This is a genomic window from Bradyrhizobium iriomotense (assembly GCF_030160715.1).
Taxonomy (GTDB): domain Bacteria; phylum Pseudomonadota; class Alphaproteobacteria; order Rhizobiales; family Xanthobacteraceae; genus Bradyrhizobium; species Bradyrhizobium iriomotense.
Genome location: NZ_BSOW01000011.1, coordinates 1 through 114,162 on the forward strand (window position 1 = coordinate 1; position 114,162 = coordinate 114,162).

Here is a 114,162-nt window from a genome sequence, read left to right on the forward strand (position 1 = left end):
GAACGGCGACCCAGCTCGGGCCGTCACCCGGGCTGGGCCATTCCTCACGGAACGGCACCATCATAAGCGATCGCGCTAATACAAGGGTGGGTTAGCGAAGCGTAACCCACCGCTTTCGTGGCCGCGTCTACAGACGAGGTGGGTTACGCCTTCGCTAACCCACCCTACGATTCTCGCGAGGACGGGAACAGCTATCCCCCCAGCGCGCCCTGTGTGTTCACATACAGCGCGTAGATCGACTGGCTCGCCGCCATGAACAGGCGGTTGCGCTTCAGCCCGCCGAAGCAGAGGTTGGCGCAGCGTTCGGGCAGGGCGATGCGGCCGATCATGACGCCGTCGGGCGCAAACACCACGACGCCGTCGAGCTCGGGATCGCCCATGCCCCAGCCGCACCAGAGATTGCCGTCGATGTCGCAGCGCATGCCGTCCGGCGTGCCTGGCCCCGCATCGATGAAGACGCGCTTGTTGGAAATCGTGGTGCCGTCGGGCGACACGTCATAGGCGAGGATCTTGCGGTTCGGTTGCCCGCGCGATTCCACGACGTAGAGAATCTTCTCGTCCGGCGAGAAGCACAGCCCGTTCGGGCCGAGCACGCCCTCGGCGACGATGGTCGCCTTGCCGGTCGTCGGATCGAGCCGGTAGACGTTCGGGTCGATCTCCGACTCCGCCTTGTAGCCCTCGTAATTGCCGAGCAGCCCGAACACGGGATCGGTGAACCAGATCGCGCCGTCTGACTTCACGACGATGTCGTTCGGCGAGTTCAACCGCTTGCCGTTGAAGGAGTCCATCAGCACCGTGATCGCGCCGTCATATTCGGTGCGCACCACCCGGCGGCCGCCATGCTCGCAGGTGAGCAGCCGGCCCTGGCGATCCCTCGTGTTGCCGTTGGCGAAATTGGAGGGCTTTCGGAAAACGGAAACCGCGCCGGTCTCCTCCTCCCATTTGATGATCCGCTGGTTGGGGATGTCGCTGCACAGGAGATACCGGCCGTCGCCGAACCACACCGGCCCTTCGGCCCAGCGCAGGCCGGTCGTGAGCCGTTCCACAGCCGAGAGCTTCAGCCAGTATTTCTCAAACCTTGGGTCTAGTGCACTTATCGCCGGATCGGGGTAATAGGTCGCCGGCCGCCAGCCTTGCGAGTATCCTTGGGCAGAGGATCCTTGGGAATGTGACGATGCATCGGACATGTGCAGTTCTCGTTGTTGCGTCCCCTCTGGCCAAGTCTGCTATCATCAGTGCCCTACGACCGCAAACCGGTCGCTACCAACGAGGGAAGAAATGCCGCGTATTTTGATGACGGGAGCTTCGGGCGGAATCGGCAGCGCGATGCGCAAATTGCTGCCGCCGATCTATCCGGATCTCCTGCTCTCCGACATCAAGCCGCCCGCCGATCTCGGCGCCAACGAGACGTTCAAGGCGGCGGATCTGTCCGATCTCGCGCAATGCGAGGCGATCTGCGAGGGCGTCGACGGCATCCTGCATTTCGGCGGCTATTCCGTCGAAGGCCCTTGGAACGATATTCTCCAGGCCAATATCATCGGCGGCTACAATCTGTTCGAGGCGGCGCGCAAGAAGGGCGTCAAGCGCGTGGTGTTCGCCTCGTCCAACCACGCGGTCGGCTTCTATCCGCGCCACCACAAGATCGGCACCGACGTAACCCCGCGCCCCGACGGCCGCTACGGCGTCAGCAAGGTGTTTGGCGAGGCGGTCGGCGCACTCTATGCCGACAAGCACGGGCTGAAGGTGACATGCCTGCGCATAGGCAATTTCGGCGACATGCCGCTCGACCAGCGCCGGCTCTCGATCTGGCTGAAGCCCGACGACCTCGTGCAGCTCTGCCGCATCGGGCTCGAACATCCCGACATCCATTTCGAGGTCTTCTACGGCGCCTCCCTGAACGAGCGCGCCTGGTGGGACAACAGTCGCGCCTACGCGTTCGGCTATCGCCCCACCGGCCGCGCCGAAGATTTCCGCGAGCACGCCATGGCCGAGCAGGCCAAGCTGATGCCGGATCCGGTCGGCGACCATTTCCAGGGCGGCGCGTTCTGCAGCAACGAATTCGATGGCGACGCGAGCCGCATCATCGACTGGAACAAGCGGTAGGGCGTAAGTCCGGGCTACGTTGTGGATATTCCATCAGACGTGCGATCACTCTTTATCGCGGCCGGCTGGCATGCCGGCCGCCGCACCGGCGTAGATGCAAGGGTGCCGCTACGCCACCCGGCGCGCGTTATATTGGAAGAGTTGGGCGGCCTTCATGTTGGTCAGTGCGGGGCTGGCATTGAGTGTGCCGCTTCCGATCTTGAGTTTCGCTCTTGCGAGGTAGACGACGACGTTATTTCGGTTTGGAGCCAATTGCTCAGAAGCAAGCTTGTCGCTGTCGCAGAAGTGCACCATCGTCACGGCTGGTTGCTTGTTGATGAGACCGGTCGATGCTTCGGTGCAAGCCAGATAAACGACTCCTTCTACTACGAAGGCGGCAATTCCGGAGAGGCCATTGAGCGGCTACTGCTCGGGCGAAGGGCGCGACCCATGCTTCGGCCCGATGAGGATGAGGTCGTTCTTTACGGTGAAACGTTCTCCCGTGGACATCCGTCGGTCTTTGCTTACGATTCCTGACGTCCGGTTGGTGCGTTGGCAAACGCCTTTCGAACGGCAGGGAGTCTGTCCGCCAATCCTATGTTTTCGGCGGCCCGCTCCAGATCGCGCCAAAACCCGCTGCGAGCGGAAAGAAGATGACCGAGTTCCTCCAAAACGTCGAAGGCTAACCCAAGTTCGTTGTGCTTCAGGAATTCCTGGTATTGGGCTAACAGCGCTGACCGCTGTTCGTGCGGCACTTCGGGCAAGGCATGTCGCGCGCGTTCGAGCAGCGTTTCGGTTACCTTCCAGCGCTTGATAAGCTCGGGGTCTGGCATCACACCATTTCATCAGTTTTGCGGGCTCGTTGCCACATCGCGATCGTTTTTGCTGACCAACTAGCCTACCGCTCAGCGTCCCCCGCAATCCGCGCCAGATAATCCGACTTGCTGAACTGCATATGGTCCACACACAGCTGCGCCAGCGCCCAGCTGTCGCGGCCCTTCAAGAGCTCGATCATCAGCTCATGCTGCCGCCGCGACTGCGCCAGCCCGTCGCGGTCGGCGAGGTTCTTCGCGCGCATCGGCAGTGTCAGGTTCATATAGTCCTGGAGCGAGCGCACCAGATAGGGATTGCCGCAGGCGGAGAACAGCGCGAGGTGGAAGGCGTCGTTGGTCTCATGAATGCCGCGCAGGTCCCGCACCTCGGCCTTCGCGCAATAGTCCCGTTGCAGCGCGGTCAGCTCGTCAATCAGGGCCTGCGGCGCGGGCAGGGGGATCATCAGCGCGGCCTGCCGGGTCAGCATCTCCCTGACCTCGTAGATCTGCCGGACCTCCTCGGCCGAATAGAACCGCACGGTGGCGCCGACATTCTTCTCGCGGCGAACGATGCCGCGCCGCTCGGCATCCACCAGCGCCTGTCGCACGAAGTGCCGCGAGGTGCCATAGCGCGACATCAGCGCGTCCTCGGTCAGGCGCGCCGCTGGCGGGAAGCGGCCGAAGATGATGTCCTCCTCGAGCCGCGCGACCACGTCGTCCGGGTCCTCACGCCGAACTGCCGCCGGGCTCGCGCTCAAAGTCTCCGTCATCCCCTTGGCCTCCCGGGCCGGGCCCGTGGTTCGGTCGCTCCTGTGGAGCAGGGAGGGGCTGGATTGTCAATAATATGCCGCATGCGGCAGTGCTGGGATCGGAAAAAGCTTTAATGGTGGCCTCCGTTATTGACAATCAGGGGGTAGCCTGTACGACAATGGCGAGGCGGATGGAGTGGCATCATGACGAGCGGCTTGCGCAAAGGGCTGACGAGCTATGGCGATGCCGGCTTCTCGCTGTTCCTGCGCAAGGCCTTCATCAAGGCCATGGGCTATTCCGACGACGCGCTCGAGCGCCCGATCGTCGGCATCACCAACACTTACAGTGATTACAATCCCTGTCATGGCAACGTGCCGCAGATCATCGAGGCGGCCAAGCGTGGCGTGATGCTGTCGGGCGCGATGCCGTTCGTGTTCCCGACCATCTCGATCGCCGAGAGCTTTGCCCATCCGACCTCGATGTATCTGCGCAACCTGATGGCGATGGACACCGAGGAGATGATCCGGGCGCAGCCGATGGATTCGGTGATCGTGATCGGCGGCTGCGACAAGACTCTTCCCGCGCAGGTGATGGCGGCGATCAGCGCCGATCTGCCGACCGTGGTCATTCCTGTCGGTCCCATGGTGGTCGGCCATCACAAGGGCGAGGTGCTGGGCGCCTGCACCGACTGCCGCCGGCTGTGGGCAAAGTATCGCGCCGGCGACATCGACGACGCCGAGATCGAGGCGGTCAACGGCCGGCTCGCGCCGTCGGTCGGCACCTGCATGGTGATGGGCACGGCCTCGACCATGGCCTGCATGATCGAGGCGATGGGGCTTTCGCTGCCGATGAGCGCAACGATCCCGGCGCCGCACGCCGAGCGCTTCCGACTGGCGGAGGCGAGCGGCAAGGTCGCCGCCGAGATGGCGAAGACGAAGGGGCCGAAGCCGAGCGAATTGCTGACGCAGGCCTCCTTCAAAAATGCGCAGGTCGTGCTTCAGGCGATCGGCGGCTCGACCAACGGCCTGATCCATCTGACCGCGATGGCGCATCGCTCGCCGCACCGGCTCGATCTCGATGCCTTCGACAAGCTCGGCCGCGAAGTGCCGGTGCTGGTCGACCTCAAACCGTCCGGCGAGCACTATATGGAGCATTTCCATCACGCCGGCGGCGTGCCGAAGCTGCTGGCGCAGCTCGGCGATCTCATCGATCTCGACGCCAAGACGATTTCTGGACAGACGCTCCGCGACGTCGTCGCCAGTGCGGAAGCGGTGCCCGGCCAGGACGCCATTCGTCCGCGCGATAATCCGATCAAGCCGGAAGGCGGGCTTGCCGTCCTGCACGGCAATCTCGCGCCACGCGGTGCGGTCATCAAGCAATCGGCCGCAAGCCCCAAACTGTTGCAGCACACCGGGCGCGCCGTGGTGTTCGAATCCGTCGAGGACATGACCTTGCGGGTCGACGATCCCGATCTCGACGTCACTGCGGATGACGTGTTGGTGCTGCGCAATGCGGGTCCGAAGGGCGCGCCCGGAATGCCCGAGGCGGGTTACTTGCCGATCCCGAAGAAGCTCGCGCGTGGCGGCACCAAGGACATGGTGCGCATCTCGGACGCGCGCATGAGCGGCACGGCGTTCGGTACCATCGTCCTCCATATCACGCCGGAATCCGCGGTCGGTGGTCCCTTGGCGCTGGTGAAGAACGGCGACATGATCCGGCTGGACGTTGCCAAGCGCAGCATCGAGCTTCTGGTTGATGATGCGGAGTTGGCGCGGCGGCGCACGGCCTTGAAGCTTCCGGCGACGTCGGACGAAGCCAGGCGTGGCTATGCCTGGCTGTTCAACGAGACCATCTTGCAGGCCGACGAGGGCTGCGACTTCGATTTCATGCAGAGGACCGGACCAAAGACCGAGCAAAGCACTGAAAAAGGGTGAGCGACCACCCGCAAAACTGTTCAGCCGCAAAAGCGGCGAACCATAAAACAGGGGGAGACGATGATTGCACGATCCATGCTTGGGCTGGCGGCAACGGCCGCGATCCTGTTCGTCACGGGCGCGTCGGCACAGGAGGTGAAGCACTATCGCTTCGCCTATGACCAGCCGCGCAACACCGGCTATTCGATCGCTGGGGACCTCTTTGCCGACAAGCTCAAGGAATTGAGCAAGGGTACCATGATCATCGATCAGTATCCCGGTGCGCAGCTCGGCCAGGAGCCGCAGGTGCTCCAGCTCGTGAAGGCGGGCGACATCGAATTCGCTATCATCTCCTCCGCCAACACCGCGACCATCTCGCCGCAGGCCGGCGTGATGTCGTTGCACTTCCTGTTCCGCGACGAAAATCACGTGATCAAGGGATTGGCCGATCCAAAAGTGTTCGATGCACTCAAGACCATGATCGACGAGACCACGCAGGGTCTGCATTTGATTGCGACGGGATCGCAGGGCGTGCGCCACATGTATTCCAAGAGGGAGATCCACAACGTCGGCGACATCAAGGGGCTGAAGGTCCGCGTGCAGGCGACTGCGACAGAGGACACCATGTTCCCGGCCTATGGCGCCCAGACGGTGCACATGCCGTTCGGCAGCGTCTACACCTCGCTCCAGACCGGCGTTGTCGACGTCGCCGAGAACAGCATCAACGTCTATCTCGTCAACAAGCACTACGAGGTGGCGCCGGTCCTCAACATCACCGAGCACGAGGCCAACAACGCGCTGGTGTTCGTCTCCGACAAGCTCTGGCAGAGCCTGTCGGCCGAGCAGAAGCAGTGGGTGCTGACGGCGGCGAACGAGATCAGCTCGAAGGAGCCGCAGAAGGCGTTCGAGCTGGAGCGCAGCGCAGCCGCGAAGCTGAAGAAGATGGGCGTCAAGATCGTCGACAACGTCGACAAGAAGAGCTTTACGACGATCGCCGATCCCTATCTCGACAAGCTCGCCAAGGATCTTGGCCCGCATGCCGAGAAGATCAAGAACCTGATCCGGTCGATCAATTAAGGCGGCGCAGACTGCCATCTCTCCGCGTCGTCCCGGCGAAGGCCGGGACCCATAGTCACAGGATTGAGTTTGGCGAAGACTCGGAGTCGCCAGCTCGCGCAACAACTCCCTTTCGGGGTTATGGGTCCCGGCCTTCGCCGGGACGACGGAGAGGTCAATGGCCATCGCCGACAAGCTCGTCCTGACGCGGCAGCGTCACCTGAAATGGGGCGCGCTCGACTGGCTCGAGCTTGCGCTGATGATGCTTTGCGGCGTGCTCTGCTTCGGCTTCTCGCTGTCGGTGACCGCCGACATCGTCACCCGCACCATCGGTCATCCCTGGCTGTGGCTCCAGGAGGTCACCTCGACGCTGTTCATCTACGCGATCTTCATCGGCACGGCGGTCGCGACCCGGCGCAACGATCATCTCTATCTGACCGCGATCTCGGAGGCGATGCAGGGCACGCCGCGACTGATCGTCGAGATCGTCATCCGCATCGTCGTGCTCGGCGTCGCCGCCTGCCTGATCTGGTATGGCTATCTCAACTATCTCCGCGGCTTCGGCAGCTTTCGCCTGCCGTCGGGCACGCCGATCGCCTCGCTTTATGCCATCATTCCGGTATCGGGCGTCCTGATCGGCCTGTTCACCATCGAGCAGCTTGTCAACGGCATGCGCAACGGTTTTGATCATCCCGAACCGCTGGACGAGAGCGCCGCGCCGATTCCCGATGCCAATACGCAGACGAGGGTGCAGCCGTGAGCGCACCGGTCGTCCTGGCGTTGATGTCGTTCTGCTTCCTGTTCTTCGGCTATCTCGGCGTGCCCGTGCCGTTCTCGCTGATGGCCGGCGTCTTCATCGGCGCGATCCTGTCCGACGTCTCGCTCGCTGCCATCATCCAGAAGATCTTCGACGGCATGGATTCCGAGGCATTGCTGGCGATCCCGTTCTTTCTGCTGGTCGGCGAGCTCATGAGCTCGGCGAACGTGGTCGTAAGAATCGCGAACCTCTCGGTATCGCTGGTCGGCCATATCAGGGGCGGGCTGTCGCAGGTCGTGGTCGTCTTCAGCATGTTCTTCTCGGAAATGTCGGGCTCGACCACGGCCGACGTCGCCGTGATGAGCCGCGCGCTCGGTGGGCCGATGAAGCGCGAGGGCTACGAGCCCGCGTTCATCGCCGCGATCATTGCGTCGGCCTCGACGATTGCGGCGCTGGTGCCGCCGAGCATCACTGCCGTGGTCTATGGCGCCGTCGGCAACGTCTCGATTGCCGGCCTGTTCATGGCGGGCGTGGTGCCGGGCCTGATGATCGGCTTCGGCCTGATGATCTACTGCTACTTCTTCGGCCCCTCGGGCCTGCGCAAGCCACGCGCGCCGCTGCGGCAGGTGGTGTTCGCCGCAGGCGACGCGGCCTTGCCGCTGATGATCCCGGTGATCCTGCTCGGCGGCATCTTGACCGGATGGTTCACGCCGACGGAAGCCGGCGTCGTCGCCGTGGCCTGGATCATCCTGGTCGTGATCCCCGCACTGAACCGCGGCCACTTCAGGAAGATTCCGTACGACTTCTGCCTCGCCGGGCTGATCTTCTCACTGCCGCTGATCACGATCGGCGCCGCCAATGCCTTCGGCTGGATGCTCGCCTATTTGCGCGGCGCGAACTACATCGCGGAATGGATCACCTCCATCGCCGGCAATGATCCGCACCTGATCATGCTCTTGATGGTGCTGCTCTTCACCGTGGTCGGTGACTTCATCGAACCGGTGCCTACCATCATCATCTTCATGCCACTGGTCAACGCGCTGACGGAAGCAGGCGACATCAACGGTGTGCATATGGGCGTGGTGCTGATCGCAACGCTCGCCTTCGGCCTGATCACGCCGCCCTATGGCCTCGTGCTGCTGATGGCCTCGAAATTCGTCGGCATCAGCTTTGCCAAGGCGCTGCGCGCGGCATTGCCGATCTACGTCGTGTTCTTCGCCACGATCGCCTTTGCGATCTATTTCCCGAGCGTGGTGCTGTGGCTGCCGCGGCACGTGCTTCCCGAGTCGGTCGGCTGCTTCAAGTCGCCGGCGGGCACGGGCTACATCTGCCCTCAGTAGCGAACCTCCTCGACGTGCCATCCCTCCCGTAAGGGCACGTAGCAAAAGGGCGTGCCGTGGCGGTTCTGGAAGAAGCTGCCGCACAGCGACCGCGCAAGCGCCTGCATCACGGCATCATGGCAGACGAACAGGATGTGCTCGTCGGGGTGCCGCTCCAGCCACCCCGACACGCAAGCCAGCGACCGTTCGGTGACGACGTCCCAGGCTTCGCCATCGGCCGGCAGAATGGAGGTGAGGCCTTCTGCCGATCTGACGCCGTGCTTCTCCATGGTGGCGCGGACCGAAAGTCCCTCGAAGCTGCCGAAATCGCATTCGATGATGCCGTTGTCGATCGTCAGCGGTGCCGAGATCGCGGCAGCGATGATCTCGGCCGTTTTCGCCGCGCGCACCAGCGGGCTGGTCACGATGCGACTGATGCCGACGCTGCGCAGCATCTCTGCCGCCGCATGGGCCTGCGTGATGCCATCCGCATTCAGCGGATTGTCGGTCCGTCCCTGGAAACGCCCCTCGCGATTCCAGTCGGTCGCGCCATGACGGAGGCCGTAGAACGCGCGTGATGGGGACAGCACGTTCATTTCGACTTGCTGGTAAATTTCTTCACGGCGACGCGAAAATCCTCCGTGTGCATGGCCATGATGATCTTGTGCTCCTCGGCATCGAGCTGCTGCCTCACCGGCGTCGTCGCGGCCTGATAGATCAGCGACTTCGTTCCTGCGATTGCGGCGGGCGGATTTTGCGCGAGGCGCTCTGCGAGCTGCCGTGTGGCGGCCTTCAATTCGGTCGCCGGAACGATCTTGGCGACGAGGCCCCACTCATGGGCCTGCTGCGCGGTAAAGCTGTCTTCCGCGAGGAAGATCTGCAGCGCGCGCCGTGTACCGACGGTTCCGACGATCCCGACCGTGCTGCCGCCGTCCGGCGACACGCCGATCTTGGCGTAGGCCGGCGTGAAGCGGGCGTCTTCCGCGGCGATGCAGAGGTCGGTGACGAAGGCGAGCCCCATGCCGGCGCCGGCGGCCGAGCCGTGCACGCTCGAGAGCGAGAGTTTTGGCATGCGCCTGAGCGTCTCAATGAAGGCATGATAATGCTTCAAAAGCTCGCCCACGACCGGCGTCACCGTGTTGGCTTCGGCCGCGGCACCGATGGTCTGCAAATCGCCGCCGGCGCAAAAGGCGCGGCCTTCGCCTTCGATGACGACGACCCGGATGGCGTCGGAGGCCTCGATCTCAGCGGCGAGCTGCTCGAGCCTCTGCGCGATCGCGAGATTGATCGAGTTGAACGCGGCGGGGCGGTTGAGCGTGATGGTGGCGACGGGGCCGTCGATGCGCAGCAGGGCGGCGTCGTCGGAATGGGAGGCGGTGGATTCGGACATGGCAAAATCCCCGGCAAGAGGTCTTTGGCGCAACTAAATCGCAGAAGGCGAGGGGAGACAATCCCTTCCGCCGGATGCTGCCAGTCGCTCTTGCGTTACCGGGAACGATAGGGTCAAATGGCGGTGCCATCGTTTAGGGACGGACACGAGCGCCGGCTCCTCGACCGACAAGGCCAGCAAGCCAAAATCAGTGAGAGAGAGGAGACGACATGGGTAACGCTCGTGTCCAGAAAGTTGGGCTGTTCCGATGACGGACGGTTCGGTGATCATCGTCGGTGCGGGCCATGGTGGCTACCAGGTCGCTGCCTCCCTGCGTCAATCCGGCTTTGCCGGTCGGGTCTGCCTGATCAATGACGAGGCGCATCTGCCCTATCAGCGGCCGCCTTTGTCCAAGGCCTATATCAAGGGCTCGGCTGGCCCCGAAAGCCTGATGTTCCGGCCGGAGAAATTCTATGCCGACCAGAAGATCGAGCTGATCGCGGGCCGTGCGACCTCGATCGACCGCGCCGCGCGCAAGCTTCATCTCGCGTCCGGCGATACGCTCGATTACGGCCATCTCGTGCTGGCGACCGGTGCGCGCAACCGACTGCTGGATCTGCCCAACGCCAATCTGCCCGACGTGAAATACCTGCGCATCCTCGATGAGAGCGAGGCTCTGCGAAAGATCATCCCGTCGAAGACACGGGTCGTGGTGATCGGCGCGGGCTTTATCGGCCTCGAATTCGCGTCCACCGCGCGGATCAAGGGCCTGGAGGTCGACGTGCTCGAGCTCGCGCCGCGCGTGATGGCGCGGGCGGTGACGGCGGAGGTCTCGGAGTATTTTCAGGCGCGCCATCGCGAGGCCGGCATCCGCATTCATCTCGGCGTGCAGGCGACAAGCATCGAGGCCGAGGGCGGCAAGGTCACCGGCGTCAGCCTGAGCGACGGCCGTCATCTGCCGGCGGATCTCGTCGTGGTCGGCGTCGGCGTCCTGCCGAATATCGAGCTTGCGGCAGAGGCGGGCCTCGCAGTCGCCTCCGGTATCATCGTCGACGAGTATCTTTTGACAGCCGATCCGAACATCACGGCGGTCGGCGATTGCGCGCTGTTCGCAAGCCCGCGCTTCGGCGGCTCGCTGCGGCTGGAGTCCGTGCAGAACGCCACCGACCACGCCCGCTGCGTGGCGGCGCGGCTGACCGGCGACAAGAAGGTCTATGACGGTCAGCCCTGGTTCTGGAGCGATCAGGGCGACGACAAGCTCCAGATTGCGGGGCTCACGACGGGCTACGACCACGTCGTGCTGCGTGGCGATCCCGCGAAGAAGGCGTTCTCCGCCTTCTGCTACAAGGGCGACAAGCTGCTCGGCATCGAGTCCATCAACCGCGCCGGTGATCACATGTTCGGCCGCCGCCTGCTCGGCATGGGTCGCTCGCTCGCGCCCGACAAGGCCGCGGATGAAGGCTTCGACCTGAAGAGCGCGCTGGCTTGATCAGCCTCAGTTGAGGACGGCGGAAACTTCTTCCGCCGTCGGCATCGAAGGGCCGGCGCCCATGCGCTGCACTGAGATCGAGGCGGCGGCGTTGGCAAAGTCGAGCGCCTCGCGCAAGGCTGCGCTGTCCGCGAGTTGCGCGGCAAGCGCGCCGACGAAGCAATCGCCAGCGCCTGTTGTGTCGACCGCCTTCACCACGCGGCCCGGCACCACAATTTCCTCGCGACCGGCGAGCGCGACAACGCCGCGCTTGCCGAGCGTGACGCAGATGGTCTGGTCCGGGCTCGCCTGAAGCCTGCGCGCCACGTCGATGATCCGCGTGACCTCGTCGCCATCGGACAGCTCTGTTCCCGCGAGCAGGCCGAGCTCGGTCTCGTTCAGCACGAGGATGTCGACCAGTTCGAGCAGGTCGCGGCCGAATTTCTGCGCCGGTGCCGGGTTGAGCAGCGTCCTCGCCTGCGCCGCGCGGGCGCGCCGGAAGAAGGCGGCGATGGTGGCTAGGGGAATCTCGAACTGGCTGACGGCGACGTCGCCCTTTACCAGCGGCACGATTCCCACATCCTCGGCACTGACCAGCCCATTGCTGCCGGGAATCACGACGATGGTGTTGTCGGCTTCCGCGACCGTGATGATTGCGGTGCCGGTGTGCGCCTCCGCTGTCTCCTTGATATAGCCGAGATCGATGCCTTGGCCTTCGAGGAATGCCTTCAGCTCCGTGCCGAAGGAGTCCTTGCCGAGGCGGCCGATCAGCGTGGTCCGCGCGCCGAGCCTCGAGGCCGCGACTGCCTGGTTGGCACCTTTGCCGCCGGGGAAATACAGCACCTGCTTGCCGGCGACGGTTTCGCCGACCCTGGGATGGCGATCGGCGGTCGCCACCACATCCATGTTGATGCTGCCGGCGACGAAGACGCGCCCCATGTGAACCCCCCTAGAGCATGATCCGGAAAAGTGTGCAGCGGTTTTCCGAAGAGATCATGCTCGAATAAAAGTCCTAAACCCTGACCTCGAATTCCTGCCTGACTTTGGCGATGTCGACAAGGGTCGGCAGACCGGCCTCGTTGCCGAGGCGCTGGATCTTGTAGGTCGAGGCGGCGCGGGCGAAGTCGAAATGCTCGCGCCAGGTTTTGCCGGGGTGGGCGAGGTAGGAATAGATGTAGGCGCCGTGGAACACGTCGCCGGCGCCGTTGGTGTCGAGCACGCGCTCGCGCGGAATCGGCATTGCCGGCATGATGTCGACCGCCCCGGTTTCGTTGTACCAGAGCAGGCCCTTCTCGCCCATGGTGACGCCGCCGATCTTGCAACCGCGGCCCTTGAGATAATCGAGCATCTTGTCCGGCGTCAGATCCATCTGCTCGCACAGTCGCTCCGCGACGATCGCAACATCGATGAACTCCAGGAGCTCATGCGTGTTGGTGCGCAGGCCGCCGCCGTCGAGCGAGGTCAAGATGCCGGCCTCGCGGCAGACCTTTGCGTAGTGGATCGCGGCGTCCGGCTGGTGGCCGTCGATATGCAGCGCGCGGCAGCTGCCGAGATTGAGGATCGGGAAGGGATGGATGTGGGAGTCGTCGCGGCAGCGGACGATCGCGCGCTTGCCGTCCTTGGGCATGATGAAGGACAGCGAGGACTGGTTGACCTTCCTTCCGTGCAGCGAGATCGCATATTTGGCGCACATGTCCTGGAACATGCGGCCGAGCCAGTCGTTCGCGACGGTCGCGATCAGGTCGGGCACGACTCCCAGCTTGGCGCAGCAGAAAGCTGCGGTCACCGCATTGCCGCCGAAAGAGACCGCGTAGGCGTCCGCCACGTGCTTTTCGTCGCCGGTCGGCATGTGGTCGGTAATGAAGGTGACGTCGATATAGGTCTGTCCGATAAAGAGAGCCTGCATTGGTTGTCCGTGATGCGCTGGGTGGTCCCGGCCGGCGCCATTACATTAGCACCGCTTCCGCGGATGGAACGCGGAAATTATTCGCAAAGACGCCGCCCTGAGCGCTTGAGGTGAGCATAGGGCCGGAATACGACCATCACCGGGCAATGCCAAGCCCGGACAAACGCCGTATTTCAACCCGTGGTTCCGGGTCGGTCAAATAGGGGGGAGTATATGATCACCGGCCTCGATCACGTGGTCGCCCTGGTCAGCGATATCGCCGCCGCCCGGGCCGCCTATCAGACCCTGCTGGCACGGGCGCCGGCCTGGCAGAACTCGGGCGAGGGCGCCGATCGCGTGCTGTTCACCCTCGACAACATGACGCTGGAATTGATGGCGCCGAGCGGCCTCAGCGTCACCGCTGACCGGATGCGTGCGTTGCTGGATGACCATGAGGGCGTACTCGCAAGCCTGTGCTTCCGCGTCGCGGATATCGGCAAAATGCACCGGCGGCTCGACCGGGTGGCGCTGAGGCCGGAGCCGGTCGCGGAGGTCGAGAGCCGCGACGCCGAGAGCGGCGCGGTGCTGCACTGGAAGCGCACCCGCACGGCCACCGAGCTCACGCGCGGCGTGCGCATGTTCTTCCTCGAGCTCGCCGAGCAGCGCCCGATCTCGGCGGCGACCGACGCCGGCCCGATCGAAGGGCTCGACCACGTCGTGGTCGCGACCGAGGATTCCGAGCGGGCCGCGGCGCTCTATGGCGCTCGGCTAGGGCTCGACTTGGCGCTTGACCGCTCGCATCACGACTGGGGCCAGCTGATGTTCTTCCGCTGCGGCGATCTCATCGTCGAAGTGGTGCGCCGGCCGGTCGCGGGCGGTGATCTCAGCCATGACCGGCTCTGGGGCCTGAGCTGGCGTGTCGCCGACATCGAGGCGACCCGCGCCCGCCTGATCGCCGCGGGCGTCGACGTCAGCGATATCCGCAACGGCCGAAAACCGGGCACGCGGGTGATGACGGTGCGCAGCGGCACCTGCGGCATCCAGACGATCCTGCTCGAGCGCGCACCGAAGGCGGGACCGGGTGGCTCCTCGCAATGACGGCGCGCGCGTGATACATGCAATCGGGACAAGCATTGACGGGCAACCGGTTTGGCGAAGGCAAAACGAACTCTCAAGTGGCAGCGCGACCCGGAAGGGATGCGGCTTCGCATCCTCGAGGCGGCGAAGCAGGAGTTTGCGGCCCATGGTCTTGCCGGTGCCCGCGTCGACCGCATCGCGGCCAAGGCCGACGCCAACAAGCGCATGCTCTACTACCACGTCGGCAACAAGGACGATCTCTATCTCGCGGTGCTCGAGGGCGCTTACGACAAGATCCGCAGCGAGGAGCGGGGGCTCGACCTCGAACATCTCGATCCGCCCGAAGCGATCAGGCGGCTCATCGAGTTCACCTGGAACTATTTTCTGCGCAACCCTGAATTCCTGTCGCTGCTCCAGACCGAGAATCTTGCGCGCGCAAGACATCTCAAGCGCTCGACCAAGGTCAAGTCGATGCACTCGCCCTTCGTCGAGATGATCGGTGCCGTGGTCCGCCGCGGTGTCGAGAGCGGCGACTTCCAGGTCGCGGTCGATCCGGTGCAGCTCTACATCTCGATCGCGGGCTTGAGCTTCTTCTACCTCTCCAATAGCGCCACGCTGAGCGTGATCTTCGGCCGCGACCTGCTCGCCAAGGACGCCAAGGACGAGCGCCTCGCGCATATGGTCGGTCTCGTGCTGGCGGCACTGACCGGGCGCTCGGCCGCGCTGTTCGAGATTGCCAAGGCGCCGAAGTCGCGCGCGGCAGTGGCGCAGACGGTTTAGCGCCTGCGGCTTCGCTGCTGCGTTTGATGCGATATCTCCCCCCATGGTCGTCCCGGAAGGCCGGGACCCATACCGCGTGATCTGTCTATTTCCTTCGCCAAATGTCTCCCTGTGGTTATGGGCCTTCGCCGGGACGACATCGAGGTTGTGGCGCGGTCATCGCTCTCTCAACGACGCCAAATTTTCCCGAACCGCCACAAAACGTCACAGGGAAAGCGCTGGACAGTATTTATCCAACGAGTTAATTTCTCCCGAGAACGAAAAAGAATACCGGGAGTGAGCCGTGGCTGAACCGAAGCCGCAGACTGCGCTGTCGAAGCTGCTGAACGCGGCCTGGGTGCGGCCGTTCCTGTTCCTGGTGTTCGTCGTCATTGCCTGGGACCTCGCGATCCGGCTGTTCAGGATCCCGGCCTATCAGATCCCGGCGCCGGCTGACGTCGTCGCGGTGCTGCGCACCGACTGGCCGGAACTGTTGCGGCAGTGCTGGCCGACGACTTATGCGACGGTCTGCGGCTTCCTGCTGTCCGCGCTGTTCGGCATTCCCGTGGCGATGCTGATCGCGGGCTCGAAGACGGTGGAGAGCTACGTCTATCCACTCCTGGTGTTCTCGCAGTCCGTGCCGAAGATTGCGATCGCGCCGCTGTTCGTGGTCTGGTTCGGCTTCGGCATCATTCCAAAAGTGATTTCCGCATTCCTGCTCGGGTTCTTTCCCGTGGTGGTCTCCGCCGTGCAGGGCTTCAAGTCGGTCGATCCTGACATGGTCGATCTCGCCCGCGCCATGCAGGGCAGCCGCTTCCAGGTGTTCCGCGCGGTGAACCTGCCGCATGCCTTGCCGGCGATCTTCTCCGGCCTGAAAGTCTCCGTGACGCTCGCCGTCGTCGGTGCCGTGGTCGGCGAGTTCGTCGGTTCCAATTCCGGCATCGGCTACGTCATGCAGCGCTCGATCGGAACGTTCGACCTGCCGACGATGTTCGCGGCGCTGGTGATCCTGGCACTGCTCGGCGTGGTGCTGTTCTGGATCGTCGACCGGATCGAGCGCCTCGTCATTCCCTGGCATGTCAGCCAGCGCGAGGACGTCATTTTCGCCTCGTGAACCAAGCAAACGAACGGCCAACAACGGCCGAAGCAACAACGACAAGGGAGTAGCGAATGAAGCGGTGGATAGGAGCTGTCTCGGCGGCGCTGATGGCGTTCGCGATCGTGCCGGCGCGGGCCGCCGACAAGGTCGTGCTGATGCTCAACTGGTACGTCTATGGCGAGCACGCGCCGTTCCATTACGGCAAGGCCAAGGGCATCTACGCGGCCGAAGGTATCGATCTCGAGATCCAGGAAGGCCGCGGCTCGGCGGCAACGACGCAGGCCGTTGCGGCCAAGACCGCCGACTTCGGCTATGTCGACGTGCCCACCATGATGCGCGCCGCGATCAAGGGTGCGCCCGTGATCGCGACCGGCGTGCTGCTCCAGACCAGCCCGATGTCGGCGATGGGTTTCATCGACAAGAACATCAGGAAGCCCGAGGATATCAAGGGCAAGACGGTGGCGATAACGCCCGCGGACTCGATGACGCAGATCTGGCCGCTGTTCCTGAAGAAGACAGGCCTGAAGGAAAGCGACTTCCAGACCGTTGCCGGCGACGGCCAGACCAAGCTCAACGCCGTCATCAACGGCCAGGCCGACCTCCTCCTCGGCTATGTCATGGACCAGTCGATGAAGATCAAGGATGCCACCGGCAAGGACGTCTTTCCGATCAAGTTTGCCGACTACGGCATCAACATGGTCTCCTCGGGCATCATCGCCAACCCGGACTACGTGAAAGCCAATGCCGATCTCGTCCGCCGCTTCATGTCGGCAACGACCAAGGCGGTGGAAGCCGCCGAGAAGGAGCCGAAGGCGGCCGCGCAGTCGATCCTCGACGCCAATCCGAAGGGTGGCAAGATCGACACGCTGACTCAGGGCTTTGAGCTGACCATTCCGCTCTACCGCACTGCCGAGACCAAGAACAAGCGCCCGTTCCAGGTTACCGACCAGAACATGACCGATACGGTCAACCTGCTGGTCGAATATGGCGGTCTCGACGCCAAGGCCAAGGAGAACCCGAAGGCGTTCTACACCAACGACTACCTGCCGAAGGGCGACTCGTGAAATCGGCGGCCAGACCAAGCGACGCCGTGCAGCCGGCCGCTCATCTGCGACTGGTGAGTGACCGGGCCGGCACGGGCACATCGGGCATCACACTGTCCGGCGTGTCCAAGACCTACAGATCGCGCGACGGTGATGTGCCGTCGCTGAAGCCGCTCGACTTCCATATCAGCGAGGGCGAATTCTTCGTCGTGGTCGGCCCGTCCGGTTGCGGCAAGTCCACGCTGCTCAAGTTGATCTCCGGGCTCCTGCCGCCGTCGAGCGGCGATATCCTGGTCGACGGCGAGACGGTGACGAGGCCGCACGGTAACGTCGGTATCGTCTTCCAGAACGCGCTGCTGCTGCCCTGGCGCAACATCCTCGCCAACGTGATGCTGCCGATCGACATGCAGCGGCTGCCGCGGGACAAATATCTCGTCCGCGCCAAGCAGCTGTTGAAGCTGGTCGGCCTCGAAGGGTTCGAGAAGAAGTTGCCCTGGCAGCTCTCCGGCGGCATGCAGCAGCGCGCCTCGATCTGTCGCGCGCTGGTGCACGATCCAAAGATCATGCTGATGGACGAGCCGTTCGGCGCGCTCGATGCCTTGACGCGCGAGCGCATGAATGTGGAGCTGATGCGGATCCAGCGCGAGACCGGCAAGACGGTGCTGCTGATCACGCATTCGATTCCCGAAGCCGTGTTCCTCGCCGACCGCGTGCTGGTCATGACCGAGCGGCCCGGCGCGATCGCGGCGATCTACGACGTGCCGCTGCCGCGCCCGCGCTCGCTCGACGTGATGGCCGATCCCGTCTTCACCGAGCTCGTGCAACGCATCCGCAAGCATTTCTTCACGCAAGGGACGTTGGACTGAAACCATGGGAGGCCCTGTGACCAGCCGCACGAACGGTGCGCTCCCTCCCCCGCCTGCGGGGGAGGGTTGGGGAGAGGGTGTCTCCGCTGGCAAGACTCCCCAAGAGGAAAGAACCCTCACCCGGCGCTGCGCGCCGACCTCTCCCGCAAGCGGGAGAGGCGCGTCTCCCGCGGCCGCACCGCTCGCCTCAAGTTCACTTTGCTTCGCTGGAACACCATGCCCCCGCGCCTGAAGCTGCGAGAGATCGCCTTGTTCGAACGTCCCGTGCATTTCGCGCGGCCGTTCCGCTTTGGCGCGGTGACCGTCAACGCGACGCCGCAGCTGTTCGTGCGGGTCGAGATCGAAGTCGAAGGGAAAGGCACTGCGGTTGGTGCCAGCGCCGAGATGATGGTGCCGAAATGGTTCGACAAGCGGCCAGAGCTGTCGCCGGCGCAGACGGTCGACGGCTTGCGGCGGTCGCTTCAGATCGCGCGCGGACTGTATCTGGCACAGACAGGATTTCTGACGGCGTTCGATCGGCACGCCGGATGCGTTGGCGCGCAGGTCGCGGCCTGTGCCAAAGAGAGTATCCCGGCGCTAGCAGCCGCCTTTGGTCCTGCGGAAATCGACAAGGCGATCCTCGATGCGCTGCTGCGTGGCGTGGAGACAAATTTCTTCGATGGCATGGCCAGCAACATCGCCGGCATCGATGCACGGTTGTCACCCGACCTTGATGAGGGCGATATCGAGCGATTTCTTGTTCTCGCCCACCAGCACAGATCGGAACGCGTTGCGATCCGCCACACCGTCGGCCTCGACGACAAGGTCGAGGGAGATGGCGGCGTGGCCGATCCCAAGCAAAATGCCGGCGCGCGCTATTTCAAGCTCAAGCTCGGTGGTGATCCGGAGGCGGACGCCGCGCGACTAATCCGGATTGGCAGCCAGCTTGCGATGTTGCCGCACCATTACAGCGTCACGCTCGACGGAAATGAGCAATACGCCGACTTGAGCGCCCTTGACGCGCTGGTCGATCGACTGGAGCGCGATAGCGCGCTCGAACCCATCATAGGCAGCTTACAATATATCGAGCAGCCGCTGCCGCGCGATATCACTCAGCGAACACCGCTTGGCGCTCTCCGTCGTCGCGACTTCATCATCGACGAGGCCGACGATTCTTATGACGCTTGGCCGACAGCTTACAAGCTGGGCTATAGCGGCGTCTCCTCGAAGTCCTGTAAGGGCCTCTACAAGTCGATCGTGAATGCCGCCCGGATGATCGCGCGCGATATGGACAGAGCCGAGTGTTTCATGACCGGCGAAGACCTGACCTGCCAGCCGGGGCTCGCTCTGCAACAGGATCTGGCGCTTGGCGCGCTGCTCTGCCTCGAACACGCCGAGCGCAACGGCCATCACTATGTCGACGGCTTCGGCGAGGCGCCGGCCGCCGAAGCGCAGGCCTTCGCCGCCGCGCATCCCGATCTCTACGCCGATGCCGGGCAGGGCATTCGCCTTTCCATTCGCGACGGCGATCTCCTGACGGGATCACTCGCCACACCGGGCTTTGCGACGTCGGTCCATCCGAACTGGTCGGCGCTTCGCCCGCTCGAACAGCCAACATCACCCTGGGAGCAATTGGCATGACCATGCAACGCCTCGGCCTCATCATGAACGGCGTCACCGGGCGCATGGGGCTCAACCAGCATCTGATCCGCTCGATCGTCGCGATCCGCGACCAGGGCGGCGTCAAGCTGAAGAACGGCGATCGCGTGATGCCCGATCCGATCCTGGTCGGCCGCAGCGTCGACAAGGTCGAGCGGCTGGCCAAACAGTTCAACGTCAAGCGCTGGACCACCGATCTCGATGCGGCGCTCGCCGACGAGAACAACAGCGTGTTCTTCGACGCCGCGACCACGCAGGCCCGGCCGAACCTGCTGACCCGCGCCATCAATGCCGGCAAGCACGTCTATTGCGAGAAGCCGATCGCGACCAATTTCGAGGAAGCCGTCGAGGTGGTGCGGCTCGCCAACGCGAAGGGCGTCAAGCACGGCACGGTGCAGGACAAGCTGTTCCTGCCGGGATTGAAGAAGCTCGCTTTCCTGCGCGATTCCGGATTCTTCGGCCGCATACTCTCGGTGCGCGGCGAGTTCGGCTATTGGGTGTTCGAAGGCGGCTGGCAGGAGGCGCAGCGGCCATCCTGGAACTATCGCAATGAGGATGGCGGCGGCATCATTCTCGACATGGTCTGCCACTGGCGCTACGTGCTCGACAATCTCTTTGGCGACGTCGAGAGCGTGGTCTGCATCGGCAACACCGACATCCCCGAGCGCTATGACGAGCAGGGACAGCAGTACAAGGCGACCGCCGACGACTCCGCCTACGCCACTTTCCAGCTCAAGGGCGGCATCATCGCCCATATCAATATGTCCTGGGTGACGCGCGTCTATCGCGATGATCTCGTCACCTTCCAGGTCGACGGCACGCTTGGTTCTGCCGTGGCGGGCCTCTCCGACTGCATGATCCAGGCGCGGCAGGCGACGCCCCGGCCGGTGTGGAATCCCGACGAGAAGCGGCTGCACGATTTCTACGGCGACTGGCAGAAGCTGCCGGACAATGTCTCCTACGACAACGGCTTCAAGGAGCAGTGGGAGATGTACATCCGGCACGTCTGCGAGGATGCGCCGTACAAGTTCACGTTGCTCGAAGGCGCCAAGGGCGTACAACTCGCCGAGTGTGCGCTGAAGAGCTGGAAGGAGCGGCGCTGGATCGACGTCGCGCCGATCAAACTCTGAGGAGGGAGCCATGAACAAGCCCATCCCGCCAATGTCGTCATTGTCGCTCAAGCTGCCCAAGGCGGATCGCTCGATCGAGACCTATCGGCTCACCGCCTCGCGCAGCTTTCCCGCAAAGCTCGAGGGCACGCTGAACCGGATTGCGTTCTCGGCCGCGCACATGGTGGCCGATCCGCTCGCCGACAACGATCCCTGGCTCTCGGCTGCCATCGATTGGGACAAGACCATTGCCTTCCGAGAGCACGTCTGGGATCTCGGCCTTGGTGTTGCCGAAGCCATGGACACCGCCCAGCGCGGCATGGGGCTGGATTGGCCGACCTCGCTGGAATTGATCACGCGCTCGGTCACGGCCGCAAAGCGACGCAACGCGCTGGTGTTCTCGGGGGCGGGCACCGATCACCTCGCGGTCGAGGATGCCAAGGGCCTCGACGATGTGATCCGCGCCTATGAGGAACAGATTGCGGCGGTCGAGAAGGTCGGCGGCCGCATCATCCTGATGGCGTCGCGGGCGCTGGCAAAACTCGGCCGCAATGCCGACGACTACGCCAAGGTCTATGACCGCGTGCTGTCGCAGGTCCGCGAGCCCGTGATCATCCACTGGCTTGGCGACATGTTCGATCCGGCCCTGACGGGCTATTGGGGCACCAGGGATCTGGACAATGCGATGGACACCGCCGTCGCGATCATCAACGGCAATGCGGCCAAGGTCGATGGCGTCAAAGTCTCGCTGCTCGACAAGCAGCGCGAAATCGACATGCGCCGACGCCTGGACAAGCGCATCAAGATGTATACCGGCGATGACTTCAACTATGCGGAGCTGATCGTCGGCGACGCGCAAGGTTTTTCGCACGCACTGCTCGGCATCTTCGATGCCATCGCGCCGGCGGCCTCCTATGCGCTGACGCGGCTGGCAGCGGGCGATGAGGCCGGCTTCCACGATGTGCTGGGACCGACCGTCCCACTGTCCCGCCACATCTTCAAGGCGCCGACGCGGTTCTACAAGACGGGTGTGGTGTTCATGGCGTACCTGAATGGTCACCAGGATCATTTCACCATGGTCGGCGGCCAGGAAAGCGCGCGCTCGACGCTGCATCTGGCCGAGTTGTTCCGCCTCGCCGATCAGGCCGGCTTGCTCGCCAACCCCGAGCTTGCGACCCAGCGGATGAAGACCGTGATGGCCTCGCACGGAATCGAAGCCTGATGCGCGATTTCTCGTCCGACCATCGCTGGCTGTCGCTGAATACGGCAACCGTCCGCAAGCAGGGTGATCTCCTTCAGATCATCGACGCCTGTGCCAGGCACGGCATCCGCGCCATCGATCCCTGGCGCGACCAGGTGGCGGCCGTCGGGCTCGATCGCGCGGTTCGCGCGGTGCGCGACGCCGGGCTCGAGCTCTCAGGCTATTGCCGCGGCGGCATGTTCACGTCTGACGCCACGCGCCGCACCGAGGTGCGGGACGACAATCGCCGCTGTGTCGATGAGGCCAAGGCGCTCGGCGCCTCCTGCATCGTGCTGGTCGTCGGCGGCCTGCCGCAATATTCGCGGCCGGGCAGCGGGGCCTCGAAAGATATCGTCGCAGCGCGTGCGCAGGTCGAGGATGCTCTCGCTGAAATGCTCGATTATGCCAGGCAGGCAAAACTGCCGCTTGCGATCGAGCCCCTGCATCCGGCCTATGCCGCGGACCGCGCCTGCGTGAACACGACGAAGCAGGCGCTCGACATCTGCGATCGGCTCGATCCTGATAGCAGCGGCATGCTCGGCGTCGCGCTCGATGTCTATCACATCTGGTGGGATCCGGAGTTGATGACCCAAATCGCGCGCGCGGGCAAAGATCGCCTGCTGGCGTTCCACGTTTGCGACTGGCTGGTGCCGACCAAGGACATCCTCAACGACCGCGGCATGATGGGCGACGGCGTCATCGACATCAAATCGACGCGCGCCGCGGTCGAGGCGCAAGGCTATGCCGGCTATTCCGAGATCGAGATATTCTCCAACGACTGGTGGGAGAAGCCGATCGACGAGGTGCTGCGCACCTGCATCGCTCGGCATCGGAGCGTGGTTTAGGATCGGTACTCAGGCAACGCGGTGGTCGTCACTGGCTTGCTGTCCGGGGCAGCGTGTTGAAGCGTGCCTTCTGCTCGCTGCTGAGCGTCGCATAGAATTCGTCCAAGGCGGGCAGTACCCCATTGGCCGCTTCCAGCATGGCTTGGAGTCGTATCTGCATGGCTTCGAGGCGCCCGACCGGTGTCAGCGGCACTTGATCCGGGCAGGCTGCCTGGAGTGCTTGAACCGCCTGTTTGGTCGCATCGCTCAGGCGGTCGAGTGCTTCCTTTTGCTTGCCAGCCGGCTGTACCGCTGCATCGATCCGTTCGATCGGCAACTGCGTCAGGCTGGATTTCGGATCGCCGCAGCTATCGGGCTGAGCATTTGCCTCCTGCTGCTGGGGCTGCTGTTGCGAGCGCTCGCCGATATTGGGACCGAGCGCATTGAAGCGCGCCTGCTGTTCGTCGCTGAGCGAGCCATAGAACTTCTCGAGCGCCGGCCTCACGATCTTCACCGCCTCGAGCGTGGCGCTGAGGCGGTTCGTCATCGCGCGCAGGCGGCCGGGTGGCGTCAGCGCATAGGAATCATTGCAGGATTGCTTGAATGCATCGGCAGCCCGTCTGGCCGCGGCCTTCAAGTCGTCGAGCAGGCTGCGCTGCTCAGGCGTCGGCCGGACCGCCTGCGTGATCGAGGCGAACGGCCAGGCGGTCACGCCCTTGTCCGGCGCGTCACACAATTGCCGTAGCGCCCGCGGGCTTACGCTCGAGCTCCGCCGCGCGCGGTAGCTGCCACCGGTTTGCGGGTAGTCATACGGGTTGGTGCTGGCATAGGCCGAATAGGCGCCATCGCCGCCCCAGAACACGGTGTCGACGAAGTCGTCGTAGGCATAGGCCCAATAGCCGGGCTCGTACGCGTAGGACCAGAACGTGTAGTCAAAAATGTCGGAATAGGCGTACGGCCAGAACACCGGCCCCAGCCACGCCACGAATACCGCAGGATGGCGGTGCCGCCATGCCTGTCGGGGAGCCCAGCCGCTCTCGCGGGTGATGAGCGCCGCCCGGCTTTGCGCAGTAGCCTGCTCGCGGAAGCGCTCCGCAAATCGCCCGCGCCCGGCGGCCAGCACAGCGGCGGCAGTGGCGGCTCGCCCAACTGCGGCGGGCTCAGGTCCCAATCGCTGCAGGCGCGCCTGATCGCGCTGCTGCATGCCCTGCTCGCGCTGGAGCAGGCGGTTCTGTGTCCGCAGCATCCGCTCCTGTGCATGTTGCGCCCGCAGGCCTTCCGGCTTCTGCGACTGCAATTGCTGCACGCGCTGTTGCAGCCGATCGATGCGGGTCTGCCGTTCCGTGCCCTGACGTGTAAGCATCTCGCGCTGCCGCTGCTGCACCATTTGCTGGCGCTGCTGGATCTGCTGTTGATGCTGTTGCGCGCGCTGTTCTCTCTGCTCCTGTCGCGACGGCCGCGCGCTCACGGTCGGTGGCGTGCTTGGGCGTGAGGGGGCGGCGATATTCGGTGTCGGCCGTGGTGCCATGGCCGGACGTTGTGGTGCCGCCACGTGCGGGGCCGCTCGCGGCGGCGGCGCAGCGATGTGTGGGGTTGGACGCGGCGGGGGTGAGGCGAAGCGAGGCGCAGGGTGCGGCGCCATCGCGGGTCGCTGCGGCATGGCCGGTGGATGGAACGCCGGTGCGGCGGGACGCGCCATGGCTGGCGGCGCCGCCGGGCGGGCCATCGCAGGTGGCGCGGCCGGACGCGCAGCCGGTGCCGGTGGTCCACCCCTTCCGCGGTGGTCCTGAGCGGACGCGCTGAGGCTCGCCGCGATCATCGAGACACCAACCAAAAACGCCGAAAGGCAAGTGCCACGCGGAAGCATGATCGCAACTCCACGCTCGTCCCGGTCGCCCACAACCGTTCAACGCGCAGGTGGCGAAATCGTTCGTTGTCGACAGCCGCCGGCCTTGCGGTCTTCCGACGCAGGCAGCTTCAGGAGAAATCCTGCGTGAGGGTGGTGGCGAACCGCTCCAGCGCCCAGTCGACCTGATCACTGGTGATCACCAGCGGTGGGGCGATGCGGATCGTATACTCATGGGTATCCTTGGCGAGGATGCCCTTTGCCTGCAACGCCTCGCAGTAGCGGCGTGCGCGGCCGGCCTCAGGATGCAACTCGACCGCCAGCATCAGCCCGCGCCCGCGCGCCTCGCGGATCGTGTTGGCGCGGATGTCCTTCAAGCCCTCCAGAAACCGCGCACCCTGCTTGGCCGCGTTCTCGATCATTCCTTCCTCGACCAGCACGCGCATCGCCGCGCGCGCGACCGCACAGGCGAGCGGGTTGCCGCCGAAGGTCGAGCCGTGCTGCCCGGGCCTGAACGTGCCGAGCACCTCCTTGTTCGAAAGCACCGCCGACACCGGATAGAAGCCGCCGGACAACGCCTTGCCGAGCAGCGTCACGTCCGCCTCGATCCCCTCGTGCTGTTCGGCGAGCAACTTGCCGGTGCGGCCGAGCCCAGTCTGGATCTCGTCGAGCACCAGCATCACATTACTGGCGGTGCAGAGCTCGCGCACCTCTGTGAAATAGCCGGCAGGAGGAATGATGACGCCGGCTTCGCCCTGGATCGGCTCGACCAGGAAGGCGACGGTGTTTGGCGTGATCGCTGCCTCCAGTGCCGCGGCGTCGCCGAACGGGATGACCTTGAAGCCCGGTGCGAACGGCCCAAAGTGCTTGCGGGTCTCAATGTCCGTTGAAAAGCCGACGACGCCCAGCGTGCGTCCGTGGAAATTGTTGCTGCAGACGATGATCTCGGCCTGGCCATCCGGCACGCCCTTCACCTCGTAGCCCCATTTGCGCACCGACTTGATCGCGCTTTCGACCGCCTCGGCGCCGCTGTTCATCGGCAACACCTTGTGGGAGCCGGTCAGCGCGGCGATCTCTTCGTAGAACGGGGCGAGTTGGTCGTTGTGGAAGGCGCGTGAGGTCAGCGTCAGCCTGTGCGCCTGTTCCACCATCGCCGCCAGGATCTTGGGGTGACAGTGGCCCTGGCTCACCGCCGAATAGGCGGAGAGGCAATCGAGATAACGGTTGCCTTCGGTATCCCAGACCCAAACACCTTCGCCGCGCGACAGCACGACCCCGATCGGCTCATAGTTGTAGGTGCCAAGGCGCGCTTCCGTTGCCAGGAAATCAGTGACCGACAGGTTCATGCTTGTCACTCCAGCTCGTCTGCCTGAAGCAGTCTAACCGATATTGCGCGAGTCGTTCAAAAATCCGCGAACGGCGCGGCCGCCTTACTCCTTGTCGCGGTGTTCGAGTTCCAGCGTCACCAGCCTCGCCAGCAGGGTCGCGGGATAGAGCTGTCCGAATATGGCTTCGAGATTGCAAAGGCTGCGAACGATTGGATGCACGGGCGAGACGTCGCCGTAGCCGGTCGTCGTCATCGTCGCGAAGCTGAAATAGATCACCTGGCTCGCTAGCGCCGGACTATCTGCCACTTTCATGCCGGAAAATGCTTCCGGCACCAGCGATCCGACGAAGGTGAAAAGGGCTGCGAAGATCACGGCGACCGTGAGGTAGAGCAGTACGGCACCGACGACGCGATGATAGTTGATGCGTCCGGGCCCGAAGGTCGCCCGCGCCACCGCCCAGGCCATGGTGACACCGACGATGAACCATGAGCCGGCGAAGAGGTTGAGGTCCAGCAGCGAGGGCGAGTGGAATCGCAGGACGGCGCCGGTGATGATCATGGCGAGCGCGAGCAGCATGGCCCCAACCGCGATCGGACTCCCCGAGATGATGAAGATGCCGCAAACGAGCAGAAGGGCGAGCACGAGCTCGGACACCTGGAAGGCGAAGATCCCGAGTGCCTGGAGCGGTGCAACGACGAACATCATGACGACGAGGAGTCCCGTCAGCGCCGTCAAGAGGGGATCGGCCCAGCGCTTACGCACGCTCTCGATGCTCATGTGAGTCCTCGCATCAGCCGATCGAGCACGGCACGCGCAGAAATCCGCGGAAGCGGACGCGTCCGCCGCGAAGCGGTTGGCCGCTCAAGGCATAGTTCGGGAAGCGCGCCAGGAAGCGCGAGATCGCGATCGCGCCTTCCAGCCGCGCCAGTGCCATGCCGGCGCACTGATGCGCGCCAGTGGCGAAGGCGAGATGCCGGTTCGGCGTGCGCGCGATGTCGAAGGCTTCAGGATCAGGAAATTGTGCGGGGTCGCGGTTCGCAGCGCCAATGCACAGCGTGATCGAGGTGCCGGCTGACAGCATCACGCCGCCGAGCTCGACCGGCTCGGTGGTCATGCGGTTGCCAAGCTGGTTCGAGCTCTCATAGCGCAGCATCTCCTCGACCGCCGTCTTGATCAGGTCGCCGTTCTGGATCAGCCGCTGCTTCTGGTCCGGATGGCGGTCGAGTGCCACGAGGCCATTGCCGATCAGATTGGTGGTCGTCTCATGGCCGGCATTGAGCAGGAAGATGCAATTGTGCAGCAGCTCGGTCTCGGTCAGCCGTTCGCCATTATCCTCGCCGCCACCTTCTCCTTGGATCAGGCGCGTCAGCACGTCGCGCTCGGGATTGCCGGGCTTCCGGCGGCGCCGTGCGACGAGCGTCGTGAGATAGCCGAGGAAATCCTTCACCGCCTGATTGCCGCGCGCAAAGGCGTCGGGCGAGACCACGGGCTCGAGCGCGCCCAAAATCGCCAGCGACCAGTCGCGCAGCGGCTCGCGCTCATCATGAGGCACGTCGAGCAAATTGCCGATCACCTCCACGGGAATGGCTGAGGCGAAGTCGCCGATCAGCTCGCAGTCGCCCTTCGCCGCGATCGCATCGAGCAGCTTGTCGACGAGTGCAATCAGATCGCCCTCCATGCTGGCGATCGCGCGCGGCGACAGCGCGCCCATGATCAGGCGCCGCACGCGGGTGTGCGCGGGCGGATCGTTGAAGACGAGGCTCGTGGTGTGGTGCTCGTAGAGCAGGGAGGCGCCGTACTTCGGTGCAAACTCCTTCTTCTTGTCCGAGCTGAACGATCTGGTGTTCTTGTAGGTAGTGACGAGATCGTCATAGCGCGTCAGGAACACCGTGCCGTTCGGCAGGCGCTTGACCGGCTCGTTCTCCCGCAGTGCACGATAGGTCGGATAGGGGTTGTCGTAGAATTCAGGCGTCAGCCTCTCCAGGTCGAAGCTCGCCGCCAGCTCTCTCGCCTGTGCGTTCATCCCGCTATACTCACCGGTTAAAGCCGATATGCCGTTATTGTTCTTCGAACGACGCATGCGTCCGTCTAGACTTCTTCCGACTTGCTAGCCGACTGGACACCAAAATGCACGCGCGCACTGATGCTGATGCCCCGCCGTCATGGCCTGACGAGATCTTTGCGGTCCTGGAGCGCTTCGAAGTCCGGCAGGTGCCTTATGTGCCCGATGCCGGACACTCCCAGCTCATCAAGCGCGTGCTCGCATCCTCCGCCATGCGCGGCATTCCGCTGACGACCGAGGAGGAGGGCGTGGCACTGCTCGCCGGCGCCTGGGCCGGCGGACAGCGCGGCGTGCTGCTGATGCAGTCGAGCGGGGTCGGCAATTGCATCAACATGCTGTCGCTGATCCCGATCCTGCGCTTCCCGTTCCTCACCCTAGTGACGATGCGCGGCGAATGGGGCGAGTTCAATCCCTGGCAGGTGCCGATGGGATCGACCACGCAGGGCGTGTTCGAGCTCTCCGGCGTCCATGTGCTGCGTGCATCGCATGCCGCCGAAGTGCCGGCCGTGTTGGAGGCCGCCGCAGCGCAGGCCTACAACGCGTTGACGCCGACCGCCGTTCTCCTGTCGCAGCGCCTGATCGGCGCCAAGGTTTTCACCAAATGAGCAAGACCAATCTCCTCGATCGCCGTCGGGTCGTCGCCGCGCTGCTTGCGAACCGCAAGGATGTGGTCGCGATCGGTGGCTTAGGGGCCTCGACGAACGACATCACGGCCGCGGGTGATCATGCGCGCAACTTCTATCTCTGGGGCGGCATGGGCGGCGCTGCGATGATCGGCCTGGGGCTGGCGCTGGCCCTGCCGAAACTGCCGGTGCTGGTGATCACCGGCGACGGCGAGATGCTGATGGGGATGGGCAGCCTTGCCACCATCGGCCTGCAAAAGCCCGCCAACCTCTCGATCGTGGTGCTGGACAACGAGCGCTATGGCGAGACCGGCGGCCAGACCAGCCACACCTCGGCCGTCGCCGATCTCGTCGGGGTTGCCAAGGCCTGCGGCATCCCCGACAGCCGGGCAATCTCCACCATGGCCGAGGTCGAGGCCTTCGCCGCGTCCGTCCATGACGTGTCGGCCGGACCCCGCTTTGCCAATGTGAAGATCGACAGCGCCGAGCTGACCCGGATTTTGCCCACGCGCGACGGCACCTACATCGTCAACCGGCTGCGCGGCGACCTCGGGTTCCCGCCGATCTAGCCCCATTTTTGGTTGCACCGCAGCATCCCCCTTGACTTTTGCGTGGGTGAGTGCTTACTCACTCTCATGAGCTCATTGCGTATGACGAGCGACCTGAGGAGGCAACTCATCCTCGGTGCCGCTAAACGTTGTTTTGCCCGTCACGGGTATACCGGCACCACGACCAAGAGCGTGGCGGCCGCCGCTGCCATTTCCGAGGCGCTGCTGTTCAAGCATTTCCCCTCCAAGGCGGCGCTTTATGCCGAGATCCTGAGCGAGGAGTGCGAAGCTGATCCGGCGCTGACGGAGCTTCTGGAGCGGGAGCCGTCGACGGCCACTTTGGTTGAGCTGATCCGTGGCATGGTCGAGCACTTCATCCAGATCGCCAACGGCCCCGACCAGGAGGAGGCGCAGCGCCTGCGGCTGATGGTTACGAGCCATCTGGATGATGGCGAGTTCGCCCGCCTGCTCTATGCCAAGATCGAGCATCTGATCGGAGCGGTCTTCGTTGCGTCGCTGGAGCGCGCGGTCGCAGCCGGCGATGCGAGGCCCTGCGCAACGGATCCGCTCAACCTGTTCTGGTTCGCGCATCACGTCGTGATGACGGCTGCGCTGACCAGGCTGCCGGCCGCGCCATGCCTCGCTTACGGCAATGCGGACGATCTGGAGCGGCAGCTCTGTGAATTTCTCCTGAGAGGTATCGGACTTAACGACGCCGCAATTGCTTCGCATCTGGGCCGCGCTTCGGCGCCGGGTGCAGGCGCAACGACGATTGCAGAAAGTGCATGACATGAACATCGTGGCTGAACACAAGATATCGGGCGAACCGATCGACAAGGCGCCCAAGCGCCCGGTCAAGCCGGTGCGCTGGTTCATCATCGTCGGCTTGCTGCTCGGCGCACTCGTCGGCGGCCTCGTCTGGTTCAACTCGTTCCGCGGCCAGATGATCAAGCAGTTCTTCGCCAACAACAAGCCGCCGCCGGTGAGCGTGACCGCGGCCGAGGCGAAGTCCGAGCTGGTGCCGAACCTGTTGACCGCGGTCGGCGAGCTCGCCGCCGTGCATCAGGTCAACGTCACCGCCGACGTCAACGGCCGTGTCACCGAGATCAAGTTCGAGCCGGGCGCGCATGTCGAGCAAGGCACGCAGCTGCTGCAACTGTTCGACGCGCCAGAGCAGGGCGACCTCGCCAACTTCAAGGCGCAGGCGACGGTCGCGCAGCTCTCGCTCGACCGCGCCAAGCAGCTCGCCTTGCGCCAGTTCGGTCCGCAGGCGACCGTCGACCAGGCGCAGGCGACCTACGACCAGGCGCAGGCAGGCATCGCCAAGACCGAGGCGCTGATCTCGCAGAAGCTGGTGCGGGCGCCGTTCTCCGGCGATCTCGGCGTGCGCAAGGTCGAGGTCGGCCAGTATCTCACCGCGGGCACCGCGATCGTCTCGCTGACCGATCTCTCCGAGCTGTGGGCCAACTTCACGGTGACGGAGAAGGACTCCGGCAACCTCAAGGTCGGCCAGGTCGTGCGGCTGAAGGTCGATGCCTATCCGGGCCGCGTCTTCGAGGGCAAGATCACGACCATCGAACCACAGATCGCTTCCGACACCCGCAACATCCGCGTTCAGGCGACGATTGCCAACCCGGAGAAGATCCTCAAGCCGGGCATGTTCGTGACCACCACCGTCGTACTGCCTGATAAGCCGCCGGTGATGACCGTTCCGGAGACGGCGGTCGATTACACGCTCTATGGCGATTCCGTGTTCGTGATCACGGAGAAGCAGGGGGAGGACGGCAAGACCAGCCTGAGCGCGGTGCGCACCTTCGTGCAGACCGGCAACCGGGTCAATGGACGCGCTGAGATTCTCAAGGGTCTGAAGCCGGGCGACAAGGTCGTCGCTGTCGGCCAGCTCAAGCTGCAATCGGGTGCGGCGGTGTCGATCTCGACAGATCCGGCACCGGCCATTCCCGCGCAACCGCCGCGCTACTGAGTAGCGCGCTCGCGTGATCCGGCCTGACGCCGGATCACGCCACTCAAGCAAAACGAATTCGAGATCGCCGCGATGGCCCTTACCGATATCTTCATCAAGCGACCGGTCCTGTCGGTCGTCGTCAGCCTGCTGATCCTCCTGATCGGCCTGCGCGCGGCGATGGTGCTGCCGATCCGGCAATATCCAAAGCTGTCGAACACGGTCGTCAACGTCACAACCGTCTATCCCGGCGCGTCCGCCGACCTGATCCAGGGTTTCATCACGACGCCAATCGAGCAGGCCGTCGCCTCGGCGGAGGGCGTCGACTACATCACGTCGTCGTCCGTGCAGGGTACCTCGACGATCCAGGTCTACATCAAGCTGAACTTCGACCCGAACCAGGCGCTCACCGAGGTGCTCGCCAAGGTGAACTCGGTCAAATATCTGATCCCGAAGGAATCCAACGACCCGATCGTCACCAAGACGACGGGCCAGACCACGGCCGTGATGTATATCGGCTTCTCCTCTGAGGAGTTGTCGGGCTCGGCAATCTCCGACTATCTGACGCGCGTCGTGCAGCCGGTGCTGTCGACCGTCGACGGCGTGGCGTCCGCCGACATCCTCGGCGGCCAGACCTTTGCGATGCGGTTGTGGCTCGATCCCGTGAAGATGGCCGGCCGCAACGTGTCGCCGGGCGACGTCGCGGCTGCGATCACCGCCAACAACTTCCAGTCCGCGGCGGGCCAGACCAAGGGCTACCTCATCGTCTCGAACATCTCGACGAACACGGGCCTGACCGACGTCAACCAGTTCAAGAAGTTGATCGTCAAGGCCAAGGACGGCGGCTTCGTGCGGATGGAGGACATCGCAACCGTCGAGCTTGCCGCCCAGAGCACGGATGCTAGCGTCGCCTTCAACGGCGAGCACGCGATCTTCATCGGCGTGAACGCAACGCCGCAGGGCAACCCGCTGACCCTTGTGAAGGGCGTGCGCGCGCTGTTCCCCGAGCTCGAGCGCAATCTGCCGCCGTCGATGAAGATGAAGGTCGCCTACGACTCGACCAAGTTCATCCAGTCCTCGATCGACGAGGTCGAGAAGACGCTGGGCGAAGCCGTGATCATCGTCATCGTGGTGATCTTCCTGTTCCTGGCTTCATTCCGCTCGGTCATCATCCCGGTCGTCACCATTCCGCTCTCGATGATCGGCGTGTGTACGCTGATGTTGGCGCTCGGCTTCAGCTTCAACCTCCTGACGTTGCTCGCGATGGTGCTCGCGATCGGTCTCGTGGTCGACGATGCCATCGTGGTGGTGGAGAACATCCACCGCCATCTGGAGGAGGGCAAGACGCCGGTTCAGTCGGCGCTGCAAGGCGCGCGCGAGATCGTCGGTCCCGTCATCTCCATGACCATCACGCTCGCCGCAGTGTACGCCCCGATCGGCTTCCTCGGCGGCCTGACCGGCTCGCTGTTCCGCGAGTTCGCCTTCACGCTGGCAGGCTCGGTGATCGTGTCCGGCGTAATCGCGCTGACGCTGTCGCCGATGATGTGCTCGGTGCTGCTGAAGAACACCGAAGAGGGCCGCTTCGCCAAGCTCGTGAACAAGGTGTTCGGCGCCGTGACGCGCTGGTACGGCCGCAGGCTCGACCGCTCGCTCGACTACAAGGCGGTGACCGGTCTCTTTGCGGTGACGATCCTCGGCCTGGTCGGTTTCCTCTACATGCACACCTCGAAGGAGCTCGCGCCGGAGGAAGACCAGGGTATCGTGTTCGCGGTGATCAAGGCGCCGAAATACGCCAACATCGACTATCTCGATTTCTACGGCGAGAAGCTCGACAAGAAGTTTCAAAGCTTCTCCGAGACCGATCTGCGCTTCGCGCTGAACGGCATCAACGGTCCGCAGAACGGCATCGCCGGCATGCTGCTGAAGCCCTGGGATGAGCGCACGCGCTCGTCGATCAAGCTGAAGCCGCTGGTGCAGGCCGAGCTCTCCAAGATCGAGGGCGTGCAGGCTTTCGCCTTCAACCTGCCGCCGCTGCCGGGCGGGCCGGGCGGCCTGCCTGTGCAGATGGTCATCAACTCGACGGCCGGATTCCAGGCCGTCTATGAGCAGATGGAGAAGCTGAAGGACGCCGCGCGCAAGAGCGGCATGTTCATCGTCTCCGACAGCGACCTCGCCTACAACCAGCCGACCGTGAAGGTCAGAGTCGATCGCACCAAGGCCCAGGACCTCGGCGTCAACATGCAGAACGTCGGCGGCGCGCTCGCGGTGCTGCTCGGCGGCAACTACATCAACCGCTTCAACCTGGAGGGACGTTCCTATCAGGTGATCCCGCAGGTCCCGCGCGAGAAGCGACTCTCGCCGGAGTCGCTCGACGGCTACTACGTCACGACCAACAACGGCCAGCAGCTGCCGCTGTCGACGGTGGTGTCGATCGAGACCTCGACCGAACCGAATGCGCTGACGCACTATAATCAGCTGAACTCGGCGACCTTCTCGGCCGTGCCGATGCCCGGCGTGACCGTTGGCGCTGCGGTCGACTTCCTCGAAGGCGAGGCCAAGAAGCTGCCGCAAGGCTTCAGCCACGACTACCTCGCCGACAGCAGGCAGTATGTGCAGGAAGGCAATCAGCTCGCGATCACCTTCGGCTTCGCGCTGATCATCATCTTCCTGGTGCTGGCGGCGCAGTTCGAGAGTTTGCGCGATCCGCTCGTCATCATGATTTCGGTGCCGATGGCGATCGTCGGCGCGCTGATCCCGCTGTTCTTCGGCGCGGCGACGATGAACATCTACACCCAGGTCGGCCTGCTGACGCTTGTTGGCCTGATCACCAAGCACGGCATCCTGATGGTGGAGTTCGCCAACGAGCTGCAGATCAACGAACGGCTCGATCGCCGCTCGGCGATCGAAATGTCGGCCCGCATCCGTCTGCGTCCGATCCTGATGACCACGGCCGCGATGGTCACCGGCCTGATCCCGCTGCTGACCGCGACCGGCGCCGGCGCCGCCAGCCGCTTCTCGATCGGCCTCGTGGTCGTGGCCGGCATGTCGATCGGCACGCTGTTCACGCTGTTCGTGCTGCCGGCAGTCTATGTCGTGCTCGCGACCGATCACCGCGCCAAGACCGAATCCGATCGGACCAAGCAGATCGAGGCGCTGGATGTGGGACCCGGCGCGCTGCGGCCGACCTGAGGCTCGTTCCATCGAAGCTGCAAAGCGGCAATGGCCATCGCCATTGCCGCTTTTTTCTTGTCCCGTGGTAGACTTGCGCGGCGCGCTGTTGCGCCAGAGCAGGGAAGGCATGATGAGGCGGCGCGTATTCCTCGGAGGGCTCGGCTGCGTTTCGCTGTTGTGGCCGGGCTCGGTGGCGGCTCAGGACGGCAGGACCTACCATCTCGGCACGCTGACGCCGATCACGCCGATTACGGAGACGAGTCCGGGCGGCAAGATCCTGATCAGGACACTTGGCGAGCGTGGGTTCAGCCTCGGTCGGAATCTGACGCTTGAGGCGCGAGGTGCGGCTGGCGATGTCGCGAAGCTCCCCGCGCTGGTGGCCGAGCTCAGGTCCAGGAGTGTCGATGCCATTGTGATCATCGGTTATCCGACTGCGATGGCCGCCAAGGCGGCGGGAGTTCCTACGGTCGCGGCCAGCGGCGTCGGCGATCCCGTCGAGACCCGGCTCATCGAGAGCCTCGCCCATCCCGGCGGCAACATCACCGGCATTTCGGACGTCGCTGCAACACTCAGTGCCAAGCGATTGACGTTGCTGAAGGAGATGTCGCCGAAACTGAGCAAGGTCGCCATGCTCTGGAACAAGGACGACCTCGGCATGACCATGCGCTATCAGGCATCGGCGAAGGCCGCCCAGGCGCTTGGGCTGACCGTGCAGGCGCTCGGCGTCCGCGAACCCGACGATTTCGACGAAGCTTTCGCGGTGATGAACGGCGATTTGCCGGACGGCATCCTGATGGTGGCGGACGCGCTCACCATTCTCAACCGCAAGCGGGTGTTCGAGTTCGCTGCCGTACGGAAGCTGCCGGCGATCTACGAAAATGCTGACCTTGCCCGCGACGGCGGGCTGATGTCCTACGGACCGGACGTGTCGGAATCCTTCGAGCGGGCAGCATCGCTGGTCGCCCGCATTTTCAACGGTGCGAACCCCGGCGATCTGCCGTTCGAGCAGCCAACTCGCTATCCCCTTGTGCTCAATCTCAAAACGGCGAAGGCGGCCGGACTCGAGATTCCACCGACCTTGCTGGCGCTCGCCGACGAGGTCATCGAGTAACCTTGTGCACTGCGGCAAGAGACAAGCTCCGGCCTTCTTGCTAGGCTTGGCGGGATGAGCATTTCCCTCCATCCCGACACGCCGCAGGGCCGGTCGCTGCCTGGCAGCGCAGCGGCGGGCGATGCCGCTTCCGGGGAGGGCCCGCGGCCCGGGATCCGGAGCCGGCTGTTCACCAAATATGTCGGGCTGTTCGTGGCCGTGGTGGGCGTTGCGCTGCTCGCCAACGGCCTCTTCGAGGTGTTCTTCTATTACCGTGAGCACAAGACCGCGCTGATCCGGGTCCAGCGCGAGCAGGCCGAGGCGGCCGCCGCCAAGATCGGCCAGTTCGTCAAGGAGATCGAGAGCCAGCTTGGCTGGACCACGCAACTGCCGTGGTCGGCCGGCTCGATCGAGCAGCGCCGCTTCGATGCGCTGCGGCTTCTGCGCCAGGTTCCGGCCATCACCGAACTCGCCCAGGTCGATTCGACCGGCAAGGAGCGCTTGCGCGTCTCGCGCCTGGCGATGGACGTCGTCGATAGCGGGATCGATGTCTCCACGGATGCGAAATTCACCGAGGCCGTCGCCCACAAGGTTTATTATGGGCCGGTCTATTTCCGGCGGGAGTCCGAGCCCTACATGACGCTGGCGCTGGCCGGTACGCGCAAGGACGCCGGCGTCAGCATCGCGGAAGTTAATCTCAAGCTGATCTGGGACGTGGTCTCGCAGATCAAGGTCGGCGAGCACGGCCACGCCTATGTGGTGGGTTCGCAGGGCCGGCTGATCGCGCATCCCGACATCAGCCTCGTGCTGCGCAATACCGACATGTCCAGGCTCGAGCAGGTGCGCGCCGCGCAGGCCGGCGGCGGGACCATGCCCGACTCGTTGCAGGAGGCGACGAATATCCAGGGACAGAAGGTGCTGACCGCGTCCGCGCCGATCGCGCCGCTGGGCTGGACCATGTTCGTGGAGCTTCCGGTCGAGGAGGCCTATGCCTCGCTCTATGCTTCCCTGCAACGTCTCGCCATCGTGCTGCTCGCAGCATCCATCTTCGCGGTGCTCGCAGGGATTTTCCTGGCGCGGCGCATGGTCGGTCCGATCCAGGCCCTGCGCACCGGCGCCGAGCGTATCGGCGGCGGCGACTTCTCGCAGCGCATCTCGATCAAGACTGGCGACGAGTTGGAGGGGCTCGCCAACCAGTTCAACGACATGGGCGCGCGGCTCCAGGAGTCTTACGCGGATTTGGAAAAGAAGGTCGAGCAGCGCACGGCAGAACTGAGCGAATCTCTTCAGCAGCAGACGGCAACGTCGGAGGTTCTGGAGACGATCAGTTCGTCCGCCGGCGAACTGCAGCCGGTCTTCAACAAGATGTTGGAGAATGCAACGCGGGTCTGCGGTGCAAGCTTTGGCGTCATGGACCTCTGGGACGGAGAGCGATACAATCTGGTATCGGATTACAATCTGCCCCCGGAATTTGCGGCCAGGCGGCAGCCCACGATTGCTCCGCATCCCGAGAGCGGCCTTGCCGAGGTCGCGAGGACGCATCAGGTTGCCCAGGTCCTCGACGTTCGCGAAGGCGCTGCCTATCGTGCCGGATCCGAGATGGCTGTCTTGCTTGCCGATGTCGGGGGTGCGCGCACGACGCTCATGGTACCGCTGTTGCGGGAGAACGATCTGGTCGGCGTGATAACGATCTTTCGTCGGGAGGTTCGCGCGTTCACCGACAAGCAGATCGCGTTGGTGGAGAATTTTGCCAATCAGGCGGTCATTGCGATCGAGAACGCGCGATTGCTCAAGCAGCTTCGTGAGCGCACCAAGGAGCTCTCGCAGTCCCTCGACGAGTTGCGCACCGCGCAGGACCGCCTGATCCAGACCGAGAAGCTTGCTTCGCTGGGCCAGCTCACCGCCGGCATCGCCCACGAGATCAAGAACCCGCTCAACTTCGTCAACAATTTCTCCTCGGTGTCGACGGAGTTGATCGACGAGCTCAACGAGGTGCTGCAAGGAGCCGGCCTCGACGACAAGACCAAGGAGGAGGTCGCCGAGCTCACCCACATGCTCAAGGGTAATCTCGAGAAAGTGGTACAGCACGGCAAGCGCGCCGATTCCATCGTCAAGAACATGCTGCTGCATTCGCGCGAGGGCTCGGGCGAGCGGCGGCCGGCGGACATCAACGCGCTCGTCGAGGAGAGCCTCAATCTTGCCTATCACGGCGCGCGTGCCGAAAAGCCGGGCTTCAACATCACGCTCAAGCGCGACCTCGATCCGGCCGCCGGCATGCTCGACATCTATCCGCAGGAGATCACCCGCGTCTTCCTCAACCTGATCTCGAACGGCTTCTATGCCGCGACCAAGCGCAAGGAGAGCGAGGGCGGCGCGTTCGAGCCGACGCTGAGCGCGTCAACCAGGAATCTCGGCGACAACGTCGAGATCAGGATCCGCGACAACGGCACCGGCATCCCGCCCGAGGTGAAGGAGAAAATGTTCAATCCCTTCTTCACCACCAAGCCGGCCGGTGAGGGAACCGGGCTTGGCCTGTCCATGAGTCACGACATCGTGGTGAAACAGCATGGCGGCACGGTCGACGTAAATACTGAGCCGGGTGCATTCACTGAATTCATCATTACGCTGCCGCGCATGCTGGCGGCGCAAGGCAATACCGGAGGCAGGACTTGAACGTCTATATCCTTGTCGTCGACGACGAGCCCGACGTTGAGGCGCTGTTTCGTCAGCAGTTCCGGCGCGACCTGCGCGCGGGCCGTTTCCAGATGGAGTTTGCACCGTCCGCGCCGGTGGCGATCGAGCGCGCCGTCGCGGTGCGCGATCCCTCGCTGATCCTGATTCTGTCGGACATCAACATGCCCGGCATGAGCGGGCTCGACATGCTGCCGAAGGTGCGCGCGGAACGTCCGGATGTGCCGGTGATCATGATCACGGCCTACGGCGATGCGGAAACACGGCGCAAGGCGATCGAGCGCGGCGCGGTCGGACTTCTGACCAAGCCGATCGATTTTGCGGTGCTGCGGCAGGAGATCGACACCAGGCTCGAGCAAGCGGCATGACATCCACGATTCTCGTTGTCGATGATGAGCCCGACCTGGAGGCGCTGGTCCTCCAGAAGTTTCGCAGGCAGATTCGCGAAGGGCTCGTCAGCTTCATGTTCGCCCATGATGGCGTCGAGGCGTTGCAGTCGATCGAGCTGAATCCGCATGTCGATCTGGTGGTGTCCGACATCAACATGCCGCGGATGGACGGGCTGTCGCTGCTCCAGAAGCTCCAGGAGGCCGAGGATAAGAAGTCGACCATCATCGTCTCGGCCTATGGCGACATGAGCAATATCCGCACCGCGATGAACCGCGGCGCCTTCGACTTCCTGACCAAGCCGATCGATTTCGCGGATCTGGAGACCACGATCCAGAAGACCATCCGCCACGTCGAGACGCTGCGCGAGGCGCGGCGCCGGCAGCTGGAAGCCGAGCGCGCCCATGCTTCGCTGTCGCGCTATTTCTCGCCCGAGATCGCCAAGCGTCTGGCGGCGGCGAGCGGCGAGAGCGACGGTATGGAGGTGCAGTGGCGCGACGTCGCGACCATTTTCACCGACATCACCGGCTTCACCACGCTGGTCGAGAGTGCGGCGCCGGAAACGCTGGGCGAGCTTCTCAACGCGTACGTCGGCGGGATGACCGACATCGTGTTCCAGCACGAAGGCACCGTTGCGAAGATCATCGGCGACGCCATCCAGGTGCTGTTCAACGCCCCCGGGGATCAACCCGATTTTGCGACGCGTGCGGTCGCCTGCGCCCACGATCTCGACATATGGGCCGAAGGCTTTCGCCAGCGCTGGAAGGACAAGGGCGTCAATTTCGGCACGACACGCATCGGCGTCCATGCCGGGCCCGCGCTGGTCGGCAATTTCGGCGGCAGCCGCTTCTTCGACTACACCGCCTATGGCGACACCATCAACACCGCGGCGCGGCTGGAAGCCGCCAACAAGCATCTGGGTACGCGCATCTGTGTCAGCGCCAGCGTTGCCAAGGGCGCTGCGAATTTCCAGGGGCGGCCGGTGGGCGACCTCATGCTGCGCGGCCGCAGCGAGCCGCTGCGCGCGTTCGAGCCGCTCCCGCCGGCACGATTCGAAACACCTTTGACGACGCAATACTCCGAAGCCTTCGCCAAGCTGGAAGCCGGTGACATCGCGGCCATGCCGGCCTTCGCCGCGCTGGTCGGCATGCACGCCGACGATGCGCTGGCCGGCTTCCACCTCAAGCGCCTGCTCAACGGCGCCAAGGGTGTTCGCATGCAACTGGAATAGGGATTCGAAAATGACCCGCGAATTCGCCGCCGGCAACTATCGCTTCATTCCCTCCGTGTTCCAGTATTCGGCCGGTGCCACCGCCGATCCCGGCTATGAGATCGAGCGCGTTCGCTTCGATCGCCTGGTGCCGCTGGCAGAAGGGTTTGCGCTCGCCGCAAAATTCATCCGGGAGGCCGGGCGTCCGCTGACGGCGTTCTGCGCCTGCGAGCTGCGCTCGCCGGCCGCTTTCACGGAAGAAGGCTTCCGCAACTTCAACCTGCACTACGTCAAGACGCTGTCCGAGTGGAGCATCTTCGACGGCACCACCAACCCGGTGGCGCGCAGCAATGTCTGTCCCGAGATCGATCCGCCCGCCGAGCCTTCTTTCCATGCGTTCTCCTTCACGCGCCCGACGCGGTCGAGCACACCGAGTTTCGTGATCGCTGGCGGTGCCGAGGCGCGGGAGGGAAGCGGCAGCTATGTCGAGCGCACCGTGCGCTACCGTGACCTCAGCCCGGAAGGCATCACGGAGAAGGTTCGCTTCACCACCTCGCAGATGGAGAGCCGCCTTTCGGCGTTCGGCTTCGGCTGGAAGGAGACGACGGCCGTGCAGGCCTATTCGATCCGCGATTTCCACCACGCGCTGGCCGACGAGCTGGTGCGTCGCGGCGCGCTGCGCTCCGGCCTGACCTGGCACTTCGCCCGGCCGCCGGTGGTCGATCTCGAATTCGAGATGGATTGCCGGCGGGTGATGCGTGAAGTCGTGATCTGAAATCCTCATCCTGAGGAGCGGCCGTGAGGCCGCGTCTCGAAGGATGGCCACGGGCGAAAGTCGGGCTTCATGGTTCGAGACGCGCGCAAGAGCGCGCTCCTCACCATGAGGGACATCTAGCGCTGGCGCGGATCGAGCGCGTCGCGCAGGCCGTCGCCGAGCAGGTTCAGCGACAACACCACCAGGAAAATCGCAAGGCCCGGCCAGATCGCCATCCACGGCGCCTGCGTCAGGAAGCGCTGTGCGGCGTTGAGCATGCTGCCCCAGGACGGCGCCGGCGGCTGCTGGCCGAGGCCGAGGAACGACAATGCGGCCTCTGCGATGATGGCCGCGGCGATCGATAGCGTCGCCTGGACCAGGAGCGCCGGCAGGATGTTCGGCAGGATGTGCGCGAATGCGATCCGCCAGGACGGGTTGCCGAGCGCGCGCGCCGCCTCGACATAGTCCTCGGCCTTGACGCTCAGCACCTGCCCGCGGGTCAGGCGAATGAACACCGGCGTTGCCGAGATGCCGATCGCGATCATGGCGTTGCCGAGGCTGGGGCCCAGGAACGCCGCGAGCGCGATCGCCAGGATCAGGAACGGGCAGGCGAGCATCGCATCCGTGATGCGGCTGATCAGCGCGTCGGTGAAGCCGCCGCGATAGCCGGCGAGCAGGCCGAGCGGCACGCCGATGCCGAGCGCAATCGCGACCGAGATGGCGCCGGCGAGCAGCGAGGCGCGCGCGCCGTAGACGACGCGGCTCAATATGTCGCGGCCGAGCTCATCGGTGCCGAACCAGTGCACCGCGGTAGGCGGCTTGCGCACCAGGCTCCAGCTCGTGGCGATGGGATCATAGGGAACGATCAGCGGCGCCAGCAGGGCCAGCAGGATGAACGCCGTCATCACGACAAGCCCCGCGACCGCGGCCTTGCGCTTGAACAGGCGCCGTCGGGCGCGGCGTGCGGGACTGTCGAGCTCGCTCGTATCGGTGACGGGATTGGCCGAGAGCACGGCGTCGGTCATGGCCTAGCCCCTCAGCCGCGGGTTGACGAGGATGTAGGCGATATCGGCGATCAAATTGAGCGTGATGTAGATCGTCGCGGTGACCAGCACCACGCCCTGGACGACCGCGTAGTCGCGGTTGAATACGGCATCCACGATCAGCTTGCCGAAGCCGGGAATGGAAAAGATCTGCTCGGTCAGCACCGCGCCCGAGAGCAGCGTGCCGAGCTCGAGCGCGCCGAGCGTGATCACCGGCGTCAGCGCATTGCGCATGGCGTGCTTGAGGATGACCGAACGTTCCAGGAGGCCCTTGGCGCGCGCGGTGCGGACATAGTCGCTCTCCAGCACCTGAAGCATGGCGCTCCGCGTATGCCGCATCAGGATCGCGGCGATGGCGTTGCCGAGCACGAAGGCCGGCATGATCGTGGCAGCAAGGCTCGCGCGCCAGTTCTCGGTCAGCGGCACATAGCCGGAGGCCGGCAGCCAGCCGAGCTCGATCGAGAACAGGAAGATCAGCATGATGCCGAGCCAGAAATTCGGTGTCGAGATGCCCCACAGCGCAAACAAATTGGCGCCGTAATCCCAGGCGGTGCCCTTCTTGACCGCCGAGACGATGCCGGCGGGAATGCCGATCAGGAACGCGATCAGGATCGCCATCGATGCGAGCTGGAGCGTCACGGGGAGCTTCTGCGCGATCAGCTCGCGCACCGGCATCTTGTTGCGCAGGGACTCGCCGAAATCGCCGGTCAGAACGCCCTTGACCCAATAGGCGTATTGGACGGGAATCGGCTGATCGAGCCGGTATTGCCGGCGGATCTGTTCGATGACCGCGGGATCACGCTCTTCGCCGGCCATCACCAGCGCCGGATCGCCCGGCAGCAGTTGCTGGAGCGAGAAGATCAGCACCGACACGAAGAACAGCGTCGGCACGATCTGCGCGAGACGGCGGGCGAGGAAGTTCAGCATGCACACTCCCGTGTCCCGGGCGCGGCGCAACATGCAATGCTGCGCTGCTGAACCGGGACCCATGCATCGTCACGAGCGGCCCTGGGTCCCGGCTCAGCGGTGCAGCGCTCGCGCGCTGCGCCGCGTCCGGGACACGAGCAAGGAACCAGTCGCATCACTTCAGCTTAAGGCCGACGACGCGCACGAGGCCGTCCGGCATCTGCTTGTAACCTTCAAGTCTGGTCGTGTGGGCGATGATGATGCGGCGGTGGTAGAGATAGAGGATCGGTTCCTCTTCCTGCGCCAGCTTCGCCAAGCCTTCGTAGATCGCCTTGCGCTTGTCTTGATCGCTGACGAGCCGGGCCTCCTCGAGCGCCTTGTCGGCTTGTGCGTTGTTCCAGGCGCTGTAGTTCTGCGGGGCGTCGCTGTGCAGGAAGATGTAGGTATTGCCGTCGGGATCGACGCGGCCGCTCCAGGCGAGGAAATAAGCCTGATAGTCGCCGGCTTCCGCCTGCTTGAGCCCTGTCGCGAACTCGGTGACGCGGATCTTCATGTCGAATCCGGCCTCCGCGGCCATTGACTGGATCACTTGCGCCGGCGTCTCGTTTTCCGCGCCCTTCGGCACCAGGAAATCGACGCTGACAGGCGGCGTCACGCCGGCCTCTTTCAGGAGCGCCTTGGCTTTCTCGACATTCCGGGCGCGGAGCGGAAAAGCCTTTTGGTAATAGGAATGGTCCGGATTGACCCATTGGTTTCCGGTCTGAAACTCGCCGTTGAACACGACCTGGTTGATGGCGTCGCGGTCGATCGCAAGATCGAGGGCCTGGCGAACCTTGGCGGACTGGCTGAGCGGTCCCTTGGCCTTGTCCTTGCCGATGTTGAGCGTGACGCCCTGATAGCCGAGCTCGATGGCGGTGGCGACCTTCAGCCGCGAGTCGGCCCGCACGTCTTTCAGATCGGTCGCGAGCACGCGTTCGATCAGGTCGAGCCCGCCGGATTTCAGATTGGCAAGCCGCACGGTGGCATCGACGATCGGCTGGAACACGACTCGGTCGATGAAAACATTGTCCTTGTTCCAATAGTCGGCAAACTTCTCGAAGACGATGCGGTCCTGCTGCACGCGCTCGACGAATTTGTACGGGCCGGCGCAGACGGGGCGCAGGCCGAACTTGTCGCCTGCGTCCTTGGCCGCCTTTGGCGAAACCATCATCCCGGCGCGATCGGCAAGCTGCGCGAGCAGCGGCGAGAACGGCGCCTTCAACACCAGCCTGATCGTGAGGGGATCGAGCACCTCGACATGATCGACCGAGGCGAGCTCGGGCTTGCGGAACGAGCCCGGGAAGGTCAGGTGGCGCCCCAGGGAGAACTTTGCGGCCTCCGCGTCGAACGGCTCGCCATCGTGGAATTTCACGCCGGGCCGGAGCTTGATGACGAGCGCCTTGCCGTCGTCGGCGATCTCGCTGGACAGCGCAAGCTGCGGCACGATGTTGAGTTTTTCGTCGATGTCGAACAGCTTGTCGCAGAATGCTGAGAACACGATTCGGCCGACATAGGTGCGCGCCATGGTCGGATCGAGGATATCAGGGTCCTCGGCAAGCCCGATGCGCAGCGTGGTCTGGGCCTGCGCGGCACAGAGCGACATCAGCAACGTGGCGGCGGTCGCCGCGAGGCGGAACATCTTCATTGCATCATCCCCAAGGCTAATCCAAAGGCTAATCCCAAAGGCTTATCTGACATGGCTGGCGGCTATTTCGGTGTTGCCGGTGCATCTTGCATACCAACCCCGGCGTGGCCCGCGCCTTCCGCCTTTCGGCTGAAGGCGGCAACCAATTTCGCAAGCGCCGGCGACAAGGCGTGCGGGGCGGGCAGGATGGCGTCGGCCGGCGGCAGCTCCGCGACGCGGTGACATGCCGTGGCATGGCCGCTGCGATCAGCCAAAAGCTGCGGTACCTCGCTGCGGCAGCGATCGATCACGAACGGGCAACGGGTGTGGAAGCGGCACCCGGCCGGCGGATTGAGCGCGCTCGGCATCTCGCCCTTAAGCAGGATGGTGCTGCGCTTGGCGTGCGGTTGCGGCAGGGGAATCGCTGACAGCAGCGCGCGGCTATAGGGATGGCGCGGCGCGGCGAAGAGCGCGTCGGCCTCGGCCGTCTCGACGATGCGGCCGAGATTCATCACGGCGACGCGGTCGGCGATATGCTTCACCACGGCAAGATCGTGGGAGACGAAGATGTAGGCGAGGTCGAGCCGGTCCTGCAATTCGCGCAGCAGGTTCAGGATCTGCGAGCGGATCGACACGTCGAGCGCCGAGACCGGCTCGTCGCAGATGATCAGCCTGGGCTCGACCGCGAGCGCCCGCGCAATCGCGATGCGCTGGCGCTGCCCACCCGAGAATTCGTGCGGATAGCGGCGCGCCAGCCGTGGCTCCAGCCCGACCAGCCGCAACAGCTCCGCAACGCGCTCGTGCCGGCGGGGTGATGGGACCAGGTCATGCAGCGCCAGCGGCTCGGTCAGAATCTGGCCGACCGTCATCCGCGGGTTGAGCGAGGCGTAAGGGTCCTGAAAGATGATTTGCGCCCTTCGGCGGAAGGCGCGCAGCGCATTGGCGTCGAGCGCGAGCAGATCGCGGCCCTCGAAACGAACGCTGCCTGCATCCGGCTCGATCAGCCGCAGCACCAGCCGGCTGACCGTCGATTTGCCGCAGCCGGATTCGCCGACCAGCGCCAGCGTCTTGCCGGCCTCAAGCGTAAAACTAACTCCGTCTACTGCTTTGACGACAGCCTTGGACCGGCCGAGCAGGGAGCGTTCGGCGACGAAGTGCTTGACCAGATTTTCGACCTCGAGCAGCGCCATCACGACACCAATTGCTCGAGCGGCGCGCGGATACAGCGCGAGAGGTGGCTGGTGCTCACTTCGGCAAGCGGCGGCGGCGCTTTCGTGCAGGCCTCCAGCACGAATGGGCATCTTGCAGCGAAGCGGCAGCCGGCCGGCGGCTGCGCCATGTTCGGCACCATGCCTTCGATGGTCGCAAGCTGCTCGGTGCGGTGGTCGAGGCGCGGGATCGAGCCGAGCAGGCCGACGGTGTAGGGATGCTGCGGCGAGGCAAACAATTCGTCCACCGGCGCGCGCTCGACGATCTCGCCGGCATACATCACAGCGACCTCGTCGCAGACCTCGGCGACGACGCCGAGATCATGGGTGATCAGGATGATGGCCGCGCCGCTCGCGGCCTTCAATTCGCGCATCAGCTCCAAAATCTGTGCCTGCAAGGTGACGTCGAGCGCCGTGGTCGGCTCGTCGGCGATCAAAAGTCGGGGGTCACAGGCGAGCGCCATCGCGATCATCACGCGCTGGCGCATGCCGCCGGAGAGCTTGTGCGGATATTCGTCGATGCGCCGCTCGGGCGAGGGGATATGGACGCGGCGGAGCAGCTCGATCGCCCGCTCGCGCGCGCTCTTCCTTGAGCCGCCGCGGTGGCGCAGGACCGTCTCGATGATCTGGTCGCCGATGGTGAAGCTCGGATTGAGCGAGGTCATCGGCTCCTGGAAGATCATCGCGAGCCGGTTGCCGCGCAGGTCGCGCAGGGTCTGGTCGGAGGTTTGCAGGAGATCAATGCCATCGAAGCGGATGTTGCCGGTGACCTCGCTGGTCTGCTTCGGCAACAGCCCCATGATCGCAAGCGACGTCACGCTCTTGCCGCAGCCGGATTCGCCAACGAGGCCGAGCGTCGCGCCGTTGGCGACACTGAGATCGACGCTGTCCACCGCGTGGGTGATGCGGCCATCGTCGCCGTGGAAGCGGACGCGCAGGCCCTCGATCTTGATGAGGGGCGCCGCGCTCATTGCTCTGTCGTGCGGGCCGCCGCGACACGGGCATCGATCACGGCGCGGTCGGTGATCCCGGCCGGGTTCCGGCGTGTCGGCAGCGAGCCGCGGAAATGCACCCAGAGTTCGTTGCTGACCTGCTCGAGCCGTGCCAGCTCGGCAAGCGGATCGGGATGATCGTCGACGCGCAGGTCGAGCGCCGACCATTCCTCCTCGCCATGGACGAGCAGCGCGGCAGACTGCTTGCCGCGCTTGTCGCCGCCGGCGGCTTCGCCGGCGCGCATCGCCGCCAGCAGGCGGCGCGGGAAGGGCAGGCTGTCATTGGCGATGTAGGTCTTCGCCGTCTCGCTGAGGACGTCGGGACCGGCAAGCATGTTGCCCGCAATGGAGAAGCCGCTACCCGCCGTGTGTCCGCACCAGTCGACGCAATCGCGGCCGGTGTGCGCCGCGACCTCACCGCTTGCGTCCATGATGTGGACCTGGCGGCTTTCACGGCCATCATCGGTCGCGAGCAGCGCCGCGAGCACGTCATGCGCGTTCAGGCCTTCGCGCAACAGCTTGACGCCGTCGATGCCGTAATAGGGATTGACGAAAGCTTGCGTCGCGATCGCGCCAAGGCCCGCGGCGATGAAGGGCACGCGCGCGCCGACGGCGAAGAAGCGCGTCGCAACCGCAATGCCGAACTGGCCGGTGGCAGGATCTCGCGCGATGATCGACCAGGTCATGTCGTGCTCGTTCGTTCTTCAGCGTCCCACCGCGTAACCCTGCATGCCCCGCGGATTCGCGGCGGCGCGCCGGCGCACCCCGACGCGCGATGCGGCGGTGAGGCGGCCTTCGGACCAGTCGGGACCGACTTCCACGATATGCCCGCGCTCACGCAAATTCTCGATCGTCGCCTTGGGCACGCGGTTCTCGACCACGAGCACGCCGGGACGCGCGGTGCGCGGCCAGAACGAAATCGGGAAATGCTCGGAATGCCAAGCCGGCGCGTCGATCGCCTCCTGGAGATTGAGGTTGCAATGGACATGCCGCAGGAAGAACTGCGTGATCCACTGATCCTGCTGGTCGCCGCCGGGCGATCCCCAGGCGAGATACGGCTCGCCGTCGCGCAGCGCCATGGTCGGCGACAGCGTGGTACGCGGACGCTTGCCCGGCGCGAGCGATGCGGGGTGGCCTTCCTCCAGCCAGAACATCTGGGCGCGGCTGCCCAGGCAGAAGCCGAGCTCCGGGATGACCGGCGAGGATTGCAGCCAGCCGCCCGACGGCGTCGAGGAGACCATGTTGCCGTCCTTGTCGATGATGTCGAAATGCACGGTGTCGCCGCGCACCTCGCCGAAGCGGCCGACCGTCGGCTCGCCCGCGCCGAGCGCGCCGACGGCCTCGCGTTGGCCTTCGGCGCGGCGCAATTTGACGACCCCGCCAAAGCCTTCGACCGAGCCGGGCCGGAAGTCGAGCGAGGCCTTGTCGGTGACCAGCTTGCGGCGCTCGTCGTTATACGCATCCGACAAGAGCGTTGCGATCGGGATCTCGTTGAACTTGGGATCGCCGTAGAACTTCTCGCGGTCCGCGAAAGCGAGCTTTGCGCATTCGATCTGGAGATGGATGAATTCGGGGCCCGTTGGGTCGAGCCCGTCGAGCGCAAAGCCCTTCAACAACGCGAGCTGTTGCAAGGTGACCGGACCCTGGCTCCAGACGCCGGCCTTGCAGACGGTGTAGTGGCCGTAGTCATAGGTCAGCGGCGCCTCGATGGTCGGCTGCCAGCGCGCCATGTCGTCGGCCGAGAGCACGCCGCGATGCGGCGATCCGCTGACGTCCATCACTTCCTGTGTCCGGCAGAATTTGTCGATGGCCTCGGCGACAAAGCCTTGCGACCAGGCTTTTCGCGCGCGCTCGATCTCGGCATCGCGTCCGCCGCCGCCGCTTTCGGCTTCGCTCAGGATGCGTGAATAGGTGGCAGCGAGCGTCTTGTTGGTGAAAAGCGTGCCGGGTTTCGGGACTTCGCCGTTCGGCAGGTAGACCGCGGCCGACGTCGGCCAGTGCTTGCGGAACAGCTGCTCGACGGTCTTGATCGTGGCACAAGCGCGCTCGACCAGCGGATAGCCGTCGCGCGCATAGGCGATCGCGGGTTCCAGCACGTCGCGCACACGCATCGTGCCGTAGTCGCGGAGCAGCAGCATCCAGGATTCGAAGGTGCCGGGGACGCAGGCCGCGAGCAGCCCGGTGCCGGGCACCATGTCGAGCCCTTCGCTCTTGTAATGGGCGATGGTGGCGCGCGCCGGCGCCGGGCCCTGGCCGCAGATCACCTCGGTCCGCCCGCGCTTGACGTCATGCACGATGATGGGCACGTCGCCGCCGGGGCCGTTGAGATGCGGCTCGACCACCTGAAGCGTGAAGGCGGTCGCGACGCCGGCGTCAAACGCGTTGCCGCCTTTTTCGAGGATCGCCATGCCGACGGCGGTCGCGATCCAGTGCGTGCTTGCGACAACGCCAAACGTGCCTTCGATCTCAGGCCTCGTGGTGAAGGGATCCGGATTGACGTTGCTGGCCATGGGAGATCACTTTTCTTGTTTGCGGCGGGCGCAATTGATCACAGGCAAGACCTGCTGCCAATTGCGCGGGCAGCATGGCACGCGCGCGTCACGCCGGTACCGGCGCGGTGTTGACGGCGTGGCAGGCGACGCCGTCGATCAGTTGCGGCGTCTCCTTTCGACAGAGATCGAAGGCGAGGGGGCAGCGCGGATTGAAGGCGCATCCCGGCGGCGGATCGATCGGGTTCGGGATCTCGCCCTTGACCGGAATCCGTTGGCGGCCGGACATCGCGAGATCCGGCACCGCGCCGAGCAGCATCTTGGTGTAGGGCATGCGCGGGCGCGCGAACAGCTCACGGCCTTCGGCGATCTCGACGATGCGGCCGAGATACATTACGCCGACGCGGGTTGCCATGTGGCGGACGACCGCGAGGTTGTGACTGATGAACATGTAGGTGAGGCCGAACTTGTCCTGGAGGTCGCGCATCAGATTGAGGATCTGCGCCTGCACGGACACGTCGAGCGCCGAGGTCGGCTCGTCGCAGACGATGAACTCGGCGTCGGACGCCAGCGCGCGCGCGATCGCGATGCGCTGGCGCTGACCGCCGGAGAACTCGTGCGGATATTTCAGCCGGTCGTCTGGATGCAACCCCACCAGGCTCAACAATTCGCCGACGCGGGCCTGGATGTCGCGCTCGCCCTGGATCAGGTCGAAGGCACGGATCGGCTCGGCGATGATGGCGTCGACCCGGAAGCGCGGATTGAGGGAAGCATAGGGGTCCTGGAAGATCATCTGGATGCGGCGGCGCAGGCGGCGTCGCGCCGGCGCCTGCTTCGGATCGGTCATCGAGACGCCGTCGATCAGGACCTGGCCCGAGCTCGGTGGCAACAGCCCGACGATCATCCGCGCCACCGTCGTCTTTCCGGAACCGGACTCGCCGACCAGCGCAAACGTCTCGCCTTTGTTGATGTCGAAGGTGACGCCGTCGACGGCCTTGAGATATTCGAGATGGCCACCCTCGAGCACCCGGTTCAGCCACGGCTTCGAGACGTCGAAGACGCGGCGCAGATTTTTGGCCTGGACGAAGGGCGCGCTCATGCTGCGCTCTCCGCAGGGGCGTTGTCATAGAGATGGCAGGCGACCGACTGCGCACCTTGGGCAAGCGGCTCAGGCCGCTCGACCCGGCAGCGGTCGAACGCAAACGCGCAGCGCGGATTGAACGAGCAGCCGCGCGGGATCGCCGACAGGCGCGGCATGGAGCCGGGGATCTGCACCAGGCGCTTGTCTTCGCCGGCGAGCGTCGGGATCGCGCCCATCAGGCCCTTGGCGTAGGGGTGCAGCGGATTCTTCACGACGGCCTGTACCGGGCCGATCTCGGCGACGCGGCCGGCATACATCACCGCGACGCGGTCGGAGGCCTCCGCGATCACGCCCATGTCGTGGGTCACCAGCATCACCGCGGTGCCGTGGTCGCGACCGAGCCGCTTGATCAGCGAGATGATCTGCGCTTGCACGGAGACGTCGAGTGCGGTGGTCGGCTCGTCCGCGATGATCAGCTCGGGCTCGGCGCAGATCGCCAGCGCAATCACCACGCGCTGGCGCATGCCGCCGGAGAATTCGTGCGGATAGCCGTCGATGCGTTTCTCCGGCGCGGGGATGCCGACCTCGGCGAGGAGATCGATGGCGCGGCGGCGCGCGGCCAGCTCGGACAGGTTCAGATGCGTGCGGATCGTTTCCACGATCTGGTCGCCGATCTTGTAGAGCGGGTTCAGCGAGGTCAGCGGATCCTGGAAGATCATGCCGATCCGCTTTCCACGCACGCGGCGCATTTCCTCGGGCGGCAAATTGTCGATGCGTGTGCCGGCGAGATGGATCTCGCCACCGGCAATGCGGCCGGGCGGATCGATCAGGCCGATTACCGCGAGCCCGGTGACCGACTTTCCAGCGCCGGACTCGCCGACCACGCCCAGCACCTCGCCCTTGGCAATGTCGAAGGAGACGCCGTCGATCGCGCGCAGCGTGCCGCGGCGCGAGGCGAACTCCACCTGTAGACTACGCACGGAGAGAACTGTGTCGGTCATGGACGAGATGGACTCACCTGAGCTTTGGATTGAGCGCGTCGCGCAGCCAATCGCCCAGCAGGTTGATGGAGAGGATAAGAATTGCGAGCGCGAGGCCCGGGAAGGCGACGATCCACCATTCGCCGGCGAACAGATAGTTGTTGCCGATGCGGATCAGCGTGCCCAGCGAGGGCATGGTCTCGGGCATGCCCGAGCCGAGGAACGACAGCGTCGCCTCGGTGATGATCGCGAGCGCCAGGTTGATCGTGGCGATGACAAGTATCGGGCCCATCGTGTTCGGCAGCACATGGCGCAGCATGATCACGGGCGCGGGCAGGCCGATCAGTTGCGCGGCGGCGACATAATCCTTGTTCTTCTCGACCATCACCGAGCCGCGCACGGTGCGGGCATATTGCACCCAGAAGCTCAGGCCGATCGCGAGCACCAGCACGCCCAGCATGCTCATCTCGTCGAGCTTGTTGCCGAGCAGCGATTTGGCGATGCCGTTGATCAGGAGCGCGATCAGGATCGCAGGGAAGGAGAGCTGCACGTCGGCGACACGCATGATCAGGCCGTCCACGGCGCCGCCGAAATAGCCGGCCGTCAGGCCAAGCAGGATGCCGAGCGCGCCGGAGAGCACGACGCCGAGGATGCCGACGAGGAGAGAAATCCGCAGGCCGTACAGGATTGCGGACAGCACGTCGCGGCCCTGCTCGTCGGTGCCGAGCAGGAACGGGCTTTGACCGTCCGCGGTCCAAAGCGGCGAGATGCGCGAATTCAGCAGCTGGAGCTGCGCCGGATCAAACGGATTCTGTACGGCGAGCAATGAGGCGAAGACCGCCAGCAGGAAGAACAGCAGCGTGATCGCGGCCGCGATCATTGTGATCTTGGAGCGGCGGAAGGAATAGAACAAGTCGCTCTCGACGGCGCGCTTGAACCAGCCGGTTTGGGCCGCGCCGCGCGCGAGGGGCTCTTCGGCTTTGTGTGGGACGACGGCCTCGCTCATCTCAGTGTGCCCGGCTGACCGTCGAGCGCAGACGCGGATCGACGATGGTGTAGAGGATATCGACGACGAGATTGATGGTGACGAAGATCAGGGACACCATCATCAAATAGGCCGCCATGATCGGGATATCGACATTCTGCACGGCCTGGACGAACAACAAACCCATGCCCGGCCACTGGAACACGGTCTCGGTGATGATCGCGAAAGCAATAACCGAGCCAAATTGCAGGCCGGCCACCGTGATCACGGGAACCAGCGTATTCCGCAACGCATGTCCGAAATGGATCGCGCGCGTCGTGAGCCCGCGGGCGCGGGCGAAGCGGATATAGTCGGTGCGCATCACCTCCAGCATCTCGGCGCGCACCAGGCGCATGATCAGCGTCATCTGGAACAGGCCGAGCGTGATCGAGGGCATGATCAGCGCCTTCAATCCGGAGAGCGTGAGCAGGCCCGTCGTCCACCAGCCGATATGCACGACATCGCCGCGGCCGAACGAAGGCAGCCAGCCGAGCGTCACCGAGAACAGGTAGATCAGCAGAATGCCGATCAGGAAGGTCGGCAGCGAGATGCCGATCAACGAGATCGCCTGGAATGCGTGAGCCAGCAAAGTGTCGCGGCGAAGCGCCGAATAGACGCCCATCAGGATGCCGCCGAGCATCGCGAAGATTGTGGCGCAGATCGCTAGCTCCAGCGTCGCCGGCATCCGCTCCATCAACAGGTTCGTGACCGGAAGGCGGAACTGGTAGGAGATGCCGAATTTGAACTGCGCCGCATTTGCGACATAGCGGCCGAACTGCACGATCACGGGATCGTCGAGGCCGAGCGACTGGCGGATCGCGGCGCGTTCGGCGCCGGACGTGTCCATCGACACCATCTGGTTCACAGGATCGCCGGCGAAGCGGAACATCGAGAACGAAATGATGCCGACGGCAATCATGACGCCGATCGCCTGGATTGCCCGGCGAAGAGTGAAAGCGAGCATCGGTTCCTTTCAGGTCTCTTCAGAGGCGCGCATCATCGCGTAGCCTAAACGGCAAGTCCCGGAAGCCGAGGCTTCCGGGACTTCACAACTCGTCAACACTTATTCTTCCTGTTTGTTGGCCCAGTAGAGCAGGACCTGGTTGTCCGCGCGCTGAACCAGTTTCACTTTCTTGGATACGCCCCAGGCCAGCGCCTGCTGGTGCAGCGGGATGTAGGACCAGTCCTTGATCGAGATCTCGTAGGCCTGCTTGATCAGCTGGTTGCGCTTGGCGATGTCGTTCTCGACCAGGACCTTATCCGTGAGCTCATCAAGCTGCTTGTTGCAATAACCGCCGAGATTGGATTCGCCGCGGTTCGGGTCCTTGGGATCGTTGCGGCAACCCATGATGTCATGCAGCACGTTGTGCGAATCCATCGTGCCCGGCGTCCAGCCCAGCATGTAGAACGACGTCTTGTAGCCGCCCGGCTTGAGCACCTTGGCGAAATATTGCGCTTTGGGCTGCGCCAGCAGGGTCACCTTGACGCCGATGCGGGCGAGCATGCCGACCACGGCCTGGCAGATCGCCGCGTCATTGACGTAGCGATCGTTCGGGCAATCCATCGTCACCTCGAAGCCATCAGGATAGCCGGCTTCCGTCAGCAGCTTCTTGGCGCCGTCCGGATCGGCCTTGGGCCGCGTGAAATCCTTCGACAGCTGATAGAGCTCCGGTGCGATCATCAGGGCGGATGGAGTGGAGAGCCCGCGCATGACGCGGTTCTTGATCAGCTCGACGTCGATCGCCTTGTAGAAGGCCTCGCGGACGCGGGTATCCTTGAATGGATTCTTGCCCTTGACGCTGGAGTACAACAACTCGTCGCGCGACTGGTCCATGCCGATGAAGATCGTGCGCAATTCCGGGCCGGAAAGCACCGTCGCATTGGGGCTTGAAGTAATACGCTGGATATCCTGGATCGGAACGGGCTCGATGACGTCGACTTCGCCCGACAGAAGCGCCGCCACGCGTGTCGCATCGGAGGCGATCGGCGTGAACACGATCTCCTTGAGATTATGCTGCGGCTTCTGCCAGTAGTTCGGGTTGACCTTGAAGACGGTCTTCACGCCCGGCTGATGGCTTTCGATCATGAAGGGACCGGTACCATTGGTGTGCAGCGAGGCGTAGCTTGGGGTCGTGGCAGCCACCGGCGTCGGCGCAACCACGTTGTTCGCCTCCGCCCACTTTTTGTCCATGATATACCAGGTGTCCCAACCCGAGAGCAGGATGGGATTGGGAGACGTCAGGATGAAATCGACGGTATAGTCGTCGACCTTCACAACCTTGACGTCGGCAGGGACGCGGGTCAAAAGGTTGGAGCCTTGGGCTCGGACGCGGTCGGCCGAGAACACCACGTCATCGGCGGTGAAGGGATCGCCATTGTGAAATTTGACGCCCTTGCGCAAGTGGAATCGCCAGCGGGTGGGCTCCGGCGTTTCCCAGCTTTCGGCGAGCGCCGGGATGACCTTCAGGTCCTTGTCGAGCTCGATCAGCCCCTCATAGACATGGCCGAGATGGGCGTGGGTGGTGCTTTCATTGAGCGTGTACGGATCGAGCGATTTGAGCTCGCCCTGGTTGGCGTAGCGCAGCGTCTGGCTCGAGGCGGGCGACACCGCCAACGCCAGCGCCGAGGCAAGCGTCATCGCTAGAAGACCGTGACGTACCGACATTCTTGACCCTCTCCACTCTGCCATGCCGTGATTTTTGATTGTTCGGCCGGCTGATTTATCCATGTTGCCCAGAGTTTTTGCACCGTGCAAGCGCCATTCCAGCAAGGAACGCGCCAAGTTGCGCCGCTGTGCAGCAATGCTGACCGATACTCCGACAGATGGCCCGCCCGCGACATTCGACTTTTGATTGACCATATTGACCGAATGCGGGAGGGGGGCAGGCGGCGCCTCGCATCTGGTCGCTTGCGTTGCACCACAACTCGCGGTGATACTGCGGCAAGGCCGCTCGAATCCGATCAGGAGGGGATATGAAAGTTAACGTCGAAATCGACTGCACGCCCCTCGAGGCCCGCCAGTTCTTCGGATTGCCGGACGTGGCGCCGATGCAGACGGCCGTGATGGACAAGTTGCAGCAGCAGGTGCTGAGCAACATCGAAAAGATATCGCCAGAGTCGTTGGTCCAGAGCTGGTTCACCTTCGATCCGAAGATCGCCGAGCGGTTTCAGGACATGTTCGTCGCGATGGCCGGGCTCGGCGGGCCGCGTAGCGGCGACAAGAAGAAGTAATGCCGGTCGATCGGGATGGAGCAGAGGCCTCGCGCCGGCTTCGTCCGCCGGGCCTCGGGCTCCTGCTCGCGGAAGCGCGCGGCCTGTTCGAATTCAACGCCAGCCTGTTCCTGTCGCCGCTTCTGATGCGGGCGCCGAAGGGCGACGGCCATCCGGTGCTGGCGCTGCCTGGCTTTCTCGCCAGCGACCTGTCGATGGCGCCGATGCGCCGCTATCTGCACGAGCTTGGCTATGACGCTCAGGCCTGGCGGATGGGCCGCAATCTCGGCGGCCTGACGCGCGTTCGGGAGACGCTGCGCTCCCGTCTGGCGGAAATTCATGCCGCGACCGGGCGCAAGGTGAGCCTCGTCGGATGGAGCCTCGGCGGGGTCTATGCACGCGACCTGGCACTCCAGGCGCCCGACATGGTCCGCTATGTCGTCACGCTCGGCAGCCCCTTTGCCAATGACGTGCGGGCGACCAATGCGACGCGGCTCTATGAGGCGCTGTCCGGCGAACGGGTCGAGGACTTTTCCGAGCTGCGCGAGGCGATCGCGGGCGACCTGCCGGTCCCCTCCAGCTCGATCTATTCGCGCAGCGACGGCATCGTAAACTGGAAGACCTGCCTGCTGCATCCTTCCGAGCGTGCCGAGAACATCGAGGTCTATTTCGCAAGCCATATCGGGCTCGGGGTCAACCCCGCAGCGCTCTGGGCCGTGGCCGATCGACTGGCGCAACCGGAGGGGGAGTTCTGGCCATTTGACCGGGCGGGCCCGTTTGCCATTGCATATGCCCCGCCGGACCCTACAGTATCGGCCTGACAAGAAGCGCCGATAAGGCGCCTGTCCAAGTGAGTCGGAGGGAACTATGGGTGACGGTAAGAAGCTGTCGTCGCTGGACGCGTCATTTCTCTATCTCGAAACGCCGGAAATGCCGATGCATGTCGGCAGCATGGCGATCTTTCGCCTGCCTGACGACTACAAGGGCGACTTCTTCGAAGACTTCAAGGCGATGATCGCCTCGCGGTTGCACATCGCGCCGATCCTGAAAGCGCGCCTGGAAAAGGCGCCGCTCGACATCGATCATCCCTCCTGGGTCGAGGACGACCAGTTCGACATCGACCGCCACATCTTCCGCGCCAGCCTGCCGGCTCCGCGCGACCGCGCCACCCTCGAGCGCATCGTGGGCTGGATGCATGCCAAGCTGTTGAACCGCGCCCGTCCGCTCTGGGAGTTCTATGTCTTCGAGGGCATGAAGGACAACGAGGTCGGCCTTTATTCCAAGATGCACCATGCCGCCATCGACGGCGGCGCCGGCGCGGCGCTGACCAACATGATCTACGACATCTCGCCGATCCCGCGGCAGGTCGATCCGCCGGTGGGCGGCGCGAAGCCCGGCCAGGAGCCGCGCGATATCGCCGCCAATCTGCTCGATTCCTACCAGCAGCTCTTCACCCAGCCGCTCGAGGCCTCGCAAGCCGCCAAGAACCTGCAACTGCCGCGCACGGGCAAGAGCGATATCGGCTCGATCCTGTTCGACAATGCGATGTACCAGATCGAAAGCGCGGTGCGCTTTGCCGGCAACATCCCGACCGTGCTCAAGAGCGTCTCCGACGTGCTCGGCAAGATCTCCGATCCGAACTCGCGCGAGAGCCTTGCCAACATGGTGTCGCCGCCGACCCTGCTCAACAAGTCGATTTCGTCCGAGCGCAGCTTTGCCGGCGTCTCGATCCCGCTGTCGCGCGCCAAGGCGCTTGCCAAGCAGGCCGGCGGCAAGCTCAACGACGTGGTGCTCGCGCTCGCCTCCGGCGTGGTGCGGCGCTATCTCCAGCAACACGGCGCGCTGCCCGCAAAATCGCTGACCGCGGCGGTGCCGATCTCGCTCCGCGAGGAGGGCAATACCGAGGCCAACAACCAGGTGTTCGGCATGATCTGCTCGATCGCCACCAATATCGACGATCCCAAGGGACGGCTCGAGGCGATCATTGCGCAGTCGACCAAGGCCAAGGAGATGTCGCATCCGCTGCGTGCGCTGATGCCGCAGGTCTCCAACATCTCGATGCTGGGCGCGCCGATGATGGTGCAGATCCTGGCGTTGCTCTACAGCCGCTCGAACCTGTCGGACGTGCTTCCGCCGGCGGCCAACATCACCGTCTCCAACGTGCCGGGGCCGCGGCAGACGCTCTATGCCGCAGGTGCCGAGCTGCTGCACATCTATCCGGTGTCGATCTCCACCCATGGGCAGGCGCTCAACATCACCGTGCAGAGCTATCGCGACCAGCTCGATTTCGGCTTCATCGTCGGCGCCAACATCATCCCGCACGTGCCGGTGATGTGCGACATGCTGCCGGAAGAGTTCGCCGCGCTGGAGGCGGCCTACGCGCCGCCTGCGGCCGACGTCAAAGGCGCTGCCGAGTAGGAATTTTGCAATGATCGAAATGCCGCCACTCAAGTTCGTGCAGACGAACGGAATTCGCATGGGCTATTACGAGGCGGGCCCGAACAGCGACAAGCCGCCGGTGGTGCTGTGCCATGGCTGGCCCGAGCTCGCCTTCTCCTGGCGTCACCAGATCAAGGCGCTGAGCGAGGCCGGCATCCGCGTGATCGCGCCGGACCAGCGCGGCTATGGCGCGACCGACCGGCCCGAGCCGGTCGAGGCCTACGACATGGAACATCTGACCGGCGATCTCGTCGGGCTTCTTGATCATCTGAATATCGAAAAGGCGATCTTCGTCGGCCACGACTGGGGCGGCTTCGTCGTCTGGCAGATGCCGCTGCGCCATCCTTCGCGCGTCGCCGGCGTCGTCGGCGTGAACACGCCGCATTGGGATCGCGCGCCGATGGATCCGATCGAGCTGTTTCGCAAGCGGTTTGGCGATCAGATGTACATCGTGCAGTTCCAGGATCCTGCGCGCGAGCCCGACAGGATTTTTGGCAGCCGCGTCGAACAGACCTTCGATGCCTTCATGCGCAAGCCGGTTGCGCGCCCTCCGGGTGCGCCGGAGGAGCAGCCCATAGCCGGCATCGGTGCCTCGCCCCGGATCAACCTGGCATTTCCGCAGATGATCGCGAATTACGACGCCAGGCATGACCCGCGCACGCCGATCCTGTCGGCGGAAGAGAAGAAGGTGTTCGTCGACACCTTTGCGAAAACCGGCTTCACCGGCGGCATCAACTGGTACCGCAACTTCACCCGCAACTGGCAGAACGCCGAGGGACTGGACCATCACGTCCGCGTACCGTCGCTGATGATCATGGCCGAGAACGACGCGGTGCTGCCGCCCTCGGCCGCCGACGGCATGGAGAAGCTGGTGCCGGATCTCGAAAAGTATCTGGTCAGGGACAGCGGCCATTGGACGCAGCAGGAAAAGCCGGAAGAGGTCAGCGCCAAGCTGATCGAATGGCGTAGAAGGCGGTTTGGGTGACGACGCAGTCGTCATCCCGGGGCGATGCTTAGCATCGAACCCGGGATCTCGAGATTCCGGGTTCGGCTCTGCGAACCGCCCCGGAATGACGCAACTGGGGGAAGCGCACGTCGATGTCATCCAAGAATCGTCTGGACCCGATCCCGCATCCGCCGACCAAGCCCGTGGTCGGCAACATGCTGTCGCTGGATTCGGCCGCACCCGTGCAGCACCTGACGCGCCTCGCCAAGGAGCTCGGCCCGATCTTCTGGCTCGACATGATGGGTTCGCCGATCGTCATCGTCTCCGGCCATGATCTCGTCGACGAGCTCTCCGACGAGAAGCGCTTCGACAAGGTGGTGCGCGGTGCGCTGCGCCGGGTGCGCGCCGTCGGCGGCGATGGCCTTTTCACGGCCGATACCAAGGAACCGAACTGGAGCAAGGCCCACAACATCCTGCTCCAGCCGTTCGGCAACCGCGCCATGCAGTCCTATCACCCGAGCATGGTCGATATCGCCGAGCAGCTCGTCAAGAAATGGGAGCGGCTCAACGCCGACGACGAGATCGACGTCGTCCACGACATGACCGCGCTGACGCTGGACACGATCGGTCTCTGCGGTTTCGACTACCGCTTCAATTCCTTTTACCGGCGCGACTACCATCCCTTCGTCGAGTCGCTGGTGCGTTCGCTCGAAACCATCATGATGACCCGCGGCCTGCCGTTCGAGCAGCTCTGGATGCAGAAGCGGCGCAAGACGCTCGGTGAAGACGTCGCCTTCATGAACAAGATGGTCGACGAGATCATCGCCGAGCGGCGCAAAGCTGCGGAAGGGGTAGACGACAAGAAGGACATGCTCGCGGCCATGATGACCGGTGTCGACCGCTCGACCGGCGAGCAGCTCGACGACGTCAACATCCGCTACCAGATCAACACGTTCCTGATCGCGGGGCACGAGACCACCAGCGGCTTGTTGTCCTACACGATCTATGCGCTGCTCAAGCACCCGGACATTCTCAAGAAGGCCTATGACGAGGTCGATCGGGTCTTCGGTCCCGACGTCAACGCCAGGCCGACCTATCAGCAGGTGACGCAGCTCACCTACATCACGCAGGTCTTGAAAGAGGCGCTGCGGCTGTGGCCGCCGGCGCCCGCCTATGGCGTCTCGCCGCTGAAGGACGAGACCATCGGCGGCGGCAAGTACAAGCTGAAGAAGGGCACCTTCACCACGATCCTGGTGACGGCGCTGCATCGCGACCCCAGCGTCTGGGGCCCCAACCCCGATGCCTTCGATCCCGAGAACTTCAGCCGCGAGGCGGAGGCCAAGCGCCCCGTCAATGCCTGGAAGCCGTTCGGCAATGGCCAGCGCGCCTGCATCGGCCGCGGCTTTGCCATGCACGAGGCTGCGCTTGCGCTCGGCATGATCCTCCAGCGCTTCAGGCTGATCGACCATCAGCGCTACCAGATGCACCTGAAGGAAACGCTGACCATCAAGCCGGAAGGCTTCAAGATCAAGGTCCGTCCACGCGCCGATCGCGAGCGCGGCGCCTATTCCGGCCCTGCCGCGGCGATTGCGAGCGCGGGCGCGGCTGCGCCACGCGCCACCACGCGCCCCGGGCACAACACGCCGCTGCTGGTGCTCTATGGCTCCAATCTCGGCACCGCCGAGGAACTGGCAGCGCGCGTTGCCGATCTTGCGCAGGTCAACGGCTTCGCCAGCAGGCTCGCGCCGCTGGACGACCATGCCGGCAAGCTGCCGGACGAGGGTGGCGTGCTGATCTTCTGCGCCTCCTACAACGGCGCGCCGCCGGACAATGCCACGCAGTTCGTCAAATGGCTGCATGCTGACATGCCGAAGGACGCGCTGTCAAAAGTCCGCTACGCCGTGTTCGGTTGCGGCAACAGCGACTGGGCCGCCACCTATCAATCGGTGCCGCGCTTCATCGACGAGCGGCTGGCTGCCCACGGCGCGCGCAGCCTCTATGCGCGCGGCGAGGGCGACGCGCGCAGCGATCTCGACGGCCAGTTCGAAAAATGGTTCGCCGCAGCCGCGCCCGCGGCCGTGAAGGAGTGGGGGCTGACGGCGGATTTCAGCCGCAACGCCGATGACGAGCCGCTCTACAAGGTCGAGCCCGTCGCACCCGGCGCGGTCAATGCGATCGCTGCGCTCGGCGGCACGGCGGCGATGAAGGTGCTGGTCAACGACGAGCTCCAGAGCAAGAGCGGTCCCAATCCGTCCGAGCGCTCGACCCGCCATGTCGAGGTACAGTTGCCGCAAGGCGTGAGCTACCGCGTCGGCGACCATCTCAGCGTGGTGCCGCGCAACGATCCGGCGCTGGTCGGTGCCGTGGCCCGCCGCTTCGGCTTCCTGCCGGCAGACCAGATCAGGCTGGCGGTAGCTGAAGGCCGCCGCGCGCAATTGCCGGTGGGCGAGGGCGTGTCGGTCGGTCAGCTCCTCACCGATTTCGTCGAGCTTCAGCAGGTCGCGACGCGCAAGCAGATCCAGATCATGTCGGAGCACACGCGCTGCCCGGTGACCAAACCGAAGTTGCTCGCCTTCGTCGGCGACGACGCGGAGGCCGGCGAGCGCTACCGCGCCGAGATCCTGGCCAAGCGCAAGTCGGTATTCGATCTCTTGACCGAATATCCGGCCTGCGAGCTGCCGCTCCATGTCTATCTCGAAATGCTCTCGCTGCTGGCGCCGCGCTATTACTCGATCTCGTCCTCGCCCTCGGTCGATCCTGCGCGCTGCAGCGTCACCGTCGGCGTGGTCGGCGGGCCGGCGGCATCGGGCCGCGGCATCTACAAGGGCATCTGCTCGAACTATATCAGCGATCGCCGCGCCGGCGACACGATCTACGCCACTGTGCGCGAGACCAAGGCCGGCTTCCGCCTGCCGGATGATTCGTCGGTGCCGATCATCATGATCGGTCCGGGAACGGGTCTTGCGCCATTCCGCGGCTTCCTCCAGGAGCGAGCCGCGCGGAAGGCCAAGGGTGCGACGCTCGGGCCTGCGATGCTGTTCTTCGGCTGCCGCCACCCCGACCAGGATTTTCTCTATGCTGATGAATTGAAGGCAATGGCCGCGAGCGGCATCACCGAGCTGTTCACCGCCTTCTCGCGCGCTGACGGACCCAAGACCTATGTGCAGCACGTGCTTGCCCTGCAGAAGGACAAGGTGTGGGGCCTGATCGAGCAGGGCGCGATCATCTATGTATGCGGCGATGGCGGCAAGATGGAGCCCGACGTGAAGGCGGCGCTGGTGGCGATCTATCGCGAGAAGAGCGGCAGCGACGCTGCCGCCGGCGCGCGCTGGATCGAGGAGCTCGGCACAAAGAACCGCTACGTGCTCGATGTCTGGGCGGGCGGGTAGCCGCGGATCGTGGATTGTAGGCTGGGTTAGCGAAGCGTAACCCACCGTTTCTCTCGATGCGGACAGCAAAGAGGTGGGGTACGCCCTTCGGCTAACCCAGCCTACGATTCTCGATTGTGCTAAACCTCGCGCATGATTCCCTGGGAAAAACTCGATACCGCCAAGATTCCCGGCTCCGATGGCGAGCTTCGCCTGATGCGCCGCGGCAAAGAGTTCTCCATCATGCTCGGCACCAACGAGCTGATGAATAGCCGCCTGTCGGGCTCGGAGGCCGCTCTCGCGACGCTCGCGGCCAAACAGATCGAGAAGGTCGCCAAGCCCGTCGTCCTCATCGGCGGATTGGGCATGGGCTTTACGCTACGTGCTGCGCTCGCCGTGTTTGCCGGCAAAGCGCAGATTGTCGTGTCGGAGCTCGTGCCGTCGGTGGTGGCCTGGGCGCGGGGACCCATGGCGCAAGTCTTTGGTGACAGCCTCGATGACCCTCGCGTGAGCGTGCGGGAAACCGATGTTGCCGAAATCATCCGGGCGCACCGATCGGCGTTCGACGCCGTTCTCCTCGACGTCGACAATGGGCCGGAAGGGTTGACCCGGAAGAGCAATGACGCACTCTACAATTCAGCCGGGCTGAAAGCGGCGCGGACGGCGCTGCGGCCGGGAGGCGTGCTCGCCGTTTGGTCGTCGGGACCCAACCCGGCATTCACCAAGCGTCTTGGTAGCGCAGGTTTTGACGTCAACGAAGTCAACCTCCGCGCCACCGGAAAAGGCGGTGGCGCGCGCCATGTGATCTGGATCGCGCGGAAGAGTTAGGCCGCTTTCGCCCCTGCCCCATGCGCGTGCTTGTCGATGGCGTCGACGATTTGCGGCCAGAAGCGCATCGGCAGTGCGTGGCCCATGCCGTCGATCATCAGAAGTTTTGCGTTGGGGATTGATGCCGCAGTGTCCTTGCCGCCTTCGGGGCGAACCAGGGGATCGACGGTACCGTGGATGACCAGCGTCGGCGTCTTGACGCTGTGCAAGCGCTCCTTGCGGCTGCCGGAGGCGAGTACGGCGCGCAACTGCCGTCCGACGCCGGCTGGATTCAGGCCGCGCGCGAACACCCGTTCGGCGCGGCCGGGATCGAGCGCCTCTTCCTCGGGAAAATGGCCGGCGCGCAGCACCTTCCAGGTCTGGCCGTAGCGGACGATGAATTCCTCCTTGCTGCGCGGTGGCGGCGCCATCAGCATGGCGGCGGCCTCGCGCGTCGGCGGCGGCACGCGCGGATTGCCCGTCGTCGACATGATCGAGGTGAGCGAGCGCACGCGCTGCGGAAACGACAGCGTGACTTCCTGCGCGATCATGCCGCCCATCGAGGCGCCGACGAGATGCGCCGACTTGATGCCGAGCGCGTCGATCAGGCCGACCGTATCCCTGGCCATGTCGATCAGTTTGTAGGTTGCGGCCACCGGCATCTTCAGGAAGCGCAGCTTCAACAGCTCGAACGGCGTCAGCCGCTTGCCGCCGGTCAAATGGCTGGACTTGCCGATGTCGCGATTGTCGAAGCGGATCACGCGAAATCCGCGCGCGGCGAGCTGTTCGCAGAATGCGTCGTCCCAGTGGACCATCTGGGCGCCGAGCCCCATGATCAGCAGCAGAGGCTCGGCGTTGTCGTTGCCGAAAATCTCGTAGCAGATGTCGATGCCGTTGGCGCGGACGGTCTGCGGCGGCTGATGGGCGGAGGCATTCACGGGCGTGTTCCCCTTGCTGGCGATCAACGTTGTATCGCACGGTTTGCCACCGCAAAGAAGCCGCGTGCGCGACACCGGGCCGCCGCTCGTGGGTTGACCGGCCCGTCACAACGGTGTGGTATGGCGGAAAAGAAGGGCAACAGAGCCCTCGACCTGGAGGACGCCGATGACCGACAAGATCACCGATCCGGTCGCCTTGTGGCAGAAGATGATTGGCGAGATGGAGAAAGGCTTCAACTCGTTTGCCACCAAGGCGATGGAGACGCCCGAATTCTCGCAGGCCATGAACCGGGCCGGCGGCGTTGCTGCAGGTGCTCAGAGGCAGTTCGGCGACCTCATGGAAAAGTATCTTCTCTCGATGAATCTGCCGAGCCGCGAGCAGATGACCGGCATTGCCGAACGGCTGCAGTCCATCGAAGGCCAACTCGGCGAGATCAAGTCCATGCTCAGCCAGATGTCGGCCGCTTCCAGCGGATCGCAGATTGGCGCTGCGCCGCGGCCGCCGCGCACGAAGCGCCCGCCGCCCGATAGTGGAGAGCCGAAATGAACGCGCCGACGGGACTTGATCTCGCATCGATCCCGGAGCGCATCCAGTCCGAGGTGCAGCGCGCCATCATGCGCAGCATCAAGGGCGTCGAAGATTTCTCGACTTCAGGGCCAACGCTGGGGTCGACGCCGAAGGATGTGCTGCATTCGCGCGGCACGATGAGCCTCTATCACTACCGCCCGATGTCGGACGAGATCTACCGCGTGCCGGTGCTGATCGTCATGGCCACCACCAACCGCGGCTACATCCTTGATCTCGTGCCGGGCCAAAGCTTCATCGAGTTCCTCCTCAAGCGTGGCTACGACGTCTACATGCTCGACTGGTCCGCGCCGCGGCCGGAGGAGAAGAGCCTGGGCATGGAGGACTATGTCCTCGACTTCATCCCGGATTGCGTCCGCCGCGTGCAACAGGATTCCGGCGAGCAGGACGTTTCCGTGATCGGCTATTGCTTCGGCGGCGTGCTGTCGCTGCTGTACGGCTCGATCTTCGGGGACGGGCCGATGAAGAACCTGATCTGCTTCACCACGCCGATCGATTTTCGCGAGATGAAGCTGTTCTCGAATTTCTCCGACCGCCGCTATTTCGACGTTGACCGTCTCGTCGACAGCGTCGGCAACGTGCCGCCGGAGATGATCCTGTCCTCCTTCGAGATGCTGCGACCGGCCTCGCGCACCGTGAGCCAGATCCAGCTCTGGGAGAACATCTGGAACGACGAGTTCGTGAAATCCTACCGGATGTTCGATCGCTGGGCGACCGACACGCTGCCGCTCGCCGGCGAATATTTCCGCGCCATCACCAAGGACCTGATGTGGGACAACAAGCTGTTCAACGACACCATGTCGGTGGGGGGACGCGCGGTAAAGCTCGAAAACATCAAGGTGCCGATCCTGCACGCGGTCGCCGAGCACGATCACATCGTGCCGTATGACGCCGCAAAGCATCTGATCACCAAGATCGGGTCCGAGGACAAGGAAGAGGTGATGCTGAAGGGCGGCCACGTCTCGCTCGTCGCCGGCGCCAACGCGATCAAGCGGCTGTGGCCGAAACTGGACACCTGGCTGGGGAAGAGGTCGACATGAGTGAAGCGCGTTCCTATCCGCGTCACGTCAAGACGGATGCTGGCGACATCGAGATCCGCATGATGTCACCGGCGGACGAAGCTGCCGTGCTCGCCTTCGGCAAGGCGCTGCCGACACATGATCTCTTGTTCCTGCCACGCAACATCAGCGAGCCGAAAGTGCTCTCGGCCTGGGTCAAGGAAATCGAGCGCGGCGCGATCACGAGCCTGCTCGCGGTCAAGGACGGCAAGGTCGTCGGTTGCGGCACGCTGGTGCGTGATCCCCATTCCTGGTCGCCCCATGTCGGCGAGATCCGGATGGTGGTGTCACAGGACGTGCGGGGGAAGGGGGTCGGGCGGGCGCTGTCGCAGGAGACCTTTGCGCTCGCGCTCGGCGCCGGCCTCGAAAAGCTCTCGGTCCAGATGACGGTCGACCAGCAGGCGGCGATCGCTCTGTTCGAGAGCCTCGGCTTCAAGGCCGAGGCGCTGCTGCGCGACCACGTCCGGGATGTCGGCGGCAAGACCCACGACATGGTCGTGCTCGGGCACAACATCGCGCAGGTTCAGGCCCAGATGGAGGCCTACGGGCTGCCGGGCGCTGTCCAGCACTAGAAAGCGCCGCCCAGGATTAGAGGCACGTCCGGCACCAGGCCGCGCCGTCTGGCATTGGTTCCGGCGATGGCCAGGGAGGCATCATGATGCCTCCTGTTGAGGCTGTTCACGATTTCGTGATATCGCAGTGCAATATGATTATTGCACCGCACAATTAACCGTGCCATATAAGCCGTGCCCCGGGCCAATCCGGACGGGGTGAGCCCATAGCTCAGACAATTGAGGATGGAGAGACCCCCATGACGACCGAAACCAACACCGCTTTCGAGGGCTTCAAGGACGCGTTCAAGAACATCCAGAACCTGGAAGTTCCCGAGGCTGCCCGCGAATTCGTCAAGAAGACCGCCAACACTGCCAAGGACCGCGCTGCCGAAGTGTTCGCTGGCTCCGAGCGGGTGACCGCCGCCATCGAGAACGCGGTTGCCGAATCCGTCACCGAGGCCGGCAAGATCAGCCGCAACATCCAGCAGGCGATCTTCGAGGACGCCGAGGCGTTCTTCTCCGGCATCGACAAGCTCGCTTCGGCCAAGTCGGTCAGCGAAGCCGTCGAGATCCAGTCCGGCCTGCTCCGTGCCCGCGGCGAAGCGTTCGTCTCGCGCGCCAAGGCGACCACCGACTATCTCGGCAAGCTCGCCGCCAATGGCGCGAAGTCCGCTCAGGACAATTTCGCGAAGGTCTACAACAAGACCGCCTGATTGTTGCGTTGAGTTGAAACTGTGTTTTGAGGCCCGCTTCGGCGGGCCTTGTTTTTTGCGCCGCCGTCATTGCGTGGAGCTCGCGACAAAACTGCGAGTATTTTTGCGCTGAAGCGTCCAAGCAATCCAGAGCCTTTCCGCGGAAAGCTTCTGGATTGCTTCGCTTCGCTCGCAATGACGGGTTACTGTGGTGCCGCGATGAAGACAGTCGATACTTTCTCCTTCGACACCCCCGGCGACGCCGAGCGCGCGGCCGAGCTGCGGCGCGTCAAGGCGTTGGCGACGTTCGTGCTGGCCGCGACGCTCGCGTTGTTCGTGGTCGCGAAATGGCTGCTCAACGTGCACCCCGTATTCGGCTTCATCGCGGCCTTCGCGGAAGCCGCGACGATCGGCGGGCTCGCCGACTGGTATGCCGTCGTCGCGCTGTTCAAGCGGCCTCTGGGCTTGCCGATTCCGCACACCGCGATCATCCAGAGCAATCAGGCCCGCATCGCCGACAAGCTCGGCGAATTCATCCAGGTGCATTTCCTCGAGGCGGGGCCGGTCGAGGCCAAGCTGAAGGAGATCGACTTTGGCTCCTTCATCGCCGAGTGGCTGCGCGACCGCAAGCGCAGCGACGATCTCGCGCGCTTTGCCCTGCGGCTGTTGCCGGAAGCTTTCTCTGCGACGGAAAGCTCGGGCCTGATGACCTTCATCATCCGCCGCATGTCCTCGCAACTGCAAGCCATCGACCTCGCACCGCTCGCGGCCGGTACGCTGCGCGGCTTCGTGGCGGAGGGGCGGCACCAGGTGCTGTTCGACGATCTCCTGCGCGTCATGCATGACACGCTGACGGGGAAGGAGACCATGGCGATGATCCGCGAGAAGGTGCGCGCGGAGCTGCCGACATTGCTTCGGCTCTATCGCGCCGACAAGTTCCTGGTGAACAAGATCGTGGCATCCGCCTCCGCCTTCCTTGAGGAGGTGCGCAGCGATCCCAAGCATCCGTTTCGCGGCGAGTTCGATCGCATGGTGCTGACCTTTGTCGACCGGCTCGGCACCGACCAGACCTATATCGATCGCATCGACGGTCTGAAGCGCGATCTGCTGGCGCGGCCCGAGCTAGCTGATCTTGCGCGCACGGTGTGGGCGAACACGCGCGCCTTCATCGAGCGTAGCGCCTCCGGCGAGACGCAGGTGCTCCAGCATCATCTCGCAGGCATGTTCGTCGCGGCCGGCGAGGCGCTGGCGGGTGATGCGGAGCTGCGCGGCGAGATCAACAAGGGCCTGGTCGCGGTGCTGCGCAGCTTCATCGCCGACCAGAAGAGCGGCGTCTCGACCTTCATCTCCGACCAGGTCAAGTCGTGGAATATGACGCAGCTGATTTCGCTGATCGAAATCAACATCGGCCGCGACCTGCAATACATCCGCTTCAACGGCTCGTTGATCGGCGGGCTGGCAGGCCTTGCGCTCTACTCCGTAGAATTCCTGCTTCGATTGCTGTGACTTTTGCGTCACGGCCGTTAGCATTAACGCGCAGGCCTATTGTCGCTCCCGTTGTCACCGGCTTGAATGTCGGGAACCGGCCGCCTAGCTGATTCATGTTGCGCTGCGGAACGATCAAGAAGCCGGCGTCTTGGAATTCGTGCCATTGCCGGCATCGCAGCCGGTGCCTTGCCAGAGGAAACATTGATGACCGCTACTGCCCAGACGCTGCGCCCGCCGTCCCGCACCCTGATGTTTCTGGAGGGGCGGGCGATCCACGAGCTCGGCGCCTTCCTCGGCGCGCTGCCGCTCCTCAGCCTCGCGCCGCGTGGTGACGGCCATCCCGTGCTGGTGCTGCCGGGCCTCGTCGCGTCCGACGCCTCGACGCGCCCGCTGCGCTCGTTCCTGAGGGGCAAGGGCTATGCCGTCAGCGGCTGGCGCCAGGGCCGCAACTATGGCCTGCGCCCGGGCGTACAGCATGCGATGGTCGATCTCGTCCAGGAGCTCAGCGATACCCATGGTCGCAAGATCAGCCTGGTCGGCTGGAGCCTCGGCGGTCTCTATGCGCGCCAGCTCGCCAAGATGATGCCGGAGCGCGTGCGCCAGGTGATCACGCTCGGCAGCCCCTTTGCAGGCGATCCGCGCTCGACCAATGCCTGGCGCGTTTATGAATGGGCGAGCGGTCGGAAGGCCGACGAGGTCGATCCGCGCTTCGGCGGCGAGCTCGCCGTGCCGCCGCCGGTGCCAATCACCGCCATCTTCAGCCGCACCGACGGTGTCTGCGCCTGGCAGGGCTGCATGGAGAAGGCGGGTGCTGAAACCGAGAGCATCGAGGTCGAGAGCAGCCATTGCGGCATGGGTCACCATCCGGCTGCGGTTTATGCGGTGGCCGATCGCCTCGCGCAGAAGGAAGGCCAGTGGAAGCCGTTCGACCGCAGCGGTTGGCGTAGCCTGGCGTATCCCGATCCGCATCGTTAAGCCCGAGCCCTCATGGTTCGAGACGCGCGGCGTTGCCGCGCTCCTCACCATGAGGATTGAGGCTTGAATCCCTCCCGCGGTAGCTGTTGGACCTCATCCTGAGGAGGCGCGAAGCGCCGTCTCGAAGGATGAGGGCCCGGCTGCCGCCTCCGTTGTCCCACCTGCACAAATCGCGCTATGCCATGACGCATGGCGCATCCGCTTTCCCGCATCATCGATCAGCTCAAGCGCGAGCCGTCGCGCACCGGCTCCATCGTCATCACCGTGTTCGGCGATGCCATCGTGCCGCGCGGCGGCTCGGTGTGGCTTGGCACGCTGCTCGAATTCTTTGCAGGCCTCGACATCGACAGCGGCGTCGTTCGCACTGCGATGTCGCGGCTTGCCGCCGACGGCTGGCTGACGCGCGAAAAGGTCGGGCGCAACAGCTTCTATCGGCTCGCCGAAAAAGGCCGCCAGACCTTCGAGGCCGCGACGCGCCACATCTACGATCCGCCGCCGTCCGACTGGACCGGCCGCTTCGAGCTGCTGCTGATCGGCAATGGCGAGGACCGCGACGCCTCGCGCGAGGCGCTGCGCAATGCCGGCTTCGGCAGTCCGCTGCCGGGCGTGTGGGTTGCGCCATCGGGCGTGCCGGTGCCCGAGGAGACCGCCGGCGCGATCCGCCTCGAGGTCTCGGCCGAGGATGACAGCGGCCGCCGTCTGCTCAGCGCGAGCTGGCCGCTCGATCGGACGGCCGATGCCTATCTCAAATTCATGAAGATGTTCGAGCCGCTGCGCGCCGCGATTGCGCGCGGTACGACGCTCTCCGATTCCGACGCATTCACCGCGCGCATCCTCTTGATCCACTACTATCGCCGCGTGGTGCTGCGCGATCCGCTACTGCCGGGCGAATTGCTACCGGTGGACTGGCCGGGCAGGGCGGCTCGCGAGCTCTGCGGCGAGATCTATCGCGCGCTGCTTGCCTCGTCGGAACAATGGCTTGATGACCACGGAACCAACGAAAAAGGGCCGCTGCCCGCGGCGCGAAAGCAGCTCGCGCTGCGGTTCGGCGGTTGAGTTTTTATGTTACAGAAATATCTTGCATGATATAATTTCTGTTATATATTGCCTCCCAATAAATCGGGAGGATGCGCATGTATACCCAGGCGCTGAACACGGCCGAGGCGGATGATCGCGGCCTCGAGGATGCGGCCAAGGCTGCGCAATTCCAAGCGCGCATCGATGCCGAGGAGCGCATCGAGCCGAACGACTGGATGCCGGCGGCCTATCGCAAGACGCTCACCCGCCAGATCTCCCAGCACGCTCATTCCGAAATCGTCGGCATGCTGCCCGAAGGCAACTGGATCACCCGCGCGCCGACGCTGCGTCGCAAGGCGGCGCTACTCGCAAAAGTGCAGGACGAGTGCGGCCACGGGCTCTATCTCTATGCCGCCGCCGAGACGCTCGGCTCATCGCGCGAGGAGTTGGTCGACGCCATGCTCGCCGGCAAGGCCAAATATTCCTCGATCTTCAACTATCCGACGCTGACCTGGGCCGACATCGGCACCATCGGCTGGCTGGTCGACGGCGCGGCGATCATGAACCAGATCCCGCTGTGCCGCTGCTCCTATGGTCCCTACGCGCGCGCGATGATCCGCGTCTGCAAGGAGGAGTCCTTCCACCAGCGCCAGGGCTACGAGATCATGCTGACGCTGTGCCGCGGCTCGGACGAGCAGAAGGCGATGGCGCAGGATGCGCTAAATCGTTGGTGGTGGCCGGTGCTGATGATGTTCGGCCCGCCAGATAGCGCGAGCCAGCACAGCGATGCCTCGACGAAGTGGAAGATCAAGCGCTTCTCGAATGACGAGCTGCGCCAGAAGTTCGTCGATGCCACGGTTCCGCAGGCGCAGTATCTCGGCCTGACCATTCCCGATCCCGGCATGACGCAGGATGCCGACGGGCACTGGCGCTACAGCGAGATCGACTGGACCGAGTTCAAGCAGGTGCTCGCCGGCAACGGCCCCTGCAACCGCGATCGCATCGCCGCGCGCCGCAAGGCGCATGACGAGGGCGCCTGGGTGCGAGAGGCGGCCGCCGCTTATGCGGCAAAGCGCCAGCACCGCCAGACCGCGCAAGCTGCCGAGTAGGGAGATCACGATGGCCACGCCGAACACGCCGCTGTGGGAAGTCTTCATTCGCAGCCGCAACGGGCTCGCGCACAAGCATGTCGGCTCGCTGCATGCGAGCGATGCCACCATGGCGCTGCAAGCTGCGCGCGACATCTACACCCGTCGCGGCGAAGGCCTGTCGATCTGGGTCGTGCCCTCGACCGCGATCACCGCAAGCGATCCCGCCGAGAAGGGTATGATGTTCGAGCCGGCCGAATCCAAGATTTACCGGCATCCGACATTTTACGAGGTGCCCGAAGAAGTGGGGCACATGTAGCGCTCTCTATCCTCATGGTGAGGAGCCGCAAAGCGGCGTCTCGAACCATGAAGGCCCGTGAACTTTTGGTCGAACCCGCGGCCCATCCTTCGAGACGGCGCTTCGCGCCTCCTCAGGATGAGGTCGGAACAAGTGGCAAGATGGATAGGACAGATGCCCGTCGCTAACATCCAGGTGTCCGAGACGCCGCTGGTGCTCTACACCCTGCGCCGCGCCGATGATGCGCTGATCCTCGGGCATCGGCTGTCGGAATGGTGCGGCCACGCGCCGATGCTGGAAGAGGACATGGCGCTGTCCAATATCGCGCTCGACCTCCTCGGCCAGGCCCGCGAGCTCTACACCTATGCGGCCAGGGTTGAAGGCAAGGACAACGACGAGGACAAGTTCGCTTACCTGCGCGACGTGCGTCAGTACCGCAACCTGCTGCTGGTCGAGCAGCCGAACGGCGATTTCGCCCAGACCCTGGTGCGGCAGTTCTTCTATTCCGCCTTCGCCGATCTCTATTGGCGGGCGATGATGACCTCGTGCGATACGACGCTCGCCGCCATTGCCGCCAAGTCCGAGAAGGAGAGCGCCTATCACCTGCGGCATTCCTCGGAATGGATCATCCGCCTCGGCGACGGCACCGAGGAGAGCCACGCGCGTACGCAAGGAGCGATCGATCATCTCTGGGCCTTCACCGGCGAGATGTTTGCCGTCGATGACGGCGAGCGCGGCTTGATCGATGCCGGCATCGCAATCGATCCGGCGACGTTGCGCGATCGCTGGCTGAAGACCCTCTCCAGGGTCGTCAGCGAGGCAACGCTCACGCTGCCCCAAAACAACTGGATGCAGCAGGGCGGCCGCGTGGGCCGGCACAGCGAGCATCTCGGCCATCTCCTGAGCGAGCTGCAATCGATGCAGCGTACCTTCCCGGGGCTGACATGGTGACGGTCCTCGATCGCGACACCGAGCTCCGCCAGCGCGCATGGAACGCGGCGGCAAGCGTGGTCGATCCGGAGATTCCGGTGTTGACCATCGCCGATCTCGGCGTGCTGCGCGACGTCGTGCTTCTAGGCGATCAGGTTGAGGTCGCGATCACCCCGACCTATTCGGGCTGCCCCGCGATGAACATGATCGCGCTCGAGATCGAGATCGCGCTGGAACGCGCCGGCTTCCATCGCCCAAAGGTGCGCACCGTGCTGTCGCCGGCCTGGACCACGGACTGGATGAGCGAGGAGGGCCGCCAGAAGCTGCGCGCCTACGGCATCGCACCGCCGCAAGCCGCGAGCTCGCGCCGCGCGCTGTTCGGCGCGCAGGCGGTGGCATGCCCGCAATGCGGCTCCGAGAATACCGAGCTGTTGTCCGAATTCGGCTCGACCTCCTGCAAGGCGCTCTGGCGCTGCAAGTCCTGCCGCGAACCGTTCGATTATTTCAAGTGTCATTGAGAGTTAGTTGAGCACTATGCCAACCTCACCGTCATTGCGAGGAGCGAAGCGACGAAGCAATCCAGAGTATCTCCGCGGGGGCATTCTGGATTGCTTCGCTTCGCTCGCAATGACGGCACTGGGTTCAACCTAGAGCATTTCTCATGTCAGCAGCAGCTCCACGCTTTCATCGTCTCGCCGTTGGCGACCTTCGTCGCGAGGCCTCGGACGCGGTGTCGATGACCTTCGTCATTCCGGGCGAGCTCGCCAGCGATTATGCCTTCACGCCCGGCCAGTATCTGACGCTCCGCACCATGCTCGATGGTGAGGAGGTGCGCCGCTCCTATTCGATCTGCTCGGGTCCTGACGACGGCGAGATTCGCATCGCCGTGAAGAAGGTCGACGGTGGCGCGTTTTCGAGCTGGGCGGCGGACGAATTGAAGTGCGGCGACGAGCTCGACGTGATGACGCCGACCGGACGCTTCGGCGTCGTCCCGCCTGCCGATGCCGGGCGCGTCCATGTCGGCTTTGCCGCGGGTTCGGGCATCACGCCGATCCTGTCGATTGTGAAAGGCGTGCTGGCGCGCGAGCCCAAGAGCCGCTTCTTCCTGTTCTACGGCAACCGCGCGACCGACAACATCATGTTCCTTGAGGCGCTCGAGGAGCTGAAGGACCGGTTCATCGATCGCCTCTCGATCTTCCACGTCATCTCCGGCGAGGAGCAGGATATCCCGATCCTGCATGGCCGGCTCGACGGCGAGAAGGTGAGGGTGCTGCTGCGCTCGCTGGTGCCGGCCGCAAGCGTCGATCACGTCTTCGTCTGCGGTCCCCTCGGCATGAGCGAGGAGATCGAGGCGACCTGCCGCGACCTCGGCATTGCGGATGATCGCATCCACGTCGAGCGCTTCGTGTCCGAGTTCGGTGGCAAGCCGCGGCCAAAGAAGATAGTCGCGGCCGATGCGCCGCCCAAGGCCATCGCGTCGCTGATCATCGACGGCAAGCGCCGCGATGTTCCGGTCGCCGAGGACGAAGCCATCCTCGATGCCGCGCTGCGCGCCGGCGTCGATTTGCCCTTCGCCTGCAAGGGCGGCATGTGCTCGACCTGTCGCGCCAAGCTGGTCGAGGGCGTGGCGCCGATGGACATCAACTATTCGCTGGAGCCCTGGGAGCTGAAGGCGGGTTTCGTGCTGACCTGCCAGGCAAAACCCTCGTCCGAGCGGGTCTTGGTTGACTACGACCATGTCTGAGCAGGCGCATCAGGCCCCGACGATGCAAATGCGTCGCATTATTTGACAGCCTTGGGCGATCGGCAGAACATCGCGCACAAAAGAACAGGTGGGAGACGCGAGTGAACGTCAAAGCAGCCCTGTCATCGGAAGACATCGCCCGCGCCTGCGCCGAAGCGATGTGGGCGGAGGACGATGCCTCGAAAGGTCTGGGCATGGAGATCGTCGAGATCGGCCCGGGCTTTGCGACGCTGGCGATGACGGTCCGGCCGGACATGGTCAACGGCCAGCGCATCGCCCATGGCGGCTTCATCTTCACGCTCGCCGACTCCGCCTTCGCGTTCGCGTGCAACTCGCACAATGAGCGCGTGGTCGCCGCGCAAGGGCAGATCACCTTCATCAAGCCGGGCAGGCTCGGTGACCGCCTCATCGCAACAGCGCGGGAAGTCGCCCGTGGCGGTCGCTCGGGCATCTATGACGTGCGCGTCACCGCCGGCGACGCCGTCATCGCCGAATTCCGTGGGCATTCGCGTGTCATTCCCGGCACGTGGCTGCCGAAGCAAGATCAGTGAACACAAAAACGAACAAGTGATGTGGGGAAACGAGGATGGCTCTGACCAGGCTGAAGGCAGGTGGCAACGCCTATAGTGCCGAGATGGACGCGCATGAGCGCGCCTCGCGCGACGAGATCATGGCGTTGCAGACGCGGCGCCTAGGCTGGTCGCTGAAGCACGCCTACGACAACGTCGCGCATTATCGCAAGGCTTTCGACAAGGCCGGCGTGCATCCGTCCGATTTTCGCGAGTTGTCCGATCTTGCGAAGTTTCCGTTCACGGTGAAGACGGATCTGCGCGACAACTATCCTTTCAACATGTTCGCGGTCCCTCGCGAGAAGCTGGTGCGCGTGCATGCCTCTTCCGGCACGACGGGCAAGCCGATCGTCGTCGGCTATACGAGAGCTGATATCGAGACGTGGTCGGAGGTGATGGCGCGTTCGATCCGCGCCGCCGGCGGCCGCACCGGCATGATCATCCACAACGCCTATGGCTACGGCCTTTTCACGGGCGGCCTCGGCGTGCATTACGGCGCGGAAAAGCTCGGATGCACGGTGGTGCCGATTTCCGGTGGCATGACCGAGCGGCAGGTGCAGCTCATCAACGATTTCCGGCCCGACATCATCACGGTGACGCCGAGCTACATGCTGGCGATCCTCGACGAGTTCAAGCGGCAAAAACTCGATCCGCGCCAGTGCTCCCTCAAGGTCGGCATTTTCGGCGCCGAGCCCTGGACCAACGCGATGCGCGGCGAGATCGAAGAGGCCTTCGACATGGATGCGACCGACATCTATGGCCTGTCCGAAGTGATCGGCCCGGGCGTCGCGCAGGAATGCATCGAGACAAAGGACGGCCTGCACATCTGGGAGGATCACTTCTATCCCGAGGTGATCGATCCCGAGACAGGCGCGGTGTTGCCGGATGGTGAAAAGGGTGAGCTGGTATTTACCTCGCTCACCAAGGAAGCCTTCCCGGTGATCCGCTACCGTACCCGCGATCTCACGCGCCTCCTGCCCGGCACCGCGCGTCCGGCCATGCGGCGGATGGAGAAGGTGACGGGGCGCTCGGACGACATGATCATCCTGCGCGGCGTCAACCTGTTCCCGACTCAGATCGAGGAGGTGCTGCTCGCGACCGACTGGTGCGGCGGCCATTTCATCCTGGAACTGACCCGCGAGGGCCGCATGGACGAGCTGACCATCATCGCCGAGGCTCGCCCCGAGAGTTGGGACGGCCGCGGGCTCGTCGACCATGCCGAGCGGATATCCACCCACATCAAGAACACCATCGGCATCACCGCCAAGGTGCGGGCGGTCGCGCCGGCCACGCTGGACCGCTCGCTGGGCAAGGCCAAGCGGCTCTACGACAAGCGGCCGAAGGAGTAGTGCCGATCCTCATGGTGAGGAGGCGCGAAGCGCCGTCTCGAACCATGAAGACTCGCCTGCTGCATCCCGGCCTTCATCCTTCGAGACGCCGCTTTGCGGCTCCTCAGGATGAGGGGTGGTGGCGGTTGACTTGACCGGCTCCAAAGGCGACAAGGCCCGCGAGAAATCGTGGGTCTTTCGATGTCAGCAGCCGATAGCAAAACCGTCGACGCGCGCTGCGTGCGCCTCAATGCCAAGGCCGAGAACGCGGCGGCGCTCGCACCTCGCGTCGAGCATCACGGGCTCGCCCGCGGCGCCAACGACGTCCTGATCGAAATGAAGGCCGCAGCCGTCAATCCGTCCGACGTGAAGGCTGCGACGGGGTTGATGCCCTATGCCGTGTTCCCGCGCACGCCCGGCCGCGACTATGCCGGCGTGGTCATCGATGGTCCAGCCGGCACGATCGGCCGCGAGGTGTTCGGCTCCTCCGGCGACCTCGGCATCCGCCGCGACGGCACCCACGCGACCCATCTGGTCGTCGAGGCCGATGCTGTGGTGGAAAAGCCGAAGGCCGTTTCCTGGGAGGAAGCCGCCGGCATCGGCGTGCCTTTCGTAACCGCCATGGAGGGTTTTCGCCGCGCCGGCCTGCCGAAGCCAGGAGAGACCGTGCTGGTGATGGGCGTCAACGGCAAGGTCGGCCAGGCCGCGGTGCAGATCGCGACCTGGCAGGGCGCGCGCGTGATCGGCGTAGTACGCAAGGCGGAGGCGTATGAAGGCCACAGCAACGCGCCGGTCGAGGTGATCGACGCCTCAGCTATCGATATCGCGGCACGTGTGCGCGAGGTGACCGGCGGCAAGGGTGCGGACATTGTATTCAACACGGTCGGCGATCCCTATTTCCAGGCCGCGCACAAGTCGCTGGCCTTGCGCGGCCGCCAGATCCTGATCGCGGCGATCGATCGCATCGTGCAGTTCAACATCCTCGAATTCTACCGCGGCCAGCACACCTATGTCGGCATCGACACGCTCGGCCTGTCGTCGACCGCGACGGGAGCCGTGTTGCGCGATCTCGGCCCCGGCTTTGCCAGCGGGCATTTGAAGCCGTTTCCGATCAAGGAGGGCGCGATCTATGCGCTGGAGCGCGCCAAGGAGGCCTATGTCGCCGTCGCCGGTTCCTCGCGCGATCGCGTGATCCTGAAGCCGTAATTATGGAGTCGTCGGCCCAACTCGTCATCCTCGCAGGCCTCGCCATCGGCCTCGTCTACGGTGCGGTCGGCCTGCTCAGCGGCTTCTGCCTGATGAGCAGCATGCGTGGCTTCCTCGCAGAAGGTGACGGACGGCTGGTCCGAACCTATGCGCTGGCGATGGCGGTCGCGATCGCCGCGAGCCAGTTCCTCGCCGCAAGCGGCACGGTCGATCTCGGCAAGTCGATCTATCTGCAACAAGCTTTCTCGGCGCCGGCGCTGTTCCTCGGCGGCCTCCTGTTCGGCTACGGCATGGTGCTGTCGAACGGCTGCGGCTCGCGCGCGCTCGTGCTGCTCGGCCGCGGCAATCTACGCTCCTTCGTCGTCGTGATCGTTCTTGCCATTGCGGCACAGATGACGCTGAAAGGCCTGATCGCGCCGGCCCGCATCGCGCTGGTGCAGGCCTCGCAGACCACCGTGAGTGCGAATTCGTTGCCGGCGTTGCTCTCTGCATTCGGTCTTGGCGACGCTGCCTCGCGCACGCTCGCCGCTGTCGTGATCGCGACCGCGCTGGCGCTGTTCGCGTTTGCGCACGCGGCATTCCGCCGCTCGCCGGGCCAGATCGCGGCAGGTGCCATCGTCGGTCTCTTGGTCACCGCCGGCTGGTACGTCACGGGCTTCCTCGGCGCTGACGATTTCAATCCGGTGCCGGTGACCTCGCTGACTTTCATCGCGCCGATCGCGGACGCGCTGCAATACGCCATGCTCTCGACTGGCCTGACGCTCAATTTCGGCATCGCGACCGTCGCCGGCGTGTTCGCTGGCAGCCTCGTCACGGCACTCGCGACGGGGCGCTTCCAGCTCGAAGGCTATTCGTCGCCGCGTCACATGCTGCGCTCGGCGGGCGGCGCCGCGCTGATGGGTATCGCTGGCGTGATGGCGTTCGGCTGCTCGATCGGGCAGGGGCTCACCGGCCTCTCGACACTGGCGCTGGCGTCGTCTGTTGCGGTTGCCGGCATTCTGCTCGGCACCAGCGCGGGCCTGCGCGGTGCGCTCCGCGTTCAACCGCTGAAGACGGCCGCTGAAGCAGGTTCTCCGTCTGCTAAGGCTACTCCGCAGCCTTCGTCACGATTCTGATCTCCGACGTCAGGGTGCGATGCACCGGGCACTTGTCGGCGATCTCCATCAGCTTCTTGCGCTGCTCGGCGTCGAGGTTGCCGTCCATCGCGATCACGCGGTCGATCTGGTCGAGCATGCCGTCGCGCGTCTCGCATTCCTCGCAGTCTCTCGCGTGGATTTTGGAATGCTTCAGCGTCACGGTGACGCGATCGAGCGGCAGCGATTTGCGGTCGGCATAGAGCCGCATGGTCATGGAGGTGCAGGCGCCGAGACCAGCGAGCAGGAAATCATAGGGGCCGGGACCGGCGTCCTCGCCGCCGGCTGCGACCGGCTCGTCGGCCACCAGCTGGTGCGGTCCGACGGAGATGATCTGGTTGAACTTGCTCTTGCGGGTCTCCTGGACGACGACTTGGCGCGGTCCCTCGGCGGGGGCTGCCGTCGTCACAGACGTCGCAGTTTCGACATAGCGGCTTACCCAGGCCGCGATCACATCGGCGGCATAGACGGCGTCGAGCGGTTTCGTCAGCAGATGATCAGCGTGATCAAGGGAAACGAAGCTCTTGGGATGCTTGGCCGAGACGAAGATCTTCGTCGCATTGTCTATGCCGACGGTGTCGTCGACCGGCGAATGCATCACCAGCAGCGCCTTTTGAAGGGTGGTAATGTCCTTCATCAGCTCATGCTCGACGATGTCGTCGAGGAATTCGCGCCTGATGCGGAAGGGCCGCCCAGCAAGCGACACCTCGACCTCGCCCTGCTTGCGAATGTCGTCGAGATGCTCCCTGAACAGGCCGGTGACGTGCGCAGGGTCTGATGGCGCCGCAATCGTCACCACCGCCTTGGCCTCCGGAATCTTCCCGGCTGCCGCTAGGATCGCGGCGCCGCCGAGGCTGTGGCCGATCAGGATCGCCGGCGCCTTGCGCGTCGTGCGCAGATGATCGGCGGCACGCACGAGATCGGCGACGTTGGAGGAGAAGGTGGAGTTGGCGAAATCGCCTTCGCTGGAGCCAAGCCCGGTGAAATCGAAGCGCAGCACGGCAATGCCTTTGGCCGCGAGCGCGACCGCGATGCGGCGCGCGGCCAGCACGTCCTTGCCGCAGGTGAAGCAGTGCGCAAACAGCGCGTAGGCCGCGGGCTCACCCTCCGGCAACTCAAGCGCGGCCGCCAGCAGATGGCTGCCTTCACCCGTGAATTGGAAGCGTTCCATCGGCATGGGCGTCTCCGTTCTGCGTGAGGGTCAATCGCCGGAATAGCGCTCTTCGGCCCAGGGGTCGCCACGGTTATGATAGCCGCGGACTTCCCAATAGCCGGGCGCATCCTCGGTCAGAAATTCGATCGCCTGGAGCCATTTGGCGCTCTTCCAGAAATAGAGATGCGGCACGACGAGCCGCACCGGACCACCATGCTGTTCCGTCAGCGGCTGGTCCGACCAGCTATGGGCGAGCAGGGCGTCCTCAGTGGCGAAATCTTCCAGCGACAGATTGGTGGTGTAGCCGTCATAGGAATGCAGCACGACGAAGCGCGCATCGTCGCGCGGCTGGCAGGCCGCCAGCAGCTCGCGCGTCGCAAGCCCCTCCCACTGGTTGTCGTAACGCGACCAGGTTGTCACGCAATGGATGTCGGAGGTGAATTGCACCTGCTTCTGCGCCGTGAACTCCGCAAACGTCCAGAACACCGGGGTCTCGACCGCACCGTAGACGTCGAGCCGCCAGCGCTCACGCGGGATCGACGGCGTCAGCCCGAGGTCGAGCACTGGCCAGTCGCGCGTCAGATGTTGCCCGGGCGGCAGGCGCTGGTCTTCCGGGCGCGTGATCCTGCCGGTGAGGAAGCGGCCCTCGCGCGCCCATTTCTCCTTGGTCCGCGTCAGCTTGCTTTCGGGCGGCGGCTCGTTCTCGTCAGCCATGATCTGCTCGTGACATGTCTACTCGTGACGATGCATCGCGGAGGCATGCTTGGTGTCGCGCATCGTAGCATAGATGATCAGCGAGAGGCAGATGATGCCGCTGAGATAGTAGTAGAACCAGTCCTCGTGCCCGATGGTCTTGAAATAAAGCGCGATCGCCGGCGCCGTGCCGCCGAACAGGGACACCGTAATCGCATAGGGTAGTCCGACGCCGAGCGCGCGAACATTGGTCGGGAACAGCTCGGCCTTCACCACCGCGTTGATCGAGGTGTAGCCGGCGACGAACAGCCAGGCGCAGCAGATCAGCACGAACGCCATGAAGGGCGATTTCGTCTCCTTCAGCGTCATAAGCAGCGGGACGGTTGCAAGCGTGCCGGCGACGCCGAAGAAGATCAACAGCGGCTTGCGTCCGATCTTGTCGGAGATCGCGCCGTAGATCGGCTGCAGGATGGTCGCGAAGATCAACGTGCCGAAAATCACGAAGGTGGTCTGGTCCTCGGTCAGCCCGACCGAGAGTTTGACGAAGGTCTGCATGTAGGTGGTGAAGGTGTAGAATGCCGCGGTACCGCCGGCGGTCAGTCCCACCACCAGCAACAGCTCGCGCGGATATTTCAGGAGGTTGGCGATGGAGCCGGTCGGCTTCACCACCTTCTTGGCTTCCTCGAACGCCTCGGTCTCATGCAGGCCGCGCCGCATCACCGCGGCGAAGATCGCCAGCATCGCACCGATCGCAAACGGAATGCGCCAGCCCCAGTCCTTCAACTCTTCGGGCGTGAGGAACACCTTTTGCAACAGCAGCAGCACGATGATCGCGGTGAGCTGCCCGCCGATCAGGGTGACGTACTGAAAGCTCGAATAGAAGCCGCGATGCCTGGGATCGGCGACCTCGCTCAAGTAAGTGGCGCTGGCGCCATATTCGCCGCCGAGACTCAAGCCCTCGATCACGCGCGCGACCGCCAGGATGGCCGGGGCGGCAAGACCGATCGAGGCATAGGTCGGCGTCACCGCGATGATCAGCGAGCCGAAGCACATGAAGACGACGGAGAGCGTCAGCGAGATCCGGCGCCCGAAATGATCGGCGAGATAGCCGAAGAACCAGCCGCCCAGGGGGCGCATCAGGAAGGTCGCCGCGAACACGACGGCGACGTTCAGTTGCTGGACGACAGGATCGCTGCCGGGGAAGAACGCCGGCGCGAAATACAACGCGAACGCCGTATAGGCGTAGAAATCATACCATTCGACGAGATTGCCGATCGATCCGATGAAGATCGCCTTGATGCGGCGTTCGGCGTCGGCAATGTCGAAGTGTTCGGAGGCCGGCTTGATTGCTTGGTCTGTCATCACCGGCCTCCCAGAACATTGTTCTCTGGAGGCTACATGGCCTTTCCAAGCAGAAATGGCAACTGGCGGGGGCCGCGCACGGTCCCTTGCGACCAGGTCACGGTGCCCGCCGGGTCGAGCCGGAAGTCCGGGATTCGCTTCAACCACTCTTCAATTGCCACCTGCATCTCCATCCTCGCGAGGTTGGAACCGACGCAGCGGTGGATGCCGAGGCCGAAGGCGGCATGGCGGTTCTCCCGGCGGTCGAGCACGACCTTGTCGGCATCGGGGAACATCCTGGGGTCGCGGTTGGCGGCCGGGAAGGACAGCAGCACCATGTTGCCCGGCTTGACCGGGCAGCCGGAGATGGTCGTCTCCTTCACCACCTCACGCGCCATCGTCACCGGCGAATAGGCACGCAAAAGCTCCTCGACCGCGATCGGCATCAACTCGGGTTCGGCGATCAGGCGCTCGCGGTCCGCGGGCGTCCTCGCGAGGTGCCAGAGCGAGGAGCCGATCGCGCTCCAGGTGGTGTCGATACCGGCGATCAGGAGCAGCCGCAGCGAACCGTAGATGTGGGAGTCCTCGAGCGGCTGCCCGTTCTTGTCACGGGCGTTGAGGAGGTAGGAGATCAGGTCGTCGCCCGGCTTCGTCTTGCGGGCCTCGACATGGCCGGCGAAATAATTGGTCATCTCCTCGGCCGCCTGCTTCAGCATCATCTCGTTCTTGATGCTCAGCTCGAGGATCATGTGGATCCATTTGATGAAGAGGTCGCCGTCGCTCTCGGGGATGCCGAGCATGTGGGCGATCGCGCGTACCGGGACGTGCTTGGTGTAGCGAGCGGCGGCATCGACCTTGCCCTCAGTGATGAATTCGTCGATCAGCTCGTTGCAGATGGCGCGGACGCGCGGCTCGAGCTTCTTCATCGCATCCGGCGTGAACGGCGGCAGCAGCAATTGCTTGGCCGGCTTGTGGTCGGGCGGATCGGAGGTGATCGGCGGTGCCGCGTTCTTGGCGACTTCGGGCCGCTCGTCGCGAACGATGATGCGGCGCGAGGAGAAGCTCTCGGTGTCGTTGGCGATCTGCCGCACCGCCTCATAGGTCGTCGGCAGATAGCAGCCGAGAAAGCGCTCGGTGTGCACGACCGGGCTTGCGGCACGCATCTGGTCCCAGATCGGGAAGGGATCATCCGTCCAGCGCGGATCGGTGTGATCGAAATCGTGGAGCCAATCGGTGACGGGCGGATGGGCGGCGGGTTGGCTGACGTCGGACATCTCTGGATCCTTAGGGCTTGTGTTCACGGAAAGAACGCAGGAACGGACGCAACAGCGCGCTATTCCTCGGTCACTTCGATCGCGATTTCCGGACAGTTGGATTTGGCAAGCCAGGCCTTGTCTTCCAGGCCGGCCGGCACCGTGCCGTCGCCGACCTCGTGCGCATTGCCATATTCGTCGAGTTCGAACAGTTCCGGCGCCAAGGCCTTGCAGCGGGCGTGGCCCTGGCACTTGTCGGGATCGACGTGAACCTTCAGTCGTTCTGCCATTTAAGCTCCCTCGGTCGTGCGCATCAGGGCCTCTCGAGGGCCGGGCGCGTTCCTCAATTGATTTTTCTCCGCAGCGGTTCCTGCGCATTAAGTTATAGTATATTACATTGCGGACAGGCTTCCCCTGTCAAGCGCAAACTTATAGGTTTCCGCTCAACATGCCGACACAACTCGCCCGCAAGCCGCAGAACAGCTATCACCATGGCGATCTTCGTGATGCCTTGATCAAGGCCGCCTTGCGTGAGGCCGAGCAGGGCGGGGCGGAGGCCATCAGCATCAAGGCGCTGGCCAAGGAGCTCGGAGTCTCGCAGCCTGCGCCGTATCGGCATTTCGCCGACCGCGAGGCGCTGCTCGCCGCAGTGACGGCGGAAGCCTTCCGGCAATTCACCGCTGTGTTGCGCGAGGCGATGGCAAAGCCGTCGAAGCAGTCGAAACTCTCGCGGTTGGCGCAAGCGACGCTGGATTTCGGCCTGCGCCGCAACGGCATCTACCGACTGATGTTCGCCTCGCGCACCTTCTCCTGCGCGGACGCGGGCAGCGAGCTGCACGTGGCGACGAACGAGACCTTCGCGCTCGTGATCGAGGCGCTGGAGGCGCCGGCCGTGGGATATTTGCGCGAGCGGCATGCCCTGAAGATCTGGGCCGCGCTGCACGGCGTGGTGATGCTAGCGGAGCAGGGCATGCTCACCGGCCGGTCGGCGCACACCACGCGCGAGGAGTTGGTCGAGGACTTTGTGGCCGAGACCAAGCTTGCGCTGGAAGTCGCGATCAAAAACGCGCGCCGCAGCGGCAAAGCCGAGTAAAGCGCGATGAGTTTTGGTTGAATCGCGCGATCCCGAGGATTCACCTCTCCCCGCTGGGGAGAGGGTCCCCAAGCGACTGATCGCACCTAATCTCATCATGCCTTAGCGCGTCGCCGACAACAGCTTCATCAGTTTCAGCACGGCGCTGTCAGGCGTCGTCACCACCGGCTTGCCGGTGGCATCCGCGACCAGCGGCGCGGTGGCTGCGATGCTGAATTGCGCGAGCGCGATCACGTCGCAGTCGCGCAGGTCTTTCGAGGCTTCCGCAATCAGGTGGTCGTGCGTTGCACGGTCACCGCGATCGAGCGCTGCGAGCGCGCCTTCGGCGAGCTTGGGCACGATTTTGACGGATGCGGGAAACTCCGGCGGCATCGATTGCAGCGTTGGCGGGAAGGTCGAGAGGAGGCCGATGCGTCGACCCATCGTCACCGCCTGCTCGATCATCGCCTCGTTCGGCTTCAGAACCGGCATCGGCGCATGCGAGCGCGCAACCGCCTGGATACAGGGCCCGAAGGCCGAGCAGGTGAAAAGGATCGCGTCAGCCCCAGTCGCGACGGCATAATCGCCGAGCGCGAGGAAACGGTCGGTCATGGCATCGGTGAGCGCACCTTCGCGTGCCAGATCCGCCGACAGGCTGTCGTCGAGCAGGTTCATCAGCCGCGCTTCCGGCCACAGGCGCGCGAACGCCGCCTCGATCGGCGCGATCGAATGCTTGAGCGCGTGGATCAGGGTGATGCGAGGGGGAATCGTCATCGAATATGGCTGCCTGGAGAAGGTCTCGTGCCCCGGACGCAGCGCAATGCGCAGTATTGCGCTGCTGAGCCGGGGCCCATTTGTGGCGGCTGGGTCCCGGCTCTGCGCAGCAGCGTTACACGCTGCTGCGCGTCCGGGACACGGGTCATTAGTACCGCAACCGATTACTTGAACGGAATGGCGTACATCAAGCCGCCCTTGCCCCAGAGGCCGTTGAGGCCGCGCTCGAGCTTCAGCGGGCTGCCTTTGCCGACGTTGCGCTCGTAGATCTCGCCGTAATTGCCGGTCGCCTTGATCGCCGTGACCAGCCACTTGTTGTCGAGCCCAAGCCGCGAGCCGAGATCGCCGGAGGCGCCGAGCAGCCGCTGCACCGCTGGTGTCTGCGACTTCGCCATCTCCTCGACATTGGCCTGCGTCACGCCGAGCTCTTCGGCTTCGATCAGCCCGTAATGCAGCCAGGTGATGATGTCGCTCCAGACTTCGTCGCCGTTGCGGGTGAAGGGTCCGAGCGGCTCCTTGCTGATGGTCTGCGGCAGCACGACGTAATCGGCCGGGTTCGGTGAGGCCGTGGTCACTGCGCCGGCGAGCGCCGAAGCATCCTGAGTCATGGCATCGCAGCGGCCGCCGAAGAAGGTCTGGTACATGGTGTCGACGCGGTCGAACACCAGCGGCTTCCAGTCGATGCCGTTGGCGCGGCCGTAATCTCCAAGCGTGACCTCGTGCGTGGTGCCCTGCGCGACGCAGACGGTGGCGCCCTTGAGGTCCTTGAGCTCCTTCACGCCGAGGTCCTTCTTCACGACGAAGCCCTGGCCGTCGTAGAAGTTGATCGGTCCCTGCCGCAAGCCCAGCGTGACGCCGCGCAAATAGGTCTGCGTCGAGTTGCGGTAGAGCACGTCGATCTCGCCCGACTGCAGCGCGGTGAAACGGTTTTGGGCGGTCAGCGCGACGTAGCGCACCTTGTTGGGATCCCCGAGCACGCCGGCGGCGAGCGCGCGGCAATAGTCGACGTCGAGGCCCTTGTAATTGCCTTGCGAGTCCGGCGCGGAGAATCCGGCAAACCCGGCGCTGACGCCGCACACCAGCGTGCCGCGGCTCTTCACCGTGTCCAGCGTCGCAGCCGATGCCACGCTGCTCGAAGCCGCGAGCAAGCCTGCCGCGATAATCACGTTCCTCATCATGCTACTCTCCCCTCAGTGATTGACACTACGCAACACGTTGTCGACGGCCGTGCCGAGCTTGTCGACAATCAGGTCGATCTCGTCGGCCGAGGCGATGTACGGAGGCGCGAGCAACACATGGTCGCCGCGAACGCCATCCACGGTGCCGCCGCCGGGATAGCAGCCGAGCCCCTCGGCGAAGGCGGCCGCCTTGATCTTCTGGTGCAGCTTGAGCGCCGGATCGAACGAGGTGCGCGTCGCGCGATCGGCGACGAGCTCGATCGCCCAGAACAGGCCACGGCCCCTGATGTCGCCGACATGGCGATGATTGCCGAAGCGCTCGGTCAGCCGCTGCTCGAGCTGCTTGCCGCGCTCTTTGATCTGATCAAGCAGACCGTCTTCGCGGATTACGTTTTGCACTGCGAGCGCGGCGGCGCAGGCGAGAGGATGGGCGAGGTACGTGTGGCCATGCTGGAACGCGCCGCTTCCGGCGCGGATGGTGTCGATGATCTTGCCGCTTGCGAGCATCGCGCCGATCGGCTGGTAGCCGCCGCCGAGTCCCTTGGCGATCGCCTGGATGTCGGGCGCGATGCCTTCCTGCTGCCAGGCATGCGTGGTGCCGGTGCGGCCCATGCCGCACATGACTTCATCGAGGATCAGCAGCGCGCCATGGCGGTTGCAGATCTCGCGCACCGCCTTGAAGTAGCCGTCGGGCGCAGTGACGGCACCCGCGGTGGCGCCGACGACCGGCTCGGCGAGGAACGCTGCGACGGTATCGGGACCGAGCCGCTGGAACTCGGCTTCGAGCTCGGCGGCCAGCCGCGCCACGAACGCGGCATCGGACTCGTTGTCGTGCTTCTCGTGATAGGCAAAGGCCGGCGTCACATGGCTGAAGGCGCCGGACAGCAGCGGCGCATAGGGCTCGCGCCGCCAGGCGTTGCCGCCGGCAGCGAGTGCGCCCAGCGTATTGCCGTGATAGCTCTGCCGCCGCGCGATGAAGTGCCGGCGCTGCGGCTCGCCGCGCTCGATGAAGTATTGCCGCGCGAGCTTGATGCTGGCTTCGATCGCCTCCGACCCGCCGCTGACGAAATAGGCGTAGGCGAGCCCGCCGGGTTCACTGCCGACCAGCGTTTCGGCAAGCTGCTCCGCCGCCTCCGAGGAGAAGAAAGCGGTGTGTGCGTAAGCCAAGGTCGAGGCCTGCTCCGCCAGCGCGGCGATCACGCGGGGATGCTGATGGCCGAGACAGGAGACGGCGGCGCCTCCGGAGGCGTCGATCACGCGCCGCCCGTCTTCGGCGAAGAGGTAAACGCCTTCGCCACCGATCGCCTTCGGCGGCGTCTCGCGCAAGGAACGGTGCAACACGCGGCTGGTGCGGGTGCTCATGGGTCAACCTTTCTCTGAGACGTAGATGGAGGTCGCGGTCAATCGTGCCTCGGTGTCCTGAAGGCGCTTTTTCGCAGTCGCGCCGCCGAGCGAGAACGTCACCGCGGCGAGCGACTGCGCGATCGCGATCGCGCCGGTGAGGCTCGGGAAAAAACCGGGCGAGGACGCAGCTTCAAACAGCAGGACATGGTCGGCGCCTTCGGCCATCGGCGCGGCAACGCTGTCGGCGATCGCAATCAGCGTCGCGCCGGCGCGATAGGCGGCCTCGGCAACACGAACACTTGCGCCCGTGTAGGGTGTGAAGCCGATCACCACGACCGCTTCGTCGGCGCGGAACGCGCCGAGGTCGAGATCGTCGGGGCCGGAGCCGCCGACGATCTGCACCTCGTCCGCGCGGAACAGCCGCAGCTCATAATTCAAGAGCTCCGCGACACTGCGGCAGCTGCGAAAACCCGCAATCCAGATGCGCTTTGCGCCGTGCAGTGTCTTCGCGGCATTCGCCACGGAGGAAGCCGAGATCCGTGGCAGGCCGGCGGCCTCCGCTTCGAGCTTGTCGGTGATCAGCGCAACGTCGGCATGGGGACCGTGGCGGCGGCCTTTGGCGCGACCCGAGAAGGGCGAGGTCTGCGACGGCCGTCGCGCCTCGGTCAGCGCCGCGCGCAACGCGTCCCAGCCGGAATAGCCGATGGCCTTGGCGAGCCGCGTGAACGCGGCGGGGTCGGCGCCGGCCTCGGCCGCGAGATCGCGCATCGAGCGGGTGGTGGCGTCGTAGTCATTGGCCGCGACAAAACGCCCGACCTCCTGCAGCCGCATCGGGAGCGATGGCAATGCGCTGCAAAGTTCGTTCAACGGCGAGGATTTCGCGGGCTCGGCCATGAAACATTTGTTGCATATCTAAGAGATTGGTGCAACAGTTGATGCGCGCCGACGAGGCGCATGGCCGGAAATCGCTGCTTTCAAAGCGTTTTGAGGATTTTTGTGCTGTGACGACCGATAGCCCCAGACCACCGCCGCGCCGGACATTCTCGCTCGCGCTGGGAGGCCCGCAGCTCAAGGGGCTGCTGTGGCAGATCCTCGTCGTCGGCATGGCCCTCGCCATCATCGCCTTCCTCTGGTCCAACACCGTTCACAACCTCTCGGCACGGCGCATCTCGACCGGCTTTGCGTTCCTGGGCCGCGAGGCCGGCATGCCGATCGCCGACAGCCTGCTCAGCTACAGTCCGAAGGACACCTATTTCTGGGCCTTCGTCGTCGGCATCGCCAACACCTTGCGCGTCGCCGTCATCGGCATCGTGCTCGCAACGATCCTGGGAACGCTGATCGGCATCTCGCGGCTGTCGGCCAACTGGCTGCTGTCGCGGCTCGCCGCCGTCTATGTCGAGGTGCTGCGCGACATCCCGTTGCTGTTGCAGCTCCTGTTCTGGTACGTGCTGATGCAGGCGCTGCCGGCCGCCCGCGCCGCATGGCGGCCGATCGACGGCATCTTCCTGTCCAATCGCGGACTGATCCTGCCGTCGATCCCGATTGGCGAGGGGCAGCTTGGGGTGCTCGGCGCGGCGGCGCTAGGTGCACTCGTGTTCTACATCATAAGGCGAGCCCTGATTGCGCAGCAGATGCGCGACGGCAAGCCGCGAGCGGCCTGGCCTTTTGCGCTCGGCCTCATCGTCGTGCTGCCGGCGCTGGTGTCGTGGCAGCTCGGTGTGCGCTGGACCATCGCCTGGCCCGAGCTGCGCGGTTTCAACTTCGTCGGCGGCTTGACGCTGGCACCGGAATATTTTGCGCTGCTGATCGCGCTCGTCACCTACACGTCGGCTTTCATCGCCGAGATCGTGCGCAGCGGCATTCAATCGGTGCCGCGGGGACAGTGGGACGCCGCCAACGCGCTCGGCCTGCGCCGCAGCTTCATGTTGCGGCAGATCATCCTGCCGCAGGCGCTGCGCGTCATCGTGCCGCCGATGACGAGCCAGTATCTCAATCTCACCAAGAACTCCTCGCTTGCGGTCGCGATCGGCTACCAGGACGTGGTCTCGATCGCCAACACCACGCTGAACCAGACCGGGCAGGCGATCGAGGCGATCGCGCTGATCATGGCGGTGTTCCTGACCATCAGCCTGTCGATCAGCTTCTTCATGAACTGGTACAATGCGCGGATTGCGCTGGTGGAGCGCTGAGGATGACCGCGATCACCGACATTCCGGACACCGCGCGCGCCCGCCGGCCGCAATCCGGCAACCGCGTGCTGCGCTGGCTGCGCGCCAATCTGTTCTCGTCGATCCCGAATGGAATCATCACGCTCGTGCTGTTCGCAGTGCTCGCCAAGGGCGTGGTCAGCTTCGTGCAATGGGGCATTGCGAACGCGGTCTGGCTGACGCCTGCGAACGATTCCAGCGCCTGCCGCGCGGCGCGCGGGTTGGGTGCCTGCTGGGCCGTCATCCCCGAAAAATACCGCTTCATCCTGTTCGGCACTTATCCCTTCGACGAGCAGTGGCGGCCGGCGCTGGCGGTCGTGCTGTTCATCGCGTTGTTCTACGTCTCGTCCCGCCGCGCGTGGTGGCGGCGCGAGCTCGTCTATCTCTGGATTGCCGCACTGGCGCTGATCAGCGTGCTGATGTGGGGCGGCGTGCTCGGGCTGTCCTTCGTCTCGCAGGACCGCTGGGGCGGATTGCCGGTGACGCTGATCCTGGCGACGTTTGGCCTGGCCTTCGGCTTCCCGCTCGGCATTCTCGTCGCGCTCGGCCGGCGCTCGAAATTGCCGGCGATCCGCTCGCTCTGTGTGCTCTATGTCGAGCTGATCCGCGGCGTGCCGCTGGTGAGCCTGTTGTTCATGGCGAGCGTGATGTTTCCGCTGTTCATGCCGGGTGGCTTCAACATCGACAAGCTGTTGCGTGCGCAGATCGCGATCATCCTGTTCGCCGGCGCCTATCTTGCCGAAGTGATTCGCGGCGGGCTCCAGGCCGTGCCGCGCGGGCAATACGAGGCCGCCGACGCGCTCGGGCTATCCTACTGGCGCAAGCAGCGGCTGATCATCCTGCCGCAGGCCATCCGCCACGTCATTCCGCCGCTGGTCAACACCTTCATCGCCTTCTTCAAGGACACCAGCCTCGTCCTGATCATCGGCATCTTCGACCTGCTGACGACGGCCAAGACCGCGATCATCGATCCCGCGTGGCAGCAGTTTTCTGTCGAGGTCTACATCTTCATCGCCGCGATCTACTTCGCGTTCTGCTTCGCTATGTCGCGGTACAGTCGAAGTTTGGAAGCACAGGCGACGGTGAGTTGAGCTCGTGTCCCGGACAAGGTGCAGCGCGTCAGCGCTGCGCTGCGTCCGGGGCATGAGAGCTACTTCTTCACCCTCGGATCAATCGGCGTGGTCCCGCGCACGCCCAGAATATCCTCCAGCACCTTGGCGCCGGCGAGCACCTCTGCATCGGCGCGCGGAGCGGACACCACCTGCACGCCGACCGGCAGGCCCGATGCGGTGAAGCCGCAGGGCAGCGACAGCGACGGGCAGCAGGCGAGCGTGACGGCGTAGACGATGCCGAGCCACTCGATGTAGTTGTCGAACCGCTTGCCGGCGCATTCGGCGACATAGCGGTTCTCGATCGGGAAGGGTGGCACGATCGTGGTCGGCGTGAGCAGGAGATCGTAGGTTTTGAAGAACTCGACCGCACGTGCGGTCATTGCGACCCGCTGGGTCTCGGCGCGCTCGAGCCGTTCGACCGTGAGCTTGAGGCCTTCCTCGATGTTCCAGATCACCTCGGGCTTGAGCAGGTCGCGCTTGGTGCGGAGCAGGTTGGCCTTGCTGATCGCGAAATCGAACGCGCGCAGGACGTGGAAGCACTCATGCGCCTCGCGCCAATCCGGATGCGCCTCCTCGACGATCACACCGGCCTCGGCAAAACGTTCGGCCGCCTTGCGCGTGATCGCCCTGACCTCGGGATCGACGGGCGTGATGCCGAGATCAGGCGAGTAGGCGATCCGCTTCGGCTTCTTGCCGGAGCGCGCCGCCGAAAGGAACGACGTCGCGGGCGAGGGTAGCGACAGTGGATCGGCGGCATACTCGCCGCTCATGGCATCGAGCAGGAGCGCGAGATCCTCGACGTTGCGGGCCATCGGGCCCTGGACGCCGAGATTGCGATCGACCGCCGACTTAGGCGTATGCGCGACGCGACCGATGCTCGGCCGCATGCCGACGATGCCGCAGAAGCTCGCCGGGCTGCGCAGGCTGCCGCCCATGTCGGAGCCGTGCGCGAGCCATGCCATGCCGGTCGCGAGCGCCACCGCTGCACCGCCGGAGGAGCCGGCCGCCGACTTCGATGTGTCCCAGGGATTGAGTGTTGCGCCGAACACCTCGTTGAACGTGTTGGCGCCGGCGCCGAATTCCGGTGTGTTCGACTTGGCGTAGACGACCGCGCCGTTACCCTCGAGATGTTCGACCAGTATGTCCGACCGCGCCGGGATATTGTCTCTGAAGATCGGCGAGCCCTGCGTGTTCAACACGCCGGCAACGTCGGTCAGATCCTTGATCGGCACCGGTAGCCCTGCGAGCCGCCCGCGCTCGGCAACCGGCTTCTGCATCAGCGCCTTGGCGCTTTTCCGCGCACGATCGAAGCACAGCGTGGGGAGCGCGTTGACTTTGCCGTCGACCTCCGCGATGCGCTTCTCCAGCAACTCGAGAAGATCGAGCGGAGTCACATCACCCGCGCGCAATTTATCGACGACGGCGCAGGCGGTTTCGCGGATCAGGTCTTGAGACAACTAGTTTACTCCTGTGCTTATTCCCGGTGTCGTCATTGCGAGCGCAGCGAAGCAATCCGGTCTGTTACCGCAGGGCATTTCTGGATTGCTTCGCTGCGCTCTCAATGACGGTGTGTGGGGCGTGCAGCGACATCATACCGGACGTAGTCAACCCCAGCCCGCACTTATGCCGCCATCCACCGTATAGATGACCCCCGACGTATAACCGGAGCGATCCGAGGCCAGAAACGCCATCAGGTCGCCGATCTCGCGCGCATGTGCGGGCCGGCCGAGCGGCAGGCCCTTCTGGAATTCCTTGTAGCGGTTCTCGTCGCCGAACTGGTGCATTGCGCGGGTCTTGAGCAGCGTGACGTGGCGGTCGGTGCCGACCGGCCCGGGATTGATGCCGACCACGCGGATGTTGTCGGCGAGGCTCTTGCCTCCGAGCGCGCGAGTGAAGGCCATCAGCGCTGCATTGCCGGCGCTGCCGCAGATATAGTTGGCGTCGAATTTCTCGCCGGCCGCGCCGATGTCGTTGACGATCACGCCGCCGCGCGCCTTCATCTGCGCGTAGATCATGCGCGTGAGGTTGATGTAGCCGAACACTTTCAATTCCCAGGCGTGCCGCCAGGTCGCCTCGTCGATCTTGTCGATGGAGCCGCCGGGAATGTCGCCGGCATTGTTGACGAGGATGTCGATATCGGCGGCTTCCTTCGCGAGCCGCGCGACGTCCTCGGCCTTGCGCAAGTCCACGACGCTCGTTGCCGCGTCGATCTGATGCGCCGAGCGCAACCGGTCAGCCAGCGCCTTGAGTTGGTCGCCGCTGCGGGCGGCGAGCAGGAGGTCGCAGCCTTCCTCGGCGAACGCTTCGGCAGCAGCCGCGCCGATGCCTTTGGACGCGCCGGTGATCATGACGCGCTTGCCACGCAGATGCAGATCCATAGGGATTCTCGCTGACGTCGGGGAACAGGATGAAATCAGTAGGCGGCCGCCCGCGCCATGGTCAACATTGCAGTGCAGCGTTGCACCGCCGGCGAGTTTGGTCCATTGCAGGGTCATCTGTCAGGGCTCATGGTCGGCCCGGCCAGATCAAATCAGGACAATTTCGATGAGCAAGAAACAATACCGGATCGCGGTGATCCCCGGCGACGGCATCGGCAAGGAAGTGATGCCGGAGGGGCTGCGCGTGCTGGAGGTGGCCGCGAAGAAGCATGGCGTCTCCGTGCAGTTCGACCATTTCGACTTCTCGTCCTACGACTATTACGAGAAGCACGGCCAGATGATGCCTGACGACTGGAAGGAGAAGATCGGCAAGCACGACGCGATCTACTTTGGCGCGGTCGGCTGGCCGGCAAAAATTCCGGATCACGTCTCGCTGTGGGGCTCGCTGATCAAGTTCCGCCGCGAGTTCGACCAGTATGTGAACCTGCGACCCGTGCGGCTGATGCCCGGCGTGCCGTCGCCGCTCGCAAACCGCAAGCCCGGCGATATCGATTTCTGGGTGGTGCGCGAGAACACGGAAGGTGAATATTCCTCCGTCGGCGGCCGCATGTTCCCTGACACCGATCGCGAATTCGTCACGCAGCAGACCGTGATGACCCGCATCGGCGTCGACCGCATCCTGAAATTCGCTTTCGAACTCGCGCAGTCGCGGCCGAAGAAGCACCTGACCTCGGCGACGAAGTCCAACGGCATCTCGATCACCATGCCCTATTGGGACGAGCGCGTGGAGGCGATGGCGAAGACGTTTCCGGGCGTGAAGTGGGACAAGTACCACATCGACATCCTGACCGCGAACTTCGTGCTGCATCCGGACTGGTTCGACGTCGTGGTCGGCTCGAACCTGTTCGGCGACATCCTCTCCGATCTCGGCCCCGCTTGCACCGGCACCATCGGCATCGCGCCATCGGGCAACATCAATCCCGAGCGGAATTTCCCCTCGGTGTTCGAGCCGGTGCACGGCTCGGCGCCCGACATCGCGGGGCAGGGCATCGCCAACCCGATCGGCATGATCTGGTCGGGAGCGATGATGTTCGAGCATCTCGGCGAGAAGGAAGCCGGCAAGTCGATCGTCGACGCCATCGAGCGCACGCTCGCCGAACGCACGCTGCGCACGAAGGACCTCGGCGGCAACGCCGATACGACGGCCTGCGGCAAGGCGGTGGCGGAGATGGTGGATTGACGCCGCATGCGTAGGGTGGGTTAGCCGAAGGCGTAACCCACCACTTCTGCGGCCACGAAAGCGGTGGGTTACGCTTCGCTAACCCACCCTACAATTTCTTGCGTCCGGGACGACGACCTTTTTTCGGCGCGCTCGTCCCTCAAGACGCAACGCCGGCGATCGCCAGCACGGTGTGCATCAGCACGTTGGCGCCTGCGGTGCAGTCTGCCTGCGTTGCGTCCTCCAGCTCGTTGTGGCTGATGCCGTCCTTGCAGGGCACGAACACCATCGCGGCCGGCATCACGGTGTTGAGATTGCAGGCGTCGTGACCGGCGCCGGAGGTGATGCGGCGGCTGGAATAGCCGAGCGTGTTGGCGGCGTTCTCGACCGCCGCAATGAGCTTGGGATCGAAATGCGTCGGCGCCTTGCGCCAGACGAGATCAAGCTTCACCTCGACCTTGCGGCGCGTGGCGATCTCGGCAATGGCCGCACGCAGGTCGCGATCGAGCGCGTCCATGATCGTGGCGTCCGCGCTGCGGCAATCCACGGTGAAGGCGATCTCACCGGGGATGACGTTGCGCGAGGGATTTGCGATCACGGCTTCGCCGATGGTGCCGACCGCTTTCGGACCGTGCTTTTTAGCAATGGCCTCCATCGCCAGCACGATCTCCGAGAGCGTCGCCAGCGCATCGCGGCGCAGCGGCATCGGCGTCGAGCCGGCATGGCTTTCGAAGCCGGTGATATAGCCGTCGTACCACAGCACGCCCTGGCCGGAATCGACCACGCCGATCGTTTTGGCTTCCGCCTCCAAAATCGGTCCCTGCTCGATATGGAGCTCGACGAAGCAGCCGAGCTTCTGGAAGCCGACGGGCCTGTCGCCGCGATAGCCGATCGTATCCAGTGCCTGGCCCACCGTGACACCCTCGGCGTCCTTGCGCGACAGGATGTCGTCGGTGGTGAAATCGCCGACATAGGCGGCGGAAGCCATCATCGCGGGTGCAAAGCGCGAGCCTTCTTCGTTGGTCCAGTTGACGACGCAGATCGGTGCCTCGGTCTCGATGCCGGCATCGTTCAGCGTGCGGATCACCTCGAGCGCGCCGAGCGTTCCCAAAATGCCGTCATATTTGCCGCCGGTCGGCTGGGTATCGAGATGCGAGCCGATGCCGACGGGCGGCTTCGACATGTCGCGGCCCTTCCGCAATCCGAACATCGAGCCGAGCGCGTCGATGTGCACCTCGAGGCCGGCATCCTCGCACGCCTTGCGGAACCAGTCGCGCACCTGCTTGTCCTCGGCGCTCAATGTCAGCCGCCGCACGCCGCCCTTCTGCGTCGCGCCGAACTGCGCGGTCTCATGGATGGAGCCCCAGAGGCGGGCGGAATCGATTTGAAGATTGGTGGCGGCTCGGCTCATGCGGTCAGTCTCTTAGTTGTCATTCCGGGTTCGCGCTTCGCGAGCCCCGGAATGACGTTGAAGGTTGTCCGGCTCTCGTTCAATGACGCGCCGCCACCTCCGCGTCAACCACGAGGCTCTGCTGCGCGATCTGCCGCGCGAGCTCGGCGACACGTTCGACGGCGACGACGTCGGGCGAGGCGAGCCAGCTCGCGGTGAACGTCAGCGGCGCGATGTTCAGGTCGGTCTCGAGCAGTTGCAGTCGCCCGTTGGCCAGCTCGTTCTCGACGATCGCGGCGGGGATCACGGCGATCCCGAGCCCCTCGACCGCCATGTGGATCACGGTCGCAAGCGAGGCGGAGGCGTGCAGTCGGATCGGTGGCAGCTCGGGCCGGTCGAAGACTTCGCGCACCGCCTCATAGGGCCTGGTCTTGCGCGGGAAGGTGATGATCGGAAAGCGCGCCAGGTCATGCCGCGTGACGGGACCGTTGCCGAGGCCGAGCGAAGGACTCGCGAGAAAGCCGATCGGATATTGCGCCAGCACGCGGTTGTGCACACCGGAGGTCGACAGCGGCCCGACCACGAAGGCAAGCTCGATCTCCTGTGCGAGCAGGCGCGCGGTGAGGTTCGGCGTGATGTCGACCTCGATCTCCAGCGACAGATTTGGATAGATCTCGTTGACGCTCTTGACGAGCCGCGGCAGCCAGGTGTGCACGATGGTCTCGGCGATGCCGAGCCGCATCACCCCGCGCATCGCGGAGGCGTTGCCGATCTCGGCCATCATCGCCGCGCGCAGGCCGATCAGCTTCTCTGCATAGACCATCATCTGCCGGCCGCTCGGTGTCGGCGAGGCGATGCGATGATCGCGGTTGAGGAGCTTTACGCCCATCTCGCGCTCGAGCTGGGCGATGCGCTGGGAGATCGCCGGTTGGGTGGTGTTGAGCCGCGCCGCAGCCCCGCGGAAGCTGCCGAGCTTCACGACCCAGAGGAAGGTTTCGATCGACCTGAAGTCCAGCATTGGAAGAAATGCCCCAATCGATAAAGAAGATTTATCGATATCCATTAGAAAGGAAGATTAGACTTTATAGCACGGCTGGTGTTGGCTGTCCTTGTCGAGATTATAGGCAGGTCGATCAAATGACTGTTTTGGTGGCAGCGCAGCAAACTGAAACAACCGACGCCCTTCCGAGCCGTCAGGCCCGGCTCGCCTACCGTGGCGGACAGGTCGGCTCGACCGCCGGCGTCGCCCCCGGCTTCGTGCAGGGCAATCTGGCGATCCTGCCCGAGACGTACGCCAGCGCCTTTCACCGCTTCTGCCAGCTCAATCCAAAACCGTGCCCGATCATCGGCATGTCCGACGTCGGCAGTCCGTACATCCCCTCGCTCGGCGCCGATCTTGACATCCGCAGCGACGTACCGCGCTATCGCGTGTGGCGGGACGGCGAGGTCGTGGAAGAGCCGACCGATATCACAAAGCACTGGCGCGACGACCTCGTGACCTTCGTGCTTGGCTGCTCGTTCTCGTTCGAAGAGGCGCTGCTCGACGAGGGCATGCCGATCCGCCATATCGAGCACAATGTGCGCGTGCCGATGTACCGCACCAGCATCGCGTGCGGCGCCTCCGGTCCGTTCGCCGGTCCCATGGTGGTGTCGATGCGCCCGTTCAAGCCGGCGGATGCGATCCGCGCGGTGCAGATCACCTCGCGCTATCCCGCCGTGCACGGTGCGCCCGTGCATCTCGGTCATCCGCATCTGATCGGCATCAAGGACATCAGCAAGCCCGACTACGGCGATCCCGTGCCGGTCGCCGATGACGAGATCCCGGTGTTCTGGGCCTGCGGCGTGACGCCGCAATCGGTCATCAACGCAGCGAAGCTGCCGTTCGCGATCACGCATTCGCCGGGGCTGATGCTGGTGACGGACCTCAAGAACAGGAATATGGCCGTGATTTAGTGGGCAGCATTTGCTGCTTCTTCGGGCTTTACCGCACGCATCAATCGCTCCATCGATGAGCCGAAATTCGTAACAGGGGGACTGTCATGACGATCACTCGCCGCGATTTATTGCTCGGAGCCACTGCCACTGCGGCGCTGATGCCGCTGGTGGCACGTGCGCAGACGTCCGAAGTGGTCATCGGCGCGACCTATCCGTTGTCGGGCTCCGGCGCGCAGGTGGGTGTCGACGCGCAGCGCGCGTTCGAGACAGCGATCGACATCATCAACAACGACCAGGAGTTCGATCTTCCGCTCGCCAAGGGCGTGGGCCTGCCCGGTCTCGGCGGTGCCAAGATCCGTATCGTCTATGCCGACACCCAGGGCGACCCGCAAAAGGGGCGCGCCGAGGCCGAGCGCCTGATCACGCAGGAAAAGGTCTGCGCCATCCTCGGCTCCTATCAGAGCGCGGTCGCTGTCACGATCAGCCAGATCTGCGAGCGCTACCAGACACCGTTCATGTCGGCGGACAACTCCTCGCCGAGCCTGCATCGCCGCGGTCTCAAGTACTATTTCCGCGCCTCGCCGCATGACGAGATGTTCTCGGCCGGGATGTTCGACTTCCTCGATGCGATGAAGAAGAAGGGCGCCAAGGCCAATACGCTGGCGCTGTTCCACGAAGACACGATCTTCGGCACCGACTCCGCCAACGCACAGACCAAGCTCGCCAACGAGCGCGGCTACAAGATCGTCGCCGATATCAAGTACCGCGCCAACTCGCCGTCGCTCTCGGCCGAGGTGCAGCAGCTCAAGGCTGCCAATGCCGACGTGCTGATGCCCTCGAGCTACACCACCGACGGCATCCTGCTGGTCAAGACCATGGCCGAGCTCGGCTACAAGCCGAACGCCATAGTGGCGCAGGCGGCCGGCTTCTCCGAAAAGGCACTTTACGATGCCGTCGGCGACAAGCTCGAAGGCGCGATCACCCGCGGCAGCTTCTCGCTCGATCTCGCCGCCAAGCGGCCGATGGTCGGCAAGATCAACGATCTGTTCAAGGCGAAGTCGGGCAAGGACCTCAACGACAACACGTCGCGGCAGTTCATGGCCATGATCATCATGGCTGATGCCATCAACCGCGCCAAATCCACGGATGGCGAGAAGATCCGTGACGCGCTGGCCGCGACCGAGATGTCGGGCGAGCAGACCATCATGCCCTGGAAGCGCGTCAAGTTCGACGAGATGGGCCAGAACAACGACGCCGATCCCGTGCTGCTGCAATATATCGGCGGCAAGTTCGTCACCATCTTCCCGACGCAGGCGGCGGTGGCCGATGCGGTCTGGCCAATGAAGTAAGCGGTCAGGTTGCCAGAGCGTTTTCGAGCGAAGTGGGGACCGGTTCGCGTGAAGAAAACGCGCCAAGACAAGAGTCTAGAGCCCCGTTCCGATTCAATCGGAACGGAATAGGCTCTAGCGGGGGACGAACCAACGTGACAGCCGAAACCATTATCCAAAGTCTCGCGAGTGGCCTGCTGATGGGGCTGCTCTACGGACTGATCGCCGTTGGCCTGGCGTTGATCTTCGGCCTGATGGACGTCGTCAACTTCGCCCATGGCGAATTCCTGATGCTCGCGATGTACGTGACGTTCTTCCTGTTCACGTTCTTCGCGATCGATCCGCTGCTGTCGGCGCCACTGGCCGCCGCCGCCTTGTTTGTGCTGGGGGCGGCGGTCTATCTCTTGATCGTGCGGTTTGCAATGCGTGCCAAGGCCAATGTCGGCATGGTGCAGATCTTCGCGACCTTTGGCCTTGCGATCGTGATGCGCGGCCTGGCGCAGCTGCTCTTCACGGCCGACTATCGCAGTGTCCCCCACTCATGGCTCGGCGGCAAGACGGTATCGGTCGCAGGGATCTTCCTGCCGCAGCCGCAGTTGTTCGGCGCGCTGGTCGCGATCGCCGCGTTCGGCGGGCTCTACTTCTTCATCAACCGCACCGATTTCGGCCGTGCGCTGGAAGCGACCCGCGAGGATCCCGGTGCGGTGGCCCTCGTCGGCATCGACAAGAACCGCGTGTTCGCGCTCGGTTGGGGCATTGGCGGCGCGCTCGTCGGGCTTGCCGGCGCCATCATGGCGACCTTCTTCTACATCTATCCCGACGTCGGCGCCTCCTTTGCGCTCATCGCCTATGTCACGGTGGCGCTCGGCGGCTTCGGCAGCGTGTTCGGCGCCTTCGCCGGCGGCATCGTGGTCGGTCTCGTCGAGGCCACCACCGCGCTCGTGCTGCCGCCATCATTGAAGTCGGTCGGCATCTATGCCGTCTATCTCCTCGTGGTCTTCGTTCGCCCACGCGGCCTGTTCGGATCGATGTGAGATGGACAAGAGCTTCACAGAGCGGCGTCGCCGCGAACTCCTCGTTGCGGCCTCTCTTGCGGTCGCCGCGGCGCTGGTGCCGCTGTTCGTCAAGAATCCGAACGTCCAGAACATCATGATCTTGACGCTGATGTTCGGGGCGCTGTCGCAGAGCTGGAACATCCTGTCCGGCTATTGCGGGCAGATATCGCTCGGGCACGCGCTTTATTTCGGCCTGGGGGCCTATGTCACTACGCTCCTGTTCGTGAAGTTCGGCGTGCTGCCCTGGTTCGGCATGATCGCCGGCGGCATCTTCTGTGCCTTGATTGCGATGGCGCTCGGCTATCCCTGCTTCCGCCTCGGCGGCCACTACTTTGCGATCGCCACCATCGTGATCGCCGAGATCGGATTGCTGCTGATCCAGAACTGGGAATGGGCGGGCGCAGCGCTCGGCATCGAGATGCCCGTGCGCGGCGACAGCTGGCTGAAATTCCAGTTTGCCCGCAGCAAGCTGCCGTACTTCTATTTCGCGCTGGCGCTCGCCTGCGTCGCCTGGTTCGTCACCTGGTGGCTGGAAGATTCGAAATGGGGCTATTGGTGGCGCGCGGTGAAGGACAATCCCGATGCAGCCCAGAGCCTCGGCGTGGTCGTGTTCGATTCCAAGATGGGTGCTGCGGCCGTCTCTGCCTTCCTGGTCGCGGTCGGCGGTAGCTTCTATGCCATGTATGTTTCCTATATCGATCCAGGCAGCGTGATGGGCTTCCAGTTCTCGCTGCTGATGGCGTTGCCGGCGGTGCTCGGCGGAATCGGCACGCTGTGGGGGCCGCTGCTCGGCGCCGTCATCCTGATCCCGCTTACCGAGTTGACGCGCTCCTATATCGGCGGCTCCGGTCGCGGCGTCGATCTCATCGTCTACGGCACGCTGATCGTCCTGATCGCGCTGGCGCGGCCGGAGGGGCTGATCGGCCTGTTCTCTCGCAAGGGAGCCACGCGATGACCGCGCTGCTGGAAACCCGCGGCGTCTGGCAGCGCTTCGGCGGCCTCGTCGCCAACAGCGACGTCTCGATCTCGGTCGGGCGCGGCGAGATCGTCGGGCTGATCGGTCCGAACGGCGCCGGCAAGTCGACGCTGTTCAATCTCATCGCCGGCGTTTTGCCGCCGACCCAGGGCTCGATCTGGTTCGACGGCGAGGACGTCACCAAGATGCCGGCGGCCGAACGCTGCCAGCGTGGGGTGGGGCGCACCTTCCAGGTCGTCAAGAGCTTTGAGACCATGAGCGTGATCGACAACGTCATCGTCGGCGCGCTGGTGCGCAACACCGTGATGCGCGAAGCCCGCCGCAAGGCGCATGAGGTGCTGGAGTTCACCGGCCTTGCCGCTCGCGCCGACGTGCTCGCAAGCGATCTCGTGCCGGCCGAGAAGCGCCGCCTCGAAGTCGCCCGCGCACTCGCGACCGAACCGAAGTTGCTCTTGCTCGACGAGGTGCTCACGGGGCTGACCCCGACTGAGGCGCAGACCGGCGTCGCGCTGGTGCGCAAGGTGCGCGAGACCGGCATCACCGTGCTGATGGTCGAGCACGTCATGGAGATCGTGATGCCACTGGTCGACCGGGCCATCGTGCTCGACCTCGGCAAGGTGCTGGTCGAGGGCAAGCCTGCGGACGTCGTTCGCGACCCCAAGGTGATCAGCGCGTATCTGGGAGATCGTCATGCTCAAAGTGCATGAAGTCACGACCGCCTATCAGGGGCTGGTTGCGATCTCCTCCGTGTCGATCGATGTCGAGAAAGGCGAGATCGTCTGCGTTGCCGGCGCCAACGGTGCGGGCAAGTCGACGCTGCTCAAATCCATCGCCGGCGCCGAGCGCCCACGCTCGGGCACCGTCACCTTCGACGGCAAGCGGCTCGACGGCATGGCGCAACATCTGATCACCGCGACCGGCATCGCCTATGTGCCGGAGAACCGCCGCCTGTTCCCGCGTCTGTCGGTGCGCGACAATCTTCGCCTCGGCAGCTATCTCTACCGTGGCGAAGCAGATCGCGAAGGGCCGCTCGACCTCGTGTTCACCCTGTTCCCGCGTCTGTCCGAACGCCTCGAGCAGCGAGCGGAAACGCTCTCCGGGGGCGAGCAGCAGATGCTCGCGATCGGCCGCGCGCTGATGACGCGCCCACGTCTGTTGATGCTGGACGAGCCTTCCCAAGGCATCATGCCGAAACTCGTCGACGAGATTTTCCAGGCCGTCAAACGCATCCGCGATGCCGGCATGACGGTGCTGATCGTCGAGCAGCGCATGGCCGAATGCCTGGAGATCGCCGACCGCGCCTACATCCTGCAAACCGGCCGCGTGCTGATGCAGGGCGCGTCCGCGGAGATCAGGGGCAACCCGGACGTGCGCAAGGCGTATCTGGGGCTGTAGCGGCGGTGCCGTAGCCCGGATGAGCAAAGCGACATCCGGGATATCTGCCCCGCATGTCGCTTTGCTCATGCGGGCTACGATAGCAGGCGTGCGCTAGTGATGCTCCCCATGCTCCGGCAGCGCGATCCCGAACACCTTGACCAGATCCTTCACCTGTTCCGGCGACAGATGCCGCGGGTTCAGCCCGCGCAGCAGCAAATAGAGCTTCGCCGTCTCCTCCAGCTCCTCCGTTGCGAACACTGCGGCTTCCAACGTGTCGCCGGCGACGACCGGGCCGTGATTGGCGAGCAGGACGGATGAATATTTCCCGGCCAACCCCTTGATCGCGTCCGCGACCGCGGGATCGCCCGGGCGGTAATAGGGCACGAGCGCGGTGGCGCCGCATTTCATCAGGTAATAGGCCGTCATCGGCGGCAGTGCGGCGCGGGGGTCGATTTCGGGCAGCATCGAGAGCGCGACCGAATGGGTCGAGTGCAGGTGCACGATCGCGCGCGCCGCGCCCCGCGTCTCGTAGAGCGCGGTGTGCAGCGGAACCTCCTTGGTCGGCGCATCACCTGAGACGAGCCGGCCGGAGGAATCGAGCTGCGACAGCCGCGCCGGGTCGAGGAAGCCGAGCGAGGCGTTGGTTGGCGTTACCAGCCAGCCGCCATCGTCGAGCCTGACGCTGATATTGCCCGAGGAGCCCGGCGTCAGGCCGCGCTCGAACAGCGAGCGGCCGAAGCGGCAGATATCCTCGCGAAGTTTCGTCTCGTTGCTCATGGCCGTCATGTCCGTTTGTCTCACGCTTTGGCAGCGCGGCCAAGCCGTGATATGCGGTTCAAGAGGCCGCCGAGACCGGCCATTGAGGAACGTTCCAAGGGATCAGTCGCATGTCGCCAGCCTCGCAAACACCGCACGTCGCCGTCATCGGGCTCGGCTCGATGGGCTATGGCATGGCCACATCGCTGAAGCGCGCCGGTTTTGCCGTCACCGGTTGCGACGTCTCGGCCGACGCCGTCGCGCGCTTCGTCAAGGACGGCGGCGCGGGCGCGAAGACGCCGGCGGAGGCGGCGAGGGAGGCGGACGTCGTCGTCAGCGTCGTCGTCAACGCTGCGCAGACCGAGGCGATCCTGTTCGGCAAGGATGGCGCCGGCGAAACCATGTCGAAGGACAGCGTGTTCATCTCCTCCGCCACCATGGACCCCGACATCGCCCGGCGCCTTGCCAAGCAGCTCGAGGCAACCGGCCGGCACTACCTGGATGCGCCGATCTCCGGCGGCGCGCAGCGCGCCGCCCAGGGCGAGCTGACGATTCTCGCTTCCGGCAGCGCGGCGGCCTTTGCCAAGGCGCGACCCGCGCTCGACGCCATGGCGGCAAAGCTCTACGAGCTCGGCGATGCCGCCGGCCAGGGCGCCGCCTTCAAGATGATCAACCAGCTCCTGGCCGGCGTGCACATCGCCGCCGCGTCCGAGGCGATCGCCTTTGCCGCCAAGCAAGGCCTCGACATCCGCAAAGTGTACGAGGTGATCACGGCCTCGGCCGGCAATTCCTGGATGTTCGAGAACCGCATGCCGCATGTGCTCGACGGCGACTACACCCCGCGCAGCGCGGTCGAGATTTTCGTAAAGGACCTCGGCATCATCCAGGACATGGCGCGATCGGCAAAATTCCCGGTGCCGGTCTCCGCCGCCGCGCTCCAGATGTTCCTGATGACGGCTGCCGCCGGCATGGGCCGCGATGATGATGCGTCGGTGGCGCGGATGTATGCGCAGGTCACCGGTGTGAAGCTGCCCGGCGATAAATAACAAGAGGATTCCAATGCCCCGTTTTGCCGCCAATCTCTCGATGATGTTCACCGAGGTGCCGTTCCTCGACCGTTTTGATGCCGCCGCACAGGCCGGCTTCACCGCCGTCGAATTCCTGTTTCCCTACGATCACCCAGCGGAGGCCATCGGCGAGCGGTTGAAGCGCAACGGGCTCACGCAGGCGCTGTTCAACCTGCCGCCGGGCAACTGGGACGCCGGCGAGAAGGGCTTTGCGGCGCTCCCGTCGCGCTTTGGCGATCTCAAGCAGAGCCTGGAGACGGCGCTGCCCTATGCCAAGGCGACCGGGGTCAAGCGTCTGCACCTGATGGCCGGCATGGCCAATCGCGGCGATCGCCTCGCAATCGAGGCGTTCTACAAGTCGGTGGCGTGGGCCGCCGAATTCTTCGCGCCGCACGGCATCGACATCGTGATCGAGCCGATCAACCCGCGCAATGTGCCCGGCTACTTCCTCAACGACTTCGGCTTCGCGCGCGACGTGGTGGAGGAGCTGAGGCTCCCGAACCTCAGACTCCAGTTCGACATCTATCACTGCCAGATCATCCATGGTGACGTCACCATGCGCCTGCGCGAGATGATGCCGATCATCGGCCATATCCAGATCGCCAGCATCCCCTCGCGCAACGAGCCTGACAGCGAGGAGCTGAACTATCCCTTCCTGTTCGCCGAGCTCGACCGTCTCGGCTATGCCGGCTTCGTCGGCTGCGAATACAATCCGCGCGGCAAGACCACCGATGGCCTCGCCTGGTTCAAGCCTTACGCTGGAGCAAAGTCGTGACGTCAGCAGCGAAAATGTCTCTTGGCTGCATCGCCGACGACTACACCGGCGCCTCCGATCTCGCCAACACGCTGACGCGCGCGGGCCTGCGCACCGTGCAGACCATCGGCGTGCCGTCCGACGATTTGGCGCTGCCCGAGGTCGACGCGGTCGTGGTGTCGCTGAAGAGCCGCTCGATCGAGGCGGGACTTGCGGTGACGCGCTCGCGCGCGGCGGAGAAATGGCTGCGCGGTCGCGGCGCGGGCCACGTGCTGTTCAAGATCTGCTCGACCTTCGATTCCACCGACGCCGGCAATATCGGGCCGGTGATGGACGTCCTGCGCGACGACTGCGGCGAGTCCATCGTGTTGGTGACCCCGGCTTTCCCCGAGACTGGCCGCACCGTCTACCAGGGCAATCTGTTCGTGGGCATTGTTCCGCTCAACGAGAGCCCGCTGAAGGATCATCCGCTCAACCCGATGCACGATTCCAACCTGGTGCGGGTGCTGGCGCGGCAGAGCAGGACCAAGGTCGGTCTGGTCAATCTCGCAAGCGTGACGCGCGGCGCGGACGCCGTGCGCGCGCAGCTCGCCGAGCTGTCGGCCAAGGGCATGGGCGCGGCGATCATCGACGCGGTGTTCGACCGCGATCTCGAGACCATCGGCCTCGTCGCCGCTGGCCACCGGCTGTCGGTCGGGGCGTCCGGCATAGGCCTTGGGCTGGCGCGCGCCCTGGTCTCCTCGGGGAAGGTCAAGGCCAATGCGGCGAGCGCCGAGGCGAATGCGCCGGTCGGCGGACCGGCGGCGTGCCTCGCGGGAAGCTGCTCGCAAGCGACTCTTCAGCAGATCGCGAACGCCGAACGAGTCATGCCGGTGTTGCATCTCGACCCGGAGCAAATTGTCGCAGGCGGAAGTGAAGCGCAGCGCGCGCTTGCCTGGGCGCGGCCTCGCCTTGCGGATGGTCCCGTGCTGGTCGCTTCGAGCGCCACGCCGGAGGCGGTGGGCGCGGTGCAGGCGCGTCACGGCCGCGATGCCGCCGGTCACGCCATCGAGCAGGCCATGGCCGATATCGCCGAAGGGCTGGTGCAGGCGGGCGTGCGGCGACTGATTGTCGCTGGTGGCGAGACATCAGGCGCCGTCGTCGATCGCCTGAAGATTCCCGGCTTCCTCGTCGGCGCGGAGATCGCTGCGGGAGTCCCGGTGTTGCGCGCAGTCGGCGCCAGGGAAGGCGGCATGCTGCTTGCCCTGAAGTCAGGTAATTTTGGCGGGCCGGAGTTTTTCTCCGATGCGCTTGGGCTCATGCGCTGACCGCAGGGCTCTCTTAGTCCTCTGTTTATTTCTTTCGGGTTCCGTACTCGTACGGAGTCGTAGTTAACATCTGCTCAGCTCGTTTGGTGTTGGATGTCGGCAGCACTCCTTTTGGTTGCAGCTATTTCCCGACGACGAGAGACCCAGCAATGTTCGCGAAGATTTCCATTCGTGCCAAGATCATCAGCGTCGTGGCCTTCCTCCTGGTCGCGATGACCGGCATGGGTCTGCTCGCCGTCATGAAGATGCGAGCGATGAACGCCAATACGGTCGACATCACCACGAGCTGGATGCCCAGCGTGCGCGTCCTTGGCGAGCTGCGGGCCAATGTCATCAACTACCGCAACGTGGTCCGCGAGCACATGCTGGCCGAGACCCTGGACGAAAAGCTCGCCGTGGAAAAGAGCTCCGCGTCCGTGACGGAGGCGTTGGCCAAGTCGCGGAAGGACTATGAGCCGATGATCACGTCGCCCGAGGAGCGGGCGCTCTACAACCAATGGTCCAAGCTGTGGGACGATTACAAGAAGGGCGCCGAAGAGGTCATGGCGCTATCGCGCAAGGAGGCCGGCAAGGTCCCGCACGAGGCTCATGAACTGAACACCAAGACCGTCAACAAGATCAGCCTGCAATCCGACGAGGTTTTGAGGAAGGACATCGATCTTAACAACAAGGGCGGCGACCAGGCCGCCCAGGACGCCGCCGACAGCTATGCCTTCGCCTTCATGCTGGTGTCCGTCATTCTCGGCGCCGCTCTCATCATCGGCATCGGCCTCAGCTTCTACATGATCCGCGACGTCTCCAGCGGCATCAATTCCATTGTCGAGCCGATGCAGGCGCTCGGCAAGGGCGACCTGACCGCCGAGGTGCCGCATCGCGGCGAGAGGACCGAGATCGGCGCCATGGCCGACGTGCTCCAGGTCTTCAAGGAAGCGCTGATCGCCAAGAAGGCGGCCGACGAAGCCGCCGCGCACGATGCGGAGGTCAAGATCGAGCGCGGCCGCCGCGTCGACAACATCACCCGCGAATTCGAATCCATGATCGGTGAGATCGTGCAGACGGTCTCGTCCGCCTCCACCCAGCTCGAAGCCTCCGCCTCGACGCTGACGGCGAGCGCCGATCGCTCGCAGAAGATGGCGACCACGGTCGCGGCGGCGTCGGAGGAAGCCTCCACCAACGTGCAGTCGGTAGCCTCGGCCACCGAGGAGATGGCTTCGTCGGTCGGCGAGATCAGCCGCCAGGTCCAGGAATCGGCTCGGATGGCGGGCGACGCTGTCGGCCAGGCCCGCACCACCAGCGAACGCGTCAGCGAGCTCTCCAAGGCTGCCTCCCGCATCGGCGACGTCGTCGAGCCGATCAACACTATCGCCGGCCAGACCAACCTCCTGGCGCTGAACGCGACCATCGAGGCGGCGCGTGCGGGCGAGGCCGGCCGCGGCTTCGCGGTGGTGGCGTCCGAAGTGAAGGCACTCGCCGAACAGACCGCCAAGGCGACCGGTGAGATCGGCCAGCAGATAACCGGCATCCAGGCCGCCACCAACGACTCCGTCGGCGCGATCAAGGACATCTCCTCGACCATCGAGCGCCTATCGGAGATTTCCTCGGCCATCGCAGCGGCCGTGGAAGAGCAGGGCGCCGCGACCCAGGAGATCGCCCGCAACGTGCAGCAGGCGGCGCAGGGCACCCAGCAGGTCTCTTCCAACATCACCGACGTGCAGCGCGGCGCGACCGAGACCGGCACGGCCTCCTCGCAGGTGCTGTCGGCGGCGCAGATGCTGTCCAACGATTCGAGCCGGCTGAAGACCGAGGTCAGCAAGTTCCTGACCAACGTTCGCGCGGCGTGAGCTCCCTCCCCAACGTCGTCCCGGCCTTCGCCGGGACGACGGCGAGGCGAATTGATTCCGCGCCGCATAGCTGCGATGCCAATTCCGCAGTGCGGTAGCAGGGAAGTGAATGACGCGACCGCGCTTCGCGTTGGCGCTTAGGGCGGCGCTCGGGTAAAGGGAAAGCGGATCCCCGCGGGGCGGCTCCGCTTTCACGCAAGACCTGGAATTGCCTGGCGAATGATTGCTCTGGTCCGCATTGCCCTGAGCCGGCCGTACACGTTTGTCGTGCTCGCGCTCCTGCTTTTGATCATCGGACCGCTCGCAGCGCTGCGGACGCCGACGGACATCTTTCCTGACATCCGCATTCCCGTGATCGGCGTGGTCTGGCAGTACACCGGCCTGCCGCCGGACCAGATGGCCGGCCGCATCACGACGCCATTCCAGCGCGCGCTGACGACAACGGTCAACGACATCGAGCACATCACCGCCAATTCCTACAACGGCTTTGGCATCATCAAGATCTTCTTCCAGCCGAACGTCGACATCCGCACGGCCAACGCCCAGGTGACTGCGATCTCGCAGACGCTGCTCAAGCAGATGCCGCCGGGTGCGACGCCGCCCCTGATCCTGAACTACTCGGCCTCCACTGTGCCGATCATCCAGGTGGCGCTGTCGGGCGAGGGGCTGACCGAGCAGAACCTCGCCGATATCGGCATCAACCAGCTCCGCACGCCGCTGGTCACCGTACCGGGCGCGGCGATTCCCTATCCGTTCGGCGGCAAGCAGCGTCAGGTGCAGATCGATCTCGACCCGACCGCGCTCCAGGCGCGCGGGCTCTCGGGCCAGGACGTCGCCAACGCGCTGGCCGCGCAAAACCTGATCACGCCGGTCGGCACGCAGAAGATCGGCACGTTCGAGTACAACATCCAGCTCAACAACTCGCCCCTGAAGATGGAGGAGCTCGGCAACCTCCCGATCAAGACCGTCAACGGAGCGATGGTCTATGTGCGCGACGTCGCAACCGTACGCGACGGCAATCCGCCGCAGACCAACATCGTCCACGTCGACGGCAACCGCTCGGTGCTGATGATGGTGCTGAAGGCCGGCGCGATCTCGACGCTCGATATCATCGCCGGCATCAAGCAGAAGGTGATCGAGGTCAAGGACCAGCTTCCGGCCGCGCTGAAGATCGGCTTCATCGGCGACCAGTCGGTATTCGTCCGCGGCGCGATCGAAGGCGTCGCCTTCGAAGGCGTGATCGCGGCGCTGCTCACCAGCGTCATGATCCTGCTGTTCCTCGGAAGCTGGCGCTCCACGATCATCATCGCGGTCTCGATTCCGCTCTCCGTGCTGGGCGCAATCATCATGCTGTCGGCGATCGGCGAGACCCTCAACATCATGACGCTCGGCGGCCTTGCGCTCGCAGTCGGGATTCTGGTCGACGATGCGACCGTGACCATCGAGAACATCAACTATCATCTGGAGCAGGGCAAGCCGGTCGAGCAGTCGATTCTCGATGGCGCCAACCAGATCGTGACGCCGGCCTTCGTCTCGCTGCTCTGCATCTGCATCGTCTTCGTGCCGATGTTCTTCCTCACCGGCGTCGCACGCTTCCTGTTCGTGCCGATGGCGGAAGCGGTGATGTTTGCGATGATCTGGTCGTTCATCCTGTCGCGCACGCTGGTGCCGACCATGGCTAACTACCTTTTGCAGGCCCATGTCCATCATGACGGCGCACCGCCGAAGTCGCGCAACCCGCTCGTCTGGTTCCAGCGCGGCTTCGAGGCGCGGTTCGAGCGCATTCGCGGCGGCTACCGCAACCTGCTGTCGCTGGCGCTCGCGCACCGCGCGGTGTTCGTGATCGGTTTCCTCGGCGTGGTCGGCGCGTCGTTCCTGCTGGTGCCGTTCCTGGGCCGCAACTTCTTCCCCGCGGTGGATGCCGGCAACATCCTGATGCATGTCCGCACCCAAGTCGGTACACGCGTCGAGGAGACCGCCAACCAGCTCGCCGACGTGCAGAAGGCGATCCGCAAGCTGATCCCGAGCGAGATCGAAACGCTGACCGACAACATCGGCATGCCGATCTCCGGCATCAACATGACCTACAACAACACCGGCGTGATCGGTCCGCAGGACGGCGATATCCAGATCAAGCTCAGGGAAGGCCACAAGCCGACCGAGGAGCACGTGCGGGTGCTGCGGGAGCAGCTGCCGCGGCTGTTTCCGGGCGTCAGCTTCTCCTTCCTGCCGGCCGACATCGTCAGCCAGATCCTGAATTTCGGCGCGCCGGCGCCGATCGACCTGCAAATCCGTGGCGCCAATAGCGATGCCAATTTTGCTTATGCCAACAAGCTGCTCGCAAAGGTCCGCCGGATTCCCGGCGTGGCGGATGCACGCATCCAGCAGTCGCCGAACAGCCCGACTTTCAACATCGACGTCGACCGCACCCGCGCGCAATATGTCGGCTTGACCGAGCGCGACGTCACCAACAGCCTCGTCGTCAATCTCGCCGGTTCCTCGCAGGTCGCGCCGACCTATTACCTCAATCCCGACAACGGCGTGTCTTATTCGATCGTGATGCAGACGCCGCAGTATCAGATCGACTCGCTCAGCGCGCTCCAGACGCTGCCGATCACGGCGGCCGGCAATGCGCAGTCGCCGATCCTCGGCGGCATCGCCGATATCAAGCGCTCGACCTCGAGCGCGGTGGTGTCGCAATACGACATCCAGTCGTTGGTGCAGATCTTTGCCACCACGCAGGGCCGCGATCTCGGCGCCGTCGCCGCCGACATCCGCCAGGCAATCGCCGACACCGCCAAGGAGGTGCCGAAGGGCTCCTCTGTGGTGCTGCTCGGCCAGGTGCAGACCATGAACAGCGCCTTCACCGGCCTGCTGTTCGGCCTGCTCGGGGCCGTCGTGCTGATCTACTTCCTGATCGTCGTGAACTTCCAGTCCTGGTCCGACCCGTTCGTGATCACCACCGCCCTGCCGGCCGCGCTCGCCGGCATCGTCTGGATGCTGTTTACGACGGAGACCACGCTGTCGGTGCCGGCGCTCACCGGCGCCATCATGTGCATGGGCGTGGCGACGGCGAACAGCGTGCTCGTCATCAGCTTCGCCCGCGAACGCTACGAAGAGCTCGGCGATCCCGTCGCGGCCGCACTGGAGGCGGGCTTCGTCCGGTTCCGTCCGGTGCTGATGACCGCGCTGGCCATGATCATCGGCATGGCGCCGATGGCGCTTGGGCTGGGCGAAGGCGGCGAGCAGAACGCGCCGCTGGGCCGCGCCGTCATCGGGGGCCTGATTTGTGCAACCTTCGCCACGCTGATGTTTGTTCCCGTGGTGTTTAGCATGGTACACAAGAAACAAGGCGCCAAAGCCGCCGCCGCATCGGAGACACCGCATGTCGCCCACTGAACCACGCTCGCCGGTCTCGCGCCGGAAACTGGGCATCTTTGGCGTGGTGGCGCTGATTGCGGCGGGCCTCATTGTCGGCACTGGCATCCGCGCGCGCGAGGAGCAAGGCTCCAAGCTGAAGCAGTGGACCGACGACCAGGCCATTCCGAGCGTCGCCGTGACCCTGCCGAACGCCAAGGCGCTCAACGCCACGATCGACCTGCCGGGCCGGCTCGAGGCCTATTACCGGGCGCCGATCTTCGCTCGCGTCTCGGGCTACCTCAAGAGCTGGAGCGCCGACATCGGCGCCCGCGTCAAGGCCGGTCAGGTGATCGCCGAGATCGAGGCGCCCGATCTCGATCAGCAACTCTTGCAGGCACGCGCGGATCTCGCGAGCCAGCAGGCGAGCGCAAGGCTGTCGGAGGCGACGCTCAACCGGCGCAAGACATTGGTGGCCTCGAACTTCGTCTCCGCGCAGGAGATCGATGAGCGCACCGCCGACCTCTCCAACAAGAAGGCCGCCGTCAATTCCGGCCAGGCCAATGTCGAGCGGCTCGAAGCGCTCGCCGGCTACAAGAAGATCACCGCGCCGTTCGATGGCGTCGTCACCGCGCGCGATACCGACGTCGGCGCACTGATCAACGCGGGCGGCGGCTCGGGCCCGGCGATGTTCGTGATATCGGACATCACCAAGCTGCGTGTCTACGTCAGCGTGCCGCAGAATTACGTGCCTGCGATCAGGATCGGCGCCAAGGCCAGCATCACACTGCCGGAATATCCCAACCGCACCTTCCCGGCGACCGTGGAAGCCTCATCGCAAGCGGTCGACGTCTCCTCCGGGACGACGCGCATGCAACTCGGGCTCGACAATTCCTCAGGCGAGCTGATGCCCGGCGGCTATGCCAGCGTCAAGCTTGGCCTCCAGCGCGACTCCGCGCCACTCAGCATTCCCGCAAGCGCCCTGATCTTCAACGGCAGCGGCTTGCGGGTCGCGACCGTCGGTGTCGACGACAAGGTGCAGTTCAAGACCGTGACGATCGCGCGCGATCTCGGCAAGGAGATCGAGCTCGCATCCGGCATCGCCCCCGACGATCGCGTCATCACCGCGCCGCCGGACGGCCTTGCCGACGGCGACCAGGTCCGCGTGGTCGGCGGCGCCGGCGCGAAGGCCAAACCCGCAACGGCGTCCGAGAAACAGGCCCCGAAGGGCTAGAGCATGATCCGGAAAAGTGCGAAGCGGTTTTCCGAAAAAATCATGCTCAAACAACAACCTAAAGCGCGATGACGATTCATCCCAATCTCATCGCGCTTTAGGGCACTCTCGTGCCCCGGACGCAGCGCAGCACGTCAGTGGTGCGCTGCTGAGCCGGGGCCCAGCCGCTCAGCGTATTCCATCTGTCGGCAATCGGTCCCGGCTCTGCGGAGCAGCACTTCGTGCTGCGCCGCGTCCGGGACACGAGACTTACGCTACCCGCCACTCCGGCACGCCATCCGCCGCCGTCGCGATCTCGCCGAGCGAGCCCACGGGTGTACGATTCAGGTCGAGCAGATGCGTCAGCGTCGCGCTGTCGCTTGCAGGGATGCGCGCCAGCGTCCGCCTGTCGTCTTCCGTGCGCAGCATCACCACGCCGTGCTCGACGTCGCCGTTGCGGCCATAGATCACCGTAAAGCTCTCGACCTTGCCCTTGCCATCAGCCTCGGTGACGAACTCCGGCACCGCACGCTTGTTGCGGTCGGCCTCGGCCTGGACGCTCGGGTCCTGCGCCAGCGCCGCGCGGGGCGGCGTCTTCGAGAGCACGAGCCCGTGATGCTTGGTGACGAAGCCCCCCTGGCCGTAGAGCAGGCCGAGCCTCGCGCCATCGCGCAACTTGCGCACCATCGCGCAAGCCGCATGTGTCATGTAGGTGTTGAGCGGCGCTCCGAAGAAGGTGAGGCCACCGGTCACGGTCGGCTGCACGTCGGCGCCCAGGCCCAGCGTTCGCCGCGCCATCTTCGGCACGCAAGGAAAGCAGCTATAGAGTTCGATCGCGTCGAACTGCTTGCCGTCGCCGCCGGCGAGCTCCATCACCGCTTTCAGCACCGCATTCTGCGGGTGGCTCTCGTGAAACTGGTCGCGCAGCAGATAGTCGCGCGGCTCCTCGGCCGAGGCGCCGCCGAGCGGATAGACCAGTCGGTCTTCGGCAATGCCGGCCGCGCGCGCCTTCGCAAGGCTGGTGAGCAGCAGCGCGCCGCCCATGTTGACCATGGGGTTGGCGACCATCAGTTTGGTATAGGGCCAGGCGACCAGGCGGTTATCCGCCGTCGCCGTCGTGATCTCCTCAGGCGCAAAGCGCCGCTTCAGCCAGGCGTTGGGGTTTTGTGCAGCGGCCTCCGAATAACGCGACCACAGCGTGCCAGATTCCGCCATCGCCTCGCGTGGGCTCTGGCCCCAACGCGCCGAGGACGCGGCCTCGTAGAAGGGATAGACGGTGACGGGGCGGAACACGCCGAGCTTCACGGCCAGCGGCTTCTGGAACGCAGCGCCGCGCTTCGGCTCCTCGACGTCATGTGCAAACGGCGTCCACGGCAGTTTTGCGCCGGCGCGCTCCGCCTTGGTCGCGGTCGACTGCGCCTCCGCGCCGCAGACGGCGGCCACGCTGCATTCGCCGCGCGCGATGCGCTGCGCCGCCTCATGCAGATAGCGGATCGGGCTCTCGCCGCCGACCGGGCCGTAATAGCAATGCGAAGGCTGAATGCCGAGCCGCTGCGCCAGCAGTTTCTCCGGATCGCGATAGCGCC

Annotated in this window: 104 protein-coding genes (1 of these 104 only partly in view); 65 read left to right on the top strand and 39 right to left on the bottom strand. The window is 64.6% G+C overall.

Going from position 1 to position 114,162, the window contains the following annotated elements:
- Positions 1-191 precede the first annotated feature (191 nt).
- Positions 192-1,187: an SMP-30/gluconolactonase/LRE family protein gene (locus QQL28_RS16725; RefSeq protein WP_284267148.1), complete on the bottom strand. Its 996-nt coding sequence runs from the start codon at positions 1,185-1,187 to the stop codon at positions 192-194.
- A gap of 91 nt (positions 1,188-1,278) precedes the next feature.
- On the opposite strand from QQL28_RS16725, the gene QQL28_RS16730 reads away from it, so the two are divergent.
- A complete protein-coding gene (locus QQL28_RS16730) occupies positions 1,279-2,103 on the top strand; it encodes an NAD-dependent epimerase/dehydratase family protein (protein WP_284267149.1) in 825 nt (274 codons plus the stop codon).
- A gap of 39 nt (positions 2,104-2,142) precedes the next feature.
- Positions 2,143-2,619, top strand: a complete 477-nt coding sequence (locus QQL28_RS46140; protein WP_431309614.1) for an SUKH-3 domain-containing protein — start codon at positions 2,143-2,145, stop codon at positions 2,617-2,619.
- On the opposite strand, the gene QQL28_RS16740 is transcribed toward QQL28_RS46140, so the two are convergent.
- Positions 2,607-2,915, bottom strand: coding sequence for a hypothetical protein (locus tag QQL28_RS16740; protein ID WP_284267151.1), 309 nt, complete (start codon positions 2,913-2,915; stop codon positions 2,607-2,609). The genes QQL28_RS46140 and QQL28_RS16740 overlap by 13 nt on opposite strands.
- 65 nt (positions 2,916-2,980) lie before the next feature.
- On the bottom strand, positions 2,981-3,664 hold the full coding sequence (locus tag QQL28_RS16745; protein ID WP_284267152.1) for a GntR family transcriptional regulator: 684 nt from the start codon (positions 3,662-3,664) through the stop codon (positions 2,981-2,983).
- Between the two features lie 183 nt (positions 3,665-3,847).
- Between QQL28_RS16745 and QQL28_RS16750 the strand changes: the two genes are divergently transcribed.
- From QQL28_RS16750 to QQL28_RS16765, 4 genes are all read left to right on the top strand, one after another.
- Positions 3,848-5,578 carry an IlvD/Edd family dehydratase gene (locus QQL28_RS16750; RefSeq protein WP_284267153.1) on the top strand — a complete coding sequence of 577 codons (1,731 nt, stop codon included), beginning with the start codon at positions 3,848-3,850 and terminating at the stop codon, positions 5,576-5,578.
- A gap of 60 nt (positions 5,579-5,638) precedes the next feature.
- Positions 5,639-6,634, top strand: a complete 996-nt coding sequence (locus QQL28_RS16755; RefSeq protein ID WP_284267154.1) for a TRAP transporter substrate-binding protein — start codon at positions 5,639-5,641, stop codon at positions 6,632-6,634.
- A 157-nt stretch (positions 6,635-6,791) separates the two neighbouring features.
- The gene (locus QQL28_RS16760; protein ID WP_284267155.1) at positions 6,792-7,373 is read left to right on the top strand and encodes a TRAP transporter small permease; all 582 of its coding nucleotides are present in this window, start codon (positions 6,792-6,794) and stop codon (positions 7,371-7,373) included.
- Positions 7,370-8,710: a TRAP transporter large permease gene (locus tag QQL28_RS16765; RefSeq protein ID WP_284267156.1), complete on the top strand. Its 1,341-nt coding sequence runs from the start codon at positions 7,370-7,372 to the stop codon at positions 8,708-8,710. The genes QQL28_RS16760 and QQL28_RS16765 overlap by 4 nt, the downstream gene beginning before the upstream one ends.
- Here QQL28_RS16765 and QQL28_RS16770 read toward each other — a convergent pair.
- Both QQL28_RS16770 and QQL28_RS16775 read right to left on the bottom strand, forming a co-directional pair.
- Positions 8,704-9,285 carry a histidine phosphatase family protein gene (locus QQL28_RS16770; protein WP_284267157.1) on the bottom strand — a complete coding sequence of 194 codons (582 nt, stop codon included), beginning with the start codon at positions 9,283-9,285 and terminating at the stop codon, positions 8,704-8,706. The genes QQL28_RS16765 and QQL28_RS16770 overlap by 7 nt on opposite strands.
- The gene (locus QQL28_RS16775) at positions 9,282-10,079 is read right to left on the bottom strand and encodes an enoyl-CoA hydratase/isomerase family protein (RefSeq protein ID WP_284267158.1); all 798 of its coding nucleotides are present in this window, start codon (positions 10,077-10,079) and stop codon (positions 9,282-9,284) included. The genes QQL28_RS16770 and QQL28_RS16775 overlap by 4 nt, the downstream gene beginning before the upstream one ends.
- A gap of 247 nt (positions 10,080-10,326) precedes the next feature.
- Here QQL28_RS16775 and QQL28_RS16780 point away from each other — a divergent pair, with 247 nt between their 5' ends.
- A complete protein-coding gene (locus QQL28_RS16780) occupies positions 10,327-11,547 on the top strand; it encodes an NAD(P)/FAD-dependent oxidoreductase (protein ID WP_284267159.1) in 1,221 nt (406 codons plus the stop codon).
- A 6-nt stretch (positions 11,548-11,553) separates the two neighbouring features.
- Here the strand turns inward: QQL28_RS16780 and rbsK are convergent, their stop codons facing one another.
- The gene (gene rbsK, locus QQL28_RS16785; protein ID WP_284267160.1) at positions 11,554-12,465 is read right to left on the bottom strand and encodes a ribokinase; all 912 of its coding nucleotides are present in this window, start codon (positions 12,463-12,465) and stop codon (positions 11,554-11,556) included.
- A gap of 73 nt (positions 12,466-12,538) precedes the next feature.
- Positions 12,539-13,432: a sugar kinase gene (locus QQL28_RS16790; protein ID WP_284267161.1), complete on the bottom strand. Its 894-nt coding sequence runs from the start codon at positions 13,430-13,432 to the stop codon at positions 12,539-12,541.
- 213 nt (positions 13,433-13,645) lie between these two features.
- Here QQL28_RS16790 and QQL28_RS16795 point away from each other — a divergent pair, with 213 nt between their 5' ends.
- From QQL28_RS16795 to QQL28_RS16835, 9 genes are all read left to right on the top strand, one after another.
- On the top strand, positions 13,646-14,509 hold the full coding sequence (locus QQL28_RS16795) for a VOC family protein (protein WP_284267162.1): 864 nt from the start codon (positions 13,646-13,648) through the stop codon (positions 14,507-14,509).
- 99 nt (positions 14,510-14,608) lie between these two features.
- Positions 14,609-15,268 (top strand): TetR/AcrR family transcriptional regulator, encoded by a 660-nt coding sequence (locus QQL28_RS16800; protein ID WP_284267163.1) that lies wholly within the window; start codon positions 14,609-14,611, stop codon positions 15,266-15,268.
- Positions 15,269-15,551: 283 nt separating this feature from the next.
- The gene (locus QQL28_RS16805) at positions 15,552-16,361 is read left to right on the top strand and encodes an ABC transporter permease (protein WP_284267164.1); all 810 of its coding nucleotides are present in this window, start codon (positions 15,552-15,554) and stop codon (positions 16,359-16,361) included.
- A 56-nt stretch (positions 16,362-16,417) separates the two neighbouring features.
- Positions 16,418-17,410 carry an ABC transporter substrate-binding protein gene (locus QQL28_RS16810; protein ID WP_284267165.1) on the top strand — a complete coding sequence of 331 codons (993 nt, stop codon included), beginning with the start codon at positions 16,418-16,420 and terminating at the stop codon, positions 17,408-17,410.
- Positions 17,407-18,255: an ABC transporter ATP-binding protein gene (locus tag QQL28_RS16815; protein WP_284267166.1), complete on the top strand. Its 849-nt coding sequence runs from the start codon at positions 17,407-17,409 to the stop codon at positions 18,253-18,255. The genes QQL28_RS16810 and QQL28_RS16815 overlap by 4 nt, the downstream gene beginning before the upstream one ends.
- A gap of 216 nt (positions 18,256-18,471) precedes the next feature.
- A complete protein-coding gene (locus QQL28_RS16820; RefSeq protein WP_284267167.1) occupies positions 18,472-19,875 on the top strand; it encodes an enolase-like domain-containing protein in 1,404 nt (467 codons plus the stop codon).
- Positions 19,872-21,023, top strand: a complete 1,152-nt coding sequence (locus tag QQL28_RS16825) for a Gfo/Idh/MocA family protein (protein ID WP_284267168.1) — start codon at positions 19,872-19,874, stop codon at positions 21,021-21,023. The genes QQL28_RS16820 and QQL28_RS16825 overlap by 4 nt, the downstream gene beginning before the upstream one ends.
- 10 nt (positions 21,024-21,033) lie before the next feature.
- On the top strand, positions 21,034-22,224 hold the full coding sequence (locus tag QQL28_RS16830; protein ID WP_284267169.1) for a dihydrodipicolinate synthase family protein: 1,191 nt from the start codon (positions 21,034-21,036) through the stop codon (positions 22,222-22,224).
- A complete protein-coding gene (locus QQL28_RS16835; protein WP_284267170.1) occupies positions 22,224-23,087 on the top strand; it encodes a sugar phosphate isomerase/epimerase family protein in 864 nt (287 codons plus the stop codon). Before QQL28_RS16830 ends, QQL28_RS16835 begins: the two co-directional genes overlap by 1 nt.
- Positions 23,088-23,115: 28 nt before the next feature.
- Here QQL28_RS16835 and QQL28_RS16840 read toward each other — a convergent pair whose 3' ends face one another.
- The gene (locus QQL28_RS16840) at positions 23,116-24,534 is read right to left on the bottom strand and encodes a Spy/CpxP family protein refolding chaperone (RefSeq protein ID WP_284267171.1); all 1,419 of its coding nucleotides are present in this window, start codon (positions 24,532-24,534) and stop codon (positions 23,116-23,118) included.
- A 140-nt stretch (positions 24,535-24,674) separates the two neighbouring features.
- Here QQL28_RS16840 and QQL28_RS16845 point away from each other — a divergent pair, with 140 nt between their 5' ends.
- Positions 24,675-24,869: a hypothetical protein gene (locus tag QQL28_RS16845; protein ID WP_284267172.1), complete on the top strand. Its 195-nt coding sequence runs from the start codon at positions 24,675-24,677 to the stop codon at positions 24,867-24,869.
- Between the two features lie 174 nt (positions 24,870-25,043).
- On the opposite strand, the gene rocD is transcribed toward QQL28_RS16845, so the two are convergent.
- The 3 genes from rocD to QQL28_RS16860 all read right to left on the bottom strand — a co-directional run bounded on the left by rocD (position 25,044) and on the right by QQL28_RS16860 (position 28,263).
- Positions 25,044-26,258, bottom strand: coding sequence for an ornithine--oxo-acid transaminase (gene rocD / locus QQL28_RS16850; RefSeq protein WP_284267173.1), 1,215 nt, complete (start codon positions 26,256-26,258; stop codon positions 25,044-25,046).
- An 84-nt stretch (positions 26,259-26,342) separates the two neighbouring features.
- Positions 26,343-27,017 (bottom strand): potassium channel family protein, encoded by a 675-nt coding sequence (locus tag QQL28_RS16855; RefSeq protein ID WP_284267174.1) that lies wholly within the window; start codon positions 27,015-27,017, stop codon positions 26,343-26,345.
- Positions 27,018-27,030: 13 nt separating this feature from the next.
- On the bottom strand, positions 27,031-28,263 hold the full coding sequence (locus QQL28_RS16860; RefSeq protein WP_284267175.1) for a cytochrome P450: 1,233 nt from the start codon (positions 28,261-28,263) through the stop codon (positions 27,031-27,033).
- A gap of 104 nt (positions 28,264-28,367) precedes the next feature.
- Between QQL28_RS16860 and QQL28_RS16865 the strand changes: the two genes are divergently transcribed.
- From QQL28_RS16865 to cnbZ, 10 genes are all read left to right on the top strand, one after another.
- A complete protein-coding gene (locus QQL28_RS16865; RefSeq protein ID WP_284267176.1) occupies positions 28,368-28,907 on the top strand; it encodes a phosphonopyruvate decarboxylase in 540 nt (179 codons plus the stop codon).
- On the top strand, positions 28,904-29,494 hold the full coding sequence (locus QQL28_RS16870) for a thiamine pyrophosphate-dependent enzyme (protein ID WP_284267177.1): 591 nt from the start codon (positions 28,904-28,906) through the stop codon (positions 29,492-29,494). The genes QQL28_RS16865 and QQL28_RS16870 overlap by 4 nt, the downstream gene beginning before the upstream one ends.
- Positions 29,495-29,560: 66 nt before the next feature.
- Entirely contained in the window at positions 29,561-30,262 is a 702-nt protein-coding gene (locus tag QQL28_RS16875) for a TetR/AcrR family transcriptional regulator (RefSeq protein ID WP_284267178.1), read from the top strand.
- Between the two features lies 1 nt (position 30,263).
- Positions 30,264-31,454 carry an efflux RND transporter periplasmic adaptor subunit gene (locus QQL28_RS16880; protein WP_284267179.1) on the top strand — a complete coding sequence of 397 codons (1,191 nt, stop codon included), beginning with the start codon at positions 30,264-30,266 and terminating at the stop codon, positions 31,452-31,454.
- Between the two features lie 72 nt (positions 31,455-31,526).
- Positions 31,527-34,622: a MexW/MexI family multidrug efflux RND transporter permease subunit gene (locus QQL28_RS16885; protein WP_284267180.1), complete on the top strand. Its 3,096-nt coding sequence runs from the start codon at positions 31,527-31,529 to the stop codon at positions 34,620-34,622.
- Positions 34,623-34,734: 112 nt separating this feature from the next.
- Positions 34,735-35,715: an ABC transporter substrate-binding protein gene (locus QQL28_RS16890; protein WP_284267181.1), complete on the top strand. Its 981-nt coding sequence runs from the start codon at positions 34,735-34,737 to the stop codon at positions 35,713-35,715.
- A gap of 54 nt (positions 35,716-35,769) precedes the next feature.
- A complete protein-coding gene (locus QQL28_RS16895; RefSeq protein ID WP_284267182.1) occupies positions 35,770-38,367 on the top strand; it encodes an ATP-binding protein in 2,598 nt (865 codons plus the stop codon).
- Positions 38,364-38,753: a response regulator gene (locus QQL28_RS16900; RefSeq protein WP_284267183.1), complete on the top strand. Its 390-nt coding sequence runs from the start codon at positions 38,364-38,366 to the stop codon at positions 38,751-38,753. Before QQL28_RS16895 ends, QQL28_RS16900 begins: the two co-directional genes overlap by 4 nt.
- Positions 38,750-40,003 (top strand): adenylate/guanylate cyclase domain-containing protein, encoded by a 1,254-nt coding sequence (locus QQL28_RS16905; protein ID WP_284267184.1) that lies wholly within the window; start codon positions 38,750-38,752, stop codon positions 40,001-40,003. The genes QQL28_RS16900 and QQL28_RS16905 overlap by 4 nt, the downstream gene beginning before the upstream one ends.
- Before the next feature lie 10 nt (positions 40,004-40,013).
- On the top strand, positions 40,014-40,757 hold the full coding sequence (gene cnbZ, locus QQL28_RS16910) for a 2-amino-5-chloromuconate deaminase CnbZ (RefSeq protein WP_284267185.1): 744 nt from the start codon (positions 40,014-40,016) through the stop codon (positions 40,755-40,757).
- A 116-nt stretch (positions 40,758-40,873) separates the two neighbouring features.
- On the opposite strand, the gene QQL28_RS16915 is transcribed toward cnbZ, so the two are convergent.
- The 12 genes from QQL28_RS16915 to QQL28_RS16970 form a co-directional block, all read right to left on the bottom strand.
- On the bottom strand, positions 40,874-41,761 hold the full coding sequence (locus QQL28_RS16915; protein WP_284267186.1) for an ABC transporter permease: 888 nt from the start codon (positions 41,759-41,761) through the stop codon (positions 40,874-40,876).
- A gap of 3 nt (positions 41,762-41,764) precedes the next feature.
- Entirely contained in the window at positions 41,765-42,706 is a 942-nt protein-coding gene (locus QQL28_RS16920; protein WP_284267187.1) for an ABC transporter permease, read from the bottom strand.
- Between the two features lie 154 nt (positions 42,707-42,860).
- Positions 42,861-44,369: an ABC transporter substrate-binding protein gene (locus tag QQL28_RS16925; RefSeq protein ID WP_284267188.1), complete on the bottom strand. Its 1,509-nt coding sequence runs from the start codon at positions 44,367-44,369 to the stop codon at positions 42,861-42,863.
- Positions 44,370-44,431: 62 nt separating this feature from the next.
- Positions 44,432-45,538 carry an ABC transporter ATP-binding protein gene (locus QQL28_RS16930; protein WP_284267189.1) on the bottom strand — a complete coding sequence of 369 codons (1,107 nt, stop codon included), beginning with the start codon at positions 45,536-45,538 and terminating at the stop codon, positions 44,432-44,434.
- A complete protein-coding gene (locus QQL28_RS16935) occupies positions 45,538-46,527 on the bottom strand; it encodes an ABC transporter ATP-binding protein (protein ID WP_284267190.1) in 990 nt (329 codons plus the stop codon). Before QQL28_RS16935 ends, QQL28_RS16930 begins: the two co-directional genes overlap by 1 nt.
- The gene (locus QQL28_RS16940; protein ID WP_284267191.1) at positions 46,524-47,234 is read right to left on the bottom strand and encodes a DUF1028 domain-containing protein; all 711 of its coding nucleotides are present in this window, start codon (positions 47,232-47,234) and stop codon (positions 46,524-46,526) included. The genes QQL28_RS16935 and QQL28_RS16940 overlap by 4 nt, the downstream gene beginning before the upstream one ends.
- Before the next feature lie 18 nt (positions 47,235-47,252).
- Positions 47,253-49,058, bottom strand: coding sequence for a gamma-glutamyltransferase family protein (locus QQL28_RS16945; protein ID WP_284267192.1), 1,806 nt, complete (start codon positions 49,056-49,058; stop codon positions 47,253-47,255).
- Between the two features lie 88 nt (positions 49,059-49,146).
- Positions 49,147-50,136, bottom strand: coding sequence for an ABC transporter ATP-binding protein (locus QQL28_RS16950; protein WP_284267193.1), 990 nt, complete (start codon positions 50,134-50,136; stop codon positions 49,147-49,149).
- A complete protein-coding gene (locus tag QQL28_RS16955; RefSeq protein ID WP_284267194.1) occupies positions 50,133-51,119 on the bottom strand; it encodes an ABC transporter ATP-binding protein in 987 nt (328 codons plus the stop codon). The genes QQL28_RS16950 and QQL28_RS16955 overlap by 4 nt, the downstream gene beginning before the upstream one ends.
- 13 nt (positions 51,120-51,132) lie before the next feature.
- Complete coding sequence (locus QQL28_RS16960) at positions 51,133-52,104, bottom strand: ABC transporter permease (RefSeq protein WP_284267195.1); 972 nt, start codon at positions 52,102-52,104, stop codon at positions 51,133-51,135.
- 1 nt (position 52,105) lies between these two features.
- The gene (locus QQL28_RS16965; RefSeq protein ID WP_284267196.1) at positions 52,106-53,086 is read right to left on the bottom strand and encodes an ABC transporter permease; all 981 of its coding nucleotides are present in this window, start codon (positions 53,084-53,086) and stop codon (positions 52,106-52,108) included.
- 99 nt (positions 53,087-53,185) lie between these two features.
- Complete coding sequence (locus QQL28_RS16970; protein WP_284267197.1) at positions 53,186-54,787, bottom strand: ABC transporter substrate-binding protein; 1,602 nt, start codon at positions 54,785-54,787, stop codon at positions 53,186-53,188.
- A gap of 308 nt (positions 54,788-55,095) precedes the next feature.
- On the opposite strand from QQL28_RS16970, the gene QQL28_RS16975 reads away from it, so the two are divergent.
- From QQL28_RS16975 to QQL28_RS17000, 6 genes are all read left to right on the top strand, one after another.
- Positions 55,096-55,353 carry a DUF6489 family protein gene (locus QQL28_RS16975; protein ID WP_284267198.1) on the top strand — a complete coding sequence of 86 codons (258 nt, stop codon included), beginning with the start codon at positions 55,096-55,098 and terminating at the stop codon, positions 55,351-55,353.
- Positions 55,353-56,153 carry an esterase/lipase family protein gene (locus QQL28_RS16980; RefSeq protein ID WP_284267199.1) on the top strand — a complete coding sequence of 267 codons (801 nt, stop codon included), beginning with the start codon at positions 55,353-55,355 and terminating at the stop codon, positions 56,151-56,153. Before QQL28_RS16975 ends, QQL28_RS16980 begins: the two co-directional genes overlap by 1 nt.
- A 46-nt stretch (positions 56,154-56,199) precedes the next feature.
- On the top strand, positions 56,200-57,750 hold the full coding sequence (locus tag QQL28_RS16985; protein WP_284267200.1) for a WS/DGAT/MGAT family O-acyltransferase: 1,551 nt from the start codon (positions 56,200-56,202) through the stop codon (positions 57,748-57,750).
- Positions 57,751-57,760: 10 nt separating this feature from the next.
- The gene (locus tag QQL28_RS16990) at positions 57,761-58,756 is read left to right on the top strand and encodes an alpha/beta fold hydrolase (RefSeq protein ID WP_284267201.1); all 996 of its coding nucleotides are present in this window, start codon (positions 57,761-57,763) and stop codon (positions 58,754-58,756) included.
- Positions 58,757-58,869: 113 nt separating this feature from the next.
- Entirely contained in the window at positions 58,870-62,106 is a 3,237-nt protein-coding gene (locus QQL28_RS16995; RefSeq protein WP_284267202.1) for a bifunctional cytochrome P450/NADPH--P450 reductase, read from the top strand.
- Positions 62,107-62,238: 132 nt separating this feature from the next.
- Entirely contained in the window at positions 62,239-62,913 is a 675-nt protein-coding gene (locus tag QQL28_RS17000; protein WP_284267203.1) for a spermidine synthase, read from the top strand.
- Here QQL28_RS17000 and QQL28_RS17005 read toward each other — a convergent pair.
- Positions 62,910-63,830: an alpha/beta fold hydrolase gene (locus tag QQL28_RS17005; RefSeq protein ID WP_284267204.1), complete on the bottom strand. Its 921-nt coding sequence runs from the start codon at positions 63,828-63,830 to the stop codon at positions 62,910-62,912. The two genes, QQL28_RS17000 and QQL28_RS17005, sit on opposite strands and share 4 nt — an antisense overlap.
- Before the next feature lie 166 nt (positions 63,831-63,996).
- Here QQL28_RS17005 and QQL28_RS17010 point away from each other — a divergent pair, with 166 nt between their 5' ends.
- The 16 genes from QQL28_RS17010 to QQL28_RS17085 all read left to right on the top strand — a co-directional run bounded on the left by QQL28_RS17010 (position 63,997) and on the right by QQL28_RS17085 (position 78,478).
- A complete protein-coding gene (locus tag QQL28_RS17010; RefSeq protein ID WP_284267205.1) occupies positions 63,997-64,377 on the top strand; it encodes a hypothetical protein in 381 nt (126 codons plus the stop codon).
- Complete coding sequence (locus QQL28_RS17015) at positions 64,374-65,456, top strand: PHA/PHB synthase family protein (protein WP_284267206.1); 1,083 nt, start codon at positions 64,374-64,376, stop codon at positions 65,454-65,456. The genes QQL28_RS17010 and QQL28_RS17015 overlap by 4 nt, the downstream gene beginning before the upstream one ends.
- Complete coding sequence (locus QQL28_RS17020) at positions 65,453-66,046, top strand: GNAT family N-acetyltransferase (RefSeq protein ID WP_284267207.1); 594 nt, start codon at positions 65,453-65,455, stop codon at positions 66,044-66,046. The genes QQL28_RS17015 and QQL28_RS17020 overlap by 4 nt, the downstream gene beginning before the upstream one ends.
- A 239-nt stretch (positions 66,047-66,285) precedes the next feature.
- Positions 66,286-66,741 (top strand): phasin, encoded by a 456-nt coding sequence (locus QQL28_RS17025; RefSeq protein ID WP_284267208.1) that lies wholly within the window; start codon positions 66,286-66,288, stop codon positions 66,739-66,741.
- Between the two features lie 198 nt (positions 66,742-66,939).
- Positions 66,940-68,226 carry a DUF445 domain-containing protein gene (locus QQL28_RS17030; protein WP_284267209.1) on the top strand — a complete coding sequence of 429 codons (1,287 nt, stop codon included), beginning with the start codon at positions 66,940-66,942 and terminating at the stop codon, positions 68,224-68,226.
- Positions 68,227-68,412: 186 nt separating this feature from the next.
- Complete coding sequence (locus QQL28_RS17035; protein WP_284267210.1) at positions 68,413-69,183, top strand: esterase/lipase family protein; 771 nt, start codon at positions 68,413-68,415, stop codon at positions 69,181-69,183.
- 189 nt (positions 69,184-69,372) lie between these two features.
- A complete protein-coding gene (paaX, locus tag QQL28_RS17040) occupies positions 69,373-70,239 on the top strand; it encodes a phenylacetic acid degradation operon negative regulatory protein PaaX (RefSeq protein WP_284267211.1) in 867 nt (288 codons plus the stop codon).
- Positions 70,240-70,316: 77 nt separating this feature from the next.
- Positions 70,317-71,309, top strand: a complete 993-nt coding sequence (paaA, locus tag QQL28_RS17045) for a 1,2-phenylacetyl-CoA epoxidase subunit PaaA (RefSeq protein ID WP_284267212.1) — start codon at positions 70,317-70,319, stop codon at positions 71,307-71,309.
- A 10-nt stretch (positions 71,310-71,319) separates the two neighbouring features.
- Complete coding sequence (gene paaB / locus QQL28_RS17050; protein ID WP_008136594.1) at positions 71,320-71,607, top strand: 1,2-phenylacetyl-CoA epoxidase subunit PaaB; 288 nt, start codon at positions 71,320-71,322, stop codon at positions 71,605-71,607.
- A 153-nt stretch (positions 71,608-71,760) separates the two neighbouring features.
- Complete coding sequence (gene paaC, locus QQL28_RS17055; protein ID WP_284267213.1) at positions 71,761-72,537, top strand: 1,2-phenylacetyl-CoA epoxidase subunit PaaC; 777 nt, start codon at positions 71,761-71,763, stop codon at positions 72,535-72,537.
- On the top strand, positions 72,531-73,034 hold the full coding sequence (gene paaD / locus QQL28_RS17060; RefSeq protein ID WP_284267214.1) for a 1,2-phenylacetyl-CoA epoxidase subunit PaaD: 504 nt from the start codon (positions 72,531-72,533) through the stop codon (positions 73,032-73,034). Before paaC ends, paaD begins: the two co-directional genes overlap by 7 nt.
- A 143-nt stretch (positions 73,035-73,177) precedes the next feature.
- Positions 73,178-74,260 carry a 1,2-phenylacetyl-CoA epoxidase subunit PaaE gene (gene paaE, locus QQL28_RS17065; protein WP_284267215.1) on the top strand — a complete coding sequence of 361 codons (1,083 nt, stop codon included), beginning with the start codon at positions 73,178-73,180 and terminating at the stop codon, positions 74,258-74,260.
- A gap of 101 nt (positions 74,261-74,361) precedes the next feature.
- Entirely contained in the window at positions 74,362-74,811 is a 450-nt protein-coding gene (gene paaI, locus QQL28_RS17070; RefSeq protein ID WP_284267216.1) for a hydroxyphenylacetyl-CoA thioesterase PaaI, read from the top strand.
- Positions 74,812-74,846: 35 nt separating this feature from the next.
- Entirely contained in the window at positions 74,847-76,178 is a 1,332-nt protein-coding gene (gene paaK / locus QQL28_RS17075) for a phenylacetate--CoA ligase PaaK (RefSeq protein WP_284267217.1), read from the top strand.
- 180 nt (positions 76,179-76,358) lie between these two features.
- Complete coding sequence (locus QQL28_RS17080) at positions 76,359-77,363, top strand: quinone oxidoreductase family protein (protein WP_284267218.1); 1,005 nt, start codon at positions 76,359-76,361, stop codon at positions 77,361-77,363.
- Positions 77,364-77,365: 2 nt separating this feature from the next.
- Complete coding sequence (locus QQL28_RS17085) at positions 77,366-78,478, top strand: YeeE/YedE family protein (protein WP_284267219.1); 1,113 nt, start codon at positions 77,366-77,368, stop codon at positions 78,476-78,478.
- Here QQL28_RS17085 and QQL28_RS17090 read toward each other — a convergent pair.
- Genes QQL28_RS17090 through QQL28_RS17110 form a run of 5 tightly spaced genes read right to left on the bottom strand, consistent with a single transcriptional unit; the run spans position 78,450 to position 83,226 of the window.
- Positions 78,450-79,673 carry a bifunctional alpha/beta hydrolase/OsmC family protein gene (locus QQL28_RS17090; protein WP_284267220.1) on the bottom strand — a complete coding sequence of 408 codons (1,224 nt, stop codon included), beginning with the start codon at positions 79,671-79,673 and terminating at the stop codon, positions 78,450-78,452. The genes QQL28_RS17085 and QQL28_RS17090 overlap by 29 nt on opposite strands.
- A 24-nt stretch (positions 79,674-79,697) precedes the next feature.
- Entirely contained in the window at positions 79,698-80,363 is a 666-nt protein-coding gene (locus QQL28_RS17095) for a sulfite oxidase-like oxidoreductase (protein ID WP_284267221.1), read from the bottom strand.
- Positions 80,364-80,381: 18 nt separating this feature from the next.
- Positions 80,382-81,704, bottom strand: coding sequence for an MFS transporter (locus tag QQL28_RS17100; protein ID WP_284267222.1), 1,323 nt, complete (start codon positions 81,702-81,704; stop codon positions 80,382-80,384).
- Positions 81,705-81,736: 32 nt separating this feature from the next.
- Entirely contained in the window at positions 81,737-82,957 is a 1,221-nt protein-coding gene (locus tag QQL28_RS17105) for a cytochrome P450 (protein ID WP_284267223.1), read from the bottom strand.
- Positions 82,958-83,016: 59 nt separating this feature from the next.
- A complete protein-coding gene (locus QQL28_RS17110) occupies positions 83,017-83,226 on the bottom strand; it encodes a ferredoxin (RefSeq protein ID WP_284267224.1) in 210 nt (69 codons plus the stop codon).
- A 158-nt stretch (positions 83,227-83,384) separates the two neighbouring features.
- On the opposite strand from QQL28_RS17110, the gene QQL28_RS17115 reads away from it, so the two are divergent.
- Positions 83,385-84,029 (top strand): TetR/AcrR family transcriptional regulator, encoded by a 645-nt coding sequence (locus QQL28_RS17115; protein ID WP_284267225.1) that lies wholly within the window; start codon positions 83,385-83,387, stop codon positions 84,027-84,029.
- A gap of 102 nt (positions 84,030-84,131) precedes the next feature.
- Here QQL28_RS17115 and QQL28_RS17120 read toward each other — a convergent pair whose 3' ends face one another.
- From QQL28_RS17120 to QQL28_RS17135, 4 genes are all read right to left on the bottom strand, one after another.
- Complete coding sequence (locus QQL28_RS17120; protein ID WP_284267226.1) at positions 84,132-84,782, bottom strand: aspartate/glutamate racemase family protein; 651 nt, start codon at positions 84,780-84,782, stop codon at positions 84,132-84,134.
- Positions 84,783-84,946: 164 nt separating this feature from the next.
- Positions 84,947-85,960, bottom strand: coding sequence for an amino acid ABC transporter substrate-binding protein (locus tag QQL28_RS17125; protein WP_284267227.1), 1,014 nt, complete (start codon positions 85,958-85,960; stop codon positions 84,947-84,949).
- Between the two features lie 12 nt (positions 85,961-85,972).
- Positions 85,973-87,322, bottom strand: coding sequence for an aspartate aminotransferase family protein (locus QQL28_RS17130; RefSeq protein ID WP_284267228.1), 1,350 nt, complete (start codon positions 87,320-87,322; stop codon positions 85,973-85,975).
- 3 nt (positions 87,323-87,325) lie between these two features.
- Positions 87,326-88,198 carry a MurR/RpiR family transcriptional regulator gene (locus QQL28_RS17135; protein ID WP_284267229.1) on the bottom strand — a complete coding sequence of 291 codons (873 nt, stop codon included), beginning with the start codon at positions 88,196-88,198 and terminating at the stop codon, positions 87,326-87,328.
- 107 nt (positions 88,199-88,305) lie between these two features.
- On the opposite strand from QQL28_RS17135, the gene QQL28_RS17140 reads away from it, so the two are divergent.
- Complete coding sequence (locus QQL28_RS17140; protein ID WP_284267230.1) at positions 88,306-89,493, top strand: amino acid ABC transporter permease; 1,188 nt, start codon at positions 88,306-88,308, stop codon at positions 89,491-89,493.
- A gap of 2 nt (positions 89,494-89,495) precedes the next feature.
- Positions 89,496-90,602: an amino acid ABC transporter permease gene (locus QQL28_RS17145; protein ID WP_284267231.1), complete on the top strand. Its 1,107-nt coding sequence runs from the start codon at positions 89,496-89,498 to the stop codon at positions 90,600-90,602.
- 59 nt (positions 90,603-90,661) lie between these two features.
- Here QQL28_RS17145 and QQL28_RS17150 read toward each other — a convergent pair whose 3' ends face one another.
- The gene (locus QQL28_RS17150) at positions 90,662-92,080 is read right to left on the bottom strand and encodes an amidase (RefSeq protein ID WP_284267232.1); all 1,419 of its coding nucleotides are present in this window, start codon (positions 92,078-92,080) and stop codon (positions 90,662-90,664) included.
- 147 nt (positions 92,081-92,227) lie between these two features.
- Positions 92,228-93,001: an SDR family oxidoreductase gene (locus QQL28_RS17155; protein WP_284267233.1), complete on the bottom strand. Its 774-nt coding sequence runs from the start codon at positions 92,999-93,001 to the stop codon at positions 92,228-92,230.
- Positions 93,002-93,167: 166 nt separating this feature from the next.
- On the opposite strand from QQL28_RS17155, the gene QQL28_RS17160 reads away from it, so the two are divergent.
- Positions 93,168-94,241 (top strand): tartrate dehydrogenase, encoded by a 1,074-nt coding sequence (locus QQL28_RS17160; protein WP_284267234.1) that lies wholly within the window; start codon positions 93,168-93,170, stop codon positions 94,239-94,241.
- A 139-nt stretch (positions 94,242-94,380) separates the two neighbouring features.
- On the opposite strand, the gene QQL28_RS17165 is transcribed toward QQL28_RS17160, so the two are convergent.
- Both QQL28_RS17165 and QQL28_RS17170 read right to left on the bottom strand, forming a co-directional pair.
- Positions 94,381-95,631 (bottom strand): Zn-dependent hydrolase, encoded by a 1,251-nt coding sequence (locus QQL28_RS17165; RefSeq protein WP_284267235.1) that lies wholly within the window; start codon positions 95,629-95,631, stop codon positions 94,381-94,383.
- Between the two features lie 79 nt (positions 95,632-95,710).
- Positions 95,711-96,628, bottom strand: a complete 918-nt coding sequence (locus tag QQL28_RS17170; protein WP_284267236.1) for a LysR family transcriptional regulator — start codon at positions 96,626-96,628, stop codon at positions 95,711-95,713.
- 119 nt (positions 96,629-96,747) lie between these two features.
- Between QQL28_RS17170 and QQL28_RS17175 the strand changes: the two genes are divergently transcribed.
- From QQL28_RS17175 to QQL28_RS17200, 6 genes are all read left to right on the top strand, one after another.
- A complete protein-coding gene (locus tag QQL28_RS17175; RefSeq protein WP_284267237.1) occupies positions 96,748-97,563 on the top strand; it encodes a putative hydro-lyase in 816 nt (271 codons plus the stop codon).
- A gap of 86 nt (positions 97,564-97,649) precedes the next feature.
- Complete coding sequence (locus tag QQL28_RS17180; protein WP_284267238.1) at positions 97,650-98,894, top strand: ABC transporter substrate-binding protein; 1,245 nt, start codon at positions 97,650-97,652, stop codon at positions 98,892-98,894.
- 134 nt (positions 98,895-99,028) lie between these two features.
- A complete protein-coding gene (locus QQL28_RS17185; protein WP_284267239.1) occupies positions 99,029-99,907 on the top strand; it encodes a branched-chain amino acid ABC transporter permease in 879 nt (292 codons plus the stop codon).
- Position 99,908: 1 nt separating this feature from the next.
- On the top strand, positions 99,909-100,883 hold the full coding sequence (locus QQL28_RS17190; RefSeq protein ID WP_284267240.1) for a branched-chain amino acid ABC transporter permease: 975 nt from the start codon (positions 99,909-99,911) through the stop codon (positions 100,881-100,883).
- The gene (locus tag QQL28_RS17195) at positions 100,880-101,611 is read left to right on the top strand and encodes an ABC transporter ATP-binding protein (RefSeq protein WP_284267241.1); all 732 of its coding nucleotides are present in this window, start codon (positions 100,880-100,882) and stop codon (positions 101,609-101,611) included. The genes QQL28_RS17190 and QQL28_RS17195 overlap by 4 nt, the downstream gene beginning before the upstream one ends.
- On the top strand, positions 101,595-102,299 hold the full coding sequence (locus QQL28_RS17200; protein WP_284267242.1) for an ABC transporter ATP-binding protein: 705 nt from the start codon (positions 101,595-101,597) through the stop codon (positions 102,297-102,299). Before QQL28_RS17195 ends, QQL28_RS17200 begins: the two co-directional genes overlap by 17 nt.
- Before the next feature lie 93 nt (positions 102,300-102,392).
- Here the strand turns inward: QQL28_RS17200 and otnC are convergent, their stop codons facing one another.
- Positions 102,393-103,067, bottom strand: a complete 675-nt coding sequence (gene otnC / locus QQL28_RS17205; RefSeq protein WP_284267243.1) for a 3-oxo-tetronate 4-phosphate decarboxylase — start codon at positions 103,065-103,067, stop codon at positions 102,393-102,395.
- A 101-nt stretch (positions 103,068-103,168) separates the two neighbouring features.
- Between otnC and ltnD the strand changes: the two genes are divergently transcribed.
- The 6 genes from ltnD (at position 103,169) to QQL28_RS17235 (ending at position 112,597) form a co-directional block, all read left to right on the top strand.
- Entirely contained in the window at positions 103,169-104,083 is a 915-nt protein-coding gene (gene ltnD, locus QQL28_RS17210) for an L-threonate dehydrogenase (protein WP_284267244.1), read from the top strand.
- Between the two features lie 13 nt (positions 104,084-104,096).
- On the top strand, positions 104,097-104,879 hold the full coding sequence (gene otnI / locus QQL28_RS17215) for a 2-oxo-tetronate isomerase (RefSeq protein WP_284267245.1): 783 nt from the start codon (positions 104,097-104,099) through the stop codon (positions 104,877-104,879).
- Positions 104,880-104,893: 14 nt separating this feature from the next.
- The gene (otnK, locus tag QQL28_RS17220; protein WP_431309615.1) at positions 104,894-106,165 is read left to right on the top strand and encodes a 3-oxo-tetronate kinase; all 1,272 of its coding nucleotides are present in this window, start codon (positions 104,894-104,896) and stop codon (positions 106,163-106,165) included.
- 149 nt (positions 106,166-106,314) lie between these two features.
- On the top strand, positions 106,315-108,006 hold the full coding sequence (locus tag QQL28_RS17225; protein WP_284267247.1) for a methyl-accepting chemotaxis protein: 1,692 nt from the start codon (positions 106,315-106,317) through the stop codon (positions 108,004-108,006).
- Positions 108,007-108,225: 219 nt separating this feature from the next.
- Complete coding sequence (locus tag QQL28_RS17230) at positions 108,226-111,405, top strand: efflux RND transporter permease subunit (RefSeq protein ID WP_284267248.1); 3,180 nt, start codon at positions 108,226-108,228, stop codon at positions 111,403-111,405.
- Positions 111,392-112,597 (top strand): efflux RND transporter periplasmic adaptor subunit, encoded by a 1,206-nt coding sequence (locus QQL28_RS17235; RefSeq protein ID WP_284267249.1) that lies wholly within the window; start codon positions 111,392-111,394, stop codon positions 112,595-112,597. The genes QQL28_RS17230 and QQL28_RS17235 overlap by 14 nt, the downstream gene beginning before the upstream one ends.
- Before the next feature lie 249 nt (positions 112,598-112,846).
- Here the strand turns inward: QQL28_RS17235 and QQL28_RS17240 are convergent, their stop codons facing one another.
- A protein-coding gene (locus QQL28_RS17240; protein WP_431309612.1) for an acetyl-CoA acetyltransferase crosses the window boundary here: on the bottom strand, positions 112,847-114,162 show its 3' portion. 184 nt of this gene lie beyond the right edge of the window; the window shows 1,316 of its 1,500 coding nt (coding positions 185-1,500); the start codon falls outside the window, past its right edge; its stop codon occupies positions 112,847-112,849.

Excerpts from the sequence above, each read along its gene's own strand:
- QQL28_RS17225 (WP_284267247.1), top strand. The coding sequence starts at position 106,315 with ATGTTCGCGAAGATTTCCATTCGTGCCAAGATCATCAGCGTCGTGGCC.
- QQL28_RS16995 (WP_284267202.1), top strand. The coding sequence starts at position 58,870 with ATGTCATCCAAGAATCGTCTGGACCCGATCCCGCATCCGCCGACCAAG.
- QQL28_RS16895 (WP_284267182.1), top strand. The coding sequence starts at position 35,770 with ATGAGCATTTCCCTCCATCCCGACACGCCGCAGGGCCGGTCGCTGCCT.
- QQL28_RS16755 (WP_284267154.1), top strand. The coding sequence starts at position 5,639 with ATGATTGCACGATCCATGCTTGGGCTGGCGGCAACGGCCGCGATCCTG.
- QQL28_RS17025 (WP_284267208.1), top strand. The coding sequence starts at position 66,286 with ATGACGACCGAAACCAACACCGCTTTCGAGGGCTTCAAGGACGCGTTC.
- QQL28_RS17120 (WP_284267226.1), bottom strand. The coding sequence starts at position 84,782 with ATGACGATTCCCCCTCGCATCACCCTGATCCACGCGCTCAAGCATTCG.
- QQL28_RS16880 (WP_284267179.1), top strand. The coding sequence starts at position 30,264 with ATGAACATCGTGGCTGAACACAAGATATCGGGCGAACCGATCGACAAG.
- QQL28_RS16965 (WP_284267196.1), bottom strand. The coding sequence starts at position 53,086 with ATGCTCGCTTTCACTCTTCGCCGGGCAATCCAGGCGATCGGCGTCATG.
- QQL28_RS17035 (WP_284267210.1), top strand. The coding sequence starts at position 68,413 with ATGACCGCTACTGCCCAGACGCTGCGCCCGCCGTCCCGCACCCTGATG.
- QQL28_RS16790 (WP_284267161.1), bottom strand. The coding sequence starts at position 13,432 with ATGCAGGCTCTCTTTATCGGACAGACCTATATCGACGTCACCTTCATT.
- QQL28_RS17200 (WP_284267242.1), top strand. The coding sequence starts at position 101,595 with ATGCTCAAAGTGCATGAAGTCACGACCGCCTATCAGGGGCTGGTTGCG.
- QQL28_RS16970 (WP_284267197.1), bottom strand. The coding sequence starts at position 54,787 with ATGTCGGTACGTCACGGTCTTCTAGCGATGACGCTTGCCTCGGCGCTG.
- QQL28_RS16955 (WP_284267194.1), bottom strand. The coding sequence starts at position 51,119 with ATGACCGACACAGTTCTCTCCGTGCGTAGTCTACAGGTGGAGTTCGCC.
- QQL28_RS17080 (WP_284267218.1), top strand. The coding sequence starts at position 76,359 with ATGTCAGCAGCCGATAGCAAAACCGTCGACGCGCGCTGCGTGCGCCTC.
- QQL28_RS17090 (WP_284267220.1), bottom strand. The coding sequence starts at position 79,673 with ATGCCGATGGAACGCTTCCAATTCACGGGTGAAGGCAGCCATCTGCTG.
- paaK (WP_284267217.1), top strand. The coding sequence starts at position 74,847 with ATGGCTCTGACCAGGCTGAAGGCAGGTGGCAACGCCTATAGTGCCGAG.
- QQL28_RS16800 (WP_284267163.1), top strand. The coding sequence starts at position 14,609 with ATGCGGCTTCGCATCCTCGAGGCGGCGAAGCAGGAGTTTGCGGCCCAT.
- QQL28_RS16725 (WP_284267148.1), bottom strand. The coding sequence starts at position 1,187 with ATGTCCGATGCATCGTCACATTCCCAAGGATCCTCTGCCCAAGGATAC.
- paaD (WP_284267214.1), top strand. The coding sequence starts at position 72,531 with ATGGTGACGGTCCTCGATCGCGACACCGAGCTCCGCCAGCGCGCATGG.
- QQL28_RS16890 (WP_284267181.1), top strand. The coding sequence starts at position 34,735 with ATGAGGCGGCGCGTATTCCTCGGAGGGCTCGGCTGCGTTTCGCTGTTG.
- paaB (WP_008136594.1), top strand. The coding sequence starts at position 71,320 with ATGGCCACGCCGAACACGCCGCTGTGGGAAGTCTTCATTCGCAGCCGC.
- QQL28_RS16775 (WP_284267158.1), bottom strand. The coding sequence starts at position 10,079 with ATGTCCGAATCCACCGCCTCCCATTCCGACGACGCCGCCCTGCTGCGC.
- QQL28_RS17095 (WP_284267221.1), bottom strand. The coding sequence starts at position 80,363 with ATGGCTGACGAGAACGAGCCGCCGCCCGAAAGCAAGCTGACGCGGACC.
- QQL28_RS17155 (WP_284267233.1), bottom strand. The coding sequence starts at position 93,001 with ATGGATCTGCATCTGCGTGGCAAGCGCGTCATGATCACCGGCGCGTCC.
- QQL28_RS16885 (WP_284267180.1), top strand. The coding sequence starts at position 31,527 with ATGGCCCTTACCGATATCTTCATCAAGCGACCGGTCCTGTCGGTCGTC.
- QQL28_RS17180 (WP_284267238.1), top strand. The coding sequence starts at position 97,650 with ATGACGATCACTCGCCGCGATTTATTGCTCGGAGCCACTGCCACTGCG.
- QQL28_RS17130 (WP_284267228.1), bottom strand. The coding sequence starts at position 87,322 with ATGAGCACCCGCACCAGCCGCGTGTTGCACCGTTCCTTGCGCGAGACG.
- QQL28_RS16870 (WP_284267177.1), top strand. The coding sequence starts at position 28,904 with ATGAGCAAGACCAATCTCCTCGATCGCCGTCGGGTCGTCGCCGCGCTG.
- QQL28_RS17125 (WP_284267227.1), bottom strand. The coding sequence starts at position 85,960 with ATGATGAGGAACGTGATTATCGCGGCAGGCTTGCTCGCGGCTTCGAGC.
- QQL28_RS16860 (WP_284267175.1), bottom strand. The coding sequence starts at position 28,263 with ATGAACGCACAGGCGAGAGAGCTGGCGGCGAGCTTCGACCTGGAGAGG.
- paaC (WP_284267213.1), top strand. The coding sequence starts at position 71,761 with ATGCCCGTCGCTAACATCCAGGTGTCCGAGACGCCGCTGGTGCTCTAC.
- QQL28_RS17175 (WP_284267237.1), top strand. The coding sequence starts at position 96,748 with ATGACTGTTTTGGTGGCAGCGCAGCAAACTGAAACAACCGACGCCCTT.
- QQL28_RS16960 (WP_284267195.1), bottom strand. The coding sequence starts at position 52,104 with ATGAGCGAGGCCGTCGTCCCACACAAAGCCGAAGAGCCCCTCGCGCGC.
- QQL28_RS16935 (WP_284267190.1), bottom strand. The coding sequence starts at position 46,527 with ATGAGCGCGGCGCCCCTCATCAAGATCGAGGGCCTGCGCGTCCGCTTC.
- paaX (WP_284267211.1), top strand. The coding sequence starts at position 69,373 with ATGGCGCATCCGCTTTCCCGCATCATCGATCAGCTCAAGCGCGAGCCG.
- QQL28_RS16925 (WP_284267188.1), bottom strand. The coding sequence starts at position 44,369 with ATGAAGATGTTCCGCCTCGCGGCGACCGCCGCCACGTTGCTGATGTCG.
- QQL28_RS16835 (WP_284267170.1), top strand. The coding sequence starts at position 22,224 with ATGCGCGATTTCTCGTCCGACCATCGCTGGCTGTCGCTGAATACGGCA.
- QQL28_RS16745 (WP_284267152.1), bottom strand. The coding sequence starts at position 3,664 with ATGACGGAGACTTTGAGCGCGAGCCCGGCGGCAGTTCGGCGTGAGGAC.
- QQL28_RS17170 (WP_284267236.1), bottom strand. The coding sequence starts at position 96,628 with ATGCTGGACTTCAGGTCGATCGAAACCTTCCTCTGGGTCGTGAAGCTC.
- rocD (WP_284267173.1), bottom strand. The coding sequence starts at position 26,258 with ATGAACCTGTCGGTCACTGATTTCCTGGCAACGGAAGCGCGCCTTGGC.
- QQL28_RS17190 (WP_284267240.1), top strand. The coding sequence starts at position 99,909 with ATGGACAAGAGCTTCACAGAGCGGCGTCGCCGCGAACTCCTCGTTGCG.
- QQL28_RS16760 (WP_284267155.1), top strand. The coding sequence starts at position 6,792 with ATGGCCATCGCCGACAAGCTCGTCCTGACGCGGCAGCGTCACCTGAAA.
- ltnD (WP_284267244.1), top strand. The coding sequence starts at position 103,169 with ATGTCGCCAGCCTCGCAAACACCGCACGTCGCCGTCATCGGGCTCGGC.
- QQL28_RS17115 (WP_284267225.1), top strand. The coding sequence starts at position 83,385 with ATGCCGACACAACTCGCCCGCAAGCCGCAGAACAGCTATCACCATGGC.
- QQL28_RS17160 (WP_284267234.1), top strand. The coding sequence starts at position 93,168 with ATGAGCAAGAAACAATACCGGATCGCGGTGATCCCCGGCGACGGCATC.
- QQL28_RS16855 (WP_284267174.1), bottom strand. The coding sequence starts at position 27,017 with ATGAGCATCGAGAGCGTGCGTAAGCGCTGGGCCGATCCCCTCTTGACG.
- QQL28_RS17085 (WP_284267219.1), top strand. The coding sequence starts at position 77,366 with ATGGAGTCGTCGGCCCAACTCGTCATCCTCGCAGGCCTCGCCATCGGC.
- QQL28_RS16975 (WP_284267198.1), top strand. The coding sequence starts at position 55,096 with ATGAAAGTTAACGTCGAAATCGACTGCACGCCCCTCGAGGCCCGCCAG.
- cnbZ (WP_284267185.1), top strand. The coding sequence starts at position 40,014 with ATGACCCGCGAATTCGCCGCCGGCAACTATCGCTTCATTCCCTCCGTG.
- QQL28_RS16865 (WP_284267176.1), top strand. The coding sequence starts at position 28,368 with ATGCACGCGCGCACTGATGCTGATGCCCCGCCGTCATGGCCTGACGAG.
- QQL28_RS17235 (WP_284267249.1), top strand. The coding sequence starts at position 111,392 with ATGTCGCCCACTGAACCACGCTCGCCGGTCTCGCGCCGGAAACTGGGC.
- QQL28_RS16795 (WP_284267162.1), top strand. The coding sequence starts at position 13,646 with ATGATCACCGGCCTCGATCACGTGGTCGCCCTGGTCAGCGATATCGCC.
- QQL28_RS16875 (WP_284267178.1), top strand. The coding sequence starts at position 29,561 with ATGAGCTCATTGCGTATGACGAGCGACCTGAGGAGGCAACTCATCCTC.
- otnI (WP_284267245.1), top strand. The coding sequence starts at position 104,097 with ATGCCCCGTTTTGCCGCCAATCTCTCGATGATGTTCACCGAGGTGCCG.
- QQL28_RS16985 (WP_284267200.1), top strand. The coding sequence starts at position 56,200 with ATGGGTGACGGTAAGAAGCTGTCGTCGCTGGACGCGTCATTTCTCTAT.
- QQL28_RS16780 (WP_284267159.1), top strand. The coding sequence starts at position 10,327 with ATGACGGACGGTTCGGTGATCATCGTCGGTGCGGGCCATGGTGGCTAC.
- QQL28_RS16820 (WP_284267167.1), top strand. The coding sequence starts at position 18,472 with ATGCCCCCGCGCCTGAAGCTGCGAGAGATCGCCTTGTTCGAACGTCCC.
- paaA (WP_284267212.1), top strand. The coding sequence starts at position 70,317 with ATGTATACCCAGGCGCTGAACACGGCCGAGGCGGATGATCGCGGCCTC.
- QQL28_RS16990 (WP_284267201.1), top strand. The coding sequence starts at position 57,761 with ATGATCGAAATGCCGCCACTCAAGTTCGTGCAGACGAACGGAATTCGC.
- QQL28_RS17110 (WP_284267224.1), bottom strand. The coding sequence starts at position 83,226 with ATGGCAGAACGACTGAAGGTTCACGTCGATCCCGACAAGTGCCAGGGC.
- QQL28_RS16905 (WP_284267184.1), top strand. The coding sequence starts at position 38,750 with ATGACATCCACGATTCTCGTTGTCGATGATGAGCCCGACCTGGAGGCG.
- QQL28_RS16825 (WP_284267168.1), top strand. The coding sequence starts at position 19,872 with ATGACCATGCAACGCCTCGGCCTCATCATGAACGGCGTCACCGGGCGC.
- QQL28_RS17020 (WP_284267207.1), top strand. The coding sequence starts at position 65,453 with ATGAGTGAAGCGCGTTCCTATCCGCGTCACGTCAAGACGGATGCTGGC.
- QQL28_RS16945 (WP_284267192.1), bottom strand. The coding sequence starts at position 49,058 with ATGGCCAGCAACGTCAATCCGGATCCCTTCACCACGAGGCCTGAGATC.
- QQL28_RS16980 (WP_284267199.1), top strand. The coding sequence starts at position 55,353 with ATGCCGGTCGATCGGGATGGAGCAGAGGCCTCGCGCCGGCTTCGTCCG.
- QQL28_RS16750 (WP_284267153.1), top strand. The coding sequence starts at position 3,848 with ATGACGAGCGGCTTGCGCAAAGGGCTGACGAGCTATGGCGATGCCGGC.
- rbsK (WP_284267160.1), bottom strand. The coding sequence starts at position 12,465 with ATGGGGCGCGTCTTCGTCGCCGGCAGCATCAACATGGATGTGGTGGCG.
- QQL28_RS17105 (WP_284267223.1), bottom strand. The coding sequence starts at position 82,957 with ATGTCCGACGTCAGCCAACCCGCCGCCCATCCGCCCGTCACCGATTGG.
- otnC (WP_284267243.1), bottom strand. The coding sequence starts at position 103,067 with ATGACGGCCATGAGCAACGAGACGAAACTTCGCGAGGATATCTGCCGC.
- QQL28_RS16950 (WP_284267193.1), bottom strand. The coding sequence starts at position 50,136 with ATGAGCGCGCCCTTCGTCCAGGCCAAAAATCTGCGCCGCGTCTTCGAC.
- QQL28_RS16830 (WP_284267169.1), top strand. The coding sequence starts at position 21,034 with ATGAACAAGCCCATCCCGCCAATGTCGTCATTGTCGCTCAAGCTGCCC.
- QQL28_RS16930 (WP_284267189.1), bottom strand. The coding sequence starts at position 45,538 with ATGGCGCTGCTCGAGGTCGAAAATCTGGTCAAGCACTTCGTCGCCGAA.
- otnK (WP_431309615.1), top strand. The coding sequence starts at position 104,894 with ATGTCTCTTGGCTGCATCGCCGACGACTACACCGGCGCCTCCGATCTC.
- QQL28_RS17010 (WP_284267205.1), top strand. The coding sequence starts at position 63,997 with ATGACCGACAAGATCACCGATCCGGTCGCCTTGTGGCAGAAGATGATT.
- QQL28_RS16810 (WP_284267165.1), top strand. The coding sequence starts at position 16,418 with ATGAAGCGGTGGATAGGAGCTGTCTCGGCGGCGCTGATGGCGTTCGCG.
- QQL28_RS17030 (WP_284267209.1), top strand. The coding sequence starts at position 66,940 with ATGAAGACAGTCGATACTTTCTCCTTCGACACCCCCGGCGACGCCGAG.
- QQL28_RS17000 (WP_284267203.1), top strand. The coding sequence starts at position 62,239 with ATGATTCCCTGGGAAAAACTCGATACCGCCAAGATTCCCGGCTCCGAT.
- QQL28_RS17100 (WP_284267222.1), bottom strand. The coding sequence starts at position 81,704 with ATGACAGACCAAGCAATCAAGCCGGCCTCCGAACACTTCGACATTGCC.
- QQL28_RS16920 (WP_284267187.1), bottom strand. The coding sequence starts at position 42,706 with ATGCTGAACTTCCTCGCCCGCCGTCTCGCGCAGATCGTGCCGACGCTG.
- QQL28_RS17230 (WP_284267248.1), top strand. The coding sequence starts at position 108,226 with ATGATTGCTCTGGTCCGCATTGCCCTGAGCCGGCCGTACACGTTTGTC.
- QQL28_RS17145 (WP_284267231.1), top strand. The coding sequence starts at position 89,496 with ATGACCGCGATCACCGACATTCCGGACACCGCGCGCGCCCGCCGGCCG.
- QQL28_RS16730 (WP_284267149.1), top strand. The coding sequence starts at position 1,279 with ATGCCGCGTATTTTGATGACGGGAGCTTCGGGCGGAATCGGCAGCGCG.
- QQL28_RS16740 (WP_284267151.1), bottom strand. The coding sequence starts at position 2,915 with ATGCCAGACCCCGAGCTTATCAAGCGCTGGAAGGTAACCGAAACGCTG.
- QQL28_RS17135 (WP_284267229.1), bottom strand. The coding sequence starts at position 88,198 with ATGGCCGAGCCCGCGAAATCCTCGCCGTTGAACGAACTTTGCAGCGCA.
- QQL28_RS17165 (WP_284267235.1), bottom strand. The coding sequence starts at position 95,631 with ATGAGCCGAGCCGCCACCAATCTTCAAATCGATTCCGCCCGCCTCTGG.
- QQL28_RS16940 (WP_284267191.1), bottom strand. The coding sequence starts at position 47,234 with ATGACCTGGTCGATCATCGCGCGAGATCCTGCCACCGGCCAGTTCGGC.
- QQL28_RS17015 (WP_284267206.1), top strand. The coding sequence starts at position 64,374 with ATGAACGCGCCGACGGGACTTGATCTCGCATCGATCCCGGAGCGCATC.
- QQL28_RS16770 (WP_284267157.1), bottom strand. The coding sequence starts at position 9,285 with ATGAACGTGCTGTCCCCATCACGCGCGTTCTACGGCCTCCGTCATGGC.
- paaE (WP_284267215.1), top strand. The coding sequence starts at position 73,178 with ATGTCAGCAGCAGCTCCACGCTTTCATCGTCTCGCCGTTGGCGACCTT.
- QQL28_RS16915 (WP_284267186.1), bottom strand. The coding sequence starts at position 41,761 with ATGACCGACGCCGTGCTCTCGGCCAATCCCGTCACCGATACGAGCGAG.
- QQL28_RS17195 (WP_284267241.1), top strand. The coding sequence starts at position 100,880 with ATGACCGCGCTGCTGGAAACCCGCGGCGTCTGGCAGCGCTTCGGCGGC.